General features: G+C 32.4%; 109 protein-coding genes and 1 tRNA gene (2 of these 110 cut by a window edge). 69 read left to right on the top strand and 41 right to left on the bottom strand.

Going from position 1 to position 115,343, the window contains the following annotated elements:
- The 8 genes from hisC to hisIE form a co-directional block, all read left to right on the top strand.
- On the top strand, positions 1 to 11 hold the 3' portion of the coding sequence (gene hisC, locus J2Y38_RS18485; RefSeq protein WP_309845412.1) for a histidinol-phosphate transaminase. Its footprint begins 1,039 nt before the window's first position; only the last 11 of its 1,050 coding nucleotides appear in the window; its start codon lies beyond the left edge, outside the window; its stop codon occupies positions 9 to 11.
- Positions 12 to 190: 179 nt separating this feature from the next.
- Positions 191 to 1,327, top strand: coding sequence for a bifunctional histidinol-phosphatase/imidazoleglycerol-phosphate dehydratase HisB (gene hisB, locus J2Y38_RS18480; RefSeq protein ID WP_309845408.1), 1,137 nt, complete (start codon positions 191 to 193; stop codon positions 1,325 to 1,327).
- Positions 1,328 to 1,428: 101 nt separating this feature from the next.
- Positions 1,429 to 1,779: a nuclear transport factor 2 family protein gene (locus J2Y38_RS18475; RefSeq protein WP_309845406.1), complete on the top strand. Its 351-nt coding sequence runs from the start codon at positions 1,429 to 1,431 to the stop codon at positions 1,777 to 1,779.
- A gap of 91 nt (positions 1,780 to 1,870) precedes the next feature.
- Positions 1,871 to 2,452 (top strand): imidazole glycerol phosphate synthase subunit HisH, encoded by a 582-nt coding sequence (gene hisH / locus J2Y38_RS18470; RefSeq protein WP_309845403.1) that lies wholly within the window; start codon positions 1,871 to 1,873, stop codon positions 2,450 to 2,452.
- 116 nt (positions 2,453 to 2,568) lie between these two features.
- Entirely contained in the window at positions 2,569 to 3,294 is a 726-nt protein-coding gene (gene hisA, locus J2Y38_RS18465) for a 1-(5-phosphoribosyl)-5-[(5-phosphoribosylamino)methylideneamino]imidazole-4-carboxamide isomerase (RefSeq protein ID WP_309845400.1), read from the top strand.
- Between the two features lie 95 nt (positions 3,295 to 3,389).
- Positions 3,390 to 4,145: an imidazole glycerol phosphate synthase subunit HisF gene (gene hisF / locus J2Y38_RS18460; RefSeq protein ID WP_309845397.1), complete on the top strand. Its 756-nt coding sequence runs from the start codon at positions 3,390 to 3,392 to the stop codon at positions 4,143 to 4,145.
- A 20-nt stretch (positions 4,146 to 4,165) separates the two neighbouring features.
- Complete coding sequence (locus tag J2Y38_RS18455) at positions 4,166 to 4,714, top strand: STM3941 family protein (RefSeq protein ID WP_309845394.1); 549 nt, start codon at positions 4,166 to 4,168, stop codon at positions 4,712 to 4,714.
- Between the two features lie 66 nt (positions 4,715 to 4,780).
- Positions 4,781 to 5,383, top strand: a complete 603-nt coding sequence (hisIE, locus tag J2Y38_RS18450) for a bifunctional phosphoribosyl-AMP cyclohydrolase/phosphoribosyl-ATP diphosphatase HisIE (protein WP_291140643.1) — start codon at positions 4,781 to 4,783, stop codon at positions 5,381 to 5,383.
- Between the two features lie 189 nt (positions 5,384 to 5,572).
- Here the strand turns inward: hisIE and J2Y38_RS18445 are convergent, their stop codons facing one another.
- Entirely contained in the window at positions 5,573 to 6,271 is a 699-nt protein-coding gene (locus tag J2Y38_RS18445) for a carbohydrate-binding family 9-like protein (RefSeq protein WP_309845391.1), read from the bottom strand.
- Positions 6,272 to 6,386: 115 nt separating this feature from the next.
- Between J2Y38_RS18445 and J2Y38_RS18440 the strand changes: the two genes are divergently transcribed.
- Positions 6,387 to 8,042: a M1 family metallopeptidase gene (locus J2Y38_RS18440; RefSeq protein WP_309845389.1), complete on the top strand. Its 1,656-nt coding sequence runs from the start codon at positions 6,387 to 6,389 to the stop codon at positions 8,040 to 8,042.
- Positions 8,043 to 8,189: 147 nt separating this feature from the next.
- Complete coding sequence (locus tag J2Y38_RS18435; protein ID WP_309845387.1) at positions 8,190 to 9,845, top strand: M1 family metallopeptidase; 1,656 nt, start codon at positions 8,190 to 8,192, stop codon at positions 9,843 to 9,845.
- 280 nt (positions 9,846 to 10,125) lie between these two features.
- Here J2Y38_RS18435 and J2Y38_RS18430 read toward each other — a convergent pair whose 3' ends face one another.
- Entirely contained in the window at positions 10,126 to 11,670 is a 1,545-nt protein-coding gene (locus J2Y38_RS18430) for a hypothetical protein (RefSeq protein ID WP_180860071.1), read from the bottom strand.
- Between the two features lie 155 nt (positions 11,671 to 11,825).
- Here J2Y38_RS18430 and J2Y38_RS18425 point away from each other — a divergent pair, with 155 nt between their 5' ends.
- From J2Y38_RS18425 to acs, 7 genes are all read left to right on the top strand, one after another.
- Positions 11,826 to 13,001, top strand: coding sequence for a 2-isopropylmalate synthase (locus tag J2Y38_RS18425; protein ID WP_073482969.1), 1,176 nt, complete (start codon positions 11,826 to 11,828; stop codon positions 12,999 to 13,001).
- Positions 13,002 to 13,061: 60 nt separating this feature from the next.
- A complete protein-coding gene (gene leuB, locus J2Y38_RS18420; protein WP_053474512.1) occupies positions 13,062 to 14,180 on the top strand; it encodes a 3-isopropylmalate dehydrogenase in 1,119 nt (372 codons plus the stop codon).
- Positions 14,181 to 14,447: 267 nt separating this feature from the next.
- On the top strand, positions 14,448 to 16,121 hold the full coding sequence (ilvD, locus tag J2Y38_RS18415; RefSeq protein ID WP_053474513.1) for a dihydroxy-acid dehydratase: 1,674 nt from the start codon (positions 14,448 to 14,450) through the stop codon (positions 16,119 to 16,121).
- Between the two features lie 120 nt (positions 16,122 to 16,241).
- The gene (gene ilvB, locus J2Y38_RS18410; RefSeq protein ID WP_180860067.1) at positions 16,242 to 17,936 is read left to right on the top strand and encodes a biosynthetic-type acetolactate synthase large subunit; all 1,695 of its coding nucleotides are present in this window, start codon (positions 16,242 to 16,244) and stop codon (positions 17,934 to 17,936) included.
- Positions 17,937 to 18,026: 90 nt separating this feature from the next.
- Positions 18,027 to 18,548 carry an acetolactate synthase small subunit gene (gene ilvN / locus J2Y38_RS18405; RefSeq protein ID WP_053474515.1) on the top strand — a complete coding sequence of 174 codons (522 nt, stop codon included), beginning with the start codon at positions 18,027 to 18,029 and terminating at the stop codon, positions 18,546 to 18,548.
- 87 nt (positions 18,549 to 18,635) lie between these two features.
- Positions 18,636 to 20,105 carry a ketol-acid reductoisomerase gene (gene ilvC / locus J2Y38_RS18400; protein WP_053474516.1) on the top strand — a complete coding sequence of 490 codons (1,470 nt, stop codon included), beginning with the start codon at positions 18,636 to 18,638 and terminating at the stop codon, positions 20,103 to 20,105.
- Positions 20,106 to 20,610: 505 nt separating this feature from the next.
- Positions 20,611 to 22,521 (top strand): acetate--CoA ligase, encoded by a 1,911-nt coding sequence (gene acs, locus J2Y38_RS18395; protein ID WP_309845380.1) that lies wholly within the window; start codon positions 20,611 to 20,613, stop codon positions 22,519 to 22,521.
- Between the two features lie 298 nt (positions 22,522 to 22,819).
- On the opposite strand, the gene J2Y38_RS18390 is transcribed toward acs, so the two are convergent.
- The 4 genes from J2Y38_RS18390 to J2Y38_RS18375 form a co-directional block, all read right to left on the bottom strand.
- Positions 22,820 to 23,416, bottom strand: coding sequence for a PolC-type DNA polymerase III (locus J2Y38_RS18390; protein WP_180860062.1), 597 nt, complete (start codon positions 23,414 to 23,416; stop codon positions 22,820 to 22,822).
- 3 nt (positions 23,417 to 23,419) lie between these two features.
- Positions 23,420 to 25,333, bottom strand: a complete 1,914-nt coding sequence (locus J2Y38_RS18385; protein ID WP_309845377.1) for a DUF294 nucleotidyltransferase-like domain-containing protein — start codon at positions 25,331 to 25,333, stop codon at positions 23,420 to 23,422.
- A 350-nt stretch (positions 25,334 to 25,683) separates the two neighbouring features.
- Positions 25,684 to 26,067 carry a hypothetical protein gene (locus tag J2Y38_RS18380; RefSeq protein ID WP_309845374.1) on the bottom strand — a complete coding sequence of 128 codons (384 nt, stop codon included), beginning with the start codon at positions 26,065 to 26,067 and terminating at the stop codon, positions 25,684 to 25,686.
- Positions 26,068 to 26,161: 94 nt separating this feature from the next.
- Positions 26,162 to 26,581, bottom strand: a complete 420-nt coding sequence (locus J2Y38_RS18375) for a hypothetical protein (protein ID WP_180861757.1) — start codon at positions 26,579 to 26,581, stop codon at positions 26,162 to 26,164.
- Between the two features lie 140 nt (positions 26,582 to 26,721).
- On the opposite strand from J2Y38_RS18375, the gene J2Y38_RS18370 reads away from it, so the two are divergent.
- The gene (locus J2Y38_RS18370) at positions 26,722 to 27,951 is read left to right on the top strand and encodes a multidrug effflux MFS transporter (protein WP_309845371.1); all 1,230 of its coding nucleotides are present in this window, start codon (positions 26,722 to 26,724) and stop codon (positions 27,949 to 27,951) included.
- Positions 27,952 to 28,145: 194 nt separating this feature from the next.
- Here the strand turns inward: J2Y38_RS18370 and J2Y38_RS18365 are convergent, their stop codons facing one another.
- The 5 genes from J2Y38_RS18365 to J2Y38_RS18345 form a co-directional block, all read right to left on the bottom strand.
- Entirely contained in the window at positions 28,146 to 29,414 is a 1,269-nt protein-coding gene (locus J2Y38_RS18365; RefSeq protein WP_309845369.1) for an NAD(P)/FAD-dependent oxidoreductase, read from the bottom strand.
- 124 nt (positions 29,415 to 29,538) lie between these two features.
- Positions 29,539 to 30,063: a GNAT family N-acetyltransferase gene (locus tag J2Y38_RS18360; protein WP_309845367.1), complete on the bottom strand. Its 525-nt coding sequence runs from the start codon at positions 30,061 to 30,063 to the stop codon at positions 29,539 to 29,541.
- A 79-nt stretch (positions 30,064 to 30,142) separates the two neighbouring features.
- A complete protein-coding gene (locus tag J2Y38_RS18355; RefSeq protein ID WP_309845365.1) occupies positions 30,143 to 31,477 on the bottom strand; it encodes a DEAD/DEAH box helicase in 1,335 nt (444 codons plus the stop codon).
- A gap of 184 nt (positions 31,478 to 31,661) precedes the next feature.
- Positions 31,662 to 33,200 (bottom strand): DEAD/DEAH box helicase, encoded by a 1,539-nt coding sequence (locus J2Y38_RS18350; RefSeq protein WP_309845363.1) that lies wholly within the window; start codon positions 33,198 to 33,200, stop codon positions 31,662 to 31,664.
- Positions 33,201 to 33,308: 108 nt separating this feature from the next.
- On the bottom strand, positions 33,309 to 33,842 hold the full coding sequence (locus tag J2Y38_RS18345; RefSeq protein WP_291150879.1) for a DUF6155 family protein: 534 nt from the start codon (positions 33,840 to 33,842) through the stop codon (positions 33,309 to 33,311).
- A 103-nt stretch (positions 33,843 to 33,945) separates the two neighbouring features.
- Between J2Y38_RS18345 and J2Y38_RS18340 the strand changes: the two genes are divergently transcribed.
- Both J2Y38_RS18340 and J2Y38_RS18335 read left to right on the top strand, forming a co-directional pair.
- Positions 33,946 to 34,239: a DUF3817 domain-containing protein gene (locus tag J2Y38_RS18340; RefSeq protein WP_053473186.1), complete on the top strand. Its 294-nt coding sequence runs from the start codon at positions 33,946 to 33,948 to the stop codon at positions 34,237 to 34,239.
- On the top strand, positions 34,232 to 35,491 hold the full coding sequence (locus tag J2Y38_RS18335; RefSeq protein ID WP_309845360.1) for a mechanosensitive ion channel domain-containing protein: 1,260 nt from the start codon (positions 34,232 to 34,234) through the stop codon (positions 35,489 to 35,491). Before J2Y38_RS18340 ends, J2Y38_RS18335 begins: the two co-directional genes overlap by 8 nt.
- Positions 35,492 to 35,700: 209 nt before the next feature.
- Here J2Y38_RS18335 and J2Y38_RS18330 read toward each other — a convergent pair whose 3' ends face one another.
- Both J2Y38_RS18330 and J2Y38_RS18325 read right to left on the bottom strand, forming a co-directional pair.
- The gene (locus J2Y38_RS18330; RefSeq protein WP_309845359.1) at positions 35,701 to 36,129 is read right to left on the bottom strand and encodes a hypothetical protein; all 429 of its coding nucleotides are present in this window, start codon (positions 36,127 to 36,129) and stop codon (positions 35,701 to 35,703) included.
- A 137-nt stretch (positions 36,130 to 36,266) separates the two neighbouring features.
- On the bottom strand, positions 36,267 to 36,443 hold the full coding sequence (locus J2Y38_RS18325) for a hypothetical protein (protein ID WP_165590699.1): 177 nt from the start codon (positions 36,441 to 36,443) through the stop codon (positions 36,267 to 36,269).
- Between the two features lie 87 nt (positions 36,444 to 36,530).
- Here J2Y38_RS18325 and J2Y38_RS18320 point away from each other — a divergent pair, with 87 nt between their 5' ends.
- The 4 genes from J2Y38_RS18320 to J2Y38_RS18305 all read left to right on the top strand — a co-directional run bounded on the left by J2Y38_RS18320 (position 36,531) and on the right by J2Y38_RS18305 (position 39,217).
- Positions 36,531 to 36,938, top strand: a complete 408-nt coding sequence (locus J2Y38_RS18320; RefSeq protein WP_291150868.1) for a glyoxalase — start codon at positions 36,531 to 36,533, stop codon at positions 36,936 to 36,938.
- 7 nt (positions 36,939 to 36,945) lie between these two features.
- Complete coding sequence (locus tag J2Y38_RS18315; RefSeq protein ID WP_309845358.1) at positions 36,946 to 37,497, top strand: hypothetical protein; 552 nt, start codon at positions 36,946 to 36,948, stop codon at positions 37,495 to 37,497.
- A gap of 3 nt (positions 37,498 to 37,500) precedes the next feature.
- Complete coding sequence (locus tag J2Y38_RS18310; protein WP_256634926.1) at positions 37,501 to 38,076, top strand: Crp/Fnr family transcriptional regulator; 576 nt, start codon at positions 37,501 to 37,503, stop codon at positions 38,074 to 38,076.
- A 169-nt stretch (positions 38,077 to 38,245) separates the two neighbouring features.
- Positions 38,246 to 39,217: a zinc-binding alcohol dehydrogenase family protein gene (locus J2Y38_RS18305; RefSeq protein WP_309845356.1), complete on the top strand. Its 972-nt coding sequence runs from the start codon at positions 38,246 to 38,248 to the stop codon at positions 39,215 to 39,217.
- 67 nt (positions 39,218 to 39,284) lie between these two features.
- On the opposite strand, the gene J2Y38_RS18300 is transcribed toward J2Y38_RS18305, so the two are convergent.
- Positions 39,285 to 41,021 carry a DUF885 domain-containing protein gene (locus J2Y38_RS18300; protein WP_309845355.1) on the bottom strand — a complete coding sequence of 579 codons (1,737 nt, stop codon included), beginning with the start codon at positions 41,019 to 41,021 and terminating at the stop codon, positions 39,285 to 39,287.
- A 41-nt stretch (positions 41,022 to 41,062) separates the two neighbouring features.
- Positions 41,063 to 43,039 (bottom strand): dehydrogenase E1 component subunit alpha/beta, encoded by a 1,977-nt coding sequence (locus tag J2Y38_RS18295; protein WP_309845353.1) that lies wholly within the window; start codon positions 43,037 to 43,039, stop codon positions 41,063 to 41,065.
- A gap of 371 nt (positions 43,040 to 43,410) precedes the next feature.
- Here J2Y38_RS18295 and J2Y38_RS18290 point away from each other — a divergent pair, with 371 nt between their 5' ends.
- From J2Y38_RS18290 to J2Y38_RS18255, 8 genes are all read left to right on the top strand, one after another.
- Complete coding sequence (locus J2Y38_RS18290; protein WP_309845352.1) at positions 43,411 to 44,361, top strand: 2-oxoglutarate and iron-dependent oxygenase domain-containing protein; 951 nt, start codon at positions 43,411 to 43,413, stop codon at positions 44,359 to 44,361.
- A gap of 109 nt (positions 44,362 to 44,470) precedes the next feature.
- Complete coding sequence (locus J2Y38_RS18285) at positions 44,471 to 44,803, top strand: translation initiation factor (protein WP_073482965.1); 333 nt, start codon at positions 44,471 to 44,473, stop codon at positions 44,801 to 44,803.
- A 200-nt stretch (positions 44,804 to 45,003) separates the two neighbouring features.
- Positions 45,004 to 45,873 carry a nucleoside phosphorylase gene (locus J2Y38_RS18280; protein WP_309845351.1) on the top strand — a complete coding sequence of 290 codons (870 nt, stop codon included), beginning with the start codon at positions 45,004 to 45,006 and terminating at the stop codon, positions 45,871 to 45,873.
- A gap of 244 nt (positions 45,874 to 46,117) precedes the next feature.
- Positions 46,118 to 46,510 (top strand): VOC family protein, encoded by a 393-nt coding sequence (locus J2Y38_RS18275; RefSeq protein ID WP_309845349.1) that lies wholly within the window; start codon positions 46,118 to 46,120, stop codon positions 46,508 to 46,510.
- Positions 46,510 to 46,983: a DUF4265 domain-containing protein gene (locus J2Y38_RS18270; RefSeq protein ID WP_309845347.1), complete on the top strand. Its 474-nt coding sequence runs from the start codon at positions 46,510 to 46,512 to the stop codon at positions 46,981 to 46,983. Before J2Y38_RS18275 ends, J2Y38_RS18270 begins: the two co-directional genes overlap by 1 nt.
- Positions 46,984 to 47,035: 52 nt before the next feature.
- Positions 47,036 to 47,887 (top strand): substrate-binding domain-containing protein, encoded by an 852-nt coding sequence (locus J2Y38_RS18265; protein WP_309845346.1) that lies wholly within the window; start codon positions 47,036 to 47,038, stop codon positions 47,885 to 47,887.
- A 17-nt stretch (positions 47,888 to 47,904) separates the two neighbouring features.
- Complete coding sequence (locus J2Y38_RS18260; protein ID WP_291150840.1) at positions 47,905 to 48,837, top strand: transglutaminase; 933 nt, start codon at positions 47,905 to 47,907, stop codon at positions 48,835 to 48,837.
- A 139-nt stretch (positions 48,838 to 48,976) separates the two neighbouring features.
- Entirely contained in the window at positions 48,977 to 49,342 is a 366-nt protein-coding gene (locus J2Y38_RS18255) for a hypothetical protein (RefSeq protein WP_309845342.1), read from the top strand.
- Between the two features lie 74 nt (positions 49,343 to 49,416).
- On the opposite strand, the gene J2Y38_RS18250 is transcribed toward J2Y38_RS18255, so the two are convergent.
- Complete coding sequence (locus tag J2Y38_RS18250; RefSeq protein WP_309845341.1) at positions 49,417 to 50,121, bottom strand: LytTR family DNA-binding domain-containing protein; 705 nt, start codon at positions 50,119 to 50,121, stop codon at positions 49,417 to 49,419.
- A gap of 1 nt (position 50,122) precedes the next feature.
- Positions 50,123 to 51,211: a sensor histidine kinase gene (locus J2Y38_RS18245; protein WP_309845339.1), complete on the bottom strand. Its 1,089-nt coding sequence runs from the start codon at positions 51,209 to 51,211 to the stop codon at positions 50,123 to 50,125.
- Positions 51,212 to 51,565: 354 nt separating this feature from the next.
- Here J2Y38_RS18245 and J2Y38_RS18240 point away from each other — a divergent pair, with 354 nt between their 5' ends.
- The gene (locus J2Y38_RS18240; protein WP_309845337.1) at positions 51,566 to 53,914 is read left to right on the top strand and encodes an outer membrane beta-barrel family protein; all 2,349 of its coding nucleotides are present in this window, start codon (positions 51,566 to 51,568) and stop codon (positions 53,912 to 53,914) included.
- Positions 53,915 to 53,970: 56 nt separating this feature from the next.
- Here J2Y38_RS18240 and J2Y38_RS18235 read toward each other — a convergent pair whose 3' ends face one another.
- Positions 53,971 to 54,324: a DUF2200 domain-containing protein gene (locus J2Y38_RS18235; protein WP_309845334.1), complete on the bottom strand. Its 354-nt coding sequence runs from the start codon at positions 54,322 to 54,324 to the stop codon at positions 53,971 to 53,973.
- A 140-nt stretch (positions 54,325 to 54,464) separates the two neighbouring features.
- On the opposite strand from J2Y38_RS18235, the gene J2Y38_RS18230 reads away from it, so the two are divergent.
- Genes J2Y38_RS18230 through J2Y38_RS18220 form a run of 3 tightly spaced genes read left to right on the top strand, consistent with a single transcriptional unit; the run spans position 54,465 to position 55,643 of the window.
- Positions 54,465 to 54,791, top strand: a complete 327-nt coding sequence (locus J2Y38_RS18230) for a helix-turn-helix transcriptional regulator (protein ID WP_180861798.1) — start codon at positions 54,465 to 54,467, stop codon at positions 54,789 to 54,791.
- Positions 54,792 to 54,794: 3 nt separating this feature from the next.
- A complete protein-coding gene (locus tag J2Y38_RS18225) occupies positions 54,795 to 55,262 on the top strand; it encodes an SRPBCC domain-containing protein (RefSeq protein ID WP_309845331.1) in 468 nt (155 codons plus the stop codon).
- 6 nt (positions 55,263 to 55,268) lie between these two features.
- Positions 55,269 to 55,643: a DoxX family protein gene (locus tag J2Y38_RS18220; RefSeq protein WP_309845329.1), complete on the top strand. Its 375-nt coding sequence runs from the start codon at positions 55,269 to 55,271 to the stop codon at positions 55,641 to 55,643.
- Between the two features lie 162 nt (positions 55,644 to 55,805).
- Here J2Y38_RS18220 and J2Y38_RS18215 read toward each other — a convergent pair whose 3' ends face one another.
- Positions 55,806 to 56,969, bottom strand: coding sequence for an NAD(P)/FAD-dependent oxidoreductase (locus J2Y38_RS18215; RefSeq protein WP_309845327.1), 1,164 nt, complete (start codon positions 56,967 to 56,969; stop codon positions 55,806 to 55,808).
- A gap of 95 nt (positions 56,970 to 57,064) precedes the next feature.
- Here J2Y38_RS18215 and J2Y38_RS18210 point away from each other — a divergent pair, with 95 nt between their 5' ends.
- The 8 genes from J2Y38_RS18210 to J2Y38_RS18175 all read left to right on the top strand — a co-directional run bounded on the left by J2Y38_RS18210 (position 57,065) and on the right by J2Y38_RS18175 (position 63,019).
- Complete coding sequence (locus J2Y38_RS18210; protein WP_309845324.1) at positions 57,065 to 58,027, top strand: helix-turn-helix transcriptional regulator; 963 nt, start codon at positions 57,065 to 57,067, stop codon at positions 58,025 to 58,027.
- Positions 58,028 to 58,067: 40 nt separating this feature from the next.
- Entirely contained in the window at positions 58,068 to 58,832 is a 765-nt protein-coding gene (locus J2Y38_RS18205) for an AraC family transcriptional regulator (protein ID WP_309845323.1), read from the top strand.
- A 62-nt stretch (positions 58,833 to 58,894) separates the two neighbouring features.
- A complete protein-coding gene (locus tag J2Y38_RS18200) occupies positions 58,895 to 60,013 on the top strand; it encodes an NAD(P)/FAD-dependent oxidoreductase (protein ID WP_309845322.1) in 1,119 nt (372 codons plus the stop codon).
- A 193-nt stretch (positions 60,014 to 60,206) separates the two neighbouring features.
- Positions 60,207 to 60,866, top strand: coding sequence for a hypothetical protein (locus tag J2Y38_RS18195; protein ID WP_309845320.1), 660 nt, complete (start codon positions 60,207 to 60,209; stop codon positions 60,864 to 60,866).
- A gap of 65 nt (positions 60,867 to 60,931) precedes the next feature.
- Positions 60,932 to 61,345: a VOC family protein gene (locus J2Y38_RS18190; protein ID WP_309845319.1), complete on the top strand. Its 414-nt coding sequence runs from the start codon at positions 60,932 to 60,934 to the stop codon at positions 61,343 to 61,345.
- Between the two features lie 49 nt (positions 61,346 to 61,394).
- Positions 61,395 to 61,889, top strand: a complete 495-nt coding sequence (locus J2Y38_RS18185; RefSeq protein WP_309845318.1) for a hypothetical protein — start codon at positions 61,395 to 61,397, stop codon at positions 61,887 to 61,889.
- 33 nt (positions 61,890 to 61,922) lie between these two features.
- A complete protein-coding gene (locus tag J2Y38_RS18180) occupies positions 61,923 to 62,657 on the top strand; it encodes a hypothetical protein (RefSeq protein WP_309845317.1) in 735 nt (244 codons plus the stop codon).
- Positions 62,658 to 62,659: 2 nt separating this feature from the next.
- Positions 62,660 to 63,019: a nuclear transport factor 2 family protein gene (locus tag J2Y38_RS18175; RefSeq protein ID WP_309845316.1), complete on the top strand. Its 360-nt coding sequence runs from the start codon at positions 62,660 to 62,662 to the stop codon at positions 63,017 to 63,019.
- Between the two features lie 63 nt (positions 63,020 to 63,082).
- Here J2Y38_RS18175 and J2Y38_RS18170 read toward each other — a convergent pair whose 3' ends face one another.
- From J2Y38_RS18170 to J2Y38_RS18160, 3 genes are all read right to left on the bottom strand, one after another.
- A complete protein-coding gene (locus J2Y38_RS18170) occupies positions 63,083 to 63,478 on the bottom strand; it encodes a VOC family protein (RefSeq protein ID WP_309845315.1) in 396 nt (131 codons plus the stop codon).
- Between the two features lie 84 nt (positions 63,479 to 63,562).
- Positions 63,563 to 65,290, bottom strand: coding sequence for a T9SS type A sorting domain-containing protein (locus J2Y38_RS18165; RefSeq protein ID WP_309845312.1), 1,728 nt, complete (start codon positions 65,288 to 65,290; stop codon positions 63,563 to 63,565).
- A gap of 267 nt (positions 65,291 to 65,557) precedes the next feature.
- Positions 65,558 to 65,632 (bottom strand) — tRNA-Val (locus tag J2Y38_RS18160).
- A gap of 267 nt (positions 65,633 to 65,899) precedes the next feature.
- Between J2Y38_RS18160 and J2Y38_RS18155 the strand changes: the two genes are divergently transcribed.
- Complete coding sequence (locus J2Y38_RS18155; protein WP_309845311.1) at positions 65,900 to 67,684, top strand: ABC transporter transmembrane domain-containing protein; 1,785 nt, start codon at positions 65,900 to 65,902, stop codon at positions 67,682 to 67,684.
- Between the two features lie 265 nt (positions 67,685 to 67,949).
- On the opposite strand, the gene J2Y38_RS18150 is transcribed toward J2Y38_RS18155, so the two are convergent.
- Positions 67,950 to 69,119: a proline dehydrogenase family protein gene (locus J2Y38_RS18150; RefSeq protein ID WP_309845309.1), complete on the bottom strand. Its 1,170-nt coding sequence runs from the start codon at positions 69,117 to 69,119 to the stop codon at positions 67,950 to 67,952.
- Between the two features lie 160 nt (positions 69,120 to 69,279).
- On the opposite strand from J2Y38_RS18150, the gene J2Y38_RS18145 reads away from it, so the two are divergent.
- The 6 genes from J2Y38_RS18145 (at position 69,280) to recQ (ending at position 78,633) form a co-directional block, all read left to right on the top strand.
- A complete protein-coding gene (locus J2Y38_RS18145) occupies positions 69,280 to 71,985 on the top strand; it encodes an O-antigen ligase family protein (protein WP_309845307.1) in 2,706 nt (901 codons plus the stop codon).
- A gap of 119 nt (positions 71,986 to 72,104) precedes the next feature.
- Positions 72,105 to 73,172, top strand: a complete 1,068-nt coding sequence (gene aroB, locus J2Y38_RS18140) for a 3-dehydroquinate synthase (RefSeq protein WP_309845306.1) — start codon at positions 72,105 to 72,107, stop codon at positions 73,170 to 73,172.
- 299 nt (positions 73,173 to 73,471) lie between these two features.
- On the top strand, positions 73,472 to 74,875 hold the full coding sequence (locus J2Y38_RS18135) for an arginine decarboxylase (RefSeq protein ID WP_309845304.1): 1,404 nt from the start codon (positions 73,472 to 73,474) through the stop codon (positions 74,873 to 74,875).
- A 108-nt stretch (positions 74,876 to 74,983) separates the two neighbouring features.
- Positions 74,984 to 75,952 carry a deoxyhypusine synthase family protein gene (locus J2Y38_RS18130; protein ID WP_056209248.1) on the top strand — a complete coding sequence of 323 codons (969 nt, stop codon included), beginning with the start codon at positions 74,984 to 74,986 and terminating at the stop codon, positions 75,950 to 75,952.
- A gap of 9 nt (positions 75,953 to 75,961) precedes the next feature.
- Positions 75,962 to 76,375 (top strand): DNA primase, encoded by a 414-nt coding sequence (locus J2Y38_RS18125; RefSeq protein WP_309845301.1) that lies wholly within the window; start codon positions 75,962 to 75,964, stop codon positions 76,373 to 76,375.
- A gap of 137 nt (positions 76,376 to 76,512) precedes the next feature.
- The gene (gene recQ, locus J2Y38_RS18120) at positions 76,513 to 78,633 is read left to right on the top strand and encodes a DNA helicase RecQ (RefSeq protein WP_309845300.1); all 2,121 of its coding nucleotides are present in this window, start codon (positions 76,513 to 76,515) and stop codon (positions 78,631 to 78,633) included.
- Between the two features lie 233 nt (positions 78,634 to 78,866).
- Here recQ and J2Y38_RS18115 read toward each other — a convergent pair whose 3' ends face one another.
- The 4 genes from J2Y38_RS18115 to J2Y38_RS18100 all read right to left on the bottom strand — a co-directional run bounded on the left by J2Y38_RS18115 (position 78,867) and on the right by J2Y38_RS18100 (position 83,802).
- The gene (locus J2Y38_RS18115; RefSeq protein ID WP_256634956.1) at positions 78,867 to 79,382 is read right to left on the bottom strand and encodes a DinB family protein; all 516 of its coding nucleotides are present in this window, start codon (positions 79,380 to 79,382) and stop codon (positions 78,867 to 78,869) included.
- A 29-nt stretch (positions 79,383 to 79,411) separates the two neighbouring features.
- Positions 79,412 to 81,997, bottom strand: a complete 2,586-nt coding sequence (locus tag J2Y38_RS18110; protein ID WP_309845298.1) for a phosphoenolpyruvate carboxylase — start codon at positions 81,995 to 81,997, stop codon at positions 79,412 to 79,414.
- Positions 81,998 to 82,090: 93 nt separating this feature from the next.
- Positions 82,091 to 82,570 carry an Lrp/AsnC family transcriptional regulator gene (locus J2Y38_RS18105; protein ID WP_007805990.1) on the bottom strand — a complete coding sequence of 160 codons (480 nt, stop codon included), beginning with the start codon at positions 82,568 to 82,570 and terminating at the stop codon, positions 82,091 to 82,093.
- Positions 82,571 to 82,647: 77 nt separating this feature from the next.
- Entirely contained in the window at positions 82,648 to 83,802 is a 1,155-nt protein-coding gene (locus J2Y38_RS18100) for a M14 family metallopeptidase (protein WP_309845264.1), read from the bottom strand.
- 312 nt (positions 83,803 to 84,114) lie between these two features.
- Between J2Y38_RS18100 and J2Y38_RS18095 the strand changes: the two genes are divergently transcribed.
- Positions 84,115 to 84,573 carry a helix-turn-helix transcriptional regulator gene (locus J2Y38_RS18095; RefSeq protein ID WP_309845261.1) on the top strand — a complete coding sequence of 153 codons (459 nt, stop codon included), beginning with the start codon at positions 84,115 to 84,117 and terminating at the stop codon, positions 84,571 to 84,573.
- 83 nt (positions 84,574 to 84,656) lie between these two features.
- Here the strand turns inward: J2Y38_RS18095 and J2Y38_RS18090 are convergent, their stop codons facing one another.
- Complete coding sequence (locus J2Y38_RS18090; protein WP_309845258.1) at positions 84,657 to 85,208, bottom strand: 1-acyl-sn-glycerol-3-phosphate acyltransferase; 552 nt, start codon at positions 85,206 to 85,208, stop codon at positions 84,657 to 84,659.
- 66 nt (positions 85,209 to 85,274) lie between these two features.
- Here J2Y38_RS18090 and J2Y38_RS18085 point away from each other — a divergent pair, with 66 nt between their 5' ends.
- The 5 genes from J2Y38_RS18085 to J2Y38_RS18065 are packed head-to-tail and all read left to right on the top strand — an operon-like array spanning position 85,275 to position 88,171.
- Positions 85,275 to 85,940: a fused MFS/spermidine synthase gene (locus J2Y38_RS18085; RefSeq protein ID WP_309845255.1), complete on the top strand. Its 666-nt coding sequence runs from the start codon at positions 85,275 to 85,277 to the stop codon at positions 85,938 to 85,940.
- A gap of 11 nt (positions 85,941 to 85,951) precedes the next feature.
- Positions 85,952 to 86,629 (top strand): peptidoglycan DD-metalloendopeptidase family protein, encoded by a 678-nt coding sequence (locus tag J2Y38_RS18080; RefSeq protein WP_309845252.1) that lies wholly within the window; start codon positions 85,952 to 85,954, stop codon positions 86,627 to 86,629.
- 6 nt (positions 86,630 to 86,635) lie between these two features.
- The gene (locus tag J2Y38_RS18075) at positions 86,636 to 87,112 is read left to right on the top strand and encodes a hypothetical protein (protein ID WP_309845588.1); all 477 of its coding nucleotides are present in this window, start codon (positions 86,636 to 86,638) and stop codon (positions 87,110 to 87,112) included.
- Between the two features lie 11 nt (positions 87,113 to 87,123).
- A complete protein-coding gene (locus J2Y38_RS18070; RefSeq protein ID WP_309845250.1) occupies positions 87,124 to 87,648 on the top strand; it encodes a hypothetical protein in 525 nt (174 codons plus the stop codon).
- A 52-nt stretch (positions 87,649 to 87,700) separates the two neighbouring features.
- Positions 87,701 to 88,171, top strand: a complete 471-nt coding sequence (locus J2Y38_RS18065; protein ID WP_291145554.1) for a nuclear transport factor 2 family protein — start codon at positions 87,701 to 87,703, stop codon at positions 88,169 to 88,171.
- Positions 88,172 to 88,451: 280 nt separating this feature from the next.
- Here J2Y38_RS18065 and J2Y38_RS18060 read toward each other — a convergent pair whose 3' ends face one another.
- Positions 88,452 to 89,939, bottom strand: coding sequence for an aminotransferase class V-fold PLP-dependent enzyme (locus J2Y38_RS18060; protein ID WP_309845248.1), 1,488 nt, complete (start codon positions 89,937 to 89,939; stop codon positions 88,452 to 88,454).
- A gap of 185 nt (positions 89,940 to 90,124) precedes the next feature.
- On the opposite strand from J2Y38_RS18060, the gene msrA reads away from it, so the two are divergent.
- Together msrA and J2Y38_RS18050 are read left to right on the top strand one after the other, a co-directional pair.
- A complete protein-coding gene (gene msrA / locus J2Y38_RS18055; RefSeq protein WP_309845246.1) occupies positions 90,125 to 90,658 on the top strand; it encodes a peptide-methionine (S)-S-oxide reductase MsrA in 534 nt (177 codons plus the stop codon).
- A gap of 137 nt (positions 90,659 to 90,795) precedes the next feature.
- Positions 90,796 to 92,370, top strand: coding sequence for a protein adenylyltransferase SelO family protein (locus J2Y38_RS18050; RefSeq protein ID WP_309845245.1), 1,575 nt, complete (start codon positions 90,796 to 90,798; stop codon positions 92,368 to 92,370).
- A 168-nt stretch (positions 92,371 to 92,538) separates the two neighbouring features.
- Here the strand turns inward: J2Y38_RS18050 and J2Y38_RS18045 are convergent, their stop codons facing one another.
- Both J2Y38_RS18045 and J2Y38_RS18040 read right to left on the bottom strand, forming a co-directional pair.
- The gene (locus tag J2Y38_RS18045; protein ID WP_309845244.1) at positions 92,539 to 93,507 is read right to left on the bottom strand and encodes a YpdA family putative bacillithiol disulfide reductase; all 969 of its coding nucleotides are present in this window, start codon (positions 93,505 to 93,507) and stop codon (positions 92,539 to 92,541) included.
- Positions 93,508 to 93,510: 3 nt separating this feature from the next.
- Entirely contained in the window at positions 93,511 to 93,981 is a 471-nt protein-coding gene (locus tag J2Y38_RS18040) for a CYTH domain-containing protein (RefSeq protein ID WP_309845242.1), read from the bottom strand.
- A 195-nt stretch (positions 93,982 to 94,176) separates the two neighbouring features.
- On the opposite strand from J2Y38_RS18040, the gene J2Y38_RS18035 reads away from it, so the two are divergent.
- Both J2Y38_RS18035 and J2Y38_RS18030 read left to right on the top strand, forming a co-directional pair.
- Complete coding sequence (locus J2Y38_RS18035; protein WP_309845240.1) at positions 94,177 to 95,097, top strand: OmpA family protein; 921 nt, start codon at positions 94,177 to 94,179, stop codon at positions 95,095 to 95,097.
- A gap of 17 nt (positions 95,098 to 95,114) precedes the next feature.
- Positions 95,115 to 95,663 carry a hypothetical protein gene (locus J2Y38_RS18030; RefSeq protein ID WP_309845238.1) on the top strand — a complete coding sequence of 183 codons (549 nt, stop codon included), beginning with the start codon at positions 95,115 to 95,117 and terminating at the stop codon, positions 95,661 to 95,663.
- 61 nt (positions 95,664 to 95,724) lie between these two features.
- Here J2Y38_RS18030 and J2Y38_RS18025 read toward each other — a convergent pair whose 3' ends face one another.
- The 8 genes from J2Y38_RS18025 to menD form a co-directional block, all read right to left on the bottom strand.
- Positions 95,725 to 96,789, bottom strand: a complete 1,065-nt coding sequence (locus J2Y38_RS18025; RefSeq protein WP_309845236.1) for an o-succinylbenzoate synthase — start codon at positions 96,787 to 96,789, stop codon at positions 95,725 to 95,727.
- An 86-nt stretch (positions 96,790 to 96,875) separates the two neighbouring features.
- Positions 96,876 to 98,078, bottom strand: a complete 1,203-nt coding sequence (locus J2Y38_RS18020; RefSeq protein WP_309845233.1) for a tetratricopeptide repeat protein — start codon at positions 98,076 to 98,078, stop codon at positions 96,876 to 96,878.
- 189 nt (positions 98,079 to 98,267) lie between these two features.
- Positions 98,268 to 98,945, bottom strand: a complete 678-nt coding sequence (locus J2Y38_RS18015; protein WP_053473249.1) for a metal-dependent hydrolase — start codon at positions 98,943 to 98,945, stop codon at positions 98,268 to 98,270.
- Positions 98,946 to 98,975: 30 nt separating this feature from the next.
- A complete protein-coding gene (gene menA, locus J2Y38_RS18010; protein ID WP_309845230.1) occupies positions 98,976 to 99,938 on the bottom strand; it encodes a 1,4-dihydroxy-2-naphthoate octaprenyltransferase in 963 nt (320 codons plus the stop codon).
- Positions 99,939 to 100,030: 92 nt separating this feature from the next.
- A complete protein-coding gene (locus tag J2Y38_RS18005) occupies positions 100,031 to 100,864 on the bottom strand; it encodes a 1,4-dihydroxy-2-naphthoyl-CoA synthase (RefSeq protein ID WP_017498510.1) in 834 nt (277 codons plus the stop codon).
- A 730-nt stretch (positions 100,865 to 101,594) separates the two neighbouring features.
- Positions 101,595 to 102,449: a S1 RNA-binding domain-containing protein gene (locus J2Y38_RS18000; RefSeq protein WP_056209177.1), complete on the bottom strand. Its 855-nt coding sequence runs from the start codon at positions 102,447 to 102,449 to the stop codon at positions 101,595 to 101,597.
- Between the two features lie 138 nt (positions 102,450 to 102,587).
- On the bottom strand, positions 102,588 to 102,929 hold the full coding sequence (locus J2Y38_RS17995; RefSeq protein ID WP_309845212.1) for a DUF2853 family protein: 342 nt from the start codon (positions 102,927 to 102,929) through the stop codon (positions 102,588 to 102,590).
- A 93-nt stretch (positions 102,930 to 103,022) separates the two neighbouring features.
- Positions 103,023 to 104,687, bottom strand: coding sequence for a 2-succinyl-5-enolpyruvyl-6-hydroxy-3-cyclohexene-1-carboxylic-acid synthase (gene menD / locus J2Y38_RS17990; protein WP_309845210.1), 1,665 nt, complete (start codon positions 104,685 to 104,687; stop codon positions 103,023 to 103,025).
- A gap of 187 nt (positions 104,688 to 104,874) precedes the next feature.
- Between menD and J2Y38_RS17985 the strand changes: the two genes are divergently transcribed.
- Positions 104,875 to 106,050, top strand: coding sequence for a thioredoxin family protein (locus J2Y38_RS17985; protein WP_309845208.1), 1,176 nt, complete (start codon positions 104,875 to 104,877; stop codon positions 106,048 to 106,050).
- Between the two features lie 74 nt (positions 106,051 to 106,124).
- On the top strand, positions 106,125 to 106,622 hold the full coding sequence (locus J2Y38_RS17980) for an N-acetyltransferase family protein (protein WP_309845206.1): 498 nt from the start codon (positions 106,125 to 106,127) through the stop codon (positions 106,620 to 106,622).
- A 191-nt stretch (positions 106,623 to 106,813) separates the two neighbouring features.
- Here the strand turns inward: J2Y38_RS17980 and J2Y38_RS17975 are convergent, their stop codons facing one another.
- Positions 106,814 to 107,401, bottom strand: coding sequence for a glutathione peroxidase (locus J2Y38_RS17975; RefSeq protein WP_256634975.1), 588 nt, complete (start codon positions 107,399 to 107,401; stop codon positions 106,814 to 106,816).
- A gap of 736 nt (positions 107,402 to 108,137) precedes the next feature.
- Between J2Y38_RS17975 and J2Y38_RS17970 the strand changes: the two genes are divergently transcribed.
- The 4 genes from J2Y38_RS17970 (at position 108,138) to J2Y38_RS17955 (ending at position 110,669) form a co-directional block, all read left to right on the top strand.
- On the top strand, positions 108,138 to 108,668 hold the full coding sequence (locus J2Y38_RS17970) for an RNA polymerase sigma factor (RefSeq protein ID WP_053473258.1): 531 nt from the start codon (positions 108,138 to 108,140) through the stop codon (positions 108,666 to 108,668).
- Positions 108,668 to 109,456: an anti-sigma factor gene (locus tag J2Y38_RS17965; RefSeq protein WP_309845200.1), complete on the top strand. Its 789-nt coding sequence runs from the start codon at positions 108,668 to 108,670 to the stop codon at positions 109,454 to 109,456. Before J2Y38_RS17970 ends, J2Y38_RS17965 begins: the two co-directional genes overlap by 1 nt.
- 88 nt (positions 109,457 to 109,544) lie before the next feature.
- Entirely contained in the window at positions 109,545 to 109,928 is a 384-nt protein-coding gene (locus J2Y38_RS17960) for a DoxX family protein (protein WP_309845197.1), read from the top strand.
- A 9-nt stretch (positions 109,929 to 109,937) separates the two neighbouring features.
- Positions 109,938 to 110,669, top strand: a complete 732-nt coding sequence (locus tag J2Y38_RS17955; protein WP_309845195.1) for a DUF3667 domain-containing protein — start codon at positions 109,938 to 109,940, stop codon at positions 110,667 to 110,669.
- A 69-nt stretch (positions 110,670 to 110,738) separates the two neighbouring features.
- Here the strand turns inward: J2Y38_RS17955 and ccsA are convergent, their stop codons facing one another.
- Positions 110,739 to 113,948, bottom strand: a complete 3,210-nt coding sequence (gene ccsA / locus J2Y38_RS17950) for a cytochrome c biogenesis protein CcsA (protein WP_309845191.1) — start codon at positions 113,946 to 113,948, stop codon at positions 110,739 to 110,741.
- Between the two features lie 270 nt (positions 113,949 to 114,218).
- Between ccsA and J2Y38_RS17945 the strand changes: the two genes are divergently transcribed.
- Both J2Y38_RS17945 and J2Y38_RS17940 read left to right on the top strand, forming a co-directional pair.
- Positions 114,219 to 114,980: a DUF2520 domain-containing protein gene (locus tag J2Y38_RS17945; RefSeq protein ID WP_309845188.1), complete on the top strand. Its 762-nt coding sequence runs from the start codon at positions 114,219 to 114,221 to the stop codon at positions 114,978 to 114,980.
- Positions 114,964 to 115,343 carry the 5' portion of an HAD-IIIA family hydrolase gene (locus tag J2Y38_RS17940; RefSeq protein ID WP_309845185.1) on the top strand. It continues 148 nt past the right edge of the window, so the window shows 380 of its 528 coding nt (coding positions 1-380); it begins with the start codon at positions 114,964 to 114,966; its stop codon lies beyond the right edge, outside the window. The genes J2Y38_RS17945 and J2Y38_RS17940 overlap by 17 nt, the downstream gene beginning before the upstream one ends.

The raw sequence follows: 115,343 nt of genomic DNA, 5'->3' as shown, positions 1-115,343 counted from the left end.
TATTGAAGTAAAGATATAGGCCACAGATTACACAGATTAAACGGATTATTTTTATTTTGTTTGTTTTAGATTTTCGCCACGAATTGCACGAATTAACACGAATTGAATTAGTGAAAATTAGTGCAATTCGTGGCAAACAAAAAAAAATCATTTTTAATCTGTGTAATCTGTGGCAGAAAAAATATAAACCATGAAAAAAGTACTTTTTATCGATCGTGACGGAACGATTGTTTTAGAACCTGAAAATTACCAATTAGACAGTTTAGATAAACTGGAGTTTTACCCAAAAGCCTTTCAATATCTGGCTAAAATTGCCAATGAATTAGATTACGAACTGGCAATGGTAACCAATCAGGATGGCTTAGGAACAGATAGTTTTCCTGAAAATACGTTTTGGCCAACGCAGAATTTCATTTTAAAAGCTTTTGAAAATGAAGGTGTAGTATTTGATGAAATTTTTGTTGACAGAACTTTCCCAGAAGAAAATGCGCCAACACGTAAACCAAGAACCGGATTATTGACTAAATATTTAAATAATTCAGAATATGATTTAGAAAATTCTTTTGTTTTAGGAGATCGTTTAACCGATGTTGAATTGGCTAAAAATCTTGGCGCAAAAGCCATTTTCATGAATATGACAGATGGAATTGGAAGTAATGAAATTTCATCAAAACGTGAGGAATTAAACGATACAATTATTCTGCAAACAACAGATTGGAAAAGAATTTATGAGTTTTTGAAACTAGAAGCACGTTCAGCATCGATAACCCGTAAAACAAACGAAACAGATATTTATATCAACTTAAACCTTGACGGAACTGGAAAAAGTAAAATCGAAACCGGAATTGCTTTTTTCGATCATATGTTAGATCAAATTTCTCGTCATGGTCAAATGGACTTGGAAATTTTGGTAAAAGGTGATCTAGAAGTTGATGAACACCATACAATCGAAGACACGGCAATTGCATTAGGTGAAGTTTTTGCGAAAGCTTTAGGAAATAAACTAGGAATCGAGCGTTACGGATTCTGTCTTCCAATGGACGATTGTTTAGCGCAGGCTGCGATTGATTTTGGCGGGAGAAACTGGTTAGTTTGGGAAACTGAATTTAAGCGCGAAATGGTTGGGAAAATGCCAACAGAAATGTTCTATCATTTCTTTAAATCATTCTCTGACGGCGCAAAAGCCAATTTAAATATTAAAGCTGAAGGAATCAACGAACATCATAAAATTGAAGCTATTTTTAAAGCTTTCGCAAAAGCCATAAAAGTAGCCGTAAAAAGAGATACCGAAAAAATGATTTTACCTTCGACGAAGGGTATGTTGTAATGAATTTTGTTCAAGTTTAAAGTTTCAGGTTTCAAGTTACTTAACAGAACGTGAAACCTGAAACTTTAAACTTGAAACAAAACAAACAAAAAACAAAAACTATGAACGCTGATAAATTTGCAAAAACCTGGATAGAATCCTGGAATTCTCATGATTTAGAAGATATCATGAAGCATTATTCTGAAGATATTGAAATTACGACGCCAATGATAAAACTGGCAGCCGGAATCGAAAGTGGTTCACTGCAAGGAAAAGAGCAAGTCAGAGCATATTGGGAGAAAGCTTTACATAAAATTCCAGATTTGCATTTTGAATTGATTGAAGTAACTTCAGGAGTTGATTCTGTTGCACTTTATTACAAATCAGTAATGAACAAAATGGCAATTGAAGTTATGTTTTTTAATGAAAACGGATTGGTAAACAAAATGATAGCTCATTATACGGATCTGTAGGATAAAAATTGTTTCAAGTTTAAAGTTTCAGGTTTCACGTTAAGTAGAGAACTTGAAACATGAAACCTGAAACAAAACAAACAAAAAAATAATGAAAATAGTAATTATAAATTACGGAGCAGGAAATATTCAAAGCATTATGTTTGCTATTGAAAGATTGGGTTTTAAAGCTGTTTTAAGTAATAATTCAGAAGAAATTCAGGCGGCAGATAAAGTGATTTTTCCTGGTGTTGGTGAAGCAAGTTCGGCAATGGCAAAACTTCGTGAAAGCGGTTTAGACAGTTTGATTCCGACTTTGAAACAGCCGGTTTTAGGAATTTGTCTTGGAATGCAGTTGATGTGCAATTCATCTGAAGAAGGAAATACAAAAGGTTTAGGCATTTTTGATGTTGATGTTGTAAAGTTTTCTAATCAGGTAAAAGTGCCGCAAATGGGCTGGAATCAGATTTATAACTTAAAATCAGATTTGTTCACAGCCATTCCTGAAAATGAATTTATGTATTTGGTTCATAGTTTTTATGCACCAAACTGCATAGAAGCCATTGCAACAACGAATTACGATTTAGAATACGCATCGGCTTTGCAAAAAGATAATTTTTACGGAACTCAGTTTCACCCAGAAAAAAGCGGTGCAGTTGGGGAGAAGATTTTGGAAAACTTTTTAAAAATGTAAATTTTAAAATTCCAATTTCTTAAATCCCAAATTCCAATATCAAAAATCAATTTCAATCAAAATGTCAGTTTAGAAAATAATCTAAAATCTAAACTCTTAAATCTAAAATATCAAAAATGAGAATAATACCAGCCATAGATATCATTGACGGAAAATGTGTTCGTTTGTCCAAAGGTGATTATGATACCAAAATAATTTATAATGAAAATCCGCTTGAAGTAGCGAAATCATTTGAAGCACACGGAATTGAACATCTGCATTTAGTAGATTTAGACGGTGCAAAATCCAGCAAAATTGTCAATTATAAGATTTTGGAACAAATTGCTTCACAAACAACTTTAAAAATTGATTTTGGCGGTGGATTAAAATCGGATGATGATTTGAGAATTGCTTTTGAAAGCGGTGCAAATCAAATTACTGGCGGAAGTATTGCGGTAAAAAACAGAGCTATTTTTGAAAAATGGATTTCAGAATATGGTTCAGATAAAATTATTTTAGGTGCTGACGCAAAAGAGGAGAAAATTGCTGTTTCAGGCTGGTTAGAAGAATCAAATGAAGATTTGATTCCGTTTATTCAGGATTATCAAACTAAAGGAATTCAGTATGTTATTTGTACAGATATTGCCAAAGACGGAATGCTTGAAGGTCCGAGTTTTGATCTTTACGGTAAAATTTTAGAAGAAGCAAACGGAGTAAAACTAATTGCTTCGGGCGGAATTTCAACTTTTGATGAATTGCCAAAACTTGCAGAATTAGGCTGCGAAGGAACTATTATTGGAAAAGCGATTTACGAAGGAAGAATTACATTAAAGCAACTTGAGAATTATATTTTAAATAAGTAGATATTCCGCAAAGATGCACAAAGCAAAACGCAAAGATTCACAAAATTTTGCGTAGCTCTGCGAATCTTTGTGAATCTCTGTGAAACAACAAAAAAATGTTAGCAAAAAGAATCATACCCTGCTTAGATATAAAAAACGGAAGAACCGTAAAAGGCGTTAACTTTGTTGACTTGCGTGATGCAGGAGATCCTGTAGAATTAGCAGAAATTTACTCAGCAGAAGGTGCAGATGAATTGGTTTTTCTGGATATTTCGGCAACAGAAGAACGACGTAAAACGCTGGTTAATATGGTGCGAAGTGTGGCGGAAAAAATCAATATTCCGTTTACAGTTGGGGGCGGAATTTCATCTGTTGAAGATGTAGAAATTCTACTGAATAACGGAGCCGATAAAGTTTCGATTAATTCATCGGCAGTAAAAAATCCGCAATTAATTAATGATTTGGCTCAGAAATTTGGAAGTCAATGTGTTGTAGTGGCAATTGATGCCAAACAAATTGACGGACAATGGATTGTGCATTTAGTCGGTGGAAAAGTACCAACAGAACTAAATTTATTCGATTGGGCTGTAGAAGTTGCAGAACGCGGTGCCGGCGAAATATTATTCACATCAATGGATAACGACGGAACCAAAAATGGTTTTGCAAACGAAGCTTTGGCTAAATTATCAACCTTAATTAATATTCCGATAATTGCTTCGGGCGGAGCCGGAAACATACAGCATTTCGTAGATTCATTTAAAGAAGGAAAAGCAGATGCAGCTTTGGCAGCGAGTGTTTTTCACTTTAAAGAAATTGAGATAAAATCTTTAAAACAAGAGCTTAGGAATAATGGTATTGAAGTTAGACTTTAGGAAGTCAGATAATAATATTTATGGAAGATAAAGAAAGTATAGAAATTTTTGGAAGTACGGGTAAATTGATAAAACTATTGTTTTTTTCAATCTTATTTTTAATTGTCAGCATTTGGATATTAGTATATCAGCCTACTGTTCGTAATGTAATCGTTAATAATTTTATAATAAAAAATGCTGCTTCAATTTTAGGTCTATTCATTGGATTGTTTGGGATCTATTTCACTACAAAAAAGTTATTTGATAAAAAACCAGTGGTTGTTATTGATGCTATTGGAATTATAGATAATTCATCAGCAGTATCGCTTGGGAGAATTTTATGGGAAGACATTGATGCAATTAAAGAAATTACAGTTGTAAATCAAAAATTCATTAAAATTTATCTTAAAAATCCTGAAGATTATATAAGTAAAGAAACTAATGTGATGAAAAGGAATATGATGAAAATGAATTTAAAACAATCAGGCTCTCCTGCTAGTATTTCAGTTAATGGACTCAAAATATCTTTTAATGATTTGAAAGATATATTAATACAAAAATTTGAAGAAACTCAAGCAGGTAAAAACTAGAAAAAATTAATATAAGAGTCAAGAATCTAAAATCTAAACTCAAAAATCTAAAATCTAAAATCTAAAATAAAAATGAACATAGATATAAAAAGCTCACATGGATTAATTCCGGCGATAATTCAGGATTCAGAAACAAAAAATGTTTTAATGCTGGGTTATATGAACGAAGAATCGCTTCAAAAAACAATAGAAACACAAAAAGTAACTTTTTTCAGCCGATCTAAACAAAGACTTTGGACAAAAGGCGAGGAGAGTGGAAACTTTTTAAACTTGGTAAGTATTAAAAACGACTGCGATGGCGATACGCTTTTGATTCAGGCAAAACCTGTGGGGCCAACATGTCACACGGGTGCAGATACTTGCTGGCAGGAAGAAAACAAAGAAAATTACGGTTTTATTTCTCAATTAGAGAATACAATCAAAACCCGTAGAGAAAATGCAGATTCTGAGAAAAGTTATGTAGCTTCTTTATTCGAAAAAGGAATCAATAAAATTGCTCAAAAAGTAGGCGAAGAAGCGGTAGAAGTTGTCATCGAAGCAAAAGATGATAACGACGATTTATTCCTTAGCGAAAGCGCTGATTTACTTTTTCATTATTTGATTTTATTGCAGGCAAAAGGTTTTCAACTGAATGATGTTGTTGATGTTTTGAAGAAACGTCAGAAATAATATTAATATTATTTTAATGGAAGAATGTCAGACTGAGCGAAGTCGAAGTCCCGCAAAGTGATTCAGCAAACGGGACTTCGACTTCGCTCAGTCTGACAAAAAATGCGATTACAAAAAAGGAATAAAATCCGTATAAATCCGCGCTTTCGTATAGCGAATCCGTATCATCCGCGTGCCATTTCGCAATACTTACTCCATAAACTCAAAAAACGCAAATTCTTCAGGATGATGAAACCCAAACTTTAAACTTTTATAATCCTGTAAAGCAAGATATTCGGTTGTATTACCATAATCAATTCTAAAAGTATTGGCTTTCCATTTTGTACCATTTTTTGGTTTAGAGAAATTCCCGTTTTCAATTTTTTCCAAACTTGAAAAAGGGATTTTAATTTCGGTATCAAAACCTTCGGGAGTTATTTTGCTGACAGCTTCCAATCCTTCAATATCAAATTTCATTGCCGTTTTCCAGCCTCCGCATTCAGGAGAAATACACTTTATAAGCATATCGTAATTGGAAGAAAAAGCATTTACACCAATTTCAAGATAGTTTTTTCCATCGCCATCCGGATCAATAAAAACTTCTACTAAATCATCAGCTTCATAGATTTTAGAATCTTTTTTCTGAGACTTTCCAACTATTTTCGAATCTATAGAATGATAGGCGATATAAAGGTTTTCGTCATTCCACGAAAGTGAAACCATTGTGTTTTGAGTAGCTTTTTCACCGGAATTATGAATTACAAACGGACCTAAAAATGATGTTTTCCAATCGGTTAAATCTCCGTCAACCGTTATTTTATCGCTTGTTTTATGAACGGGAAATGTCTGTGAATAAGTATGTATTGAATACAGGAATGTCAAAAGGAATAAAAACGAGCTAAATTTCATAAAACTGGTAAATTTTAGCTAAAATAAAAAAACAATACTGTTTATGAATACAAATCTGTAACATAAATTAAAATAATATACTAATATTATAACTAATTCAAAAACTTAATTTATAATGAAAAAATACGTTGGAAGTGTTATAGCAGCTTTTCTAATTGGTTTTTCTGCCAATGCTCAAGGACTTATGAATAAGTCTGAAACCGTTTTCACACATCAGGATACTTTACGCGGAAGCATTACAAAAGAAAGAGCCTGGTGGGATTTGAAATATTATCATCTGGATATAAAAGTAAATCCTGCAGATAAAACAATAACAGGTTCAAATACGGTACGTTATACTGTTTTAACAGAAAATAACAGAATGCAGATCGATTTGCAGGAACCAATGAAGATTACGAAAGTAACGCAAAACGGAAAAGAATTAAAATTTGAAAGAGACGGTAATGCATTCTTCATCACTTTAACTGAAAATCAAAAAGTTGGCGAAACTAAAGAAATAATAGTTTCTTTTGGCGGAGTGCCTAAAGAAGCTGTTAGACCGCCGTGGGACGGAGGAATTACATGGCAGAAAGATAAAACCGGAAAAGATTTCATCGCTTCGTCTTGTCAGGGTTTAGGCGCGAGCGTTTGGTGGCCCTGTAAAGATCATATGTATGATGAAGTTGAAAATATGTTGATTAGCGTGAATGTTCCGGGACACTTGACAGATGTTTCAAACGGAAGATTACAAAGCATAAAAAAACAAAAAGACGGAACTAAAACCTTTAATTGGTATGTTTCGAACCCAATTAATAATTATGGTATAAATATCAATATTGGAGATTATGTTAATTTTTCTGAGAAATTTAAAGGAGAAAAAGGCGATTTAGATTGTAATTACTATGTTTTGAGAGATAATCTTGAAATTGCTAAAAAACATTTTCAGGATGCACCAAAAATGCTAAAAGCTTTTGAAAGCTGGTTTGGACCTTATCCATTTTACGAAGACAGCTATAAATTAGTCGAAGTTCCGTATTTAGGAATGGAGCACCAAAGTTCTGTGACTTACGGAAATGACTATCAAAATGGTTATAAAGGAAACGATATGAGCGGAACAGGCTGGGGATTAAAATTTGATTATATTATTATTCATGAGTCTGGACATGAGTGGTTTGCAAACAACATTACCTATAAAGACATTGCAGATATGTGGATTCATGAGAGTTTTACAACTTATTCTGAATCACTTTTTATTGAGTATTATTACGGAAAAGACGCCGCAAACGAATATATAAAAGGGATTAGAAAAGTGATTACCAATAAAAAACCAATTATTGGTTATTATGATGTAAACGTTGAAGGATCTGGGGATATGTATCCAAAAGGTGCGAATATAATTCATACGATTCGTCAGGTTATAAACGATGATGCAAAATTCAAATCGATTTTGAGAGGAATGAATAAAACTTTTTACCATCAAACAGTTACTACAAAGCAAATTGAAGACTATATAAGTAAAGAATCCGGAATCAATTTTAGTTCGGTTTTTGATCAATATTTAAGAACGGCTCAGGTTCCAACTTTTGAATACTATATTAAAAATCAAAAATTGGTTTATCACTGGATCAATTGTGTAGAGAATTTTGATCTTCCTTTAAAAGTTACTTTAAACGGTGTTGAAACATGGTTAAAACCAACAACAGACTGGAAAGCAGAAAATGTAAAGGATGACAAATCAACTTTGGTTGTTGACAAAAACTTTTACGTGACAGAGTTTAATATCACGAATTAAACTTCGGAAATAATTAAAAATTGAAACCCAATAAAATTCTTATTTATTGGGTTTGTTTTTTGAGGAAGAAATCATAAAATTTTAGAAATCTTAATCCGAATGTTTACATTTGTTGCAGATTGATTTCAAAATAATACCATTTTACTAATGAAAAATTACTTCGGAAGCATTTTTACTGCTTTTTTAATTGGTTTTACTGCCAATGCTCAAGGACTTCTTAATAAAGGAGAAACAGTTTTTACACATCAGGATACTTTACGCGGAAGCATTACAAAAGAAAGAGCCTGGTGGGATTTAAAATACTATCATCTTGATGTAAAAGTTAATCCTAAAGAAAAAGCTATTTCGGGTTCTAACACAGTTCGTTATACTGTTTTAACAGAGAATAACAGAATGCAGATTGATTTGCAGGAACCTATGAAAATTACGAAAGTAACGCAGGATAAGAAAGAATTAAAATTTGAAAGAGACGGAAACGCATTTTTCATCACTTTAACTGAAAAGCAGAAAGTTGGCGATACAAAAGAAATTGTAGTTTATTTTGAAGGAAAACCAAAAGAAGCGGTGAGAGCACCGTGGGATGGTGGATTCTCTTGGAAAAAAGATAAAAACGGAAAAGATTTTATTGCTACATCTTGCCAAGGTTTAGGTGCCAGCGTTTGGTGGCCAAATAAAGACCATATGTATGATGAAGTAGAAAATATGTTAATCAGCGTGAATGTTCCGGGAGATTTAACGGATGTTTCTAACGGAAGATTACAAAGCGTTAAAAAAGAAAAAGACGGAACAAAAACATTTAATTGGTACGTTTCGAACCCAATTAATAATTACGGAGTAAACATTAATATTGGTGATTACGTTAATTTCTCTGAGGTTTACAAAGGAGAAAAAGGCGATTTAGATTGTAATTATTATGTTTTAAGAGATAATCTAACTTTGGCAAAAGAGCAGTTTAAAGATGCTCCAAAAATGCTAAAAGCTTTCGAAAACTGGTTTGGACCTTATCCTTGGTATGAAGACAGTTATAAATTAGTTGAAGTTCCGTATTTAGGAATGGAGCACCAAAGTTCTGTAACGTACGGAAACCAATATAAAAACGGTTATTTAGGACGTGATTTAAGCGGAACTGGCTGGGGATTAAAATTTGATTTTATCATTATTCACGAATCTGGCCACGAATGGTTTGCTAACAATATTACCTATAAAGATATCGCTGATATGTGGGTACATGAGAGTTTTACAAATTACTCTGAAAGCCTTTTCATTGAATATTATTACGGAAAAGACGCTGCAGCTGAATACATAATTGGATGCAGAAAAAACATTAAAAACGATACGCCAATTATCGGACATTATGATGTAAACAATGAAGGTTCTGGAGATATGTATCCAAAAGGTGCTTCAATGCTCCATATGATTCGTCAGGTAATTAATGATGATGCAAAATGGAAATCGATTTTGAGAGGTATGAATAAAACGTTCTATCACCAAACGGTTACTGGGAAACAGATTCAGGATTATATCAACGAACAATCTGGAATTAACTTCAACAGAGTTTACGCGCAATATTTGACTACAACGCAGATTCCGGTTTTTGAATATATGTTTAAAAACGGAACTTTCGGATATCATTGGACAAATTGTGTTGCTAAATTTGATATGCCGGTAAGAGTAAAATTAAACGGTGTTGAAACTTGGTTGAAACCAACAACAGAATGGCAGTCTGAAAAAACAACTAATGAAGATAGAAAAGTAGAAGTTGATAAAGATTTTTATGTTACTACTTCTAATATAATCGAATAAAAATTCGATAAATTTCAATTTTTAAAATCCCAAACTCCAATTGTTGGAGTTTGGGATTTTTTGCGTTTAGTAAACCCGACAGGTTTTAAAAACCTGTCGGGTTTGTTGTTTGCGCAAACCTTTGTCATTTCGACCGAAGGGAGAAATCGCACTTGAAACTCTACAAAGATTGGCGATTCTCTGCGGAAATACTAGTGCGATTTCTCCCTTAGGTCGAAATGACAAAAAAGCCTGAAAGATTTAATCTTTCACCCTTTTTTATTCAAATTTGAAATTTAAATCATCGGCTATTCAATTTCGCCTTTTCCTTAATAATATCCGCAATTTTTCTATTCTCAATTTTACTTTCAAGCCATGAAATAATATCAAGGTATAAAAATGCTCTTTTTTCGTAAGTATTCTTTTCAAGCTCTACAAAACGGGCGTGCATTTTTTTGAATTCCTTTTTAATGTCAGCAGGGTAAAAGTTGTTCAGGTTTCTTAAAAACTTGATGATTTCCTTTTGAACTTCATGTAAGTCATTCATTTTCAATAAGAACTTATACGTGCTTTTCAGGTGATTTTCTAAATAATAATCTTTCCCTAATTCATAATGTGCAATTAAAGACAAAAGTCTCGCGAAGCACATTAAATCTTCACGCATGGTTAAGTTCTTGTTGTTGATGATTTTATCTAAATAAAGAATACATTCATTGTACTTCTCATTTCCAAAATAAATCGAAGCAATTTTATAGAAAAACAACATTTCGTGATGTTCATCAAGATGTTCGCTGTGCAGTTTTATTTTTTCTAAAATCTCCGGAATCAAATATTCGCTTTCGGCAAAAGTACCTTCCAGAATGTGTAAATTCAACTTATTGTTGTAAACGTATAGAAATGATAGTGATGCAATGTTATCGTTTACGGGAAATTTTGGATCTTCAATTGTTTCTTCTAAAAGCGAAAGATATCTTTTGAAATTCGACGTATATTTCAACATGTAAAGCGATTCCAGAAAATAATGATTTCCTTTTAAGAAAAATACCGGATTCAGATAAATCATATTCGGATTATCATAAAAAAGCTGAACCCATTTATAAGCAAATTTATAACTCGCTAAAAAATCCTGAACCAGGAAACTGCGCCATAAATTAGCGTTGTAAAACCAATACTTTTCACGGAAACCAAATTTAGTTTCGTCTAGCTTCGCAATATGTTTATTGAAATAATCGTCAATATATTTATACTCTTCATCGCTTTTTACGTAACCCGTTTTCAGCATGATTCCGTATAATTGAAGCGATAAGTTCGATAATTTACTCGAAATTGTATTTCGGTAATTCAATTCCTTGGCCTGAATAACAAGTTCGTCGGCGCGGCCCTGAATACTTCGGGTAATATATTGCGATTCTATCAGTTTTTCGAACTCAACGATTTCATACGCCATATATTTTTCGTCATTTTCTAAAGCCTGTTGTTTTGTTTTGTCCAGAATTTTTAAACTCTGTTTATACAAACCTTTATTATATAGAATCACAGCAAAATCAATTTGTTCACGCAATTGATAACGAATGTTCTGGCTCGGAATATTCAAACGGATACTTACTAAAATTTGCTTGTATAAGTATGATTTTAAGTTAGATAACTGTACTTTCTTGATGATTCCGCTCTTCAAAATCAGCTTTTCATCATAGGTTTCAGACTTATCTAAAATATTGAATAATTCAATGAATTTAGTATTCGAACTTGTTTCTAATCGGCTTGCAAAAATTTTAAACTGCCTTTTTTCAGATTTGGAAAGTGATTTTATCAGAACAAATAAGAAATCTTTTTGATGGTTAGCCATTGTAAAAAATAATAATATAACTTATTGATTATTAAATATTTAACTCGTTATAAATTGTGTTATGAACAGTATAATTTCATTAAAATGAATTTCGTACTGAAGAAGTACAATATATATTTGTTATCAAGATGTGAAATTACATTAAATAAATGAATATGAATAGAGAGAAAGTTCAAATTTTTGACACCACATTACGCGACGGTGAGCAAGTTCCAGGATGTAAGTTAGATACTAAGCAAAAATTAGTTATCGCAGAACGACTAGACAAAATGGGAGTTGATATTATCGAAGCCGGTTTTCCTGTGTCAAGTCCGGGCGATTTTTTATCGGTCTCTGAGATTTGTAAAATTGTAGAAAATGCAACCGTCTGCGGATTAACAAGAGCCGTAAAAAACGACATTGATGTTGCTGCAGCTGCTTTAAAGCACGCTAAAAGACCTAGAATCCATACCGGAATCGGAACTTCAGAATCTCATATACTCCATAAATTACAAACTACCCCGGAAGATATTATTGCAAGAGCAAAATTTGCAGTAGCTCACGCAAAAACATATGTAGAAGATGTTGAATTCTATGCAGAAGATGCTGGTAGAACAGACAATGCTTTCCTTGCAAAAGTTTGCGAAGAAGTAATTAAATCTGGTGCAACGGTATTAAATATTCCTGATACAACAGGATATTGTCTTCCTGAAGAATACGGGGCAAAAATTAAATATTTAAAAGAAAACGTAAAAGGAATCGAAAACGTAATCCTTTCATGTCACTGTCATAATGATTTAGGAATGGCAACTGCAAACTCAATTGCAGGTGCTATAAATGGTGCAAGACAAATCGAGTGTACTATTAATGGTATTGGAGAAAGAGCTGGAAATACAGCACTTGAAGAAGTGGTAATGATTTTCAAACAACATCCTTACTTAAATTTAGATACAAACATTAATACAAGAGAATTAAACGAAATGAGCCGTTTGGTTTCTGAAAGTATGGGAATGATTGTACAGCCAAATAAAGCGATTGTAGGAGCAAATGCTTTTGCGCATAGTTCTGGAATTCATCAGGATGGTGTTATCAAAAACCGAGCGACTTATGAAATCATGGATCCGCTTGATGTTGGTGTAAACGAATCTTCAATTATTTTGACTGCAAGAAGCGGAAGAGCAGCTTTAGCTTACCGTGCTAAAAAAGTAGGTTACGAGTTGACTAAAGTACAATTAGACATTGTATATATTGAGTTTCTGAAATTTGCAGATATTAAAAAAGAAGTTGTAGATGCAGATATTCATCAAATTATCGAAGCTTCTAAAATTGAAGGTGATTTAATCAGAAGCTAGTTAAAAGAGAATAGAAAAAAGAGAAATAACAAAGATTTAAATCATAAAGAACGAGACGTTATGAATTTGAAAATAGCAGTTTTACCAGGAGACGGAATTGGACCAGAGGTTATTGCACAGGCCAAAAAAGCATTATATGCTATTGGCGAAGTGTACAATCATGAATTTGTTTTTGAAGAAGCACTCATGGGTGCTATCGCCATTGACAAAACTGGAAACCCGCTGCCGGAACAAACTTTAAATCTTTGTTTAAATACAGATGCTGTTTTATTTGGTGCCATTGGAGATCCTAAATACGATAACAATCCAAATGCAAAAGTTCGTCCGGAGCAGGGATTGTTGAAACTTCGTAAAGAATTAGGTTTGTTTGCTAATATTCGCCCAATAAAACCTTATAAAGCATTGGTTGACGCATCTCCTTTAAAAAGAGAAATTATTGAAGGTGCAGACTTTACTATTTTCAGAGAATTAACTGGCGGTGCTTATTTTGGAGCTAAAACATTAAATGAAGAAGGAACACACGCTTCTGATTTATGTGAATATTCAGAAGAAGAAATTACAAGAATCGCACATTTAGCTTTTAAATCGGCACAAAACCGACGCAAAAAGTTAACTATGGTTGACAAAGCTAACGTTTTGGAAACTTCAAGATTATGGAGAAAAGTAGTTCAAAAAGTGGGCGAAAGTTATCCTGATGTTCTTTTAGACTTTTTATTTGTTGATAACGCAGCTATGCAGATTATCTTAAATCCGAAACAATTTGATGTGATTTTGACAGAAAATTTATTTGGAGATATTTTATCAGATGAAGCAAGCGTAATTACAGGTTCAATTGGTTTATTGGCTTCAGCATCTTTAGGAGAAAAAAATGCGCTTTTCGAACCAATCCACGGATCTTATCCTCAGGCAAAAGGAAAAAATATTGCTAATCCAATTGCTTCCATTTTATCCGCAGCAATGTTGTTAGAACATTTCGGATTGTTTACTGAAGCAAATGTGATTTATAAAGCTATTGAAAAAGCAATTGAATATAAAGTAGTTACAGTTGATTTAAAACCAGATTCAAAATTCGGTACAAATGAAGTAGGGGAGTTTGTTTCAAATGTCATTTTCAGCAAAGATGACCTGTTATATTTCAGAAATGACAATGTTCATATCGGACAGTCGACAATAGTTTAAAGTTTTTATTAAAATTATGAATTAAATAACAAGAAGTATTGAAAATGTTGAGATTTTATTTTTTTAGTTCTTAAAGTTTCCGTACTTTTGTAACACTAAAAAAATAAAGATGCAAATCTCAATTATTATTACTTCTGTCGTTGTTGTCAATGTGTTTCGCACATCTGCATCGGGAATGGTATAAATATAATTGAAAAACTATATTACAAACCTTCCAAATACTGGAAGGTTTTTTTTTGAATAAAAATTAAAATAAATAATACAATAATGGAATTAAATAAGTACAGCAAAACCATCACTCAAGATCAAACTCAGCCAGCGGCGCAAGCGATGTTATACGGTATTGGTTTAACTGAAGAAGATTTAAAAAAAGCACAAGTAGGGATTGTGAGCATGGGTTACGATGGTAACACGTGTAACATGCACCTGAATGATTTAGCAAAAGATGTTAAAAAAGGTGTTTGGGATGCAGATCTGGTCGGACTTATTTTTAATACCATTGGTGTAAGTGACGGAATTTCAAACGGTACTGAAGGAATGCGTTATTCATTAGTATCACGTGACGTTATTGCAGATTCTATAGAAACAGTGGCAGGAGCACAATGGTACGATAGTATCATCGCAATTCCCGGCTGTGACAAAAATATGCCCGGAGCGTTAATCGCAATGGGAAGATTAAACCGTCCGTCAATGATGGTTTACGGAGGATCTATTCACTCTGGAAAATGGAAAGGAGAATCTTTAAATATCGTTTCTGCTTTTGAAGCTTTAGGAAAAAAAGTAAAAGGAGAAATTACTCCGGAAGATTTTAAAGGAGTTATTCAAAATGCCTGCCCAGGAGCTGGTGCCTGCGGCGGAATGTATACGGCAAACACAATGTCTTCTGCAATTGAAGCATTAGGAATGAGTATGCCATACAGTTCTTCTAATCCTGCTTTAAGTCAGGAAAAAAGAGACGAATGTCTTGCTGCCGGAGCTGCAATTAAAATTTTATTAGAAAAAGATATTAAGCCAAGAGATATTATGACTCGTAAAGCTTTCGAAAATGCTATTACAATTGTAGCGGTTTTAGGAGGTTCTACAAATGCTGTTATGCACTTAATTGCAATGGCACATTCTGTTGGTATCACAATTACTTTGGATGATTTTCAGGCTATTAATGACAGAACTCCGGTTCTTGCTGACATGAAACCAAGTGGTAAATATATGATGGAAGATATTCATGAAGTTGGAGGTATTCCGGGAGTAATGAAATATCTATTAAAAGTAGGATTGATTCACGGAGATTGTTTAACTGTAACAGGAAAAACAGTAGCTGAGAATTTAGCTTCAACTCCGGATTTACAAGACGGACAAGAAGTAATTCATGAAATTCAAAAAGCATTAAAACCAACAGGAAATATTCAGGTTTTATACGGAAATCTTGCTTCTGAAGGTGCTGTAGCAAAAATCAGCGGAAAAGAAGGAGAATATTTTGAAGGGCCGGCTGTAGTTTTTGAAGGTGAATTTGAAGTAATTCCAGGTCTTCAGGCCGGAAAAATTAAACCAGGTAATGTAGTCGTCATCAGGGGTTGTGGACCAAAAGGTGGTCCGGGAATGCCTGAAATGCTAAAACCGACATCAGCTATTATTGGAGCTGGATTAGGAAGCAGCTGTGCACTAATTACAGATGGTAGGTTCTCCGGAGGTTCACACGGATTCGTGGTAGGACACGTTACACCAGAAGCATATGATGGTGGTGGTATTGCACTAGTAAAAGATGGAGATATAATTGCTATCGATGCTGTGAAAAATACAATCGACCTGAAGATATCTGACGAAGAATATGCAGCTCGTAAAGCAGCTTGGGTTCAACCAGCGCTAAAAGTTGACAGAGGAGTTTTACTTAAATACGCAAGATCGGTTTCAAGCGCATCAACAGGATGTGTTACCGATAACTAGCATTCAATTACAACTTCAAAAATCAATTTCAATAAAATGAAAAAGATTTTTGAATAAACTATAAAAGTGTAAATCTCTATTTCTTTAAAAATAGAAATAAGAGAGAAAAAAATATACCAAATGGGAACAATTAGGATATCAGGCGCCGAAGCCGTTATTAGATGTTTATTAGCTGAAGGAGTAGACTTAATTTATGGTTATCCGGGAGGAGCAATCATGCCGGTTTACGACGAATTATATAAATTTCAGGATCAGTTACACCATGTTTTAGTACGTCACGAACAAGGTGCAACGCATGCTGCTCAGGGTTATGCGAGAGCAACAGGAAAAGTAGGAGTTGCAATTGCTACTTCTGGACCGGGAGCAACAAATTTAGTGACCGGAATTGCTGATGCTCAAATCGATTCAACTCCAATGGTTTGTATTACCGGACAAGTTGGAAGACATTTATTAGGATCTGATGCTTTTCAGGAAACAGATATTATCGGAATTTCGACTCCGGTTACAAAATGGAATTTTCAGGTAACAGAGGCTTCTCAAATTCCTGAAATCATTGCAAAAGCATTTTATATTGCTCGTTCCGGACGTCCGGGACCTGTATTAATCGATATTACTAAAAACGCTCAGTTTGATGAGCTGGATTTTAGTTATGAAAAATGTACAGGAATTAGAAGTTATGTTCCGGTTCCGAAATTAAAATTAGATAAAGTTGCCGAAGCTGCAGCCTTAATCAATAGTGCAAAAAAACCTTTTATAGTTTTCGGACAGGGAATTATTTTAGGTCAGGCCGAAGCCGAGTTTAAAGCAGTTCTTGAAAAATCAGGAATTCCGGCAGCTTGGACTATTTTAGGACTTTCGGCTCTGCCAACAGATCACCCTTTAAATGTAGGTATGTTGGGAATGCACGGAAATTATGCACCAAATTTACTAACAAACGAATGTGATGTTTTAATTGCCTTTGGAATGCGTTTTGACGACCGTGTTACAGGTAAATTAGCTACTTACGCAAAACAGGCAAAAGTAATTCACTTCGAAATTGATCCTGCAGAGGTTGATAAAAACGTTAAAACAGAAGTTGCTGTTTTAGGTGATGTAAAAGAATCTTTAGCTGCTTTATTACCATTATTGGATGCAAAATCACACGATTTATGGCACAATGAGTTTAAAGAATTGGCTAAAATAGAATATGATACAGTTATTAAAGACGAATTAAATCCAGAAACTCCGGGACTTTCGATGGGAGAAACTATCGAAATGATCAATAAACACTCAAAAGGTGATGCGATTATAGTTTCAGATGTTGGTCAGCACCAAATGTTTGCGTGTCGTTATGCTAAATTCAATTCAACAAAAAGTAATATTACTTCAGGCGGATTAGGTACAATGGGATTTGCGCTTCCGGCTGCAATTGGAGCTAAAATGGGAAGACCTGATCGTGAAGTTGTAGCTATTATTGGTGATGGAGGATTCCAGATGACTATTCAGGAATTAGGAACAATTTTCCAGACTCAGGTTCCGGTAAAAATTGTTATTTTAAACAATGAATTTTTAGGAATGGTGCGTCAATGGCAGGAATTATTCTTTGACAACAGATATGCATCAACAAAAATGATTAATCCAAATTTTACTGCAATTGCCGAAGGGTATCATATTAAATCTAAGAAAGTTACAAATCGTGAAGATTTAGATGCTGCAGTTGCTGAAATGCTTGCTTCAAAAGATTCTTATTTCTTAGAAGTCATGGTCGAAAAGGAAAACAACGTTTTCCCTATGATTCCAACAGGAGCATGTGTATCAGAAATTAGATTAAGCTAAAGAAAAAAGTTTCAAGTTTTAAGTTTCAGATTTCACGTTCTCAGCAGAACTTGAAACTTGAAACCTGAAACAAATAAAACTAAAAACAAAATGGAAGATAAAACATTTACCATATCGGTATACTCAGAAAATAACGTGGGTTTATTAAATAGAATATCTGGAATATTCTTAAAGCGTCACATTAATATATTAAGCCTAAATGTTTCAGAATCAGAAATAGAGAATGTTTCAAGATTTATCATTGTAGTTAATACAACAGAGAAATGGGTTCAGAATATTGTGGGACAGATTGAAAAACAAATTGAAGTTATAAAAGCATTTTATCATACAGATGAAGAAACCATTTATCTTGAAAATGCACTTTTTAAAATCGCTTCAAGTTTGTTGTTTGATGAAAAACAAATTCAAAATATCATCAAAGACAGCCAATCGACGATTGTAACGGTTTCAAGAGATTTCTTCGTGATTTCAAAATCAGGAAGACGCTCAGAAATTGAAGATTTATACCAAAAATTCAAACCATACGGAATTATGCAATTTGTACGTTCGGGAAGAATTTCGGTTTCAAAAGAAAAAATGGAGATTTCATCATTGTTAGAAACCTTCAAATAAAGAATTAATATGTGATATTACACGATCACAACCAATTATAAATAAATTAATTACTAAATTTCATTTCATTAAATATTTTAAAACAAAATGGCAAATTATTTCAACACATTACCACTTAGATTACAATTAGAGCAACTTGGAGTTTGCGAATTTATGGAGCAGTCAGAATTTGCAGACGGAATTTCAGCATTAGCAGGGAAAAAAGTTGTTATTGTTGGATGTGGTGCACAAGGTTTGAATCAAGGTTTAAACATGAGAGATTCAGGTTTAGATATTTCTTACGCATTGCGTGCAGATGCAATTGCTGAAAAGAGAGCTTCATATAAAAATGCAACTGAAAATGGGTTTAAAGTAGGTACTTATGAAGAGTTGATTCCAACTGCTGATTTAGTTTGTAATCTTACTCCGGATAAACAACATACATCTGTTGTTACTGCGATTATGCCATTAATGAAACAAGGATCGACTTTAGCTTATTCTCACGGTTTTAATATTGTTGAAGAAGGAATGCAGATTCGTGAAGATATCACAGTTATTATGTGTGCGCCTAAATGTCCGGGTTCTGAGGTTCGTGAAGAATATAAAAGAGGTTTTGGTGTACCAACACTTATTGCAGTTCACCCGGAAAATGATCCAAACGGATTTGGTTTAGATCAGGCAAAAGCTTACGCTGTAGCAACTGGAGGACACAAAGCAGGAGTTTTAAGATCATCTTTCGTTGCTGAAGTAAAATCAGATTTAATGGGTGAGCAGACAATTCTTTGCGGATTGCTTCAAACTGGATCTATTTTATGTTTTGATAAAATGGTTGAAAAAGGAATCGATAAAGCATATGCTTCAAAATTAATTCAATACGGATGGGAAACTATCACTGAAGCTTTGAAACATGGTGGTATCACAAATATGATGGATCGTTTAAATAATCCTTCTAAAATTGAAGCTTACGAATTAGCAGAAGAATTAAAAGACATCATGCGTCCGTTATTCCAAAAACACCAGGACGATATTATTTCTGGAGAATTCTCAAGAACTATGATGATTGACTGGGCTAATGATGATGTTAATTTATTAAAATGGAGAGCTGCAACAGGAGAAACTAACTTCGAAAAAACAGCTCCGCAAGAAGCTCCAATCTCTGAACAGGAATATTTTGATAATGGAGTTTTAATGATTGCTATGGTAAAAGCTGGTGTTGAATTAGCTTTTGAAACTATGACTGAGGCTGGAATCATTGAAGAATCTGCATATTATGAGTCATTACACGAATTACCATTAATTGCAAACACAATTGCAAGAAAGAAATTGTTTGAAATGAACCGTGTAATTTCTGATACTGCAGAATATGGCTGTTATTTATTTGATCACGCTTGTAAGCCATTGTTGACTGAATTCATGAAAAAAGTAGAAACAAATATTATTGGAAAACCATTTTCAACTTCAAATGGAGTAGACAATAATGTTTTAATTGCTGTAAATAAAGAAATTCGTCAGCATCCTATCGAAGAAGTAGGAGCTTGGTTGAGAGAATCAATGACGGCAATGAAAAAAATTGTATAATAAATTTGGGAATTTCCACGCATTCCGAATGTAGTGGAATTTGCTCTGTATCAATGTTTTAAATTAATATTTTGAATTAGTAAGCACTTATTAAGAAAATAGATATAGATGCATTTTGCATTCACTTAACTTCTGTGAGAAAACAAGTTAAGTGAAGCGGATCCCTAAAATTGGGGTATATTTTTTAATCAAAAAATATACTTGTTGAAATTTCTATTATAATTAATAAAGCTGCTTCTATTTTCAAAGTAGGTAAAGCATTTGTAATGCAGAATTACAAAATTAATTGTTATTGAAATTTGTTAAATAAAAAGGTATGATAATTTCTTTGTCATACCTTTTTTGCAATTTAGATTTTTTCTTAAAATCTCTTTTTTTAGAATAACTTTAAAAAAAACGTATATTTTATTTATTATATGTTTTTTTTATACAAAATTTATGAATTAAATAATTTTAAGAATAGAAGCAGATTTAATACATTTATAAAAAAAAATTCCACAAAACTATGAGTTATTATAAAATTGAAAATTTAGAACAATATTTTAAACATTACAATAAGTCAATAAGAGAGCCAAGAAAATTTTGGGGAAAAATTGCCGAAGAAAACTTTACTTGGTATCAACAGTGGGAAAAAGTTGTTGATTTTAATATGGCTGACGCCGAAGTAAAATGGTTTACTGACGCTAAAGTTAACATTACCAAAAACTGTATCGATAGACATTTAAGCAAAAGAGGAGAAAAAACGGCTATTATATTTGAACCGAATGATCCATCTGAAAGCGCTTTACATATAAGTTATAACGAATTATACGAACGAGTTTCAAAAATGGCGAATGTTCTGCGTGAGCAGGGAATTCGTAAAGGGGACCGCGTTTGTATTTATTTACCAATGATTCCTGAACTTGCAGTTTCTGTTTTGGCCTGTGCCAGAATTGGGGCGATTCACTCTGTAGTTTTTGCAGGATTTTCTGCTTCTGCAGTTTCTGCAAGAATTATCGACAGCGAATGTAAAATGGTAATCACATCTGATGGAGGTTACAGAGGAAATAAAACAATCGATTTAAAATCTATTGTTGACGAAGCCTTAGATACTTGTCCGTCAGTTACTAAAGTTTTAGTAGTAAAAAGAACAAAAACAGAAGTGGCAATGAAAGAAGGACGTGACATTTGGTTACAGCCTTTATTAGATGCGGCTCTTGACAATAGTGTTGCTGAAATTATGGATGCCGAAGATCCTTTGTTTATCTTGTATACTTCAGGATCAACTGGGAAGCCAAAAGGAATGGTGCATACAACAGCTGGATACATGGTTTATACAGCGTATACATTTAAAAACGTATTCAGCCACGAAGAAAATGATATCTTCTGGTGTACGGCAGATATTGGATGGATTACAGGACATTCATACATTTTATACGGACCATTACTAAATGGCGGAACAACCGTAATTTTTGAAGGAGTTCCATCTTATCCAGATTTTAGCCGTTTTTGGGATATTATCGAAAAACATAAAATCACACAATTTTATACAGCGCCAACAGCAATTCGTTCATTGGCAAAAGAAAGTTTAGATTATATTCAAAAATATCCTCTAAAATCGCTTAAAGTTATTGGATCTGTTGGAGAGCCAATTAACGAAGAGGCTTGGCACTGGTTCAACGACCACGTTGGAGATAAAAGATGTCCGGTTGTAGATACTTGGTGGCAGACTGAAACTGGAGGAATTATGATTTCACCAATTGCTTTTGTAACGCCAACAAAACCAACTTACGCAACGTTGCCATTACCGGGAATTCAACCAGTTTTAATGGATGAAAAACGTAATGAAATTGAAGGAAACCAAGTAGTTGGAAGTTTATGTATTAAATTCCCTTGGCCTGGAATCGCCAGAACTATCTGGGGAGATCACCAGCGTTATAAAGACACTTATTTCTCTGCTTTCCCTGGAAAATACTTTACAGGTGACGGAGCTTTAAGAGACGAAGTTGGTTACTACAGAATTACAGGTAGAGTAGATGACGTTGTAATTGTTTCTGGACATAATTTAGGAACTGCACCAATCGAAGATGCCATCAACGAACACCCAGCGGTTGCAGAATCGGCTATTGTTGGATTCCCACACGATATTAAAGGAAACGCTTTATACGGTTACGTTATTCTGAAAGAAACTGGAGAAGTTAGAAATAAAGAGAATTTATCAAAAGAGATCAATCAATATATTTCTGATCACATTGGGCCAATCGCTAAATTAGATAAAATCCAATTCGTTTCTGGTTTACCAAAAACACGTTCTGGAAAAATCATGCGTAGAATTTTACGTAAAATAGCTGAAGGCGATAATTCTAATTTTGGAGATACTTCAACATTATTGAATCCAGAAATTGTAGATGAAATTATTAAAGATAGAATTTCTTAATTCTTGACTTGTATTTATAAAAAAAAATGCCTCTTAATATTTTAAGAGGCATTTTTTTTTATGTTTTTGTTTTGCAAAAAAATATTGATAACATATGTCAGGCTGAGCGAAGTCGAAGCCCTCTCATGCAGAATCACTTTGTGGGGCTTCGACTTCGTTCAGCCTGACAATCGTATATGTTTTGTCATTTCGAGTAACGAGAAATCGCACTCGTAATTCTACAAAGATTGGTGATATGCATTGTCGAGTTTCTTGTGCGATTTCTCGTTCCTCGAAATGACAAGATTATGTTTAGAATTTATCTTATTCCCAATCTCGACTTCAATTTCAAAAACAAAAGCCCAATTTTATAAGCATCCTCCGCAGAAGAATTTCTGTCGCTTTTTGGAATTTTGTAGATTTCGCATAAATCGTTTAAAGAAAACTGCTTGTCATTAATATCGGTTAATTTTCGATACATAACGTCGATATCCAGAGCTTCGTTTTTTAATCTTCCGCAATCTAATCTTTCGAGAGCAGCGTTTAACATTTCAATGTCAAAATTAATATGATGACCAACCAGAACTGCATTTCCAATAAAATTTATAAACGCTTCTAAAGCCTCAGCTTCAGGCATTTTATTCATTTTACTTTCAATAATGAATTCATTAGAAATTCCGTGTTCTTCTAAAAATTTATACTGAAGTAAAACCGCTTCAAAATTCTCTTTAATTACAATACTGTCGTCAATTACTGAAAATGCGCCTAAAGATAAAATAACATCTTTGTTAGGGTTTAAACCAGAAGTTTCAGTCGACAAAACCACATATTTGGTCGGCTTTGCTTCTAATTTCGTTAAGTATTCCTTCCAGAATTCCGGATATTCCTTATTGATATTTTTAATCCAGTCTAACATATTTTATGAGAATTGGGTAAGTTGAAATTTACTCTTAATTAGTTCCTCAAGATCTTTCATTGGAGTCAAAGCATTTTTTAACTTCTCTTTGTCTGTTTTAGACATTTCTCTTAAATTAATATATTGTCCGGAATCGTCATTTTTTAAACCTTCAACAGTTCTAAACTTTGAAAGCGTCAAAAATGCTTCGGCACAACTTAAATATATTTCAGCATTTTTAGAATCGGTAATCGCTAATTGTTTGAATCTCAAATATGTATTTTTGATTCCTTTTATATTCGCACTCAAAATTAATAAACGCGCGCTGTCGATAAGCGGCATTAAAGCACGGGTTTTAATGTCGAATTTTCCTTTTTGCGGGCCTTCTTCTTCAACAATGAATTTTTTAAAGAAGCTTAAAGGAGAATTTCTCTTCAAAGCATCATTTCCTAAAAAGTCAAAGAATAAAGTATTGTTTACAGCATTTTTGAAAACAACATTTTCTATAACTTCTTCAATTTTTGCTTCACCAATTACGATCTCATAATCAAAGAAAATACTGCTCAAATCGTTACTGTTTTCACCTGGAGTATTCATCCAACTGTTGTATTGTTTTGTCCAGTCACTCAATGACTTACACCATAGCATATTGCTTCCCATGTGACCATTTGGACAATATTCGTAACCTACTTTTTCAAGGATGGCAGTTGTTCTTTTTGCCAGTCTTAAAAAGTAATCTTTTACCTCACGATATTTCTCCGGAGCAACATCTTCAAAAATCAAAATACTATCCTGATCCGTCAATAAAAGCTGCTCCTTACGCCCTTGACTACCAATGCTTAACCATGCAAATCTGGCAGGAGGGGAGCCTAAATCTAAAATAGACAGTTCTACAGCACGTTTTATAATAGCAAGGTTAATTTCGCTTGCAATATTACTAACGTGAGAAATTGGTATATTTTTCTGAATCGAATTCTGAATCAAATCTGATAAGCGATCACGAATTTGTTTTAAATCTTTTGGAAGCTGCGAACGCTTAATTTCTTTAATTAAAACACCAGGGTTACTAGCTTGAGCCACAATTAAATCGTGCTCAGAAATAATTCCTTTTACAGCAGATTTACTCGTACCATCTTTAGTTACGCAGAGGTGAGAAACATTATGTTTCAGCATTAAAAGCTGAGCTTCGGCCAAAGAAACATTTTCAATAACCGTAACAACTGGCGAAGACATTATTTTGTCAATCGTCTCAGTGATAGGATAACGTCCAGTTGCAATTTTTGAAGATAAATCGGCGTGGGTAACAATACCAATTGGGTTATTCTTTTCGCAAATTACAATATTATCCACCATAGATTCTGTCATCAAAATGGCGACATCTTTTACAATATGGTGAGATTCTGTTGTTAACGGAGAATTATTATAAGAAAGAGACTGGATATACTGCATCTCATTCTGCTGGTCCATGAAATTACTATCAGGATCTAATTTTCCGTTGGAACGTGAATTATCTCGCGTATGCCTTGAATTTACTGCAAAACTTTCCAGTAAAAAGTTTAAAACATCTGAATTATTAGCTACAAACGGACGGAAAACGGCAATTGGAATAGCATAAACAATACTTTCTTCACGTGCTTTTGCCGTCATCATATAGTTATTTTTGGCAAAAAACGGGCGTAAACCAAAAATATCTCCTTCGTGGCATTTGTTTATAAGAGTTTCCTCAGCATCAGCAATTGTTGTTAAATTAATAACACCAGAAGCCACAACATAAAAACTGTCATGAAGCGGGTCATTATTTTGAAACAATACTGCATGTTTTTCTAAATTAATGACACGAATATTTGTAGCGATATCTGATAATTCCTGAAAAGTTAAGTTATCAAACGGCGGGTATTCTTTTAAAAAATCTGCAATATGCTCAGCAATTGTATTCATATATGGTATAATATCTTTTAAAATATTGAATGTAAAAATAATAAAATAAACTCTTACAATGAAAGCATCTTGACTAGAATCTAATTATTTTAAAGAAATGTTAAGATTTACTGAATTCAAGGCTTTTAAAATGTTTTTTTAGGAATCAATTTTAAATAATTGATTGATTTTCATTGTTATAAATTTACAGTTTATAAACTAAATTATTCAATTTATGTTGTTTAGGTAAGAGGCCGCTGTTTAGATTATTCAGATTTATAATAGCGAATGATTTAGTATAAGATTCTTATAATTTTCTATTTTACATAATATAAATTATAGTTCAAAATAGATAAGCCTTTAATAGGGCTTTATTCGTGTAATTTATTCATAATTAGCTCTTTTGGTACTATATCATTCCCACCACGTTTTCTAAATTGTATTACATTATCTTCTACAACTAAAACTGCGCTTGAACTTGATCCGTCTTTATTTATCAGTTTTATTTGAGCCGTGTCGCCCAATGGATAAACATATCCGGTAACATCTAAAACTCCAGAATTTAATTCTTTAGAATCGCTTGTAACTTCTGCAGTTCCAGAAATCATATAATTTGACTGAGCCATTGTAATGGTAAATAAATATTGCTTTTTACAATCTTTACATTTTTCCGATCCCCATGTGCCGGTAAATTTATTGGTTTGCGAATATGATTGAAAGCTTATAAGAATCAGGAATAAAATAATTTTTTTCATAAATTTTAAAATATGCAGAATTATAATTCAAATATAAATGAAAAAAAAGCATCACATAAATTTGTGATGCTTCATATTTCCCGTATTTGAAAATTTAATTTAATTTTTTCAAATAAACCGATTTTCCGTTAAGTGAAACTTCAATTTGATTTGTCTTTTCAGTAAATGTTGTTCTCAATACATTTCCGTTAAAAAGTGAAACGTCGCCGTAAACTTTTCCAGTTTCATCAGAAACATATTCAAATAATAATTTTTTGTTGTCTGGTTCAATTCCAAGTTTATAACTTGAAAATTTTGTTCCTTTTAAATCAAATTGCTGTTGTGAATCGATAATCTTTCCATCAGCATAAAAATTCGTAATCGTTTTGCTTAAAGTAATATCCGGATAATATTGATTTACTTTTGTTAGTAATGCATATTGCTCCACATTTGCATCTTCCTGTTTTGAGGAAATGGTTTGAGCAAAAGAAATTGTTGTAAAAATAAGTGCTAATAGTAAAGTGAATTTTTTCATAATCAAAATTTTATAGTTAATGTTTCAAAACATTTTCGAAACGTTATATAATATCACTTTTTGAATTAAAGTAATTATTATTTACAACAAGGTACTTAATATTTATCTTTGCACGAAATTAAAAGCAATATTTTAAGAAAATGACAACAAAAAAATACATTCAACTTATACTTATTTTAGGTTCTTTAACTGCACTTGGTCCTTTTTCAATTGATATGTATCTGCCTGGTTTCTCTGATATTGCTAAGGATTTGAATACATCTGTAGCAAAAGTTTCGATGAGTTTATCCAGTTATTTTATCGGAATTTCTGCCGGACAATTACTTTATGGACCTTTATTAGACCGCTTCGGACGTAAAAAACCTTTGTTTATTGGGTTGATGGTGTATATTTTAGCTTCTTTAGGCTGCGTATATGTTGCTGATATTGATTCGTTTATCTTCTTGCGTTTTATTCAGGCTATCGGAAGTTGTGCTGCAACAGTAGCTTCGGTTGCAATGGTTCGTGATTTATTTCCTGTAAAAGATATTCCGAAAGTATTCTCCTTATTAATGCTTGTTTTAGGGCTTTCGCCGATGCTTGCACCAACAATTGGTGGTTATGTAACACAAGATTTTGGCTGGCATATTGTATTTTTAATCCTATTTTTTATGGGAATTGCTATTTTAATCGCTTCTCAAGTTGGTTTACCAAATAGCTATAAACCAGATCATTCTATTTCTTTAAAACCAAAACCAATTATTTCTAACTTTTTAAAAGTACTTAAAGAACCACAATTTTATACCTATGCATTTACGGGAGCAATCGCTTTTTCGGGGTTATTTACTTATGTAGCGGCCTCACCTATCATTTTTATGGATATTTACCATGTTGATGCTAAAACATACGGATGGATTTTTGCTTTTATGTCGGTTAGTTTTATTGGTTCGAGTCAGTTGAATTCGGTTTTACTGAAAAGATTTTCCAGCGAACAGATGATTTTTGCTGCTTTAATTTTACAATCTTTAATTACTATTGTATTTCTGATACTTTCGATAAATAACCTTTTAAGTCTGTATTCCACAATTGTAATGTTGTTTTTATTCCTGGGTTGTTTAGGAATTTCAAATCCAAATACTGCCGGGCTTACAATGGCTCCATTTGCTAAAAATGCTGGAAGTGCTTCGGCTTTAATGGGCGCTATTCAATTAGGATTGGGAGCTTTAGCTTCATTTGCGGTTGGAATTTTTGTTAAGGATTCTGTTGCACCAATGGTTCTTATTATGACCGTTACTACAATTATTGCTTTTGTAGTTTTAAATATTGGAAAGCGTTTCATCAAAAATAAAGTTGAAATCGCTGAAAGTGATGATGTGGTTGTGGGACACTAAACTTTGTAGATATACTTTGTGAGCCTTCGACTTCGCTCAGGCTGTCAACATAAATAACTTAATCTCATCGATGTCAGGCTGAGCGAAGTCGAAGCCATCTCAGTGTGACTAAACCCGACAGGTTTTTAAATACAAAAAAATCCAAACTCCGATAATTGGAATTTGGATTTTTAAAAATTTTGGAATTTAAAACTTTATTCCAATTGTTGTTTCTTATCTGGTCTGATAATCATTCTAAGAGATTGATCTCTTGCAAAATACGCAACCATCCAGTTCCAGAAAGTATTTAATCTGTTTCTGTATGTAATTAAGGAAATCAGGTGAATAAACAACCAGATAACCCAGGCAAAGAATCCTTTAAAATGCCATTTCGGACTTGGTAAATCAACTACGGCTTTGTTTTTTCCAATAATCGCCATTGAACCTTTATCATTATAAGCAAAAGGTTTTAAAGGTTTATTTTGAGTCATTGCCTTAAAGTTTTTAGCCAAATTTAATCCTTGCTGAATCGCAACTTGCGCAACCTGTGGATGTCCGTCGGGGAAATTTTTATCTCCTGCAGAAATTGCAGTATCACCAATAGCATAAATGTTGTCTAAACCATTTACCTTACTATATTGATCTGTAGCCATACGTCGGCCGCGGCCGTAACTTTCCTTCGGAATTCCGTCGAAAAGCTTCGCAGAAACTCCGGCTGCCCAAATTAGGTTTTTGGTTTTGATCGTTTCTCCATTTTCAAAATGAACCGTATCATCAACATAATCAACAACACGAGTGTGCAGTTTTACTACAACGCCAAGTTTTGTAAGCGCTTCGAGAGTATCTTTTTGAGATTCCTTGCTCATTGGTGCTAAAAGAGCATCTCCTCCGTCTACTAAATAAACATTACTGGCAGAAGTTTCTAATTCCGGATATTCCTTCAATAGAATATTTTTTCTCATTTCGGCAAACATTCCAGAAACTTCAACTCCAGTTGGTCCGCCTCCGGCAACAACGATCGTTAATAATTTACGTCGTTTGCGAATATCTTTGGTAATAGCTGCTTTTTCAAGGTTTTTAAGCAATGCATTTCGCATTTCGATGGCATCATTTAAGGTTTTCATCGGGATAGCATTTTTCATTACGTTTTCCATTCCGAAATAACTCGTTTCGGCACCCGTTGCAAAAACTAAATAATCGTATGATAATTCGCCATTGCTCAAAATGATTTTATTTTCGGCAGGAACGACAGAAATCAATTCGCCTAAACGAAACTGAAGGTTCTTTTTACCTGCAAAAAATTTTCTAAAAGGATAACTAATACTTGATGGTTCTAAAAAAGCGGTTGCAACCTGATATATAAGCGGAGGGAAAAAATTATAATTGTTTTTATCTACAAGGGTTACTTGAATTTGAGGATGATTTACAAGTTCTTTTGCGAGATTTATTCCTGCAAAACCACCTCCTATAATGACTATATTCATATGTGTTGTTTTATAATGTAGGATTTATAAGTAAAACTTTTTCTGCCTTAGCAGTTCCATAAATTTAACATTTTAATTCCAAATACGAAACTCAAACTGGAGTTTTGTTTTCGTTTTTTGAGAATTATTCAGTCAATTTAAGTTTCATCATAATATCAGTCTGTTCATCATTTCCAAGCTTAAAAATGTGTTTGTAAAATTCGAGAAAACCATTCTTTTTATAAAAACTTAAAGCGCGATGATTTTCTTCCCAGACCCCTAACCAAACATAGTCAGCGTTCTTTTCTTGGGCTGTTTGAATCGCTTTTTCATAAAGTAATTGCCCGACTTTTTTTTCGTGAAATTCTTTTGAAACATAAATACGTTCGATTTCAAGGGATTTTTCGTCCTGCAGTTCAGTCTGCGATTCTCCGAAGTTTATTTTTAAATAACCAATTGCGTTATTGTCCAAAACGGCGAAATAAAATTGAGAGTTTTTATTCCTTAGTTCTTCCGTTAATTTTTCTTTAGAAAATTTTTCGTCTAAATAACTTTGCATGTTTTCCTCAGAATTATATTCTGAAAAAGTTTCATAAAAAGTTTGTCGGCCAATTTTTTGTAATTGGTCAATATCGTCAAGTGTAATCTCGTTTATGTGAATATCTTCCATTCTAATTTATGCTGTATTTCAGGGTTTAAATTCCTTATAAAAATACAACATAAATCAGCATATTTAGAAGCTTGAAGTCTTACTTTTTGAATTTTTTAACAGGCTTTTCTGTTACTTCAATTTTGTTTTGCAATACATAATTGGCTAACAATTTCTCAATCAGTTCTTCTTTTGTAAGATGATGAAAAACAGTTTTTACTTTCGTTTTCAAATCAGTCGAAATATCGTGATTTGGTTTTGTTTTGAAGATTTGTTTTGCCCATAAAAGTGTATTGTTTTCTTCAATACTTAAGGCTGAAGGTTTTTGGAATTTGGTGAATTTAAGTCCCAGTTCTCTTTCAAAATCAGCAATTTCTGCTACTTCCTCTTCTTGTAAAACTGTTAAAGAAAGTCCCTTTGCTCCTGCTCTGGCAGTTCTTCCGCTTCGGTGAACATACGTTTCGTAAGCGTCCGGCAAATGGTAATTTACAACATAAGAGATTTCTTTTACGTCAATTCCCCTTGCAGCTAAATCGGTGGCAACCAAAATATTAATATGTCCTTCTCGGAATTGTTCCATAATTCTGTCACGAATTCCCTGTGATAAACTTCCGTGAATCGCTCCCGAAGAGAAACGGTTTATCGCCAAATTTTTAGCTAATTTATTAACAGCAGCTTTTGTTTTACAGAAAATAATACCACGCTCTCCGTCTTTTGAATTTAGAAAATGCATTAAAACATCTAATTTTTCAATTGGATCAACTACAATATATTCGTGATCAATTCCTTGGTTACCAACAGTTTCCATATTGGCACTTACCTGAACTACATTTTTGTTTAAGTAATTCTGAACCAATTGTTTAATTGTTCCCGGTAAAGTAGCCGAGAATAATAAAGTGCGGTGTTTTTTAGGGATTTCAGCCAGAATTTCGTCCAGGCTTTCTTTTAAGATCGAAACCATTTCATCGGCTTCATCTAAAACTAAATATTGCGTTTGTTTTAAATCAACTGCTTTTCTTTGAATTAAATCGATTAAACGTCCCGGAGTTGCTACAATAATGTGTGTTGGCGATGTAAGACGCTCAATTTGAGGCTTAATCGGAATTCCACCGCAAGTTGCCGCGATTGAAATATTCGGAATATATTTTGAAAAATCTTCTAAATTTCTAAAAATCTGATGTCCTAATTCTCTTGTTGGAACTAAAATTACAGCCTGAACTACAGGAGATTCCGTATCAATTAATTGTAATAACGGAAGCCCAAAAGCGGCTGTTTTTCCGGTTCCGGTTTTGGCTAAACCAACAACATCGTGGTTTTCAGACAATAAAAGCGGAATTGTTTTTTGTTGAATTTCAGTAGGTTCAACAATGTTTAATTCGCCTAAAGCTTTTAAAATTGGCGCTGAAAGTCCTAATGTTGAGAATTGTTTAGACATGGTTTTTAGTTTTTTTTGTTTCAGGTTTCATGTTTCAAGTTACACAGAAACTCAATTAAGTTTAAAAGGAGAAATCACATTAGACTTAATTACTCTTAAATGTGATTCCTCCTTCTTGAAATTATAATTATTCAGATTTCAAGAACTTGAAACATGAAACCTGAAACTTTAAACCTTTCTAAAATCAATCTGGTTCGTTCATGATTTTTTCGCGGTATTTTTTACCTACTAATAAGGTCAGTCTTTGCTTGTAATCATCCAGAAGCCATTCGCGGTAGTTTTTACTACACTGACTTAAACATTTTGCGTAACGTTTAATTCGGCATTCAATATCGTCTTCTAATTCTCTTGACAAAGCTTTTGCTTCCTGAAGTGTCTCTGTATTATCAACACACATTGCTGCGTGCTGTTCAAGCGATTTGTCTAAAACAATTTTCGAACGTAAATTTTGTTTGATCGCCAGTTTGTGTTCTTCTTCAACATCAAAAGTAACATCTAGAGTTTTGCTGAATTTTGCTCTTAATTCTGGCGGCATGCTGTATTTAAAGAACATTTCGATTTCAGTATCATCTCTAAGATTTTCCAAATAAAATTCTGGAGATTTAAAGATGTGCTGCCAGTTTACCGGTTCGCTCCATAAACCGAAACGAGCGGCATTGTTTCCTAAGTCGATTACTGTAAACTCGTCTTTACCAGGTAATTTACGAGATCCACGGCCAATCATCTGGAAATATAAAGTCAACGATTTTGTTGCTCTGTTTAAGATAATAGTCTCAACAGTTGGCTCATCAAAACCGGTTGTTAAAATTCCGACAGAAGTCAAAATCGCATCCGGAGTTTTTTTGAACCAAGCCAAAATATCTTTACGCTCTTCAGAACTGCTTGTATTATCAAGGTGACGAATATCGTAACCTGCTTCTCTAAAAGTATCATATACATATAATGATGTATGAATACCGTTATTGAAAATTAAAGTTTTCTTGCCTAAAGAACGCTCTGTATACGCATGAAGTAATTTTTCCTGCATTAAGGAATTGGTATACAAATCATCAGATGATTTTACGGTATAATCTCCGTTGATACCTACTTTTAATGAGGTCAAACCAACATCATAACTATATGTTGTTGCTCTGGCCAAAAATCCTTTGTCGATCAATGAACCAATTGTGTCCCCAACGATAAGTTCGTCGTAGCTTTGGTGCATTGGTAATTTTATGTTTGAACTCAAAGGTGTTGCTGTTACTCCAAGAATAAAAGCATTTTTAAATGAGTTTAATAGTTTTCTAAATGAGTTGTAATGTGCCTCGTCAATAATCACCAAACCAATATTGTCAAGGTGCAGTTTTTCGTCGTTGATACGGTTTTTTAAAGTTTCAACCATCGCCACGAAACAAGAATAATCATTTTGGTCCGGTAACTCTTTTACCTTACTATTGATTATTTTATTGCTTACGCCAAAGCCCTTCAACATTTTTGAAGTTTGTTTACAAAGCTCAATTCTGTGTGTTAAAACCACCACTTTTTTGTCATTATTAGATAAATAACGACGTACAATTTCAGAGAAAATTACTGTTTTCCCGCCTCCTGTTGGCAATTGATACAATAAATGATGTTTTGGAGGAGCATTGTCTAAGCGGTCAAAAATAGCGTCAATATCGCCTTTTTGGTATGCATAAAGTTCTTTTTTCTCTTCTCTTTCTATTTCTAAAGTGTTTTGAGACATTGTTTATTTTTGGATTTTTGCAAAAATACATCTAAAAAACAGTTATTCATCTTATTTTAACCTAAAATAAATGATTTTTTTAAATAAGATTTTTTATAGGAAGTGTTTTTAAAAGTCGATTTTATCCAGAATTGCTTCAAAATCATACTTATTTTTCCATTTTTGCTGCAAAATCTCTTGATGAATCATTTCAATTCTTGCTTTAAATTCAATCAGGATTCCGTTAGAAATGACAAAATTTACTGCTTGTTCAAACGAATTAAAAATACTTTTGTAAAACAATTCCTGCTTAATGTAATTGTTTGCAGAATAAGTTTGCGCAATTTCGATATTATAAAACATCAAATCGGCAATAATAAATGGATCAACGCCTAACATTATGAAATGTTTGATGATTTTTTGAGCCACAGAACGACGCATTTTTGCCTTCGGGCGCCATTTTGCATTGGGCTTTTTTATGGGAAAATATTCGTGGGAAATCTTAACCTTAGATTCCTGCAAAAGTTTGTCTTCTTTTGGGTTAAAAACAAAATCGTAATACACTTTTACCGGTGCAAATTTTTCATACAGCTCAATAAGCTGTTCTTCGAGTTGTTCTTTGCTCAGTTCGGTTAAATATTTTTTTAAATCGCGTTTGCTCATTATCAAAGTTTAAGATTACAAAAGTAAATTACTTTCCTGACACATAACTTAAAAACCAATCCTAATACTTAATTTTGCTGCTATAATCTCAAAATATATCTACATGCTTAAGATTTTTAAAGTTACCGCTATTTTAGAAGGAATTTCATATTTAGTTTTATTTGCCAATATGCTTATTATTAAAACTAACAATCCAGAACTTTACCATACTTTATTAAGACCTTTAGGAATGACACATGGCGTGTTATTTATAGGTTATATTGTTTTGGCTTTTTTATTGAAAAAATCTCAAAACTGGGATTTAAAAACATTTGCAATTATACTAATCGCTTCTCTAATTCCGTTTGGAACTTTTTACATCGAGAAAAAATATTTAGAAACTAAAGCAAATGCTTAACCTTTTGGATAAAATATTCAATTTTTTATACCCTCTTTTCAGGCATTGGGGAATGAGTCGCAACTTTGCGTCTTATATCAGCCTGATTTTTAATATTGCCATTATGGTGGCTTTGGCTTATGCCATTTATTATGTCGCAAAATTTGTTTTGGTAACGCTTACTGCCATTTTTGCACAGCGTACCAAAACAAAGTTTGACGACTATTTAGTTCACAATAAAACCACAAAATACACCGCGTATTTAATTCCGTTTTTCTTTATTTATAAAGCTGTTCCTATCATTCTGGACAAATACGAATATTGGGAATCGCTTTTCGGAAAAATCGTTGGTATTTATATCGTTTTGATCAGTTTATGGATTATCAGAACGATTTTTAATGCGCTTCGTGATTATTTAAAGCAAAAACCGGAATACAGCGACAAACCTATCGACAGTTTCATTCAGGTTATTATGATTGTGCTTTGGATTTTTGGGGTTGCGATGATTATTTCGACTTTATTCGGAATCAAAAGAGGCGAATTGTTAACCATTTTAGGAACACTTTCGGCTATTATCATCTTGATTTTTAGAGATACAATTTTAGGATTTGTTTCGAGTGTTCAGGTTGCCATAAACGATATGGTTCGTATTGGTGACTGGATTACAATGGATAAATTTGGTGCCGATGGAGATGTAATCGAAATCAATTTAACCACCGTAAAAGTTAGAAATTTTGACAATACCATTACCACGATTCCAACGTATGCTTTAAGTTCAGATTCTTTTCAGAACTGGCGCGGCATGCAGAATTCTGAAGGAAGGCGTATTAAAAGACATATTTTGATTAAAAGCAGCAGTATTCGTTTTCTGAATAATGACGACCTTAATCATATGAAAGGAATACAGCTTATTACTTCTTATATTGAAACCAGACAAGCTGAAATTGAAAAGTATAATGATCTTCGAGGAATTGATAAATCATTATCTCTTAACGGTCGTAATATGACCAATTTAGGTTTGTTTAGGAAATACATTATGCAGTATTTATTAGACCATCCGGGGTTAAATAAAAATATGCATATTATGTGCCGCCAGCTGCAGTCGACTGCACACGGAGTTCCTTTAGAAATTTATGTTTTCTCAAGCGATAAACGCTGGGCAAATTACGAATATATAATGTCTGATATTTTCGATCACATTATGGCGTCGGTAATTTATTTCGATCTTGAAATATTTGAACTGCCTTCGCAGATTGGGGTCTTAGATCGATAGTTTTTGTTTCAGGTTTTAAGTTCTCGCAGTTTGTCATTTCGAGGAACGAGAAATCGCACGCGTATATCGACAAAGATTGGCGACAAACTGTGCGGAGTTTCGTGTGCGATTTCTCGTTCCTCGAAATGACAATACTTTATGGAAATACTTTTGCTAGGAAACTAAAGACAAAGTTTAAAACCTGAAACCTGAAACAAACAAACTTGAAACTATTTCCTAACCTCTTCAAAAACAAATTTCGGATCTTTATAATTTAAAGTTCCATTAATAAAACACGGAAGATTCATATAAGTTCCAATTACACCATTTCCTAAAATCAGTTTATTTTCTTTTTTTAGCAAAGCCAAAGGCACTCTTTTCCAGCTTCCGCCATTAGAAATAAAATGAAAATCACCTCTTAGGGTATTTCCGTTTATATCCCCTCTTACATCGCCGGAATCCTTCCCTACTTTATAATAAGATATTTCATAACGACCAAAAAAGCGTTTATCGCTTATATTAAGCGCTAAAATTGCAGTGTCTTTATTATTTACAGCGCGATATAAAACTTCCTGATAACCATTTTTATCTTCTTTTGAATTGCAGGAAACTATGGCAACCAATACCAGCAGGAAAAAAAGAAAAGATTTTATATTCATAAGTATTTTTTTTGAACCATATAAGTTATATAAGTTCATTTAAATTAAAGCTTAATCTTGACCATACAAGTATTCAGTTCGTTAATAATAAAACTTAAATTTTCTTATATAACTTATATGGTTAACTTTTTAAACAGTTAATTCTTTTTAATCAATTGAAAAATTTGAACTATGAGAACGCCAAATAATACTCCAATGGCAAAAATAGAAAGGAAATCTACATTACGAATATTTGATAAAGAATTGCTTCTAAAATAATTTCCTGATGCAATGATTAGAAGAATTACGGTCAGTATAATTGACTTGTTTTTCATGATGCTGATTTTTAAGTGAAATTAATATTTAATAAATGTATTAAATATAATTTATTAAAAGATTTTTTCTAAATTTAAAGAAAAAACATGGCGGATAGAGACACTTTTTTAAGAGAATTAAGAGGCGAAACTTTAGGAACTGTAAGTGCTCAATCTTCTCCAGATGAGATCTTTCAAAATCAGACGATTAGGCCTATTTTAAAACTTCAGAACGATTTGTTTATTGCGGTATTTATTAATTACGTAAATAAAAACAAAGCTGATTTTTATTCGTATTCTGTTGAGAAGAAACTGCAGACTATAGAAAATTCCATTCAAAAAGATATTAAGTTCCGTAATTCCCTAAAAGGAATTGTAATGGCACTTTTTACTATTGAAGAATACGAAACTTATATTCAAAATTCATCGAGCTTAAACAAACGAATGATGAATTTATTGATTGAGAGATTGAAAAGTCAGGTGCAGTTGTTTGAGGTTGAATCAGATTCGAAATAGTTATTCCATGATATTAACGGATGAACATATTGTCTATGAAAACAATTGTCGTAAAATGTTTGTTGGAGAGATAATTCAAGGAATTATTTACGGAGAAATTCAATATGTTTTTGAGGATAACGAGAATCTTATTCCGGAACCTTCCTATTTTACTAAATATCCAGAGATAGATACTTTAGATCATTCTATCTATTTTCAAATGACTAACAAAACAATTTATGTTTTTTGGGATAATACATTTTTTAGTTACGGACTTTTGTCAAAAGAGATTGATTTAGAAGAAACTCTAAATGATCACGAGCAAAAATGGGATGTTTCTAATGAAGAAAAGTGGATAAACTTAATTGGTCAAAGAATTATTGATTTTAAAATAAACTGGGAAGAAGCTTCTTCTTTCATATATCCACAGACTTTCTTACTTGAAACAGAAAATGGAAAAACGATAATTTTGAGTGCTTCCGAGTTCAAGGATTCAGAACAGAATAAAGTTTATGGTATGAGTGATAACTTGCTTGTGACAACAAATCTCACTTTAGCAAAAGAACTTAAAATCACATAAGAGATGTTCGATCAATTCCGAAATAAATTCCCTTTAACCGATGAAAAATGGAACGAATACACCAGTTATTTCAATCGTATTGAAGTTCCAGCCAAAACAGTTCTGATTGAAGAAGGAGAAGTTTCTAAAAAGCTTTTTATAATCGAAAAAGGCTGTATTAGAGTTTGGTTTAACAATAACGGAAAAGATTTGACTTCGCAGTTTTTTTTCGAAAATCAAAGTGTTGCCTCTATCGAAAGTTTCATTAAAAAATTTCCGAGTCCGGTTGTGGTGGAAACAATCGAACCTTCTGTTTTATGGTGGATTTCTAAAAATGATGTCGATACAATTTTGGAAGAAATAAAAGAAATTCCAGAACTTCGGGATCGGTTAATCAATATGCTTTTTCAAAGAACATTTGACTATATGAAACACTTTTTTTCTTTTATAAAAGACTCCCCTACTCAGCGTTATCTCAGTTTAATTGAAGAAAAACCTCAAATTGTACAACGAGTTCCACAGCATTACATTGCTTCTTATCTTGGCGTGAGCACCGTTCATTTAAGCCGAATTAAAAGTAAGCTGGTTCACAAAAAATAATTAAAGTTATATAAGTTAATTTAAGCCTAGCTTATAATTTCTTATATAACTTATATGGTTTTAAAAAAACTTGATAATTGTTTCTTATTTCATTTGATAACAAATGTTATTGCCTGCCCATAAACGGCGCTATAATTTTGCTCCATAAAATTTAATATTTATAATAATTATGAAAGCAGCAGTAGTTTATAAAAAGGGCGAATTGCCAAAATATGCAGAATTTCAAGAGCCAATCGCATCAAATGAAAATGAGGTTTTAATTTCGGTTAAAGCCGTGGCGATTACCAATCTGGACAAAGGAATTGCAACCGGAGAACATTATTCTTCAGAAAATGAAAATCAAAACGGATTTGTAATTGGCAGTGACGCCATTGGTTTGCTCGAAAACGGAACCAGAGTTTATGCCCGCGGAATTTCAGGAACAATCGCCGAAAAAGCTTTAGTAGAGAAAAACAGAATGGTCGCATTGCCAGAAGGAATTGAAGATGCAACGGCGGCAGCAATGCCAAATGCAGTTGCAGGTTCGGCAATGGCACTTCGTTTTAGAGCCGGAATAAAATCAGGAGAAACGGTTTTAATTAATGGCGCAACTGGTTTTACAGGTCAAATGGCCATTCAGATCGCGAAGCATTACGGAGCGAAGAAAATAATTGTTACCGGAAGAAATGAGAAAACACTTCAAACTCTTTTAGAATTAGGCGCTGACGAAATCGTTTCTTTAAAACAGAATGACGAAAGTTTTATTTCTCAATTAAAAGAAATTCATCAAAATACACCAATTGATATTGTTTTGGATTATTTGTGGGGACATTCAGCAGAACTGATTCTTTCTGTTTTAAAAGGAAATGGAAATTTTACTCCTAAAACGAGATATGTTTCTGTGGGTTCAATGTCTGGCGATACCATTCAATTATCAGCTCAAATTTTACGAAGTGTTGATTTGCAATTGTCTGGCTCAGGTTTAGGAAGCTGGACAAAGGATGAAGTGAAATTGTTGTTTTCAGAAATTCTTCCTGAAATGTTTCTTTTAGCTTCTCAAAATAAACTAAAAGTAAATATTGAAAAAGTGAATTTAGTCGATATAGGGAAAATGTGGGACGCTGACGTTTCTGATGGAAAGCGATTAGTTGTGATTATATAGTAAATACAAAAGGTTTGACTTTTTAAATATCGTCAAACCTTTTTTATAGTATCTAAAATCATTAAGTCTATTCTTTAGACAGCATTAACTCTTTGATGTATTTAACCGGAGCGCTTCCAAAACTTAAGAATTTCTCGTGAAATTTTTTCAAGTTAAACTTATCTCCTTCTTGTTTTTTTAGCTCCTCTCTTAAGTTGTAAATTTCAGTATATCCGGTAAAATAAGAACATAATTGTACTTGCGACAATGTAACACGCTTCCACTTCCCTTCAGCTTCTGCCTGTTGCTGAAATGCTTCTTTGATTAGCAGGTTCAAAGCTTCATCTTTTGACATGTTATGGGTGTGGACACTAATGTCTAAAATAGTATTACACGTTGTTCTCAGGTTCCATTTATAATACATCAACCACATTTCGTCAGAATTTTTATAACCGCTTTCCAGCATCATTTTTTCGGCATATACAGCCCAGCCTTCCACCATAGCTCCATTTCCTAAAATTGATTTTATAATACTTGGTGATTGATTACTGTAAATTAATTGTGTATAATGGCCTGGAATAGCTTCATGAATGTTTAAAATCTGAAGAATATAATCATTGTACTCACGTAAATAACTTTCTGAATTTTCAGCTGTCCATCCAGACATGCTTCCAACATTATAATAAGTATTTGCATTTTTGTCATATGGCCCAGGAGAAGATATAGAAGCTCCTGCAACTCCTGCCATATAAGCCGGCTCTTTACGTACTACTAAAGGTTTTGACGAATCGATATATAATAAATCTTTTGCTTTAACGTAGGCTGTTAACTCCGGAATTTGTTTTTCAATCTCCGATTGAAATTTTTCAGGTGTAGTATGCTGTAATGAAATTTTATCAATTACCTGTTTTATTAAATCTAGTTTATCAGCAGGTTTTGGCTCATTTCCTTTATATTTTGTCCATAGTTTATCTGCTAAAACAAACATTTTATCATGCAGGTCTTTTTTATGATCAAGAGCAATTTTGTAAATCTCATTAACATTATAACCGGACTGAATTTCAAAATTGAATTTTTTGTCATATAAAACAGTTCCCAATCTAAAAGAGCGAGGTTTTTTGTTGGGTAAATTTTTCAGCCAGTCTGCATAACCTTTTATTGCTTTTACAGAAACCTGTGCTTTGTTCATAATCTCTTTTTTCTCAGCATCACTTAGTTTACTTTTTTTCAAAGCAGTATTTAGATCTGTTTCAAAAACAGATGATCCTCCAATGTTTTGAGCAATAGCAAGTTCTGTATGTTCTATTGTTGGGTTTTTGATCTTCTTTTTTGCAGCTTCATAGTAAGCAGGAATATTATTCATTTTAGTATTGAAAGCACGAAGACGAACTTCTAACGAATCATAATTTCCATTTAAAATTTCTGCAAATGAACTACAGACATTGTACTCAGATGGATTCCACTCCGATGATTTTAATTCATTAATATTAAAAACTGTGCTTTCAAGCTGATTTTTAATCATATGAAAATCCGTTTTGTTGTTGTCAGATAAACTTTGGATATCATATTGTTTTAAAGAATCTAATTGTGCATTTGCAAAATCCAGCTGTCTTTTTTCTTCGGCAGCATTTGGAATTAGTAAAATGCTGTCCAGCTTGTGATAGCCCACATTAGAAGCCCAGCCGGGATAAACTTTCCATAAACTGGTTATAAATCCCTCTTTATAACGATCAAATTTTTGATCTAAGGAATTATCCGCCTTATTACTTTTGTTACAGGAAAATAGCAGTGTAACAGCACAGATTGAAATAAATATTTTTTTCATTTTCTTACTGGATATGTTTTATTAGGAGTAAAAACCAAATGTCAATATTTCAATAGTTCTAATAAAACTTCCTCAAAACGATTTTTAGCTAAAAATTGATCTTCTAAAGCTTTTGTAAATGGAATTGGTGAATCTAAACTTGCGACTCTTTTTACAGGGCCGTCTAAATATTCGAAACATTCTTCCATAATTAAAGCCGAAAGATCACTTGCGATTCCGCCAAACATAGTGTCTTCCTGATAAATAATAGCTTTTCCAGTCTTTTTAACCGAAGCAAAAATAGTTTCGGTATCAAGCGGTTGTAAAGTTCTTAAGTCAATCAAATCAGCTTGGATTTCAGGATTATTGGCTAAAGTTTCTAAAGCCCAGTGAACCGGAGCTCCAAAAGCAATAATAGTTACGGCAGTTCCTTCTTTTAATAAAGCTGCTTTTCCAAACGGAATGGTGTAATAATCTGTTGGAACATCCTGATAAATACTTCTGTACAATTGTTTGTGCTCAAAAAACAAAACGGGATTTGGATCGTTAATGGCAGTATTCAATAGACCTTTTGCATCATATGGAAACGCCGGATATACAACTTTTAAACCTGGAGTTTTAGTAAACCAAGCTTCATTTGTTTGTGAGTGAAATGGCCCGGCTTGTGTTCCTCCGCCGCAAGGCATTCTAACCACAACATCAGCTTTTTCGCCCCAGCGATAATGTGATTTTGCTAATAAATTGACAATTGGGTTAAAACCTGTCGAAACAAAATCAGCAAACTGCATTTCAACAATTGCTTTATAATTATTAATGGATAATCCCATTGCAGCCGAAACTACGGCGCTTTCGCAGATTGGTGTATTGCGTACTCGATCTTTCCCAAAAGCATCAACAAATCCTTCTGTAATTTTAAAAGCACCACCATATTCAGCAATGTCCTGACCCATAATGACCAAGTTTTTATTACGCCACATAGATTGTTCTAAACTATTTCGGATTGCATCTATAAAACGAATATTTTTTACTTCTTCGCTATGAGTATATTCTTCATATTCAAAGTCTTTATAAACATCATCTAATTCTCCACTGTAAGTTGGTTCTATTTCAGGTTCGGCATTTGCCATTGCCCAGTTTTCATCAATTTCTAGCTTGATTTCAGCACGCAATTTCTGATCAAGATCTTCGGTAAGAACTCCAATTTCTGTTAGATATTTTCTATAATTGGTAACCGGATCTTTAGCTTCCCATTCATCCATCAATTCTTGCGGAACGTATTTTGTACCACTCGCCTCTTCATGCCCGCGCATTCTGAATGTTTTAAATTCTAATAAAACCGGATGCGGGTTCTCAATCATTTCTTTTTTTAACTTCGACAACTTGTTATAAACTTCAACAATATTATTTCCGTCAATAATCCAGCTTTCTATACCGTAACCAATTCCTTTATCAGCAAGGTTTTCGCATAAATATTGTTCATTTGTTGGTGTAGAAAGTCCGTAGCCATTGTTTTCAATAACAAACATAACCGGAAGCTGCCAAACCGCTGCAATGTTCAATGCTTCATGAAAATCACCTTCGCTTGTTGCGCCTTCTCCGGTAAAAACAGCTGTGATTTTTTTATTATCCTGAAGTTTATTGGCAAGTGCAATTCCGTCAGCAATTCCTAATTGCGGACCTAAATGCGAAATCATTCCTATAATATTGTATTCCTGAGTTCCAAAGTGAAAACTTCTGTCACGGCCTTTTGTAAAACCGTTTGCTTTTCCCTGCCATTGCGAAAAAAGTCTGTGCAATGGAATATTTCTGGTAGTAAACACACCCAGATTTCGGTGCATTGGCAATACATATTCAGATTCGTCTAAAACAGACGTTACCCCTACTGCAATAGCTTCCTGACCAATTCCTGAAAACCATTTTGAAACTTTTCCTTGTCGGATCAAAATGAGCATTTTCTCTTCAATCAAGCGCGGTTTCAGGATTTTTTTATATAAATCTAGTAATTTTTCGTCAGTCAGGTTTTCTCTGTAAAAGATCATTTTGTAGTAAGTTTAGTTTTTCAAATATAAAAAAATATAACAATTTCATCTATAATTGTTAAATAATTTAAAAACGCGTATTTATTAATTTTATAAAAATAGAAAATAATTTGCAGTTTTCAGTTTAAAAAAGGCGAACGCAAATATAATGGGATTTTTTTGTCAGACCAGAATTTTATGTACTATTTTGACTACAAAAAAATAAATACATTAATTTCTAAGATTTTAGAATTAATATTCAGAATTTGTATTAAAAATTGGATATAAAACTAAATTTTATAGTAATTTATAAAATTCAAATATAAAATATTCTCTACCTTTGTTATTGAAAGGCTTAATACGCCTTTTTTTCTTAAATAAAAATGTAAAGTATGCAAAACATTCCTAGTGTAGACTTACGTGATTTCCTTTCGGACGACCCGAAACGTAAACAAAAATTTGTAAATGAAATCGGCAGTGCATTTGAAAACATTGGCTTCGTTGCCTTAAAAGGTCATTTCTTAGATGACAAATTGGTAGACGAACTTTATGGTGAAATTAGAAAATTTTTCGCCTTGCCAGTAGAAACTAAGCATAATTATGAAATTCCCGGAATTGGCGGCCAAAGAGGTTATGTATCTTTTGGAAAAGAACATGCTAAAGGACGTAAAGAGGGAGATTTGAAGGAATTCTGGCATTTTGGCCAGTATGTTGACAAAGATTCCAGATGGGCTTCAGAATACCCTGAAAATGTAGAAGTTAAAGAATTACCTCGTTTTAATGAGGTTGGTAAAGATGCTTACCAAATGCTTGAAAAAACGGGAATTTATGTTTTAAGAGCTTTGGCTTTACATCTTGGACTTGATGAGTTTTATTTTGATGATTATGCAAAAGAAGGAAACTCTATTTTAAGACCAATTCATTATCCACCAATTACTTCTGAGCCAGAAAACGCGATTCGTGCAGCGGCTCACGGTGATATTAATTTAATCACTTTATTAATGGGTGCTCAGGGTAAAGGACTTCAGGTTCAAAACCACGATGGCGAATGGATTGACGCTATTGCAGCAGACGACGAATTGGTTATTAATGTGGGCGATATGTTGTCCAGACATACTAATAATAAACTTAAATCTACAATTCATCAGGTTGTAAACCCGCCTAGAGAATTATGGGGAACTTCTCGTTATTCAGTTCCGTTTTTTATGCATCCTGTAAGCGATATGCGTCTGGATTGTTTGGATAACTGTATTGATGCAGAACATCCTAAGAAATATGAAGATATTTCAGCGGGCGAGTTTTTACACGAACGTTTGGTAGAATTAGGTTTAATTAAGAAATAAAAACTTAAAATCTCAATTTTTAAATTCCAAATTCCAAACTTTTCTTGGAGTTTGGAATTTAATTTTTAAATACCTTTATGGTTGAAATTTATTTTTAGAATAAAAAAATATGGACTTAAAAGATCAGTTAAAAAACTTATTTCCAGATCACGAAGAATCAAATGAACCTGAGCAAATTCAGGAACAGGATCATGTTTTGTATGTACAGAAAGAACCAATGATTTGTAAATTTGAGAAACGTAAAGGAAAACCAACGACTATAATTGAAGGTTACGAAGGAAGTGATGAAGATTTTAAAGTATTAGCCAAAGAAATCAAAACAAAATTGAGTGTTGGCGGTACTTTTAAAGATGATTCGATCATCATTCAAGGCGATTACCGCGACAAAATTATGGCAATTTTAAAAGAAAAAGGATTTAAAACTAAAAGAGTTGGTGGGTAGATAATTTTAGATTTCTGATTGTAGATTTTAGATTTCCAAACTGTATGAATTTAACCGTAAAGTTCGCAAAGCTTTGTGTAAATTTGATTGAGTGGAATTTATAATTTGTGAATTGGAATTTAAAAAGACGCACTGCTGTGCGCCTCTACAGAAAAACCTTTGTCCCTTTGCACCTCAGAACCTTAGAACCTAAAAAAGAAATGATAAAAGCATCAGAATTAATACTTAATCCAGACGGGAGTGTATACCACTTAAACCTTCGTCCTGAACATATTGCCAACGATATTATTTTTGTTGGAGACCAGAATAGAGTTGAAAAAATTACTCAGTTTTTTGATTCAATTGAATATTCGACACAAAAAAGAGAATTTAAAACCCAAACCGGAATTTATAAAGGAAAAAGAATCTCTGTAATGTCAACCGGAATTGGGCCTGATAATATCGATATTGTTTTAAACGAATTAGATGCTTTAGTAAACATCGATTTAAAAACACGTCAGCCAAAAGAGAAATTAACTTCTTTAAATATTGTTAGAATAGGAACTTCGGGATCGTTGCAGGCAGATATTCCTGTAGACAGTTTTGTAATGTCAAAATTCGGATTGGGTTTGGATAACATGCTTCGCTCCTATTTAATTGACGAAGTTTCGAATATGGCTCTTGAAGATGCTTTTATTCATCACACCAACTGGGATATTAGAAAAGGAAGACCTTACGTGATTCCGTGTTCTGAGAAATTGGAAAAAGTTATTGAGTCTGATAAAATTTTTAAAGGAATAACCGCTACAGCCGGAGGATTTTATGGTCCGCAAGGCCGTGTTTTGAGATTGAATATTCAGGATGAAGAATTAAACAATAAAATGGATAATTTTAATTTTAATGACAATCGCATTACTAATCTTGAAATGGAAACGGCAGCAATTTATGGGCTTTCTTCTCTTTTAGGACATAATGCCTTATCTTTAAATGCAATTATTGCCAATCGTGCTTCGGGAACTTTTAGTGAAGATCCTTATAAAGCTGTTGATGAATTGATTACTTATACTTTAAATAAACTGGCTGGGAATTAATGGATCACATATTCTCAAGGACATTAGGTAGGTTTATATGCGGAATTGGAGGCATATTTAGATGGTGCTTTTTTCAATTGTTAAATATTTTAATTGAAGAAAAGTTTCCTAAAGAATTGGATTACTATTGGTTTAATGACGATACAACTGTAGATAAAAATGGATTTACAGCAATTCAGAAAAACTATATGGCAGGAATAATTTTGTTCATAATTTTTATATTTCTAATTAAAATACTTGAATAATGTTTTTAAGAGTAGCCAGACATACGGATAATTTACAAAAAATTGAAGATTTTTATGTCAACGTTCTCGGTTTTGAACAATTGGGAGGTTTTGAAAAACACAATAATTACGACGGAATTTTTATTGGAAAATCAGGTTTAGACTGGCATTTTGAATTTACACAATCAAAGGTAAAAGCCAATCATTCTTTTGATGAAGACGATGTAATTGTGCTTTATCCTAAAACAATTTCAGATTATAACGAATTAATAAATAAGCTTATACACCATAATATTGCAACGATAACTGCAGCTAATCCGTTTTGGAACGAAAACGGAAAAATGATTCAGGATCCAGACGGTTATCGTATTGTAATATCATCCTTAAAAGCCATAATAAACGAAATAGAATAATGCAGGAAACACATAAAAAAATATTATTTAAATATTACAGTGATTATTTAGAAGAAACAGTTTCAGAAACCATGTGGGCCGAAATTGTAGATTTAGAAAAAGGACTTTTTAAATTAGATAATATTCCATTTTTCGGGCCGTTGATTGCAACTGATGATTTATTTTATGCCGAATTTGATGAAGATGAAGAACGCCTGGTTTACAAAGAAACGATTGAAAATTCAGGAAATTCAATTGTTCAGGTGATCATTTTAGAGAAAGGATTTGACAAGGAAATTATTAGAGAAAAACTAAAGGCAATAAATTGTTTATCAGAAGGATTAAATGATAATTTTCTTTCTGTAGAAGTGGTTCGCGATGTTGATTATTCGATTGTGAGAAGTATTTTAAACGAATACGAATCTCAGGAAATTATTCAATATGCAGAACCTTGCCTTTCAGACAAACACAGGGCTGATTTAATAAAAAACTAAACTTACAAACTTAAGAATACGCATACCAAACTTAACTTAAACTTAAACTATAATGAAAACTGTAAAAATTGTAGGTGTTCCTGAGCACTTCAATCTGCCATGGCATTTATGCATTGAAAATGGCGAATTTGAAGCAGAAAATATCGATTTACAATGGAAAAACGTTCCTGAAGGTACCGGAAAAATGTGTCAGATGCTGCGTGACGGCGAAGCTGATATGGCCGTTATTTTGACAGAAGGAATTGTAAAAGATATTACGGCAGGAAACCCAAGTAAAATTGTTCAGATTTATGTGCAGTCACCTTTAATTTGGGGCATTCACGTTGCAGCAAAATCAGATTTCGAAACTGTAAAAGATTTAGAAAACAAAAAAGTTGCGATTTCAAGAATTGGTTCAGGTTCACAATTAATGGCTTATGTAAATGCAAATGAACAAGGCTGGAACAGCGATAATTTGCAATTTGAAATTATTAATACTATCGACGGTGCTGTAGAAGCCCTGACAAACGAAACTGCAGATTATTTTATGTGGGAGCGCTTTATGACAAAACCGCTGGTTGACCAGGGAATTTTCAGGCGTGTTGGCGACTGTCCTACTCCATGGCCTTCATTTGTGATAACGGTTCGCGATGAATTCTTGAAAAAGAACCCGAAAGTGGTTGAAAAAGTATTGGAAGTTATCAATAAAACAACGCATGATTTTGCGCAGATTCCTGATATTGACAAGACTTTAGCCGAATTATTCAATCAAAAAGTCGAAGATATTCAGGAATGGCTGAAACTAACACAATGGTCACAAAAACATTTAAGTGAAAAAGCATTTATCAAAATTCAAAATCAATTATTTGATCTGGGAATTATTGATAAAAAAAGTACTTTTGTTGAAACGGTGAAAGCGCTGTAAAACTGCTTTTGATTCTTATGATAAATTTTCCCAAAATTGACCTACCGCAGCTAAAATCCAAATTACAGGTGAAATCACCTTGGGATAGGATTATTATTTCTGTGTTGAGTCTTTTTATTACAATACCGATATTTATCATTCTGCATCAAAACCTGATCGATCTGGAATGGGCTTTCAATCTGGATCGTGTTTTTATATTCATTTTTGTTTTTGCTGTTGTTTTCTTTCTGCTAATGTACCTTCGAACCATAATCATTTTATGTGTCGCGGTTTATTTATTGATTTTATTTTACGGATCAGTTATTGGAAACTATGGTTTCAGCGAAATTTCTGAAGATTATAATTCGATGATTTATACCATGTCAGACAATCCATACCCGCAGGATATAATTGTGGCAAAACTGCTTCCGTTTCCCAATAAATCAAAAATTATAAGTGCCATTGAATATCAAAATCCGAAAGTTCGAAATTTTGCTATTATGGCTACTTCAAAGCATTTTAAAGGAATAAAAGGCTATTCTGATTACAGAACCATAATTCAGTGTTTTGCTGTTTTTAAAGAAATAAACGGACGCTGGAATTATGTCAACGACCCAAAAGAAGGCGATTATATTGCTACTGCCAGCGAATCACTAGAATATTTCTCGGGAGACTGTGATGATCATTCTATTTTAATGGCGGCGGCAATTCGCTCGATTGGCGGAACCCCAAGGCTTATACATACTAAAGGCCATATTTATCCTGAAATATTAATAGGCTCAATGATTGATCTGGAAAAGGTCAATTATTTAATTAAAAATGTACTTTTTCAAAGAGAAAGTTATGGTAAAAATCTGCATTACCATATTGATGAACGCGGTCAGGTCTGGATGAATTTGGATTATACTGCAACTTATCCCGGAGGCCCGTTTATGTATGAAGAAATTCTGGGAGCTTTGACTTTAAATTGATTTTTCAAGGTCTTAAAAAATGCTGTTTTTGTATAAAATGTTAGAAATCAGATAGATTAAATGCACTTTCTGTAGCTATAATGTTAGTGATAATATTTTTTTTTGTAACTTTTCATTTCTAATCTTTAATCACAAAATCATGAAAAAATCTAAATTATTTATCTTCGCGATTGCATTGGCTGCAGTATTAATGATTTCATGTTCTAAGAGAAATACATTGATAAGCTCTTGGAAAATAACAGCGGTAGAACCGAAAATCCCCATTTCGGATTCTTTAAAAACTGTAATTTTAACAGATGGAACTTTAACATTTACAAAAGATGGGCATGTTACCGGTTTTCTGACAAGAGAAATAACAAACGGTACTTATGCATTGACAAAAGGGGGAAAAAGTTTAGTAATTAAAGATGAAGTTGGAACCCCATATCCTTGTGTAAGTACTATTACTAGTGATGAATTAATCCTGGACAGTAAAGAAATGAAGATTACGCTCAAAAAAATATAAGCTTTGCTATCCTAATATAACCACTAAAGCAATAAAAAACTCCTTAAGTAAATCATTTAAGGAGTTTTTTATTGCTATGAATTTTTTAAAATTTTAAAAACATATTCTTTATAACTGGCTCCAATTGGAATTTCAATATTTCCAATTTCGACATCATAAGGCGTAAATGCCGTGATGTTTTTTAGGTTAATAATAAAAGAACGATGAATTCTCAGGAAGTTTTTATCCTGCAGTTCTAATTCAATATCACTGATTTTATATTTGGCATTTAATTTTACACCATCTTTTTGATGTACAATAATATAATCTTTGACACTTTCGATATACAAAATAGTGTCGACGTTTACTTTATTGAATTTTGGCCCATTTTTGATGTAGATATAATCTTCCTGCGAAGGCGTAATTATCTTGCTGTTTACAGGGCCGCTTATTCTTAAATAACGATCTGCCGCTTTAAAAAAACGATCGAAAGTAACCGGTTTTAAAAGATAATCTACAATATCAAGTTCGTAGCTTTCTAAGGCATATTCGCGATAAGCAGTAGTAAAAATAACAGCCGGCGGATTCTTTAATGTTTTTAAAAAATCGATTCCTGTAATCTGAGGCATTTTAATATCTAAAAACATCAAATCTACAGCCGTTGTACGCAAAACATCGGCGGCTTTTAAAGCGTTTGGGCAAGTACCTACCACTTCAAAATAATCTAATTTACTAATATGATTCTGCAATAAGCTGATTGCTAAAGGCTCGTCGTCGACTAATAAACACTTTATTTTCATTTTAAGCTAAATTATATTCGGTTGCTAAATTAATCTGTAAATAAGCCGTAAAATCCTTTTCGGTTTTAGTAACATCAAAAGTATAATGTTCCGGATAAATTTTATCAAGCTGCTGGATAATATTATTTAATCCAATTTTTCCATTTCCAGATTCGCTGTCAATTTTATTGATGGAGTTTACAATCTTAAACTCAAAATGATCACCTTGCAGTTTTAAATCAATTTGAATGTTGGGAGAACTTCCCGTATCCTCTCCTGCTCCATGTTTAAAAGCATTTTCGACCAAAGAAAGCAAAATCAAAGGCGCAATAGATTTATTGTGATCGATTGAATGATTGAATACTACGCTTAAATGCTCGTCATATCTCAGTTTTTCGAGCGTAATATAATTTTCAAGCAAGGAAATCTCCTGAGAAATAGGAACATAAGTCGCACTGCATCGGTATAAAATACAATCTAAAATCTCAGACAAAACAGCAATTGATTTTGAGGTTATTGGAGAATTTGTGATGGAAAGCGAATAAATATTATTAAGCGTATTAAACAAAAAATGAGGGTTTAATTGTGCTTTCAGGATTTTTAATTCGGTTTCTGCTTTTTGTTTTTCCAGCAGTAAAGATCTTTTTTGAACGACATATTGATCTTTTATCAATTTTATAAAAATAAAAAATATGGATAACGAAAGAATATGTAAAAAATAAGCTCCAAATAAAGTAGGTAAATCAGTCAGGATTTCGGCAATAGGTTCCTGATTAAAAGGTCGTTTGCGCGTAAGAGTTTCCAAGCCGTACACCATTGCAATTCTGGCAATAACAGAGATAGTATAACTTCCCAGAACCAATTCTGCCCAAACCCAATTATGCTTTTGTGTAATCATTAGGCGGGGTAAAATTCTATAAGACATAAAATAAGCACCAATGATAGAAAACAATTCATAATATAATGTGTATGCTATATCAACCCATAATTCTTCTGGTTCAGAAGAAGTGTTTTTGCTAAAAAACATAATAAAAATAAATGTCCAAAAAATAATATGGGTACTTATTCTGTGCTCTTTAGAGAAATTTATAATTTTTTCGAATGGTGTCATTTTTTTTAAGTTGCTGAGTTGCTAAGGTTCTTAGATCCTAAGATTTTTTCTAAAGCTCTATTATTTTGTTCTAAGCTAATGATTAAAAAAAAACTTAGTCCCGATAGCTATCGGGACAGTATCTAATAACCTTAGCAGCTTTAAGTAAAATCAAAGTTAACATTTATTTAGAAAGACAAAATAGTTGTCGATGAACATGCAAAAAAAAGATACGAACATATAAAAATTGACTATAAACACGATTTATGGTTTCTATTTGATTGTTTATACGCAATAATCGCCCTTATATCATGCGTGAAAATTTTGAGTGAAATTAAAAAGGAGTTTTGCTTAAAATTCTAAACCAATCAAAAAATGAAACAGTTAACATTATTAATCGTATTACTATTCAGCTTCACATCTGGAGCACAAACATCACAATTTACTATCAAAGGAAAAATAGTAGATTCAAAAACCAAACAAGCATTACCTTATGTAACGCTTTTATTATCATCTGCAGAAAATAAAAAAGAAGCCGTTACAGACACTGATGGAAATTACATTTTAAAAAGTAATTCCGGAAATTATCAGTTGAAAGCTGTTTACATGTCGTACAAAACTTTTACGGCTGAAAATATTCAATTGAATAAAGATATTGTCATGAAAGACATTCTTTTAGAAGAAAACATCAATCAATTAAACGAAGTAAATGTTATTGCCGAAAAATCAGCGGTAGAAATGAAAATTGATAAAAAAGTCTTTAATGTTGGTAAAGATATTTTATCCAGCGGCGGATCTGCAAATGATATTTTAAACAATGTTCCTTCGGTAAACGTTGACATTGCAGGAGTTGTAAGCCTTAGAGGAAACAGCAGCGTTACAGTTTTAATAAACGGAAAACCTTCTATGCTGACCACTAATAATGGTTTATCGCAAATAGCGGCGGCCAATATTGAAAAAGTAGAAGTGATTACCAATCCTTCTTCGGCATATGAGGCTCAGGGCGGCGCGGGAATCATTAATATTATTATGAAAAAGAACACGATGAAAGGTTTTAACGGTTCGCTTCAGGCCGGAATTGGAAATCCTGCGAGACATAACGTAAATGCCAATGTGAGTTACAAAACAGAAAAGGTGAATCTTTTTGGGAATTTGGGGTATCGTTATTTAGATATTTATGGTTACAACAAACAGTTTCAAACGAATACGGATAATGGCACAACGACTATTTTAAATCAATATGATGATATGAAACGAAGCATTAGCGTTTATAATATGTACGTTGGCGGGGATTATTATATCAATTCAAAAAACACGCTTACAGGAAGTTATTACCGTAGTAAAGACAACAATAACAACAAAATGCATTACAACTACAATTATGCAAATACCAATAATGTTACAGATAGTATTATTTCGAGATCTGAAAAATATAAAGAACCTCAAATTTACAATGCATTAGAATTAAATTATGTAAAAACGTTTGACAGAAAGGATAAAAAATGGACCACAAGTTTACAATACGATTTCTGGAATAATGATGAAAACCAATACATTACACAGCAAAAAACATTTCCTTTTAATACATCGGTTTCTAATTTGTATTCAAGAGACATTGAAAGCAGTAATGATATTTTTATAAAATCTGATTTTGTAGATCCAATTTCTGAAAATTCTAAAATTGAAATGGGAATTAGAAGCGATCTGCGTGCGCTGAGAAGTGATTATCACACCATTCTGGACAATGTATTGCAGGAACAATTTACCAATAAATTGAAGTACGATGAGAATTTATATAGTGCTTATTTTCAGTTTTCGAGCAAATATAAAAAGTTTAATTACCAGTTAGGACTGCGTTCAGAACTATCAGATATAAAAATTGCAGATACAAAAAACACGTTTAACAATGCTAAAAACTACATTAACCTCTTCCCTACACTGCATTTTGTGTATAATTTAACCGAAAAAACAGATTTGCAATTGAGCTATAGTAAGCGTATCAACAGACCAAGATTCTGGCAGTTAAATCCGTTTTCGGGAGTTTCAGATTTAAGAAATTTAACCGTAGGAAACCCAGATTTAAATCCAATGTTTACCAATTCATTTGAGTTTACATTATTAACAAAACCGGGGAAATTCAGCATTAATCCGTCTGTTTATTACAAACACACAACCAATTATTTTGAATATATAGTAAAACGTACGGATGAAAATTATTTTGTAAGCACACCTGTAAACCTTGATACTGAAGATCGTTATGGTGCAGAAGTTTCAACAACTTATAATCCAACAAAATGGCTTAGACTGGCTTTAGATTTTAATTATTACAAATTTAAACAACAAGGTACTTTTGAAAATGTAAATTATAATGCCGAAGATCAAACCTGGCTTTCCAATTTTAGATCTGTAGTGAAGTTTCCGAAAATTATTTCGGGAGAATTCAGTTTTAGATACCGAGGAAAAAATCAAGGCGTTCAATCGCTTACAGAGGCTCAGTATAGCGCAAATTTAGGTTTGAGCAAAGATTTTCTTGGAGATAAAATGTCGGTAACTTTAAATGTAAATAACTTATTCAATTCGCAGATTACGACTGAAAAAATTACAACTCAATATTACTATTTAGAATCTGAAGCCAGATCACAAGGAAGATATATCAACCTTAATGTTATTTATCGTTTTAACAGAAGCAAAAATGATGCTGACAGACTTCCTGACGGAATGTAAAATCTTAATTTATATAAATAAAAAGCCGTTTTAACGAATTAAAACGGCTTTTGCTTTTATTCTCTTAGAATTTTTTCCATTTTTCTTCCTTTCGCCAATTCATCTACTAATTTGTCCATATACCGAATCTTTTGCATTAGTGGATCTTCGATATCTTCTATTCGGTAACCGCAGATTACGCCAGTAATTTTAGATGCATTTGGATTTAGGTTTGGTGCTTCTGCAAAAAAGGTTTGCAAATCTGCTTTTTTTTCGATTTGATCTCTGAATTGTTTATCGTTATAACCCGTCAGCCAAAGTATAACCATATCTACTTCTTCTGCTGTGCGTCCCTTTTTCTCTACTTTTTCTTTGTATAATCGATAAATACTCGCAAATGAATATTGAAATACTTTAGCATTATTATTCATGTTTTCTTCTTTTTTATAGAATTTAAAATTATAAAAAAACGTCTGTAATTGCTCATAACTTCAAAAAAATATAAAATTTTTCGTAAAAAATATTGCGCAGTCAAATGACTTCATTATATTTGCAGTCAAATAACTGCATAATGGAAATACGTAGAGATGTTTTTCAGGCAATTGCCGATCCAACGCGAAGAGCAATTTTAAATTTGGTGGCCATACAAGCGATGACGCCGGGAACGATAGCGGAAAATTTTGATTCGTCAAGACAGACCATTTCGAAACATATTAAAATATTAACGGAATGCGAACTCCTTGACCAACAGCAAAACGGACGCGAGATTTATTATTATATAAATCCTAAGAAAATAAAAGAAGTAGCTGATTTTATTGAGCCTTTCCGCCAAATGTGGGACGATCGTTTTAATAAATTAGAAAGTATAATGAAAAACTATAAACCCAAAAAAGATTAATTTATGGAACGCAAAACAAAAATTAATGCCGAAAATGGCCAGCAGGAAATCGTAATTACAAGAGAATTTGATCTTCCGGTTGATTTACTTTTTAAAGCTTATGCAGAACCTGAAATTGTAGAACAATGGATGGGAACAAAAGTGGTAAAACTAGAAAACAAACAGCATGGCGGCTGGCAGTTTGAAACGAAAGACCCAAACGGGAATGTTGTATTTAGTGCCAATGGTGTCATTCATAATTTTGTTCCTAATGAAAGAATTACGAGAACTTTTGAAATGGATAATGCCAATTTTGCGCCTCAATTGGAGTTTTTGGAGTTTGAAGAACTTACAGAAGATACAAGCAGACTTACCATGCAAATTATCTACAAATCTGTAGAACACAGAGATCAACAACTGAAATTACCTTTTGCACAAGGTTTGAATTTCGCACACAATCGCTTACAGGAAATAGTAAACAAACTTAAATAAATCGTTATGAGCAAAAGAAACAAAATTATTTATTGGATTGCCACAATTTGGCTGGCATTAGGAATGACTTCAACCGGAATTGTTCAAATCATAAAAATGAAAGAAGAAGCCGATATGATGGCACATTTAGGCTATTCGCTTTACTTTTTAACCATTCTTGGCGTTTGGAAAATATTAGGTGTAATTGCTATTTTAATTCCTAAGTTTCCTTTATTAAAAGAATGGGCTTACGCAGGATTCTTTTTTGCAATGAGCGGTGCTATTTTCTCTCATTTTGCCGTAGGTGATTCTGGTATAGCGTATTTCGGACCGACATTATTATTGGTTTTAACAGTTACTTCATGGTATTTTAGACCGATTGACAGAAAAGCTGTTGTTTAAGTGTTCAGTATTCAGTTTTTAGTGTTCAGTCGCAGTTTACAGATTGTCAGGCTGAGCGAAGTCGAAGCCCTCGTTTCGTAAAAAGCCCTTCGACTTCGCTCAGGGTGACACCTGTTTTCAAAACTAAAAACTGAATACTAAAAACTGAACACTGTAAACTCCCTAATAAACTTGATTAAAAAAATCAGTTAAGAACTGTAAATTGCTTTCTACATGCATAGCGTCAGTCATTTTTAAAGTATCGTCTGTTATTTCTTCCATACGGCTGCGCATTTTATTTTCAAATAAAGAAACAGCATCTTCTATAGTTTCATGATTACCAAAACAAAATATTTCATAAAAATCTAAAGCATCGGCCATTGCCTGGTTTGCTCCTTCTCCTGCGTAAGGCGGAATACGATGTGCAGCATCACCAATTATGGTAAGATTTGGCAGCGGTTTCCAATATTGGTCAGTTGGAAAATGATACATAGGTCTTGGAATAATAGAAATTTCATTGGTTTCAAAAATTTCCTGCCAGTCTGAATTCCATGTTATGAATTCTTTTTTAAACCATTCAGCAACGGAGCTTTTATCTTTAAAATTAATTCCGGAATTGATAACCCAATTATCTTCTGTTTTTATTCCAATTAAAATTGTTAGCGTGCCATCAGCTTTTGAGCTGCAAAAGAATGTTTTACCTTCTTCTAGCGCAAAAAGTTTTCCGTCGTTTACAAGATTCCAAAGATTTGGCGCGTTTTTTTCTGCTTTATAAATATTAATTTCAACAGCGGTAACGCCCGAAAATATAGGCTGAATATCTGTAATATATTTTCTCACACGCGAATTTGCACCATCAGAAGCAATTACAAAATCGGCATAAGTTGTCATTCCATTTTCAAAAGAAATTTCCCAGCCAGTTCCGGAAGGTTTCATTTGGGTGAATTTAGAATTCCAAACTACATTTTCTTCTTTAAGTGAAGCAATTAGTAAATCACGCAAAGGCCCGCGGTCGATTTCCGGGCGAAAATGTTCATTCCCGAAATTTTCTTGAGGTTTTTCTTCCTGATCATCAAATACCACATTCATATCTTTATTGGCAATTCGCATTTTATCTGCTCCGGGACGATAGTATTTTTTAAATTCTTCCATTAATCCGGCTTCCTGCATGGCTTTTAAACCTGTATCTTCATGCAAATCAAGCGTTGAGCCTTGCTGGCGAATATTTCGGTTTTCGTCTCTTTCATAAACTTTTACGTTTAACCCTTTTTCTTGTAATAATCGGGCAAGAGTTAATCCGCCTGGACCGCCGCCAATAATGGCAATTTTTTTATTATCTAATAACATAATTATATCGTTTTTACTTTGTTTAAATTTTCATTACAAAATTATCTGTATCTTTATAGATAAAATATCCGATTTTGACATTAAAATAGTCGTAAATGAAAATTGAAGTTGTAGATAAAAACGGTTCCGGAATCCTGCAGAAGTTTGCCGATGCAATTGGAGCTCGTGTACGCGGACGTTTTATTGATATTCCGCAGCATTTAGGCGAAGGTTATATGACTGGTTTTACATGGGGAAATGACTTGCGAATGATGATCAGGAATTATTATTTAAAAGAAGAAATTGTTCTTGAACGTAAAAATGAAATTCCCGAAGGACAAGAAAATGTGATTTTTTTTCTCAGCAGTATTTTTGATTCTTCTAACCAAAAACAAGAAACAATAATCGCAGAACAGCCCAATGTTTTTATTGCCATGCAATCTGTTTCTTCTGTAATGGCGATGCCTCAAAATACATTTTTTAGAAGTATAACCATTTCGGCATCAAGAGAATATTTAAAACAACACTTCGGAGAATTAAACCATTCAATAGTTTCAAGCATTCTTTCGTCTAAAGATACTTTTGCTTACGAAATCGGAATTTCTCCCGCTATGATTACAACAGCAAGCGAAATGCTGTATCAATCTGTTCCCGAAAGTTTAGAGAATCATTATAATAAACTAAAATGTGAAGAACTGCTCTGCCATATTTTTGCTTTGTTATTACAGCGTGAAGAAACACCGTCGAGCGGAATTCATATAAAAGATATTAAAGCAATTTATGCCATAAAATACCATTTACAATCTAATTTAGATAAAGCACCGGAGATTAATTCACTCGCAAAAGAAGCCGGAATGAGCGAACCTAAACTTCGAAAATTGTTTAAGCAGACTTTTGGAAAAGGTGTTTTTGAATATTATCAATATATGAGAATACAGGAAGCCGCGAGACTTTTAAAAGAAAAACATTTATCAGTTTCAGAAGTTGGTTATCAATTAGGTTTTACTAATTTAAGTCATTTTTCTAGGGTTTTTGAACAGCAAATTGGATTGAAGCCCAAGAAATACTCCGCATTATAATTTGAATATTTAAATTTGCAATAACTTTATTATTTAATAAATGAGCCTGCTAATTCAATCAGCTTTGCCAGAGAATTCTATTTCGCATTTTGTTCACAGCTTTTGGATGTTTGAGAACAATACGGGAAAAGAAATTCCGTCGACTATTTTACCAAACGGAATGGTTGATTTGGCGGTTATGAATTTAAATGCTGATAACTGGGAAAAAACGATTCGGGGTTTAGATACAATTCCGAGTCAGATTATTATTCCCATTGGAACAAAAATGTTTTCTATTGGCTTTAAATTACTGGCTGTAGAGTATTTATTTGGAGATTCTATCAAAGATGTTTTAAATACGGGAAGAATTATTTCAGACGAAATCTGGCAATTTAATACAGATGATTTAAAAACTCTTGAGAATTTTTGCAGTAAAGCAACCCAAATAATAAACAGCATTACAACATCAGATATTGACAACCGAAAAAGAAAATTATTTGAGCTTATTTATTCTTCAAAAGGATCAATAGCGGTAAAGGAACTATCTGAAAACGTGTTTTGGAGCAGTCGCCAGATTAATCGTTACTTTAATCAGCAATTTGGTATTTCGTTAAAAGCTTATTGCAATATTCTGCGCTTTGGTTCTTCGTTTAAACCTATCAGCGAAGGCATACTTTTTCCCGATCAAAACTTCACAGATCAAAATCATTTCATCAAAGAAATCAAGAAATACTCCGGCGTAACGCCAAAAGAATTAAGTAAAAATAAAGACAATCGTTTTATGGATATTGTTGCAATTAAAAAAATGAATACCAAAAACGACTGATTTTTACTATTTCTTCTTCTACAGTCTTCTCAATTTTGTAACCTAATTAAACAATAAAAATTATGTTACTTACAAATAAAAAAATAGCCATTATTGGTGCAGGTCCGGTTGGTTTAACAATGGCCAGATTATTACAGCAAAACGGAATTGACGTTACAGTTTACGAAAGAGATAAAGATCCAAAAGCAAGAATTTGGGGTGGAACGCTCGATTTACATAAAGGTTCCGGTCAGGACGCGATGCAGAAAGCAGGATTGCTTGAAACGTATTATAAAATGGCGATTCCGATGGGAAGAATTATGACTGATTATAAAGGAAATGTATTGTTTAGTAAAGAAACTACTGAAGAAGAACAATACGATGGTCCTGAAATAAACCGAAATGATTTAAGAACATTATTAATTGACAGTTTAAAAGAGAATACAGTTGTTTGGGATAGTAAGCTAACTGAAATTGAGGAACAAAACGGAAAATCGATTTTGTATTTTGAAAACGGAAAAACGGCAGCCGCTGACTTTATTATTGGTGCAAATGGCGGTATGACTTCTATTAGAAAATATATTACAGATGCCGAAGTTGAACTTACGGGAACGTATATGATTCAAGGTGAAGTTTCTGCATCAGAAGCTAAATCTTTAGATTTTTATGATTTGTGCGGTGATAAAATTTTGATGACTTCTAACAATGGTAATTTATTGGTAGCCAATCCTAAAAATAATAATGCCTTAAGTTATAATGTCATTTTTAAGATGCCAGAAACGTTAGAAATCGATTTTCAAAATATAGAAAACGTCAAAGCATTTCTTTTGAATAAACTTTCTGATTGGGGAGAATCGTATAAAGAATTATTTGGTGCCACTTCTTTCTTTACAGGATTACCAACTAAAAAGATTTCTGTAGAAAAAGCGTGGAAAAATAACCGCCCCTTGCCTATTACGCTTATTGGCGATGCAGCACATTTAATGCCTCCTTTTGCCGGACAAGGTGCTAATATTGGACTTCTGGATGCATTGATTTTATCTGAAAATCTATTAAATGGAGAATTTCAAACCATTGAAAGTGCGATACATAATTACGAAGATAGAATGTTTGTTTATGCAAAAGAAGCACAGCAAGAAACCAGAGAAAATGAAATAGAAATGCTTAAAACTGATTTTACTTTTCTAAAATTTGTGGATTAATTTATCATCATTTTAGAAAAAAATCTGCAATTTGTAAAACCTTCAAGATTATATTTTGAAGGTTTTATTATTTTTTATGCTTTCGTAAAATATTCTTTTTAGGTAATTGAATTAATTCTATATTAGACTTGTTAAAATACTATAGATAAAATAGTATTTTAAGAATTTGATTTTAGCAAAACCTTTACAAATTATGAAAAGAACTTTAATATTTATAAGCGTAGTTTTAGTATCTATAACTGTCGGGTTTTTAATTGGTAAAGAAAAATTTGAATATAAATCAGTTAATGAAGAAGAAACAAAAACAGATACTTCCAGGACAAATGCTGAAATACGATTTGAAAATAAATTTCCTACTTATGCAGTTAACGGCGGATTACCTGATAAAAAAGACAAATACAGATATATTGTAGATAATTGGTATAATTTCCGTTTTGTTGTAAGCGGTACATCCTGTACAGATATTAATAATCAAATTGTTGATATCAATCGTAATAATAGAACAGATAGTATTTTAAAAAAGCGTATTGGTAAAAACTGGAAGGAAAAATTTGAAAAAAGTGTTGATAGTCTTTATAAAATCGATTCGCTGGCCATGTTTATTGCTGAAAAAGATATTTCAGTAAAAAATGTCATAAAGCAAAAAACAATACAATCTGGTCCGCAATATACGCAGTATAGATGTTATCCAACAACCAATAGAAATTTAAAGATTGTAAGCGTTGAGTGGCGTGGCGTGATTTACAAAGATTCTACAAAAGTGAGTTTTTTAAGAGCAATCGTGGATCTTAAAGGAAGAAAAGTAAAAGAGATCGAAAAAACAGAAAAAGAAGCAGATTTTTTTAATTATTAATCTTTTGTTTTAAATAATTTTATCTTCGTCAAAGAAATAAACCTTTATAACTAAAAGCTAAAAATATGTCAGATTCACAAAATCAACAAGACGATACAACTCCAAAAGTTACCGGAATTGGCGGTATTTTCTTTTTTCTTGAAAACCCGAAGGAAACTAAAGATTGGTATGCTAAAAATTTAGGATTAGAAATAAATGATTGGGGTTCGGCAAGTTTTGAATCCAGAAATCTTGATAAACCAGAGCAGATAGAATCAACACAATGGTGTCCTTTTAAGAAAGGCGATGAATATTTTTCTCCATCAAAAAAAGATTTTATGGTGAATTACCGTGTTCAAAATATTGAAGGTCTTGTAGAAAAACTTAAAGCAAATGGCGTAACGGTTCTTGATAAAATTGAAAGCTATGATTATGGCAAATTTGTGCACATAATGGATACAGAAGGCAATAAAATTGAGCTTTGGGAACCGGTTTATTAAATTAATAAAAGTTAGTCTCATTAATTACAAATAAACGCTCACGCCTTTTATGAAAGAAACAATAGTTAAAATTATTAGCAACGGATTTTTATATGGCGTTTATACAATATTCCTTTGTTTTTGCATAGGTTATTTTATAATGCCGCTTAAAACTCTTTTAATATTCTCAATTCCAATTGCACTTTGTTCCATGATTTTAAATGGAGCGATCTATACAAGATTTACAAAACCAGTAAAAGTTCTCGAAAAGATTCAAATAAATACAGAAGACTCCGAAAATGTGATGATAGAAGCACCCGCAAATCATTTGATAGATAATGATATTGTTTCGGGAAAACTATGTTTGACAGATAAAAGATTATTGTTTAAAAGTCATAAACAAGAAGAATTTGTTTGGGACAAAGCAGAATTACATACAATGGTTTTCTATCGTTCTTTTAAAAATAAAGGCGGAGAATTTACACTAAAAAATAAAGCAGACCGAAGATTAATGTTTGAAGTTGACCAGCTTAAATCTTGGAAAACGCTATTACAAAATAACTAATTTAAAAAAACTAAAAATCAATAATTTAAACCAATGAACGAAATATTTAAAATTAAAGAAAACGGATTTAATGAAATAAAAAAGCAGTTAATAATAAAGTCAATTCCTTTTTTTCTGATTACAGTTTCTTTTGGGTTTGCTCTATCTTATATTAATTCAAAAGATAAAGAAAATGTTTTAAGTAGTTTACTATTTACAATACCATTCGTTGGTTTATCTATGGCTTATGGTTTTTCTAAAGTTCTAAAAAGACAAAAAAAAATATTTGAAACTTACAGATTAGTATTTTCAGAAGGTAATGTCTTTAGAGAGCAATTTAATACGCCTACAGTAAATATTCAATTTAACGATATTCAATCTATCATTAAAGAAAAGAAAGGAAATTATACTATAAAAGGAAAAACCACAGTGGAGACTATTTTAATTCCTTCTCAAATTGAGAACCAGGAAGGATTAGAATTGTTATTTGATAAAATTAAACCAATAAGTAACAGTGTTCAACGTACATTTGATGAGAAATATAAAATCCCAATATTATTAATAACGATTTTTTCTATGGGAGCTGTTTACGTAGCAACCAATAAAATTCTTGTTGGAGTTTGCGGAGTCTTGGTAACAGTTATTTTATTGAGATCATTTTTTCAAATTAAAAATAATAAGAATATTGATAATAAAACCAAACAAGGAAGTTATTTTATATTTTTAGTTTTGGCATCTATTATTGCAGTGACAATTATGAAGATTACTTATAACTTTAATTCAATTTAAAAATGGCAGCAACTGTTGAGGAAACTATCAAAAAAGCATATTCTGCATTCAACGAAAGAAACATCGATAACGCATTATCGACAATGCAGGAAGACGTGCAATGGTCAAAAGCCTGGGAAGGCGGTTACATAAGCGGACACGATGAAATCAAGCAATATTGGACAAGACAATGGACAGAAATAAACCCAAAAGTTGAGCCCGTAGGTTTTGCAGAAAGAAATAATGGAAGTTTGGAAGTTAAAGTACACCAAAATGTAAAAGATTTACAAGGCAATTTAATGTTCGACGGATTGGTAAAACATGTTTATACTTTTCAAAACGGACTTATAAAAACTATGGATATTGAATTGATTGAGAATTAATTCTGTAAATAATTAAAAACGCTCCATTAAAAAATAATGGAGCGTTTTTAATTTGTATTATAATTACATTCCCGGCCAATATAAAAAATTGAATTTATGTCCGTCAGGATCGGTAAAACCAAAAGTATAACCTACTTCAAAATCTTCAGGTTCAGAGAAAATTGTTCCGCCAGCTTTTTTAATTTTTTCGTACCAAAGGTCTACTTCTTCCCTGCTATCTGCAGATAATGAAAAGATAATTTCATTTTCAGTATTTGTGTTCGTTAATTTACCTTTTAAAGCCCACTCAAATCTTTTTGGAGTAAAAAAGTTTATTATAAAATTACTGTCTGCAAATGAAAAACTAACTAGTTCACTTGTTTCTTTCCCATTTTGTTTGAAACCTAATGCTGTATAAAATTCAATTGTTTTTTGTATATCATTTGTTACGAGGTTTCCCCATATCATTCTAGTTTTCATAACTTTAGTTTTTAATTAGATAAATAAAATTAAGGAATTAAAATTATTTCTAATTTGGCTTTTGCACTTTTTCAAATACCTATACTAGTTATTAATGATTTTAGAAATATATTTTTTATCATTCATAAAAAAATGAACAAAGTAAACTCCACTTGGGTAATTTGTAAGATCAATACTAGTCATTTCTGATTCTGTTGATTTATGAAAAAGTTCTACACCTAGAATGTTATATACAGAAAGCGAATCGTAACTGGTGTTAGAACTGATATTAAAATATCCATTTGAAGGATTTGGATAAAGGGCAAAGCTAAATTTCTCAGTTTTATTAATTCCTAAAGAACTGTCAAATTCATAAGCCCCTATATCAATATTATCAATAATTCTTTGATTTCCATTTAAGTCAGTGCTTGGAAAGTTTATTATTTGTCCATTTGCACCATTCCAAGAAACAGCTATTATACTTGAGTTAGTTGTACCTGCATTAATTAATGGTGATGAAACTTGTAAATGGAAATTATTATTATCAGTATCTGCAAATAAAGGATCGACATTTATGTTATCTTGATATACAATTGCATTGCCCTGTGTCGCTAAATTTTCCAAACCACCTTGTATATTACAAAATCTAAAATCAGGAGCCCAATTTCCGTAAACATTAACAGCTGCTATTTGTGTACCAGTTGGGCTAATATTATCGTAAAAAATACTATTAGTTACATCTACATTAGCTCCATCAATATAAAGACCACCTCCTTTGATTCCAGCAGAATTTTGAACGACAGTATTGTTTATAAACTGACCTCTATTAGGATCATAATCCATATAAATGGCTCCGCCGTATCTTGTTGCTTTATTATTGAAAAATAAATTATTGAAACAATATGTCGTCCATCCAAGAAATAATGCTCCGCCATCTTCAGATTGATTTTTGCTCACAATATTATTATTGAAAATTACTTCATAATTGCTGTCGTTCACAAAAGCACCGCCTTCATTTTTTGCGAAATTATTTGTTATGGAATTATTGAAGATTTTTGGACTTGAATAGGAGCCAATATAAATTCCTCCTGCTGTAAGGGAACTGTAACCGCCATTAGGAAAATTATCTGCTCTGTTATCATAAATTTGGCAATTACTTATTATGGCATCAGAATACCATAGATACATTCCTCCACCAGTGTAAGCCTTATTTTTCCTGAAAATACAATTTTCAATTATTGGGTTGCTATTGAATACATACAATCCCCCGCCTTCTCCAACCGCATAATTTTCCTCCAGAATGCAATTCTTTATTTTAAAACTACCATCACTAGTTTGATTTACATAAATTCCTCCGCCGTTTGAATTTCTTGCATACCCTCCTTTGATAGTTAATCCGTCGAGTATAGTATTAGAAGTTAGATTTACATACTCGCTTGAAAATACGTGTTGTATATTATCGTTATATTCATTTTCGTCACCAATTTCACCACTTAATATTGTTTGATAAAGCACCCAATTCCTTTGGTTTAAATCAGTTTCAACACCGCTGAAACCTCCATAAATTGCAATGTTTAATTTAAGATTAAAAGTGTTTAGCTTGACATCCGAAGGAACTTGTCCATTCACATCTGTAGTTGGTTTATATATTCCTTGTGCCACCCAGATTTGACCATTTGAAGTTGAATTTATGGCTGTACTTAAATCCGTAAACGCATTCTGCCAACTGGTACCATTGTTTAAGCCTGTCGCATCATTTTTAACATAAATAATTTGTGAGTTACTTTTAAAAATTATTAAAAATAATAGCACCGAAAGTAGTCTTTTTATCATATTTCTTTATTTGGTTAATGCTAATAATGTATACCTAACAAGTACAATACTACATAAAAAAACAATTGAAATGTTAATTTTTTATTTAAATTATACTTTATTTTTCCATGCGTTAAAATAATAAAAATGCATACTTAAATTATTCTAAAAAAAAAACATATCAATCAAGAAAATTCGTTATTTAGGGCTTAAATAGTAAGAGATATAAAATAAGGAGGTATAAAAAAACTCCAAAATCATATTGATTTTGGAGTTTTTGGAATTTTGTGGGCGATGAGGGGTTCGAACCCCCGACCCCCTCGGTGTAAACGAGGTGCTCTGAACCAGCTGAGCTAATCGCCCTATTTTACTAGGCTGCTATCATTTTGTGATTGCGAGTGCAAATATACAGCTAGAATTTGTATTTGCAAGCATATTTCAAAAAAAATCTAATATTTTTTTCAGGTGTTTATTTAGCAACCTATTTTTCAGCTTTTTAAAAAAGAAATAAAATTCCCGGTTTTCTTATAATTTAGTTAAAAAACGAAATCTGGATCTCTAATTCCTAATATTGCTTTGTAATCTTTTGCTATAGTCATACATTTGCATACCTAAAAACAGTATATTCTAATGGCTAGATATAAAGAAAACGATTTACCTAAATCAAAAATAACAGCTACTTCTCTTAACAAAGCAAAAACAATATTTACATACGCAGGAAATCACAAATGGAAATTTTTCATTGGATTAATTTTTCTGCTTTTAACAGGCGCTACTGCCCTCGCCTTTCCTAAATTAATGGGAATGCTTGTAGATTGTGTAAAAAACAAAAACAACGACGAAGCTAATAAAATAGCTTTAGGATTAATTGTAATTTTGTTTCTGCAATCCTTTTTCTCTTTCTTCAGATTATCTTTGTTCGTAAATTTTACCGAAAATACGCTGGCAAACTTACGTTTGGCTCTGTATACCAATTTGGTAAAACTGCCAATGACCTTCTTTTCTCAAAAAAGAGTTGGAGAATTAAACAGCCGTATTAGTGCCGATATTACACAAATACAAGATACTTTAACCACAACAATTGCTGAGTTTTTACGTCAGTTTATCTTAATTATTGGTGGTGTAATTTTATTAGCTACAGAAAGTCTAAAATTGACTTTATTGATGCTTTCCGTTGTGCCTTTAGTTGCAATAGCTGCAGTAGTTTTTGGAAGATTTATTAGAAAATATTCTAAAAAAGTACAAGATCAGGTTGCAGAAAGCCAGGTGATTGTTGAAGAAACCATGCAGGGAATTAGCATTGTAAAAGCTTTTGCTAACGAATGGTACGAAATTGCACGTTATAAAGGTAAAATCAGTGATGTTGTAAAACTGGCTATTAAAGGCGGTAAATACCGTGGTTATTTTGCTTCATTTATCATTTTCTGTTTATTTGGAGCAATTGTTGCCGTAGTTTGGTTTGGTGTTCGATTGAGTATTGCAGGTGAAATGAGCGTTGGACAATTAATATCATTTGTATTGTATTCAACTTTTGTTGGTGCTTCTTTTGGTGGAATTGCAGAATTATATGCGCAAATCCAAAAAGCAATTGGAGCTACAGAACGTGTTTTTGAATTATTAGACGAAAGTCCTGAGAAAATAAATTCAGATTCAAATAAAACGCAGGAAAAAATAAAAGGAAACGTAACCTTTAATAATGTTGCTTTCAGCTATCCAACACGTCAGGAAATTCAGGTATTGAAAAATGTAAATTTCTCGGCTGAATTTGGACAGAAAATTGCAATCGTTGGTCCAAGCGGCGCCGGAAAATCCACTATTTCTTCTCTTCTACTACGTTTTTACGATATAACTTCGGGAGAAATTACTGTTGACGGAAAAAATATTTATGATTATGATTTAGAAGCTCTTCGTGGAAATATGAGTATCGTTCCGCAGGATGTCATTCTTTTTGGAGGAACAATCAGAGAAAATATCGCATACGGAAAACCAGATGCTTCTGATGAAGAAATAATATTGGCAGCAAAACAAGCGAATGCATTCAATTTTGTTGACGGTTTCCCAGAGAAATTCGAAACATTGGTTGGAGAACGCGGCGTTAAATTATCTGGCGGACAGCGTCAGCGTATAGCAATTGCAAGAGCATTACTTAAAAATCCAAGTATATTAATATTAGACGAAGCGACTTCATCTTTAGACAGCGAAAGCGAAAAACTAGTTCAGGAAGCTTTAGAGGTTTTAATGGAAGGAAGAACAAGTATTATCATTGCTCATCGCCTTTCAACGATTAGAAATGCGGATAAAATTTTAGTTCTGGACAACGGAGAAATCTCAGAAGAAGGAACACATCAGGAATTAATAAATTTAGAAAATGGAATTTATAAAAACTTAAGCAACTTACAGTTTAGTAACTCTTAAATAAATTTCAAATTTCAAAAAAACTCCATTTGTGAAATCAAATGGAGTTTTTTAATTTAAATTCTATTCAAACCGGACTGAAGTCGGGCCCTACAATATAAATATCGAGCCAAAGGCTCTTTATGAGAGTTCCGAAGGAACAATTATATTGTAGAGCTGGACTTTAGTCCAGTTTATATTAAAGAATTAAGGCATAAAAAAGCTCCAATTTTCATTGGAGCTTTTTATATATAAAATGTAAACCGAGACTGGAAACTGAAAACTATTATTTCCCTTTTCTACGTTTACGTTCTGCTTTAATCATAGATAATTCACGGCTTGTCTGCCCAGCAACCGAAGTATTTTCTTCAGCACGACGAATTAAGTACGGCATAACATCTTTGACAGGTCCAAACGGAAGATATTTTGCTACATTATAACCGTTTTCAGCTAAGTTGTAACTAATATTATCGCTCATACCATATAATTGCCCAAACCAGATTCTTTTATCATTTTTGGCAATTCCTTTTTCAGCCATCATTTCCATTAATTTATAAGAGCTCAATTCGTTATGAGTTCCTGCAAAAATGGCCATTGTTTCTAAATGCTCTAACATATAATGAACAGCAGCATCATAATTAATATCTGTCGCTTCTTTAGAAACACAAATTGGTGAAACATATCCTTTTTCTTCTGCTCGTTTGTTTTCTTTTTCCATGTAAGCGCCACGAACCAATTTCATTCCAATAAAGAAACCTTCGGCCTTAGCAACTTCATGAAGTTTTTTCAAATAATCCAAACGATCCCAACGGTACATTTGTAAAGTGTTGAATACAATAGCTTTTTCTTTATTGTATTTACGCATCATATTGGTAACTAATTCGTCAGCAGCATCCTGCATCCAGCTTTCTTCACCATCAATCAATAATGCAACATCTTTTTTGTGAGCTTCACTGCAAACCTGATCAAAACGATTTACCACTCTATTCCATTCTTCCTGCTCTGCCGGAGTCAAAGTTTGTTTTTCTCCTAATTTCTCATATAATTCAAAACGTCCTAAACCTGTTGGCTTAAATACTGCAAATGGAATCGCTAAACGTTCTTTCGCAAATTCAATAGTTTTTAAGGTCATTTCTAAAGCCGCGTCAAACTGTGCTTCTTCTTCTTTTCCTTCAACTGAATAATCTAATACAGATGAAACGCCTTTGGTAAACATTTTATCTACTACAGTTAAACAATCGTCTTCGTTTACTCCTCCGCAAAAATGATCAAAAACCGTTGCACGAATCAACCCTTCAACCGGAAGATGTGCTTTGATTGCAAAATTTGTAACAGCAGTTCCAATACGTACTAAAGGCTCACTATCAATCATTTTAAAAAGAAAATAAGCCCTGTCAAGTTCTGTATCACTTTTAAGCGAAAAAGCAACCTGAGTGTTATCGAATATTTTTTCCATTAAGTTTAGTTTTTGTGCAAAGATATAGACTGTTTTGAATATTATTTACGAAATCGTATGATATTTTTTGATATCTTTAATCCTCTTAAAAATATTCTTTGTTTAAAAAGTAGGATTTTACTTTAATTTTTACGTAATTTTGCAAAAAAAATGAAAACGTATGAATACTCAAAAGATTGATAGTATTATAAGTGAAGTAAAAGGAAAATACTCTATTCCTAATTTTATAGTTCTCCTTTTTATCTCTTCTTTATTAATAATTGACTTTCTGCCTTATTTTAAAAGTGCAGAAATTATTAATCCACAGTTTTTATACCTTTCAGTATTAAACATAATTATTGCTGCTTATTTTTATTTCAATTCTTCATTAATAGCTGCTGATACTTTTTATTCAATAAAGAGAAATTATATTTTTAAATTATATTTAGCGTTCCTCTTCTTTTGTGCTATATCCTATTTTGCAGCAAAAAATACTTCATTAGTTTTTACAAAATTTACAGAAATAGTAATTGTATTCTGCTTATTTGTAAACCTTTCTATTCTTTTAAAAAATAAATTAGATCTCCTTTATAAAATTATATTTATAGTAAGTATTAGTGCGTTAATTCAATCCTGGCAGCAGCTTTGTCATTTTATTATTATTCCACGACATGCTTCAATTATGGATTTATTAAATGGAATGAAGGGAAATACAGGAAATATAAATATTTTGGCGGCGAGCCTTACTATTAAAATCCCTTTTTTACTCTTGGGTATAGCTCATTTTACAACATACAAAAAGTGGTTTTTAGTTTTTATCTTATTTTCAGTTACTTCAGTTATTTTCTTAACAGGAGCAAGAACACCGCTTATTAATTTATTTCTGATCTATTTAATTTATATTATTTATCTCTTAAAAGAATATACATTTAAAAGAGAAACTATTTCTAAAGTTTTATTCTTGATAATTCCGATATTAACGGCCATATTATTTGCGAACTCAATATTTCAAAAATCAAAAGACAAAGGAAGATATACCTCTTTGGAAAACAGGGTAACTCAAATAAATGCTGATGATGCATCTTCAAAACTAAGATTAGCTTTTTGGAGAAACACATTGGAAATGACTAAAAAGGCTCCTCTTACAGGAATTGGTTTAGGCAATTATCAGGTTGAATCAATTCCTTATGAAAAAACAATCTTCAATGATTCTACGGTTTCTTTACATGCCCATAATGATTTTCTTGAAATTTTAGCTGAAACAGGAATAATAAATGGGATAATTTATCTTTTTATCTTTATTTATATTTTCATTATTAATTTGAAAAGAATAATAAAGCCACAAAATAAAGAATCCCAAATAATTGCATTGTTAACCTTATTACTTTTAATAGTATACGGAATAGATTCTTTCTTTAATTTCCCAATGTACAGACCAACAATGGTAATATTTTTCAGTTTAATTCTGGCCTTGAGCTTAACTAATTCTGAAATAAATCAAATAGCATTACCAAATAGAATATTTTCATTAAAAATTATAGCCCCAATTATAATTGTAGTATCAGTACTAACAAGCTATTCAGCCTTTATAATTTATAAAGCATCAAATTTGGAATATTTAATTGCCCGTGATGATATAAATGTGAATCTAAAAGGGTTTCTTACTGGTGATCAGGTAATAAATAAGATGACTGCATACCCAAATACTTTTAGTAGTTCAGAGTCATTTTATGAATATGCCGGAATTTATTATATTCGTGAAAAACAATATGATAAAGCTTTAAAATGCTTTTCTAAAGCTAAAAAAATTAATGGCTATGCTGGTCGTATTGGGTTTTATAAAAATGTTATATCTAAGAATAAAGGAAATATTGACAGTGCTTATATTTATATTAAGCAGGCATTCTATCTTCGTCCCAGAAATTATGCAATATTTAGTGCAGCAATTAATTTTGCAATATCAAAAAGAGATACATCAGAAATAATAAAACAAAATACATTGTTTTCTCAATACAGACCAATGGTTCAAACATGGGATCTTGCAGCCCGAGGGCTTAAATATTCAGGTTATAATTATCAAAATTTAATTAAGTTTATTGATCAGGGATTGAAAAAATTCCCTCAGGATAGTGCCTTAACTGCTCAAAAAAATCAACTCTTAATTACAAGTTACCTAACCGGAGGTCAAAATTTCGAGAACAAATCTGATTTAAACAATGCTTTACAATCGTATGAAAAAGCTTTAAAGATTGATCCTAAAAATGTTTATATATCACAAAATATAGGATTTAATTATTTGAAGCAGGGCCAAAATAAAAAAGCAATAAACGCTTTACTTGAAGCGCTAAAATATCCCGGTTTAAAAGATGGAAAGACAGAGTTTTTCTTAGGCATTTCTTATTTAAGAGAAAATGATAGAACTAATGCTCTCAAATATTTTAATTTATCAAATGATAAAAATTATCCTGCAGCGAAACAATTAATGTCTAAGATGCAAAATGCGGAAGCAGATGAAGTGGCATTAAAAAAACGAAAAATTGATCTTTTGATTGCCGATTTAATTACTGAAGGTCAAAGTTTTGAAGAACAGAAAAGGATGGATGAAGCTCTGGAGTCTTACCAAAAAGCTTTAAAAATTGACTCAAAAAGCATTTATGCAGCACAAAATATTGGCTTCTATTATTTAAAAGTTGGGCAAAGTAAAAAAGCAATCCATTATTTATTGAATGCTTTAAAATATCCAGGCTTAAATGATGGAAAAACAGAATATTTCCTTGCTATTTGTTATTTAAAAGAAGATGACAAAACTAATGCCTGTAAATATTTAAATATATCAAAAAGCAAAAACTATTCTGACGCACAACAATTACTAAAGATGTGTAAATAGTTTCTGTTCTTTTAAAACATTAATTTAGAATGATTCGTTTTTAAACAAATTAGGGTCAAAATTTGAATATATTTTAGTTAAAAATGCCTTATTTTGCGGTTTCAATTAACCGAAGAATTATGCAATCCATTCAAGCGAACAATTATCTCGTGCATTTTAACCAGTATGCATACGAGGCTTTAAATAAACATTTAAAAGAAAACAAATACTCAAATATCTTTATTATAGTTGATACAGAGACGAATGAGTATTGCCTGCCAAAGCTTTTACCTGTAATTGAAACAGATTTAAATATCGAAATTATCGAGTTTGAAGCTGGTGAAGCCAATAAAAATATTGAGACTTGCATTGAAATCTGGCATGTTTTAACAGAACTTGGTGCAGACAGAAAATCACTTATAATTAATCTTGGAGGCGGTGTTGTAACAGATTTGGGTGGTTTTGTGGCTTCAACCTTTAAAAGAGGGGTTGATTTTATAAACATCCCTACTACTCTACTATCTATGGTTGATGCTTCTGTGGGAGGAAAAACCGGAGTTGACTTAGGAAATCTTAAAAACCAGATTGGTGTTATAAATGTCCCACAAATGGTTTTAATCGATACAGAATACCTTGAAACTTTACCACAAAGTGAGATGCGTTCCGGACTTGCAGAAATGCTAAAACACGGTTTAATTTATGATTCAGCTTACTGGAAAGAGTTTCTGGATCTGGGTGCTATTGATTATAATGCATTAGATCAATTAATCTACCGTTCAGTTGAAATTAAGAATGAAATTGTAATTCAGGACCCAACCGAAAAAAATATCCGTAAAGCGCTTAATTTCGGTCATACTCTTGGTCATGCTATCGAAAGTTACTTTTTAGAAAGCGAATCTAAAACAACTTTGTTACACGGTGAAGCAATTGCTGTGGGAATGATCTTAGAAAGTTATATTTCCCTTCATAAAGATTTAATTACTTCCGAAGAATATTCTGAAATAAAAATGGCTATAAAAGCAATTTATGATGATGTAAAATTTGAAGAAAATGACATCGATCCTATCCTGGAATTGCTTATTCATGACAAAAAAAATGAATACGGATTGATTCAATTTGCTTTAATTGAAGGAATCGGGAAAATAAAAATTAACCAATCCGTTGAAAATAAATTAATTCTAGCTGCGTTTCAAGATTATAAATCTTAAACTTTTTTTAATTAAAAGCATTGCTTTTGGTATATATTATTTTTTACATTTGCCACAATGAAAACAAACAATAAACAAAGACAATTCAGCTCTTACAGAAACCGTCTCAACAGTTCTTTACTAAGAATGTTGAATCGTTTTTATAATAGTAAAAGTCCGTTTTGTTTTGATGTTTTCCAATACTCAAAAGCAGAACACGAAAAACTGCAAATTATATTTGCTAATATTAGAGTATGAATTTTAAATTTAGAAGAAAATCACTAAATTTAATAATTACTACTTAAAATATTGAAATATAAATGAATACAAAATATTCGGACCTAATAAATCAAACATATTACTTTCCGCAAGAGGAATTTAAACTAAGCAAAGACAACCTTCAGTTTCACAACATCGATTTGATGAAATTGGTTGAACAATATGGTACTCCATTAAAGTTTACTTATTTGCCTCAGATTTCTGAAAACATCAACAAGGCTAAGTCCTGGTTCAGAAAAGCAATGGAAAAAAATAAATACGAAGCAAAATATTACTATTGTTATTGTACAAAAAGTTCTCATTTTGAATATATTATGAATGAAGCTTTCAAGAATAACATTCATATTGAAACATCGTCTGCATTTGATGTTAATATTGTTGAGAATTTATTAGAAAATGGTAAAATCAACAAAAGTACTTATGTAATTTGTAATGGTTTTAAAAGAGACGAATACATTAACAATATTGCGAGATTAATCAATAACGGACATAAAAACACTATTCCTATTATTGATAATTATGAGGAACTTGATTTACTTCAGGGAGAAATCAAAGGAAAATTCAAAATTGGAATCCGTATTGCTGCCGAAGAAGAACCTAAATTTGAGTTTTATACTTCAAGATTAGGAATTGGTTATAAAAACATCGTATCGTTTTACAAAAAACAAATTCAGGAAAATGATAAATTAGAGCTTAAAATGCTTCACTTTTTCATTAATACCGGAATAAACGATACTTCGTATTACTGGAACGAGCTTGTAAAATGTATTAAAGTATACATTGCACTTAAAAAGGAATGCCCTACTCTTGATGGTTTGAACATTGGAGGCGGTTTCCCAATTAAAAACTCGCTGGCATTTGAATATGATTATCAATATATGATTGATGAAATTATCAATCAAATTAAAATAGCTTGTGATGAAGCTGAAGTTGATGTTCCAAATATATTTACTGAATTTGGATCGTTTACAGTAGGTGAAAGCGGTGGAGCTATCTATCAGATTTTGTATCAAAAACAACAAAATGATAGAGAAAAATGGAACATGATCGATTCATCTTTCATTACTACCCTTCCGGATACGTGGGCTATCAATAAACGTTTTATTATGCTGGCGATTAATCGCTGGAATGATACTTACGAACGGGTTCTGTTAGGTGGATTGACTTGTGATAGTGATGATTATTACAATTCAGAACAAAATATGAACGCCATTTATCTGCCTAAATACAATAAGGAAAAGCCGTTATATATTGGTTTCTTTAACACTGGAGCGTATCAGGAAACTATTGGAGGTTATGGAGGTTTGCACCACTGTTTGATTCCGCAGCCAAAACATATTTTGATAGATCGTGACGAAAACGGGATTCTGGCAACAGAAGTTTTCTCTGAACAACAGACTTCAGATGATGTGTTAAAAATATTAGGATACAAGAAAAAATTGTAAAAAAAAACTGTAAATTAATTAAGGTAATTATTATAAAATTATTAATTTGCATATATCCAAAAGGTTAAAAACTTTTAATTCAAAAAAAACAAAAAAACAAAAAACAAAATGAAAGGACCAATCAGTCAGTTTATTGAAAAACATTATTTACACTTTAATTCTGCTTCACTGGTAGATGCAGCCAAAGAATACGAACAACAATTAGCAAACGGATCTAAAATGTTGGTGAGTATGGCTGGTGCAATGAGTACAGCAGAAATTGGTAAAATTTTTGCGGAAATAATTAGACAAGATAAAGTACAAATTATTTCATGTACTGGAGCCAATCTAGAAGAAGATATCATGAATTTAGTAGCTCACTCTCACTACGAAAGAGTTCCTAATTACCGTGATTTAACACCAGAAGACGAATGGGCTTTACTGGAAAGAGGATTAAACCGTGTTACAGATACTTGTATTCCTGAGCATGAGGCTTTTAGACGTTTACAAAAACACATCTATAAGATCTGGAAAGATGCTGATGATAAAGGAGAACGTTATTTTCCACATGAATTCATGTACAAAATGTTGTTATCAGGCGTTTTAGAAGAATACTACGAAATTGACTTAAAAGACAGCTGGATGTATGCTGCTGCTGAGAAAAATTTACCTATTATTGTTCCGGGATGGGAAGATAGTACAATGGGTAATATTTTTGCATCATACGTGATTAAAGGTGAATTGAAAGCATCTACAATGAAATCTGGTATTGAATACATGACTTTCCTTGCAGACTGGTATTCTAAAAACAGCCAAAACGGTATTGGATTCTTCCAAATTGGTGGAGGTATCGCTGGAGATTTTCCTATCTGCGTTGTGCCAATGTTATACCAGGATATGGAAATGCATGATGTTCCTTTCTGGAGCTATTTCTGCCAAATTTCTGATTCAACAACTAGTTATGGTTCTTATTCAGGAGCAGTTCCAAATGAAAAAATCACATGGGGTAAATTAGATATCAAAACCCCTAAATTTATTATAGAGTCGGACGCAACAATTGTTGCACCGTTAATTTTTGCATATTTATTAGATTTATAGGATATTTTTATGAAAAGAGTTATAGTAGACTACGCCAAACTGACAAACGAAATTTTAAACCTTTTGGTTGAAAAATTTCCTGATGGTTATGATGATTCGGATGTTATCCGTTTTAGAAACGCTAAAAACGAATTAGTAGAAGCTGTTGAAGTTCGTACTGAAGACACTATTTATTTAGTAAAAATCAGTACTAAACTTGCTGACAGAATCGAAAATTATGATGAAGATGACGATATCGATCTTGATGTTGATACAATCGAGCCAGTTAAAGGTCTTGATCTTGATGATGACGCTGCAGATGATGATGACGATGATGACAATCAAGATAAACCAGACGTTGACGGTGGAGATGATGACGATGATGATGACAGAGACCCAGACGATATAGCGGATGATGACGATGATGAAGACGACGAAGATTAATCATTTACTTTTAAAATAAAGACAAAGGAACTCTATTTTGAGTTCCTTTTTTATTTACCCCATGCAAACAAAATTATAAGAAAATTACTATATTTATATTTTAAGAAATACTTTTAAAATATAAATTATTCGCCAATATGAAATCAGAGTTACTACACGCCAAACTGAAAGAAAATTTCGGATTTGAAAAATTCAGGCCAAATCAGGAAACAATAATAAAGACTATTTTATCCGGACAGGATACATTAGCTATTATGCCTACTGGCGGAGGAAAATCAATATGTTTTCAGTTGCCGGCTCTTATACTGCCAGGAATAACGATAGTCATTTCTCCGCTAATTGCTTTGATGAAAGATCAGGTAGACAGTTTAAAAACAAACGGCATCACAGCATGTTACATTAACAGCAGTCAATCATCTGAAGAACAACAGTTTTATATCGATAATTTGAAATCGAATAATTTTAAACTCGTTTATATTGCTCCCGAAAGTTTATCATATTTAGATAATGTTTTTAACGAATTGACAATTAGTTTAATTGCAATTGACGAAGCACATTGTATTTCATCTTGGGGTCATGATTTTAGACCGGCATATACCAATTTAGGATATTTAAAAAACCGCTTCCCTTCTACTCCAGTTTTAGCTTTAACTGCAACCGCCGATAAAGCAACACGTGTAGATATAACCAAACAATTAAATTTAAAAAGCCCAAAAACTTTTGTGGCTTCTTTTGATCGTGCAAATTTAAGTCTTGAAGTGCGACCAGCTTTAGATCGTGTTAAACAAATTATTGATTTTGTTGAAAATAAACCCAATGAATCAGGAATTATTTATTGTTTAAGCAGAAAAACTACAGAAGAACTTGCAGAGAAATTATCAAAAAATGGAATTGCTGCAAAAGCCTATCACGCAGGTTTAGACAATACAACACGAGCAAAAACTCAGGATCAGTTTATAAATGATGATTGTCAGGTGGTTTGCGCTACGATTGCATTTGGAATGGGAATCGACAAATCAAATGTTCGATGGGTTATTCATTATAATTTGCCCAAAAATATTGAAGGTTATTATCAGGAAATTGGACGTGCAGGCCGCGACGGGTTACCTGCTGAAACTGTTTTGTTTGAAAGTTATGCCGATGTAATTCAGCTTCAGAAATTTGCTTCGGAAGGATTGAATTCTGATGTTCAGCTTGCGAAATTAGAACGAATGAAGCAATATGCAGACGCAGTAAGCTGCAGGCGAAAAATTCTTCTTTCTTATTTTGGAGAACTAGTTACAGAAAATTGCGGTAATTGCGATATTTGCAAAAATCCTCCAACATTTTTTGATGGAACGATTCTCGCGCAAAAAGCACTTTCTGCTATTACAAGATTACAAGAAACAGAGCCTTTAGCTGTGATTGTTGATTTTTTGAGAGGCTCAAAAAACGCGTATATCTACGAAAAAAATTATCAAACGCTAAAAACGTACGGAATTGGAGCCGATATTTCGTGGTACGATTGGAATCAATATTTAATTCAGCTGATTAATCTAGGATATTGTGAAATTGCGTTTCATCAGCATAATAAAATTTTATTAACCCCTTTTGCAAAAAAGGTTTTATTTGAGGGTGAAAAAGTAAAACTGACAACGGTTGTTAAAAAAGTAATTGATAAAAATGAAGTAAAACAAGAGAAAGCAAAAACAGCTGCTAAAAATTCTCTTTTTGAAACACTTCGAAAATTACGCTACGAAATTGCTCAGGAAGAAGAAGTTCCGGCCTATGTGATTTTCAGCGATGCTTCGCTAAGACACATGGAAATTTTAAGACCAATGAGCGATGAAGATTTTCTTGCCGTGGAAGGTGTTGGAAAAGCAAAGCTCGAAAAATATGGAGCAGAATTCATTAAGGCGATTATTGAGTTTCAAAGAAATAAATCTGTCGTTAAAAAAGAAAAAAAGGAAAGTACGTATGCTAAAACTCTAGAGTTGTTTCAAAATGGACTTTCTATTGAAGAAATCGCAGGACAAAGAAATTTAGGAGAAACTACGATCGTTTCTCATTTAGCGAAATTATATGTTGATGGAAACGATTTTGATTTAAGCCAGTTTGTTTCTGATAAAGAAATCATTGAGATTGAAAAAGCTCAGTTAGAATTAGAAAATCCAAGCGCTTTACGACCTTACTATGAATACTTTGAAGAAAAAATGTCTTATGATAAAATTCGATTTGGATTGGCATTTTTAGAGAGAAAGCATTTAAGTGGTAAATAATATTGGCGTAGATGACACGCGGATTTTACAGATTCGCTATCGCGAAGGCGCGGATTAATACGGATTTTTTTTGTCATTCCGAGGAACGAGAAATCGCACAAGTATTTCCTCATAGTGAATCGTCAATCTTTGTCGAGTTTCTAGTGCGATTTCTTGTTTCTCAAAATGACAAAAGCAAAAAAATCCTGTGAATTTACTTCACAGGATTTTTTTAGTTTTTATAATTTTAGCTTTTACAAATATCTTTCTTCAAAAACTTTTTGATGATGTTTTTGATGTCCAATTATAACAAAACCTAAAGCTCGAACAGAAATTTGATTGCCAGAAGCCGTTCCAAGTCTTTTAAGCTGATCTTCAGATAAACTTTTGTAAAACAATAAAGTTGAATGTCTTAAAGCTGAAAGTTCGGTCAACAAATCCTGAATACTTCTTTTATTTGATTCTGTATTGTTTGCGTAATCATCTTCTTCAAAACTAGGCAAAGGCGTTTTGTCATTTCTTGAAAATCTCAAAGCACGATAAGCAAAAATACGTTCAGTATCTATAATATGCTGAATAATATCTTTAATTGTCCACTTCCCTTCTGCGTAGCGATAATCAAATTTATCCATTGGAATGTTTTGAACAAATCGGATAAAATCATGAAGAGAAATTTCTAATTCTTCAATTAATTTTCCATCTCCGGCTTCTCTGATATAAGTTCCAAAATGACCTGAATATTCATTTTCTAGTAACTGACTTGCAATCATTTTTATAATTTTAAAGTTTACAATTAAGATTAAGCTGAATTTCTACTTGCATTTGTGTTTCCGAAAAGAGATCTAGTTACGATTTTTTCGTAAACTTTGATTAGTTCCTCATTCGCAGAATTTTCTTTGTTCAATTCATTAATTTTCAACAATGCATATTGTTGTATTGTCAACAATGGCAATACAATACGTTCTCTTATTTGAATAGATGCTATACCATCAGGATAATTTTCCATTAAGGTTTTATGACCTGCAATTTTCAATAAAAGACGTTTTGTTTCAGAGAATTCATCATAGATAATCTGCCAGAATTCACCAAACTCAGGATCTTTTCTCATGTATGCTGTTAACGGTAAAAATGATTTTGCCAATGACATCATACTGTTCTCCAACAACGTTTTAAAGAATAATGAATTGTGGTACAAATCGCTTACTTTATCCCATTGTCCTGATTCTTCAAAATGTTTTAAAGCAGTTCCTACTCCAAAAAATCCTGGTACGTTTTGTTTTAACTGACTCCAGGAACCCACGAACGGAATTGCTCTTAAATCAGCAAAATCTAATGATTCAGATTTGCTTCTTTTTGAAGGTCGGCTTCCAATATTAGTTTTAGAATAATATTTCAACGTACTCATTTTTTCCAAATATGGAATAAATTTCGGGTGATTCTTAAAACTTAAATATTTATCATAACCTAAATCAGCTAATTGCGTTAAGATTTGAGTTTCTTCTGGAGTTAACTCATTCTTTTCTTTACCAAAAACCTGATTGGTTACACCTGCACTTAATAAGTTTTCAATATTAAAACGGCAAGAATCTAAAGTTCCAAAATTAGAACTAATCGTTTGTCCCTGAACCGTGATTTGAATTTCTTTGTTTTCAATTTTTGGGCCTAAAGAAGCGTAAAATTTGTGTGTTTTACCACCACCACGAGCAGGAGGTCCACCGCGACCATCAAAGAAAATCGCTTTAATTCCGTATTTTCTTGAAATTTCAGTCAGCGAAATTTTTGCTTGATAAATACTCCAGTTAGCCATTAAATAACCGCCGTCTTTTGTACCGTCAGAGAAACCAAGCATAATTGTCTGTTCGTTTCCTCTTGATTTTAAATGCTTAGAATATTCCGGATTTGTATACAATTGCTCCATAATTTGATGAGCATTTTGCAAATCATCTACAGATTCAAAAAGCGGAATAATGTCAACAGTTGGATTCTCCCAATTATTCAAACGAATCATCGCAAAAGTTTCCATTACGTTTAGAGCACTTTCGTTATTACTAATAATATAACGGTTCGCTCCTTCTTCCCCATTATTTTCCTGAATGGTTTTAATTGCCTGAACAGATTCTAAAGTCGATCTTGTAATTTCGTTTTCAAAATCAGCAGGATTTAAGTTTCCTTTTATTTTTGAAAGAACATCTATTTTTTGATCTTCTGTCAATTCATAGTAATTTTTAGGAAAAGTATCAGAACCTGAATTCAAGTAATAAGTCACAACATCTTTAAATACGGCGTTGTGAATTTTACTATTCTGACGAATATCTAAAGTCGCAAAATGAAATCCGAATAAATTGATTTTTACTAAAAGAGCTTCTAATTCGTCCAGATATAAAGACTGATGTTTCTCAATAATTATAGTTCGGATTTTATTAAGCTGGGTCAATAATTCATCTAAAGTGATGAAAATTTCCCCTTTAGAATAAAATACAGAACGGTAAAGTTTATGTTCAAGATCAGATACTAAAGTATCTACACCAGAGAAAGTTAGCTTTCTTTTTAAGTTTCTCATTTCAACATAATAACACTTTAAAATTGAAGTTCTTAAACGATCTGCAACTTTTAGTGTAATCTCTGTTGTAACGAATGGATTTCCGTCACGGTCACCTCCCGGCCAGAATCCTAATTTTATTAATTGATTCTGAATTTGATTTCCATCATTAATATTTTTCTGTAAATAATGTACAATTTCTCCCGCAGTAGCGTAGAATACATTTTCAAGGTACCAAATCAAACTTACCGCTTCGTCGTAAGGATTTGGTTTTTCATGCTGAATAAAAGGTGTTTTTCCCAGCTGCGCCAATAATTGTTTGATCTGCAATAAATCGTTCTGACGAATTGCTTCGGTCAAATCGTTTATAATTCCTAAAACCGGACCAGGATAAAACTGTGTTGGATGTGCTGTTAAAACCGTACGAACATTGAAATTTTCTAAAAAATTAACAAGTTCGTCGTCTTTTTCTTTTGCATCTGATTTTTCTTTGATATCACGCAAAGATCCTCGCCCTTCCATATTGTTAACTTCCGGAAAAGCAGCATCTTCAATAGCATCAAACAATACAATCTGGCGCTCTATATATTGAATAAATCGAAACATTAAGTCGATTTTTTCCGTTTCTGAAGCATTGTTCAGGAACTTATTGGAGAAAAAATCGAAAATTTCTTTTGGAGTTTCTTGCTTTTTAAATCCCGTTTCGCAAGTTTCTGTAAATAAAGGCAGTAAAACTCCCGTATTATCAATAGAATCAAATGGTAATGTTATGAAAACACTATTGTAAATGTGGTATTTAGAGAGAACGTCTTTATTAAAACGTTCTATTTTTGGCAACGTGTACATAAATTCTTTTATAGTTGGTTGGTTAATTGGTCATAAAAAAACCCCAAGAATAAACTTGAGGTTATATTTTAATATAGCATTCAAGAGGAATTGTTACATATTTTTGAAAATAGTATGCATCAAACGCTTCTTATCGTTAATACTTTCCTCTAATGAAATCATAGTTTCAGTTCTGTAAACACCCTCGATATCATCAATCATGAAGATAACTTCTTTTGCGTGTTTTGTATCTTTTGCTCTAATTTTACAAAAGATATTGAATTTTCCTGTCGTTACAGAAGCAACTGTTACGAATGGAATTTGATTGATACGCTCTAATACAAATTTAGTTTGTGATGTATTATTAAGGAATACCCCAACATAAGCAATAAATGAATAACCTAATTTATCGTAATCTAAGGCTAATGAAGACCCCATGATGATACCGGCATCCTCCATCTTTTTTACTCTAACGTGTACTGTACCAGCAGAAATCAATAGTTTTTTTGCAATGTCAGTAAACGGAACTCTCGTATTGTCTATTAACATATCTAAAATCTGGTGATCTACTTCATCTAAACGAAATTTACTCATAATTCTTTAATTAATATTACTAATTGCTATTACAAAGTATAAAAATATATATAAAAAACAACAAATTCACATAAAAATTAACTTTTTATCAACCCGTTAACAAATTTAGTATTTTTATTTAAATAAAAATCTGCTTTTTGGTTCATTTTCGGAATATTAAGATAATCATCAGAATAAACAGCTTCATTTCCGTCGTATTCGTAATGACCAAAATAATTTTCCAATTCGCCTGCTTCTACTATATAAGCATTAAAATGAATCTTATTTTCAATCAATTCTTCTTTGTATTGTGCGACAAAATTCGTAATAATTTCGATACCATCATAATTTATTTTGATATTTTTATACATAAAATCATAAAAAACGACTTTATTTTGTGAAATATTCAAATAATCAGAAATTCTATTGACAACTAAATCGTTTTCGCTTATCAGTTTAAAGCCCGAAATTAGTGAGAAAAATATGTATTTTCTAGTAACTTCCCTTTCGTAATCGTTAGGAAAATGCCCAGCTTCAAACAATATAGTGGGAACTCCTAAAAACTGAAAAGTGTCTCCTATACAGTTTATATTGAATGAATCGTCAAATCTTCCTACTTGTCCGGGAATATATTTTTGCAATTCATCGTTAATTCCGGCAATTAAATTGATCGCTTTTTGTCTGTTTTCATTCACTTCTCTTTCTTCATTATAAGACGGAGCTAAAAAAGAAACAGTTGCAGGCTTGCCAGTATCGCCAGCACCAAAAATAGTGCGCTGATCATGCAGATTAAAGCAGTAATGAGGCTTAAAAGTTTCAAAAACTTCTCTTAAAACATTACTTTCAGGTTGTGTCAGGTTTTGAGAATCGCGATTTAAGTCAATTTTATTCGCATTTTCGCGTGTATAAAGCCTGGCGCCGTCAGGATTTAAAATAGGAATAGCATAAAATGTAAATGTAGATAGCATTTTTTCAGCAAAATCAGATTTGCTGTTTAATACATTAATAAAGTCAAAAAGCGCTTTAGTTGTTGTGCTTTCATTTCCATGCATTTGAGACCATAAAAAGATACGTGTCTTTCCAGTTCCAATTTCGTAACTATATATAGGTTCTCCTAAAACAGATTTTCCAATAACCTTAACTTGATTATCAGTATTTAATTTATCTAATAAAGGCTGAATATGATCTAAAGTCAGATATCTTCCTTCAATAGAATGCTCTTTGTATTGGTTAAATAATTCTTCTAAATTCATTGTGTTTTGATTAGTTTACAAAAGTAAACATCTTTATTTTTACAATTGTAAACAAGAAAAAATAAAGAGAATTTAGAAATGTAAACAGATTTATGGATTGATTTTAAAGATTCCTGTAAAATACGGTTAACAATTGTTATTACTTTAAGTATAAAATATCAATATATTATATTTCAATTAGTTATAAGTGATTATGTAAAGTAAAAATCACACAATAAAAGCTTATTTTGAATGATTTACAACTGTAAAATTGTATTATCAAATCTTTTTAGTTACATTTGTAAACACGTGTAATTTAAAATAGAATTTACAATGGTAAACATCGATGATTTTGTAAAAAGGCTGGAAATTATACTGGATTATTACGGACTAAATGCTTCTTCATTTGCAGACAAAATTGGTGTGCAGCGTTCCAGTATGTCTCACCTACTCTCTGGAAGAAACAAGCCAAGTCTTGATTTTGTTATGAAAATTTTGGATGTTTTTCCGGAAGTAGATTTATATTGGATTCTAGTTGGAAAAGGGAATTTTCCTAAATCAGAAAATGAAACTGTTTCAAATTTTCAAAATACAAATTCAGACTCCCCTTCTTCATCAAATGAAAATTATTCTGGAAAAGATTTATTTACTCCAATAATTAACGAAGAAAATAAATCCCCAATTAAAAGTTTAATCGAAAGCAAAAAATCAAATTTGAGTTTTGAAGAAGACGAAATTGAGAAAATTGTAATTTTCTACAAAAACGGAACTTTTAAGGCTTATGTACCATAGCTCGAAAATTTCGCGTATTTGAAAAATTTTTAAAATAATTTTCATTTAAGAGATTCTCACGAATCTAAAAAAAAATCAAAAATTTAGATTTGAATTCCGTTTTCAGGAATTTTTCCTAAAACACCTTTGTAATGCTGTTTTAAAATTTCCCAATCGGCTTCATAATTTCCTGTCGGATAAAAAGGCTTTCCTAAATTCACTTCTTTCTTGCCCCAATCAAAAGCAACAGGAACAATTGGCACATTCGCTTTAAGCGCTATATAATAAAATCCGGTTTTAATTTCGGCCACTCCCTTTCGTGTTCCTTCTGGCGCAACAGCTAAACGAAAAACTTCTTTACGATCAAAAATCGCAGCGATAGAATCTACTTTATTTAATCCTCCTGTGCGGTCAAGCGGTTCACCACCAACATTTCTAAAATAATAACCAAACGGAAATTTGAATAATTCTTTCTTCCCAACCCAATTCATCTGCAAGCCAGAAATACCACGGGTAAATAGACCTATATAAAAATCGTGATTACTGGTATGCGGCATAACCATTAATATACATTTTTTCACTTCAGCATTTTCTATTCCTACTATCTTCCAGCCCATTAGCTTAAAAAAGATGAATTTGTATAGTCTTTTCTTCATTAAAATTTAATATTTCTTGCAAAATAAAAGATTTAAAATGGTATTTTTGAGTAAAAGCATTACAAAATGATCCAAAAATTGTTCAGTTATCTATATCCCATTAAAATCTTCAAAAAAAAATCGGCTCGAAGTAAAGTAATCGAAGTTACCTGGGCAAATGGAGAACTGGTTTTAGATTCTGAAAACACAAATTACTCTTACGGAAGTTTACAACGTATATTAAGGTACGGCCTTCGAAATATTGGTTATGACAAGGTATTAGAAATGGAACATATTTTGGTTCTTGGCGTTGCCGGCGGAAGCGTAATCAAAACTCTTGTTGACGAAATTAACTATAAAGGTAAAATTACCGGAGTTGAAATCGATCCTGAAATGATTCAAATTGCCAATCAGTATTTTAACTTAAACGAGATAAAACAGCTTGAAATTATCATTGACGATGCTTTTGAATTTGTTTTAAAAACAAAAGATCGTTACGATTTAATAATTATTGATATTTTTGAAGATACTAATATGCCAAACTTTTTGTTCGAAAAGTTTTTTAGCGAACGAGTTTGTTTTCTTCTCAAAGATCAGGGCTTCATTTTATTCAATACCATGATTCTCGATGAAGCGCATAATGTTCGAAACAGAAAATACATTACCGAAATAAACGCACAATTATTTACTTCAAAAATGCTGCCCCGCATTGAAGTTCATAATGAATTAATAATAATCGAAAAAGTAGCTTAAATTTAATTTTTATGAAATCCCTTGTATCTATATTAAAAGCCTTACCACCTACTAAAGTCATTGATGCCTCTATTGATTTTTCAAAATATCTTCCTTTAGATTTATCCGTAACCAATACCGATTTAGTCGAAAGCAAACCTGAAACCTCTACAGATTTTGAACGTTTTATTTTTGATTACCTGGCTGATAATAATGCCGAAGTTGCCTATGGCGGTTATATCGAAGGCCGTAACTTATATAAAAGGAGCACCATTTTTAAAAACGAATCTGTTCCCGAAAGAAATATTCACATTGGCCTAGATTTATGGGCAAAAGTTGATACTGCAGTTTTAGCTCCGCTTGACGGAAAGGTTCACAGTTTTCAAAATAACCAAGGTTTAGGAGATTATGGGCCAACCATAATATTAGAACATGAAGTAGAAAACGAGAAATTTTATACTTTATACGGACATTTATCGTTAGAAAGTATAGAAAACCTTACCGTTGGGACAATTTTTAAGAAAGGCGAACAAATTGCAGCTTTAGGAAATTCAACTGTTAACGGAGATTATGCTCCTCATGTTCACTTTCAGATTATAAAAAACTTAGAAGACAAATGGGGCGATTATCCCGGTGTCTGCAATACAAATGATTTAAATTTTTATATAGAAAATTGCCCCGACCCAAACTTATTATTAAAAATAACTTAAATGATTATGAAGAAAGCGGGATTGATTATATGTTTGTTGTTATTAATTGGATGTAAATCGAAAACTGTTAGTAGAGATACGGAAGATTTAAAAATTAAAAAAGTTTCTAACGCCGATATTAGTTCAGAACAACAGAGAAAAGCGTACGAATTAGGCAAAAGAGTTTTAGAAACCTGTAATACATCAAAGTTTAAACCTTTTAATGAAACCGAAGTTACTCAGTCTGTTAGAGAAAATACGACCGAAGAACGATTGACTAAAACCTGTACCAGATTTAGACAATATTATGGAAATTTCATTGATTTAAAATTAGATGGCGTTTACAAAACCAAACAAGAAGTAATTTACCGCTATCACGCTTTATACAGTAAAAAAGTAGCAAACAAAGAACTTCGCATTTTTGTAAATGAAGAGAATTTAATATCTGCCATTAAATCAATGGATTGGGATGAAAAGTTTGACGCAAAAGTAGCCGAACAATAAAGTAAATATATATGAAATTAAAATTGCCTCTTCTTTTATTACTGTTTATTTCAATCTTTGCAAATGCTCAGCAAACCATGAGTGTAAAAGGATCTCAACCTTTTCCGGCAACGCAGGAATATACATTTATCTGCGAAAAATATGCTTTTACGGGCGAAGCCAATATTCAGATTGCAAAAACAGATAAAGGCGGCATTTTAAAAATCACAATTGCAACTTCAAATGATAAAGCCAAAATTGCCGGAGGGCTTTATGTAGATTTGGCTAACGCCGATGTTATTGCCTGCACTGACAAAAACGTAAAAGAATCTTCTGAAGGAAAAACAACTTCGTACTATTACTTTACTCCTGCTGAATTTGCCAAACTTAAAAAAAATGATATTTACGCTGTTCGATTTATCATAAACGGAGGCTCTAATACTTTTGGAAACGAAACAGGATATTTTACGGCACACAACAAAAAGAATTATTTTTCAACGGCTTACGATAAATCTAAAAAGAGTTACGATACCGCAAAAGAAATTAGTGTTTTATAAATAAAATATTTTATAAAATAAACCTTATATTTATAACCTAATTTCCAAATTTATGACTCCCAACGAAGCTTTAATTACAAAGTTCTATACTGCTTTTGCCAATTCTGATTTTAAAACAATGGCTGAATGTTATCATCCAAAAATACATTTTATTGATCCGGCGTTTGGTTTGTTAAAAGAAGAACAAGTTTCAAAAATGTGGGAAATGCTGATTATAAGAAGCAAAGGAAATCTTAAAATTGAATTCTTTGATGTGAAAGCAGATGAATTTACCGGCTCTGCAAAATGGGTTGCAGCTTATAATTTCAGCAAAACAAACCGCAATGTAATCAATAGAATTTCAGCCGAATTTGTTTTTCAGGACGGACTAATCATCAAACATACCGATAATTTTGATGTTTGGAAATGGTCAAAACAAGCCTTTGGTCCAACCGGATATTTATTAGGCTGGACAGGATTTTTCCATAAAAAAATTCAGGAACAAGCTTTACTTTCTCTTAAGAAATTCCAGGAATCTAAGTAATCTAGAAAAGCTTTTTTAACGCAAAGTTCGCTAAGTTTTTTTCGCAAAGTGCGCGAAGTTGTTGTTTGGTAAAAGTTTTTTAAGATCTCGAAGTTTCGTTTGAGATTATCAACTATAAAATAAGCCCGAGAGTTTTAAAACTTTCGGGCTTATTTACTTTATATGTTTTAAGATCCAGCTTTGTGAACTTAAAAAAACTTGTTTTTAAACTAAAAACTTCGCGCACTTTGCGAAAAAAACTTTGCGAACTTTGCGTTAAAATTAAAAGCTACAATAAAAACTACCATTTAAACCAGCTCTTCACCAATTCATCTTCAAATGAAGTAGCGTTTTTATGAACAAATTCATTAGTATCTTTATTATAAGAATAATCTAAAGCCCAGGTTTTATGGTTTTTAGCTAAATCTATAATGCTATTGCAAACAAAAGCAATTTCTTCATCCGTTGTAGTTGGGTGAATCGACATTCTAATCCATCCTGGTTTTTTAATTAAATCACCAATTGTAATTTCATTAACCAGTTTATTAGAAGTTTCCTGATCGACGTGTAATAAATAATGACCGTAAGTTCCGGCACAGCTGCATCCGCCGCGTGTCTGAACCCCAAATTTATCATTCAATAATTTTACACCTAAATTAAAATGTAAGTCCTCAATAAAAAATGAAATTACACCCAAACGGTTTTTATGCTGACCCGCTAAAATTTTAATATTTTCAACAGGATCTAGCTGACTAAAAACAAAATCAACAATTTCGTGTTCGCGTTGCAAAATGTTTTCAATTCCCATTTCTTCCTTCAGCTCAATTGCTAAAGCGGTTTTAATAACCTGAAGAAATCCCGGAGTCCCGCCATCTTCGCGATCCTCAATATTATCTATATATTTATGTTCGCCCCAAGGATTTGTCCAGCTAACTGTTCCTCCACCCGGACAATCCGGAATCATATTATTGTATAATTTCTTATTGAAAATCAAAACCCCCGAAGTTCCAGGGCCGCCAAGAAATTTGTGCGGAGAAAAGAAAATTGCATCCAGATAAGATTCAGGATCTGCAGGATGCATATCGATTTCTACATAAGGGCCAGAACAGGCAAAATCTACAAAACAAACTCCGTTATATTGATGCATTAATTTTGCAGCTTCATGAAAAGGCGTTTTTATACCTGTAACATTTGAGCAAGAAGTAATTGATGCAATTTTTATCGTTCTGTCACTGTATTTCTGTAATAACAATTCTAAATTATCTAGACAAAACAGCCCTTTTTCACAAGACGGAATAATCTCAACATCGGCAATAGTTTCCAACCAAGATGTTTGATTAGAATGATGTTCCATATGAGAGATAAAAACAATAGGTTTTTTTTCAGCAGGAACTGTAGTGAAATTTTTAAGGTTTTCAGGAATTTTCAAACCTAAAATACGCTGGAATTTATTGATAACACCAGTCATTCCGGTTCCATCCGTAATTAAAACATCATCTTCACTTGCATTGGTATGACGCTTAATTATATGTCTTGCGTGGTGATATGCCTTTGTCATGGCAGTACCAGACACTGTAGTTTCAGTATGCGTGTTGGCAACAAACGGTCCAAATTGATTCAAAAGTTTCTCCTCAATTGGTCTGTACAGCCTTCCGCTGGCAGTCCAATCGGTATAAACAATATTTTTTTTGCCAAAAGGTGACATAAATTCCTGATCTATGCCAACAATATGCTGTCTAAAATCCTGAAAATAAGTTTCTAGACTGATGGTACTATTTTTGGTATTCATTTGTTGTGCCTGTGTTTAACTGCAAATATATCGCTTTTTTCTAAAATTGAGAATTTATCAATTCTAAACTTTAAACTTTAAGAAAACTTTTAATATCTTTAGTTAAATACCTCTTTTTTAGATAAATTATCATAATATTCTATCAGGTTAATAGGGCATGTAAACTTTAAGCTATTTTTACATTTATGGAAAATTTATCAACAGCCACTTTTGGTGGTGGATGTTTTTGGTGTGTAGAAGCTGTAATTCAGCGTTTAAAAGGAGTTGAGACAATAAAATCTGGTTTTTCAGATGGTTTTATAAAGAATCCGGCATACCGCGAAGTATGCACAGGACGAACAGGTCATGCAGAAGTTATTCAGGTTAATTTTGATTCTGACATAATTTCATATCATGATTTACTAACCGTTTTCATGACAAGCCATGATCCTACAACTTTAAATCGTCAGGGCGGCGACAACGGAACACAATATCGTTCGATAGTTTTGTATCATGATGAATCACAAAAAAAAATTGCAGAAAAGGTTTTCGAAGAAGTTCAGCCCGTTTATGCTGATCCAATTGTAACACAGTTAAAACCTTTTGAAGTCTTTTATGAAGCCGAAGATTATCATCAGGATTATTACAACAACAATCAGGAAGCAAGATATTGCCAGCTTGTAATCGATCCGAAAGTTCAAAAACTAAAAAAAATGTATGCTGATAAATTAATTGGCTAAAAAAAATAGGCCACAGATTTTACGGATTAAAAGGATTTCTCTTTTTTGATGGTAAATAAAGATGGACACAGATTTAAAAAAAATCCGTTTTACCTGTTCAATCTGTAAAATCTGTGGGTCAATTATAAAAAACTCAAATGAAAAATTTAAAAATAAATAATCGATTTACTGCCGAATTGCCTGCGGATACTGACTTAACAAATGAAATTCGTCAAGTTAGAAACACGTCATTTTCGTATGTAAATCCAACAAAACCTTCAAATCCAAAATTAATTCATGCTTCTGAAGAAGTAGCCGAATTGGTTGGGATTTCAAAAGACGAAATTCAATCAGAAGAATTTTTGAATGTTTTTTCAGGAAAAGAAATTCTTTCTGAAACAAAGCCTTATGCCATGTGTTATGCCGGACATCAATTCGGAAACTGGGCGGGACAATTAGGCGACGGCCGCGCAATCAATTTAACGGAGGTTGAAAATAACAATCAGTTTTTTACCCTTCAATTAAAAGGTGCGGGAAAAACACCATACTCCAGAACTGCTGATGGTTTGGCAGTTTTACGTTCGTCAATAAGAGAATATTTATGTGCCGAAGCCATGTACCATTTAAGCGTTCCCACTACCCGATCACTTTCGTTGATGCTGTCCGGAGATCAGGTTTTACGTGACGTTTTATACAACGGAAATCCTGCTTACGAAAATGGTGCGATTGTATGTCGTGTTGCGCCTTCTTTTATTCGTTTTGGAAGTTTTGAAATGCTGACTGCCAGAAATGAACTTAAAAATTTAAAGCAGTTTGTAGAATACAATATCAAACATTATTTCCCTGAAATTACTGGTGAACCAAAAGAACAATATTTGCAGTTCTTTAAAAAAGTAGCTGATACAACCCGCGAAATGATCTTGCATTGGCAGCGAGTTGGTTTTGTTCACGGTGTAATGAACACAGATAATATGTCAATTCACGGAATCACAATTGATTACGGGCCTTACGGCTGGCTTGAAAATTATGATCCAAATTGGACTCCAAATACTACAGACAGTCAAAATAAAAGATATAGATTCGGGAATCAGCCGCAAGTTGCGCACTGGAATTTATATCAATTAGCGAATGCGATTTATCCTTTGATTAATGAAACTGAAGAATTAGAAAAAATCTTAGAATCATTTATGGATGATTTTATTTTAGATTATAAAGAAATGTTTCTAAATAAATTAGGATTGTTTATTTCAACTTCTGCTCAAATTGATAATGATTTAACGGATAATCTTGAAGCGACTTTACAATTGACAGAAACGGATATGACGATCTTTTTTAGAAATTTAAGTTCCGTTAAAAAATCTGATTCTGTAGAAAAAGCGATTGAAAAAATTCAATATTCGTTTTATAAAATTGAAGAAGTTTCGGGAGATATTTTAGATGCCTGGAAAAAATGGTTTACCGTTTATTTGGATAGATTGAATGCTGAAGAATTATCGGATGAAGAACGTTCTCAAAAAATGAATTTAATTAATCCGAAATATGTACTTCGAAATTATATGGCACAATTAGCTATTGATGCAGCTGATAAAGAAGATTATTCGTTGATAAACGAGCTGTATACATTATTGCAAAAGCCATACGATGAACAGCCGGAATACGAAAAATGGTTCGCAAAACGACCAGATTGGGCGAGATCTAAAGTGGGATGTTCTATGCTTTCTTGTAGTTCTTAAATTTTTTTAGTTTGCCACGAATTACACGAATTAATATTTTTGTCAGTTCGAGCGAAGTCGAGAATACACACGCATCTCGACTTCGCTCGATGTGACACTTCAAAAAAATTCGTGAAAATTCGTGACTCGAGCGATAGCGAACAGGCGAAGCAAATTCGTGGCAAACCTTTATTTCGAAGTAATATAATCCACAATCATATTTGCATGGATTCTTGAGTTTTCAATAAACCATTTATGCGTTTGCATTCCTCCGCAGACAACGCCTGCGAGGAATAAACCTTCAACATTTGTTTCCATAGTTTCGGGATTATAAGTCGGAATTTTCAATTCATCATTTGAAAGTTCAATCCCAATATTTTCAAGAAAATTTAAATCTGGTTTATAGCCCGTTAAAGCCAGAACAAAATCATTTTCGATTGTCACTTTTCCGTTTGGAGTTTCAATTTCAACTTCATTATCAAGGATTTCCGTAATATTCGATTCAAAGTAGGCTTTGATACTTCTTTCTGCAATTCGGTTTTCGATATCGGGTTTAACCCAATATTTTACTCGATTATTGATTTCATTTTTACGAATTACCATCGTTACGTTTGCTCCTTTTCTCCAGCATTCTAAAGCAGCATCAACAGACGAATTATTAGCCCCAACAATGATAATATTTCTAAAAGCATATTCGTGGGCTTCTTTATAATAGTGACGAACTTTTGGTAATTCTTCGCCTTTAATATTCATGTGAATCGGAATGTCATAAAAACCGGTTGCAATCACAACATTTTTCGATTTGTATGAACTTTTGTCCGTAGAAATTTCAAAAATAGAACCCCCTGTTTTTTTAATTCCATTTACTTTTTCAAATAAATTAATATTGAAATTAAAATAGCGGTGAATATTTCGGTAATATTCTAAAGCTTCCTGACGACCCGGTTTTGGTGCTAAACAGTTAAACGGAATATCACCTATTTCAAGTCTTTCAGCAGTAGAGAAAAAAGTCATGTACAATGGGTAATTGAAAATACTATTTACAATCGCACCTTTTTCTATAATTAAATAACGTAAGTTTTTCTTTTGAGCTTCTATTGCACAAGCCAGACCTATTGGCCCGCCTCCCACAATAATTAAATCATATTGGTCTGCCATAAATTATTTCCAGTTTTTAAAAGGATTTTTACTCAAATAAGCATTATAATATCTTTCGTCATTTGTTACTTCTTCTCCCAGCCAATCTGGTTTTTCGAAACTTTCATCTTCGGACTGCAGTTCAATTTCAGCCATTGTTAACCCTTCATTTTCTCCATAAAATTCATCGACTTCATAAACATGGTTCCCGAATTTAATTTCATAACGTGTTTTCTCAATTTTGCCTTTTTCACATAATTTCAACAATTCTGCAGCTTCGTCAAGCGGAATTTGATTTTCCCATTCAAAACGAGACATTCCACCTTGATGACCAATTCCTTTTATGGTTAAAAAAGCTTTATCTCCTTTAATTCTAACGCGAACCGTTCTCTCGGCAATTGAACTTAAATAACCTTGTGCAATATTATTTTTTGCAAATGCCTGTTCTTTAAAATCATCTGATTTTACAAGAAACTTTCTTTCTATTTCGAGCATTTTGAATCTTAATTTATTTTACTGCAATTTACTCATTTTAATTCAGCCGTGGAATTTCATTTTTAAAAATCCAGTTATAAAATTCGTATCAAGTTCTAATTTATTTGGTCTAAAATGAAACCAATTTTACTGATTGTTAACATGTTACATGTCTTAATTTTCGCTAATTTTGATAGAACCTTAATTCATCAAATCATGTCTAAAAAAATATTTTATCTATTAGGGATCGCTCTGGTCATAATTTTAGGTACAATTTTGTATATAAAGTTTTGCTGCAATTGCGATGCGGCGCAGCCAAATGCTGCTGTCGAAAAAGCACCTCCTACGGCAATTAAAAATGATAATTTTGTTCCTTTTATCATAAACGGTTCCGGATTTGAATTTCAAACCAATGATAATTTTAAATTTTTAAAAAATAACCCTGTTGCAATTCAACCCATAAGCGATTCAATTTCAATTGGAATTGAAAAACTTAAAACTTTTTTAGTCTCAAATCCGAAACAAAAAGTTACCATTACAGGTTATTCTACTTCTGACGAAACAAATACAACAAAATTTGAAAATCTTGGATTAGCACGAGCAAATGATGTCAAAAATTATTTTGTTTCAAAAGGTTTGGCTTCTTCTCAATTAGACACAAAAGGAGAAATTATCAATAGTTGGAAAACGAATGCAGATACACTTATTGGTCCTGTTGAATACGAATTTGCGGCTATTGGTACAACTTCTGCTGATACAACTTCTACAGATGAATGGTCTACATTAAAAGAAAAAATTAATGCCAATCCGTTGATTCTTCATTTTAACACCAATAAATCGAGCTTTAATTTAAATGAAGAAGAACAGCAAAAAGTGGATGATATTAGTAAATATTTAAAAAATGTAAAAAACACTTCTGTCTTAGTTGTGGGGCATAGTGATAATGTCGGAAATCGGGATTTAAATATAGAATTGGCACAAAAAAGAGCCGATTTTTCTAAAAATTATTTAATAAAAAATGGCATTGAAGCCTCCAGAATTGAAACTGAATCAAAAGGTCCGGATGAACCAATTGGCGATAATGCAACTACGGAAGGAAAAGCAAGCAACAGAAGAACCGTAATTACCATCAAATAATCAAAAATATACTTATTATGAATTTACCATGTATCTTAATACCGATTTTAGTGGGTATAATCTGTGGAATTTTAGGTTACTTACTAGGAAAATTGAACTCAAAAGAAGATGATTCTTTAGCCGCATCCTTACAAGCAGATCTTGATGCCTGTAAAGCAAATACGAAAAATTTAAATACTAAAATAGCTTCTTTGGAAGCAGATCTGGCGGCTGCTAAAGCTTCTGCATCTGTACCTAAATCTTTTGTTTCCGAGGCGCCGTCTGCTTTGTTTGATAGTGCGCTGGCGGCAGACATATTAGGTAAAAAAATAAAACAAGATGATTTGAAAATTGTTGAAGGAATTGGCCCAAAAATAGAAGCCTTATTTAACGATGCAGGAATTAAAACCTGGAAGGATCTTTCAGAATCTTCGACAGAAAAACTACAGTCAATTCTGGATGCCGGAGGAGAAAATTATGCTATTCATAATCCAAGTACGTGGGCTAAGCAAGCTTTATTTGCTTATCAGGGAAAATGGCAGGAACTAAAAGAATGGCAGGAAAATTTACTTGGCGGGAAAGAGTAAAAATAGGTTCAAAGGTGCAGAGTTGCAAAGGTTCAGAGGTTTTATATCGTGCTTTTTAACCCTATGAATCTTTGTGACTTTGTACCTTTTCTAAAATTACAGAATCCCAGTCTGTTGCTGTATTGTACCACAATTTTCCTTTTACAACTTCTAACGGAGAATCAAAATTATTGGTGTAAAGTGCTCCGGTTCCTAATCCTTGGGGCATTTTTGAATTTTGAAGAAATGTCCATTGTGCGATTGCGTTTAATCCGATATTGCTTTCTAATGCAGAGGTAATCCACCAGCCAATATTATATTTATCTGCTAATGTTATCCATTCCTGTGTTCCTCTAAAACCGCCAATAAAACTTGGTTTTAAAATAATATATTGTGGTTTGATTTCCTGCAGTAATTTTTCTTTTTCTTCGAATGTAAATATGCCAATCAATTCTTCATCTAAAGCAATTGGAAAAGGAGTTATTTTACATAAATCAGCCATAGCCTGAGTATTTCCTTTTTTAACAGGTTGTTCGATACTATGTAATTGAAATTTATTTAATTGATTGAGTTTATCTAAAGCTTCATTTAAAGCAAAAACACCATTTGCATCAACTCTAATTTCTATTTCTTCTGCTGAAAAATGACTGCGGATAAATTCTAATAATTCTAATTCTTTTTGAAAATCTATTGCTCCAATTTTAAGTTTGATACAGCTGAATCCGTCTGCTAATTTTTCTTCAATCTGTTGTTTCATGAAAGCCGGTTCTCCCATCCAAACCAAACCATTTATCTCGATTGACTCTGTATTATTGGTAAAATTTGATGGAAAAAGTAAATATGGATTTTCACTTTTTAATGATAAAAAAGCCATTTCAATTCCGAATTGAATCGAAGGAAATTCCAGTAAAGATTCCCATAACGCTTTTTCTCCTAAATGAATATTCTCGCAAGCCCATTTTAGCTTTTCTTCATAATCATCGCGATCATCAACACTTAAGCCACGAAGTATACCACACTCTCCTATTCCTTTTTTACCATTTTCTTCAAGAACGATAAACCAGGTTTCTTTTTCGGTCATAACGCCGCGAGACGTCCCAGACGGACGTTTAAACTCGAGCATGTATTTGTGGTAAGTCGCTTTCATTTTTTTTTAGATGCTAAGATTCTAAGGCCCTAAGTTGCTGAGAAACTAAAAAACTTAGAATCTTAGTATCTCAGCAACTTAGTAACTTAGTTAAATAATTTTAGGATTTTTTCGAAGTCTTTTGAGGGCAAACCTGCTTTTTCGAAAAGGGCAAAATCAGATTTTGTTTTTTCTTTCCAGCTTAGACTGTCTGTAACGTTTTGGTCCTGGTATTTTTTATAGATTGCTTTCGCGTCACTGTAATTATTGCTTACTAAATAAACGTGTGCTAAGTTTAGTTTTACCAATAGCTCTGTATCATCTAATTTTTCGCCTTCCTGTAAAAATTTCAATGCTTTTGCATATTGTTTTGTCAGGATATAGCAATAACCAATTGAACTGTAATCTAATGCCGTTGCTTTTCCGTCGTTAATAATTATATTTAATTTCTGGATTGCTTCATTGTATTTTTGCTGTTTTATTAATGTAGCAATCTGATTTCTTAAATCGTTATAAACGTTTTTAGAAATGTCGGCATCTTTATAGCAGGCACTTCCAAAATCTTTGTAAACTTTTGTTTTTTCTACTGCCAGTAGTTTTTGAAATTCAGCGTAACGATATTCTTTCATGATTTTGTCTAGTATGCAAACACAAAAATCATCTGAATTAGCCATTTTTTGAGCCATTGTTGATGTTTTGCATAAACTAATAATCTCATTTTTATTATCCTGATTCCAGCCGCGGTTTAATTTTACATCAACCCAAGGCACGACTTCTAAAACTACTTTTTGGCTTAAAAACCAATTTTTACTTTCAAAACCGAACCAAATTGTTTTTGTGTTTTCTTTTAAACACGAATTTTTATCCAATGAAATTCGCTTCGCGTCTTTACTAACAGGTTCTGACTGAGAAAAACATGCTGAATCTATTTTTCCGTCAGAAACGTATTTTTTAGCATTTTCATTTGAGGTAAATAAGGAATACGTGCATTGATCATCTCCTGAAATTTTAGACATTAAAAAAACAGCTCCGGCAGAACCTTGTCCTATTCCGTATGGATCTGGAATTGCTTTTAGCAGAGAAACCAAACTATTGGCCATTTGCTGATTTTTGTCCAGAAGTGTAATTCTGTATACAATTTCAGTTGTTCCTACTGGTAAATCTTCTGTTTTTACTACAAGTCGATCACCTGCAGAAACCAGAACTTCTTTTGTAGTTGCACGTTCTTTGTCCCAATAACCGTCTTTTTGAGCAAAGGCGCTGTAGTTTGAAGTTATTAAAAGGATTAAAAATATTCTTTTGAAAGTCATATTTCTTGATGATTGCTATTTAAATTTTATTCTCATTTTTGTCATTCCGAGGAACGAGGAATCTTCGTAAGAAACTAACATAACGATGATTTAGCATGTCGAGTTACTAACGAAGATTCCTCGTTTCTCGGAATGACATAACATAACGAATAATTGAATCTTCTTATAAAAGAGAATATTTAAAGCTTATTATAATTCTATAGATTCTCCAATATTTAAAAGCATCAAATCTTTTCCTTTATCAAAGAATTTACGGATAGATTCTTCGTGATTGATTTCGATATAACCAAAAGTATCAAAGTGGTAACCTAAAATTTTGTCGCATTCTACAAAGTCAGATGCTATGATAGCATCTTCAACATCCATTGTAAAATTATTTCCGATTGGAAGAATGGCTAAATCTAATTTTGTACGCAACGGAATCAATTTCATATCAAAAGTAAGCGCTGTGTCTCCGGCAATGTAAATATTTTTGTGTTCGCCTTCGATTACAAATCCACCAGGATTACCTCCGTAAGTTCCATCAGGAAAAGAACTTGAGTGAATCGCGTTTACATATTTTACTCTTCCAAAATCAAATTTCCAGCTTCCGCCGTGATTCATTGGGTGTGCATTAAAACCTTTTTTTGCATAGTAACTTGTAATTTCAGCATTTGAAACAATTACTGCATTGGTGTTTTTTGCAATAGTATCTACATCTAAAACGTGATCACTGTGTGCGTGAGTTAATAAGATATAATCTGCTTTTAATGTATTTATGTCAATGGCTGCAGCCTGTGGGTTTCCAGAAATAAATGGGTCAACGAGAATATGTTTTCCTCCTACTTCGATCCCTAAAGATGCGTGTCCGTAAAATGTAATTTTCATTTTTAAAAAGTTTTAAAGTTGAACTTGAAATTATCTTCCTCCAAGGAAAAGATTAACAATGATGTCTGAAATCAATGAAATCATACAAATTGTCAATAATATAGAAAGCAAAAATGTGCTTAATGCCACTTTTTTCAATTCCGGATCTAAAAGCTTAGGATTTTGATTTTTATAAACGGTAATTAAATGTTTAGTTAAAGGAATATAAGCCAATAAAAATAGATATTGATCGAAATTATAATCGCTTAAAATGGCAAAAATTACAACCAAAACCATCGCTGTTATTATGATTGAAAAGTGATAAATTTTAGCTTTTGCACCGCCCATTTGCACTACAATTGTATTTTTACCCGATTTTCTGTCTGATTCTTCGTCGCGCATATTGTTAAGGTTTAAAACCCCAACGCTCAATAATCCAATTGCAACTGCCGGAAGTATTAAAAGCGGATCTACTTCTTTTGAATATAAAAAGTTAACGCCTAATGTGCTTACCAATCCGAAGAAAATGAAAACAAATAAGTCGCCAAATCCTCTGTATCCGTAAGCTGAATTTCCTACTGTATAACGAATTGCCGAAACAATTGCAGCGATTCCCAGTAAAAGGAAAAAGATAGAATAACCAAAATTGTCCTGGCCAAAAGCAAAATAGATCAAAATAATTGCTGATAATAAAGTCAGCAACGATGTAATTATTATAGCTTTTTTCATGGCTTGCGGCGTAATTGCCCCACTTTGAATGGCGCGCTGCGGACCAACGCGATCTGCATTGTCTGTTCCTTTTACCCCGTCTCCGTAATCATTTGCAAAATTAGAAAGTACCTGAAGTCCAAGTGTTGTTAAAAGTGCGAAACCAAAAATTTTCCAACTAAAAACTTCTGTTGGCGTATTAATCGTTTCTGTTGGGTTTGAAAGTGCATAAATACTTCCAACTATAATTCCGGAAACTGATAAAGGCAATGTGCGCAGTCTAGCGGCTTCAATCCAGTGTTTCATTTATTTTTTAGTTTATTTGGTTTAAAGTTTCAGATTTCAAGTTTTTACAGAACGTGTAACATGAAACTTGAAACCTGAAACAATTTATTAATTTATGGCAGCCATTTATTTTCGCCAAAGTTTGGCTTTCTTTTTTCTAAAAAGGCATTTCTTCCTTCTTTTGCTTCTTCGGTCATATAGGCTAAACGTGTTGCTTCACCAGCAAAAACCTGTTGTCCAACCATTCCGTCGTCGGTTAAGTTCATGGCGAATTTTAGCATTTTGATAGAAGTTGGAGATTTTTGAAGGATTTCCTGTGCCCATTCGTATGCAGTAGCTTCTAGTTCATCATGAGGAATTACGGCATTTACCATTCCCATATCCATAGCTTCCTGAGCTGAATAATTTCTTCCTAAAAAGAAAATTTCACGTGCTTTTTTCTGCCCAACCATTTTAGCTAAATAAGCAGATCCGTAACCACCGTCAAAGCTGGTAACATCAGCATCTGTTTGTTTAAAAATGGCATGTTCTTTACTTGCCAGGGTCATATCGCAAACTACGTGTAAACTATGTCCGCCGCCTACAGCCCAGCCCGGAACAACTGCAATAACTACTTTTGGCATAAAACGAATTAAACGCTGTACTTCAAGAATATTTAAACGATGCTGACCGTCTTCTCCAACATATCCCTGATGTCCACGCGCATTTTGATCGCCTCCGCTGCAAAAAGAGTAAACACCATCTTTTGTTGATGGCCCTTCTGCAGAAAGCAAAACTACTCCAATTGAAGTATCTTCTTGTGCATCATAAAAAGCCTGGTATAATTCTGAAGTTGTTTTAGGTCTGAAAGCATTTCTAACATTTGGTCTGTTAAAGGCGATTCTGGCAACTCCGTTACATTTTTTATAGGTTATATCTTCAAATTCTCTGGCTGTAATCCAATCCATTTCTGTTTATTTTATTTAAAAATTATAGTGTAAAAATAAACCATTTTTTACATTTTTTCCTATTCAATTTTGTTTAAGTCACAGCTATTTTTCCATTCAATGTTAACAATTGATCTTCCTGTACAAAAAATAACACTTTTTAACATTAGTATTAAAAAATAATGAGTAATTTTACAGCCTAGAAATCAACAAGATACAATTTATTTTGTTGACATAAGATTGATTTTCTTTCACTGATTTATTAACCTAAAAAATGATTTTTTTGAGAAAATTTAAAAAATTTGTCGCTCATTTTTTTATGGTTTTAAATAGTAAACCTGTTAGGAATGAGCAAATGATTTACTCGTTTGTCAAAACTTCAAAAAGGAGATAGTAACACCTAAGGTTAAACGCTAGAATTGTTTTGTAATTAGTATCAAATTGATTACGAAAAGAGGAAAAAATGCTAACTAAAACTTTCTATAAGTTATTTTATTAAACCAAATGGATTAGCCGTGAAATTAATTTTTTGCTTTTAAGATAAACGCAATAATTGTTTAAAGACATACCATCAAGAAAGAAGTTTCTAAAATTCGTAAAGTTGCTGCTTTCAAGATGAATTCGAATTATTTTATTTCTGTTTTTTTTTAATTACAATTTTTTTTAAAACTAGAATAAAAAGGGAAAGGCTGCTTGTAATGAGCAGCCTTTCTTGTTATAACGGGTTAAGTAAATTCCAATATTTTAAATTTTATTCTTTTACCAGATAAATTCCATCTTCTTTAATTTCAATAAGTTTCTCTTTATATAAAGCCCCTACAGCCTTTTTAAAAGTTTTTTTACTCATTTTTAAAACCGTTTTTATGTCTTCAGGATGTGAATTATCATTTAAACGTAAAAAACCACGGTTGGCTCTTAATTCATCTAAAATCTTCTCTGCATTTGGTTCAATACTTTGGTAACCCTGAATTTGCAAGGCAACATCAATTTTATTGTCAGGACGAATGGTTTTAATATAACCACGCATTCTGTCGCCGGTTCTTATCGAATCATCATAAACTTCATCTTTGTATAAAAGTCCTTTATGCTGTTCATTGATGATCACATTTATTCCCAATTCTGTAATGTGAGAAACTATCAAATCAACTTCTTCTCCTTTTTCAACTGTAAGCTGATCGTTATTTAAAAATTGGTTCAACTTACTTGAAGCTACTAAACGATTGGTTTTCTCATCTTTATAAAGATAAACAAGGTAGCGTTTTCCTTTTTCCATTGGGCGCGCCTGTTCTTTAAACGGAACCAGAATATCTTTTTCCATTCCCCAATCCATAAAAGCACCAACATTATTAATGTAGTTTACTCTTAAAAGTGCAAACTCATTCAGTAAAATATAGGGTTCAAGCGTAGTCGCCACAGGGCGTTGTTCATGATCTAAATAAACAAAAACGACAAGTTCTTCGCCTATTTCAAATTCATTTGGAACATATTTATTTGGTAATAAAACATCGTGAATTCCGTCTGGATCTTTTTCAGGATTCCCTAAAAAAAGACCAACTTTTGTATCACGTAATATAGTTAGTGTATTGTATTTTCCTATTTCAAGCATTTTTCTTAAGATTCTAAGTTGAAAAGCATCTAAGCTTCTAAGGTGCAAATGTACGAAGTTTGAAATGGTAAATGAAAAATGTTTTGGATTAAGGCATATAAAAAGAAAAAAGCGTCAAAATTGACGCTTTTACTTTTGTTATTTATAAACACTTTCTTTTTTAAAGTGTACTGTCAGTAAATAGTAAACTACAGCTCTGTATTTGTGTTTGTTTGATTTTCCGTATTTTTCTAAAACCGCATGAATAGCTTCATCTAAAGCCGGAGTATCTGCTAAACCTAATTTTTTAATAAGGAAATTATTTTTAACTGTGTGAATCTCTGAATCTTGATTTCCTGCTACTGTAGATGCATCAGCATTATAAATTGCCGGCCCACAGCCAATTGTTACTTTTGTTAACAAATCCATATTTGGAGTTACTCCGCATTTGTCTTTTAAATCTGCTGCATACTTCTTAATTAATTCTTCTCTTTTGCTCATAATAAATTTAATATTGGTTACTAATTATGCAACCAAATCTAAATATTATTACGAGTTAAAACAAATATTTAACACAATTTAACTTACAAAATATTAAACAAGCTCTTTAAAGTATTGTTTTAAAATTACATCGTTTTCTGCAGTTGGAGTAAATACTTCCAGTATTCCTGGTGCGTCATTTTCATTATAAAGTTTATCTAAATTCTCATTTAGATCTTCTACATTGCTGGCTTTGTAATAATTACAGCCATACATTTTTGCTAAATGTTCAGCAGTTAATTGATGAGAAGTTTCAAAATAAGTATTAAAAACAGGCTTTTCTTCGTGTCCGGGTAAAATCCTGAAGATTCCTCCTCCTCCATTATTGATTATAATAATTTTGAAGTTTTTAGGAATATAAGAATTCCATAAAGCGTTACTGTCGTATAAAAAGCTGATATCGCCTGTTATAAAAACAGTTTGTTTTCCGCTTCCAACGGCTGATCCAACTGCTGTTGAAGTGCTTCCGTCAATTCCGCTTGTTCCTCTGTTGCAAAATACTTCAATTGAAGGATCAATTTCAATTAATTGTGCATAACGAATTGCCGAACTGTTACTAATTTGTAATTGAATATTTTTTGGAAGTGATTCGATTACTTTTTCAAAAACTTTAAAATCTGAAAATGGAATTTTCTTTAAATATTCTTCTTTTCTTTTGTTTCTTAGACTGTAAATTTTATCGATTTTCGAAAAGTAATTACTTGCTTTAAATTCTGTTTTTGGAAGCAGATCTTTAAAAAAATCATTTGGTTCCATTACAAAATGTTTACTTAAAGCATTGAATGTATCATAAGCACGTAAAGTATCTATGTGCCAGTGATGTGCAGGTTTGTATTTTCGTAAAAAAGCTTTAATACGTTTTGATACAATCATACCGCCAAAAGTGATTAAAACCTGGGCTTCTAATTCTTTAAAATCAGAATCGTCAAATGGCGTAATTAAAGTATCTATACTGTTAATAAAACTCGGATGATGTATGTTTGAAGTCGTTTCTGTAAGCACAACAATCGATGGATCATTGGCAAAGTTTTCCAGAATTTCATGATCTATGGAATTTACTTCATTTATTCCTCCAATAAGAATTAGTTTTCTTTTTGCAGAATTCCAAATAGAAACAATTTCTTCGCTGTTATCAATAATTTTGGTTGGAATTTCTTCTTCCAGCGTTGTGATTTTTGGCTCAACAGAAAGTTCTGAAACCGTTTCATATAATGGTTCTTCAAATGGTGCATTAATATGTACCGGGCCTTTTTGAAGAATCGCTGTTTCTATGGCTTTGTTAATTTTTAAGTCATTTTCTATTGAAGCATCTTCGGTTAAATTGGCATTAAAAACAGAATGATTTAAGTAGACATTTTCCTGACGAATGGTTTGTCCGTCGCCAATATCAATTTTACTCTGCGGACGATCTGCAGAAATTACTATTAACGGAATCTGGCTGTAAAATGCTTCGGCTACAGCCGGATAATAATTCAACAATGCAGATCCTGAAGTACATACAACTGCCGTAGGCTTTTTTGTCTGCATTGCGATTCCTAAAGCAAAGAATGCGGCACAGCGCTCATCGGCAATACTGTAACATTTAAAATTTGGATTTTGTGCGAAACCAATCGTCAAAGGCGCATTTCGCGAACCTGGAGAAATTATAATATTATGAATTCCTTTTGCTGAACAAATCTCGATAATGCTTTGTGCAAGCGCTATTTTGGGGTAAATCATTCTAAAATGGTGTATAATTTTTAAAGAAAATATATTGCTTAAAATTTTCTTTTGCGAATACAAAGTTACAAACTTCGCGCTTTATTTAACTTATATATTAGGAAGATATTAGGAAGATATTAAGACTGATTTTATAAAAAGGGAATATATTTGTAAAACAGAATTTCTTTATTAAAATTAACCCTTTATGCGTTATTTATATTTACTTTTTCTTTTCGTTTCGCTGCAAACCGTAACCTCTCAAAATCAATTTGCTGTTGACGGAATAACGTACAAAACGGCTCTTGAAAATGCTAAAACACAAGGCAAACCGGTTTTTGTAATGCTGTATGCAGATTGGTGTCCGCATTGTAACCAAATGAAAAAAGAAGTTTTCAGTGATCAAAATGTGATGGATTTTTTAAACAAAAATTATATCTGCATTTGGAAAAACATTGAAAAAGAAGAAGGAATGGCGCTTAAAAATAAGTTTAAAACGACTTCACTTCCGGCTTTTTTGTTTTTAGATGCCAATGAAACTCTTTTATATGCTTTAAAAGGCGAAATGAAAAAGGAAGATTTTCTGGCGGAAGCTAATTATGCTTTAAATCCTAAACTACAGTTTCCATATTTAGAAAAAGATTTTCTGGCTGATCCAAGTAATTCAACAAAGTTCTTTACTTATTTGAATACATTGAAAAAAGGAAAAGACAGAACTGAATTATCAATTCCTACTCATATTTATCTGCAGACACAATCAGATTCTCAATTGGTTAGCGAAACCAATTGGCGTGTAATTGCCAATGGTGTTACTGATATTAATTCGAGAGAATTTCAATATGTTTTAAAACATCAAAAAGAATTTGCTGCTGTGGCGTCGCAAAATCGTGTGGATCGAAAAGTAGAAAGTATTGTAAACGAATTACTTCGTCCTCTTGTGGATAATTTGGATACAATAAATTATTATAAACAGCGAGAAGTTGCCAAATCGATTCGTTTGCAAAAAACGGATTCTCTTGTTTTTAAATTTGATTTAACGATGGCAGAACGCACTGAAAAGTGGGATTTCTACAAAAAAGTGACTTTGGAAGATACTGAAAAATTGGTTTGGAATGATGCTAGTTTCTTAAAAGATATCGGTCAGACGTATTTGAAACATATTAATGATACGGAAAGTTTGAAAAAATCAATTTCGTGGGTAAAACATTCTTTAGAATTAACGGATTCTTACGACGGAAATTTACTCATCGCCCGACTTTATAATAAAATAAAAGATAAAAAACAGGCACTCAAATATGCGAAAGATGCCAAAGCTATTGGTAAAGAAATGGGTTGGAATACCAAAGATATTGATACTTTACTGACTGAATTAAATTCTAAATAAACTTTAAATAACAAACACGGATTTCACGAATTAACACTAATCTTTGTGACGTGAAATTTTAAAAGATTAAAACCATGAGCCTTATTCTTAGACCTGCAACCACAAACGATTTAGGTAAAATTCTTGATATTGTAAATCATTCTATTCTGCATACCACGGCAAATTATAGTTATGATATTCAAACTCTTGAAGTACAAACAAAATGGTTTGAAGATAAAAAAGCTAAAAATCTTCCTATTGTTGTAGCTGATTTAGATGGCGAAGTTGTTGGTTTTGGAAGTTATGGCCAGTTTCGTGAAAAAATTGGGTATCAATATACTGTTGAGCATTCTGTTTACGTGGTTGATAATGTTATTGGAAAAGGAATTGGCTCTAAATTATTAACTGAATTAATTCGTTTGGCTAAAGAACAAGGTTATCACGTTATGATTGGCGCTATCGATGCGGATAATGCGGGAAGTATTGCTTTTCATGAAAAATTTGGATTTGTAGCGACTGGAACGATTCGTGAAGTTGGATATAAATTTGATCATTGGCTTGATTTGGTTTTTATGCAGCTTATATTGGCGTAGTATTGGCACACGGATTTTACGGATTCGCTATCGAGAAGGCGCGGATTGTCACGGATTTTTTTTTCTTTCGATTTTTTGTCATTTCGAGTAAAACCTCTGTCCCTTTGCACCTTTGCCACTTTGAACCTCAAAAAAAATCCCCAAATTTGATAAATTCAAATTTGGGGATTTTTTTATTCTAAAGGAACTATTTAGCTTTTGATCCAATTGATAACTTCTGGATCTGTAACTAAAGTTTTTGGCTTAATTACTTTTACCAATTCTCCTTTTTCGTTGATTAAGTATTTTTGGAAATTCCACTCTACTTCAGAATCCTGCAATCCGTTTTTAGATTTTTGAGTTAGGAATTTGTAAACCTCACACATATCGTCACCTTTTACAGAAACTTTATCCATCATAGGGAAAGTTACACCGTAATTTTGCTGGCAGAAAGTTTCGATTTCTTTGTTTGTTCCTGGTTCCTGAGATGCAAAATTATTTGCAGGGAAACCAACAATTACAAAACCTTTGTCTTTGTATTGTTTGTAAACCGCTTCAAGATCTTTGTATTGAGGAGTTAATCCGCATTTTGAAGCTGTGTTTACGATTAGGACTTTTTTGCCTTTTAAAGAAGCAAAATCAAAAGTATTACCTGATAAATCTTCAACTTTAAACTGATAAATGTTTTCTTTTGCCATAGCTTTATCTGATTTAGATAATTTGTTTGTGCTTGTTTGAGCCTGAGTTGGTGCGCTTAATAAAAGTAAGGCACTGCATGCTATAAATAGTATTTTTTTCATTGTATAATTTTTTATAAAATTAATTAAAATCTGTATTGCTGAATATTTTTGTCGCTTTTATTTTTATTAATAATAAGTTAAATAATAAATGAAGCCCGGCGTTAATCAGACGCCGGGCTTCCCCCCATACAAACAAATCAAACCATGAATTAATTATTTGTCTCTTTTATATTTTAAATTATAGTTGATGCCCCGGTTATAATGAAAATCTTTAATCTTAATCTCACTAATTCAATTATCTATGGCGTTTATAGTGGAAATTTCAGTTCGTTTAGCATGCGTGATTAATATTATTGTTTTGATTTTCAGTTGGAAGTCCGAGGACATCAACTATTCAATATTTTTATTAAGTTCATTTTGAACGATTTCATTTTTAAAATCTTTATTGCTAAAATTTATCAGCGATAAAACAGTTGTTAAACCCACAATTAATATTTTAAATTTTTCTATCCTTCTCATAATTTTCTACTCTTAAAAAAAATCAATTTTATTAATTGCTAAATCTTTCCCTTTTCATTTTTTATCTTATAATGTTATATACGTAAGGGGTTTAATTTTGGATTTAAAAAAAGTAAAAAAAATTGCACTTTTTTTCTAAATTTTATCTGAAGCCTTTATTTATCTAAGGTTTTAACTACAAAAAAAAATATTATTTTCACAAAAAAATAAATTATCTTTATCTCAGGTTATAAGAAAATTTCGATAAAATTATGTTTAAGCTTTAAAATCCAAATCTATGAGTCAAGAAGAATTATTAGTTTTAATTTACAAAAAAGACGAAAGAGCTTTTACCCACTTGTACGATATGTACTCTAAAAGTTTATTTTCAGTCATTAATGTTTTAATCAAAAATCGTGAAGAAGCCGAAGACGTTTTGCAGGAAGTTTTTGTAAAAATCTGGAAAAATATCGATTCTTATAACGAAAGTAAAGGCCGATTTTACACCTGGATCCTTAATATAGCTAGGAATACGTCGATTGACAAGCTGAGATCCAAAAATTTTAATAACAGCCAAAAAAACCTTTCCTCGGATAATTTCGTAAATCTGTTAGATGACAGTAATAAATTAATTAATAGAATTGATACAATTGGAATTCAGGAATTCGTAAAAAAACTGAAACCAAAATGTATAGAAATTATTGATTTATTATTCTTCAAAGGATATACCCAGCAAGAAGCTTCAGAAGAATTGGCACTGCCACTGGGAACTATCAAAACACAAAACAGAAACTGTATTAACGATTTAAGAAATTATTTAAAGATATAATGGAAGCACAAGAATATATTGAATCAGGAACTCTAGAACTTTATGTTTATGGTTTATTAACCGAAAAGGAAAATCTGGAAATCGCCGAACTGGCAAAAAACAACAAGGAAGTAGACGACGAAATAATTGCGATTGAAAGAGCTATTGTGGCACTGTCATCAAGCTTCGCCCCTTTCCACTCTGTTGAAAATTTCGAAAAAATTAAAGCTCGTTTAGAACTTAAACATGGTAAAGTTGTCGAACTAAAACCTACATCAAACTGGACTCAATATGTGGGCTGGGCAGCGGCAGTTTTATTATTGTTAGGTTTTGGGTACCAAACTTTAGAATTAACTAAATCAAAAGAAACAATCTCTAAAGTTGGAAATGAGAAAAATAAAATAGAAAGAAATTATGCTTTTTTAGATCAGCAGAATAAACAAACCGAGAAAAACTTAACTATTGTAAGAGATATTAAAAATACTGGCGTAACACTTGGCGGTCAGGCAGTTTCTCCAACATCTTTTGCAAAAGTATACTGGAATCAGCAAACAAAAACGACTTATATTGATGCTGCAGGTTTACCAACTCCGCCAAAAGGAATGGTCTATCAGGTTTGGTCTTTAAAATTAAGTCCGGTATTAACGCCAACAAGTATTGGTTTACTGGATAATTTTGAAGGAAATTCACAAAAAATCTTTGCTGTGAGCCAGACAGATTCGGCAGAAGCATTTGGAATCACTTTAGAGCCGGCCGGCGGAAGCCCAACGCCTACAATGGAACAACTGTATACTTTAGGAAAAGTTTAAAACCTAAAATATTTATAAATGTAAAGCACATATTAATTACTTTTAATATGTGCTTTTTTATTTAACCAAAAACAAAACTATCCTAACCATGAACGGAACTTTACTTTTAAGAATTGCTACTGCAATAATTCTGCTGACGCATTCGGTTTTCGGAATTTTTAATAATGGAATTAACGATTTTGGAAATTTGTATTTAAACCAGATTGGCTTTGCTCCTTTTGGCGTTTTTCTAGCCTGGTCTATTAAACTATCTCATATTGTCGCCGCTATACTTTTATTGCTAAATAAATATGTAAAGCCAGCAGGATTTGTAACGATTTTTATTTTGATTATGGGAATTGTTCTGGTTCATTTTCAGGAAGGCTGGTTTGTTGTGGGCGGCGGAAGAAATGGTGTTGAATATAACTTTTTATTGATTTGTGTTTTATTGGCAATAATGTATCCAAACGGGCTTAAGTTAAATTCTAAATAATGTATCAATATGGAAATAACTTGCAAAAACTGTCATCAGGTTTATACAGGTCATTACTGTAATAATTGCGGACAAAGTGCTGAAACCCATAAAATAAATGCGCATTTTTTATGGCACGATATTCAACACGGTTTACTGCATTTTGACAAGGGAATATTATATTCCTTAAAGCAGTTATTTTCTAGACCTGGACATTCTATTCGTGAATTTATTGATGGAAAACGTGCGCGACATTTTAAACCGCTTTCGCTTGTTGTCGTTTTGGCAACGCTGTACGGTTTTATGTATCATTATTTTCATATCAATCTATATCCTTATACCAGCGATGTTAAAGGAATAGATTATGCGGAGTTTAACGAATGGACAGCAACTCATTTTTCATGGATTACAATTGCTACAATTCCTATTTATACTATTGGAACTTATATTTGTTTTAAAAAACAAGGGTATAATTTTGTTGAGTTTTTTGTGCTTAATACTTTTAAGGCCTCCCAGCGGTTATTTGCTCATATCATTACGTTTCCGCTTTTGTATTATTTCAACGGAACTTCTGAAATTCCTCTGCTTGTCAAAATTTTTTATGTAATTGATGTTCTTTTGATTTTTTGGACTAATATTCAGTTTTTTAATAAAATCTCGAAAATGAAAGCGTTATTGCTTTCGATTCTAAGTCACATTATATTTTTGGCTATTTTTTACGCTATTGTTATTATTGTAGTTTTAATAATAACTAAATTTTAAAATGAAGTATTTATAAAATAAAAAAAGGTTCAACAATTAAGTTGAACCTTTTCTTTTATATCAAAAAAACTACTTTTTTTTGCTTTTATAATATTTTCGATATTTTGGATAAGTCACAGCACCAATTACTGCAATTGTTGCTATTGAATAATAAACCCAGTTTAAAGAATGTGCTTCTCCGCTTGCATAAGAGTGTAAACCAACTAAATGGAAGTTTACTCCATAATATGTAAATAGAATCGAAATAAAGGCAAACATCGTCATTAAATTAAAGATCCATTTTCCACGCAAAGCAGGAACAAAACGAGCGTGAATTACAAAAGCATAAATCATAATCGAGATTAAAGCCCAGGTTTCTTTTGGGTCCCATCCCCAGTAACGACCCCAGCTTTCGTTTGCCCATTGACCGCCTAAGAAGTTACCGATAGTCAGCATGATCAAACCAATAGTTATCGACATTTCGTTGATATAAGTTATCTCTTTAATGTTCAACTCCATTTTAGCTTTGTTTTTCTCAGTTGTAAACAAAATCAATAGTAAAGCTACAAAACCTAAAATCATCCCTAATGCAGTTGGGCCATAACTTGCTACAATAACTGCAACGTGAATCATTAACCAATATGAATTTAGAACTGGCTGTAAATTTGCAATTTCCGGATCAATCCAGTTCATGTATGCTGCCATTAAAATCATAGCAGTAACGAAAGCAGATGAAGCTACCGTTAATTTTGATTTTCTGTCAAAAGCCAATCCAAAGAACATTGTTGACCAAGCCACATATACAATTGCTTCATACGCATTACTCCATGGAGCGTGACCAGAAATATACCAACGTGCTATTAATGCTAATGTGTGAAGCGCAAATAACAATCCAACTATAATATGAAAAGCATTTACGGTAATACGAAGCCATTTTTTCTCAAAGAAAATATTGACAATCACAAAAACAAACATAAATAGTGCTGCAGTAATATACCAATACGGTAGTTTTTGAAGAACATCATATTTATTATAAGCAATCTCTGCATCAATTTTTTGTTCACTTGGACGAACTTTTGCGCCAAACTTCTTTTGGAATCCATTAATACTTTCAACCAATTGATCAGCCGTATCCCAGTTTTTAGAAATAGAACCATTATTTAAGGCACTAAAATACAATGGGAGAATTTGATTTACATAAGTAGAATCCATTCCTTTAAAACCATTGTTATTGCGCTCTAAATACGAAACCCATTTGTGGTTTGGATCATTTGGAACAGGAAAAATTCTCAAAATACTGCCACTTAAAGCAGATTCCATCAAGTTTACTTTTTTATCTGTTTCAATATAATCTTTCTCAAACTGGTTCGGATTTCCTGCTTTATAAGCAGCATCTAAATAAGGTGACAATTTATAATTTCCGTTTTCATCGAAGAATTTTACAAACGGAGCAAATTTTGCTTCTTTGTCAATACCAATAATTTTACGAATACTGTCGTTTCCTGATTTAATATAAATAAGTGGAATCTGTATCCAAACCTGAGCATATTGTGTCATGGACAAAAATACTTGGTCAGAGTTCATTCCATTATAAGTATCACTATGGCTTACTTTTCGAAGTAATTCAGATGAAAACGTATTAATAGGTTTCATACGCCCGCCTGCATCCTGAATAATCAAACGTCCAAATTTTGCCGCATGCGCCTCCGGAGCTTTATAGATCGTTAATAACGAATCTAATTGTTTTTTACTCGGTGGAGCAACTACGTGATTAGCGTGATCGTTTGGATCTGCAGTATGATTATGATCATGCTCGTGCGAATGTACGTGAGGATTTTGCTGCGCGAAACCACTCAAACTAATCATTAAAACTAAAATGGTAATTAGTTTTTCTTTTTTCTTCTTCACATTTTCCAGTTTACGTTTTAAGTCAGCAAAACGAGAATGTTTAGTGAACATAATAGCCATTAAACCAAAGAATAACATAAAATATCCTAAATACGTGATAGAAGTTCCCCAGAAATCATGGTTTACAGATAAAACTGTTCCTTTTTCGTCTGGATCAAATGAAGATTGAAAGAAACGATATCCTTTATGGTCTAAAACGTGGTTCATATAAATATCGGCATCAAAAGTTTCTGTAGAATCCTGAACGGTAACTTTACTTTCAAAAGCAGAATAACTTTTTTCTGTTCCCGGATATTTTGTTGCGATAAAGTCATTCAATTTCACTCTAAAAGGCAAAACATACGCTTTACTTCCGTAGAATATAGAATATTCGATTTTACCAATTTTTACTGTTTTTGGTTCTCCAACGCTTCCTTTAGAACCCATTACCATTACTTCTTTTTCCTGTCCTTCAGCTTTAACTTTTAAAACTAAAGCATCTGTATGTGATTTTGCTTTGAAATCATTATTAGATTCATAATCTACTTTTCCTTTCATTGCAGGATCAGGGAAAACAATTCTAATATCTCCAATACTATATAAAGAACGCATCATTAAAGGCTGAACGTTGTCTTTAGTAACTTTTCCTTTTAACTGGTCTGCCATTCGCATAAATTCACCTTCAAAAGGAGTTTGAATCGTATATTTTTCACCAGTTGTATTAATATTGATCGCGCCTTGAGTTGGTTTGTTTAAAGCAAATAAAACATTGTGAATGTTTTGAACTTCACCCTCTTTCAGGAAATGTTCTTCACGGCCGCCTGCACCCGCTTCGACTAATTTAAGGTATAAAGTTCCTTTAGGATCAGGTTTTACTACTTCCTTAGCTCCCATTATATATTTTGAGTATGAAACTTCAAACGGAGTTTCGTCAAATTTTCCTGAAACAGAGAAATCATTATTGGTAACCGGAGAAAGTAAAAGGCTTTTTTCGAAAACCCTGCGTTTCATTTCTCCTTTATATTCACCGTCAACAAAAATGGTTATAAATGTTTTGTCTGAATAAATCTGATTTTCTGATGCACCTTCGCGAATTGGCATCATTCCTTCATAACTGATATAACGTGTAATAAAAGCTCCTAAAATGATAAAAACAAAGGCAATGTGCAGTAAAAAAGTGGCCCATTTTTCTTTTCTCAATAATTGATAACGTTTGATATTTCCGAAGAAATTAATCATGAAAATGAACATTATGGCTTCAAACCACCAGGTATTGTATATTAAAATTCTGGCTGTATCGGTATTGTATTTACTTTCGATAAAAGTTCCAACACCCATTGCAATTGCGAATGTCAAAAAAAGAACGGCCATTAATCGTGTAGAAAACAAAAAAGAGAATATTTTTTTATCCATTTTTAAGGAATTACATTGTATAAAAGTGGCACAAAAATACTTAAAAATGTTGATTTGAGGTAAATGTTATTTGTTAATAAAAACCAAATAATAGGATTGAGTTTTGGGCCACTGATCACACAGATTAAACGGATTGTTTTTTGGGTTTCTTTATTTTTTTGCCAATAAATAAAACATAAATCCGTATAAATCAGTTTAATCAGTCTAATCTGTGGGCAAACTTTCCTTCACCATATTTTCTTTAGAAAAAATAATGTTAATTTTGCGATTATGATTCGAATAACGATTATTGGTTCCGGAAACGTCGCACAGCATTTAATAAAAGCTTTTTCTGCAAGTTCACTTGTTGAAATTGTGCAGGCTTTTTCGAGAAAAAAAGAAGCTTTGAGTCATCTTTTGGATTCGGAGAAAATTGTAACCGAATTTTCCGCTTTAAAAGCCGCCGATTTATATATCATTTCAGTTTCTGATAACGCTATTGCTGAAGTTTCAAGCCGATTGCCATTTGAAAATCAATTAGTTGTTCATACTTCGGGAACAACATCCATCGATGTTTTAGATTCTAAAAATAGAAACGGCGTTTTCTATCCGTTACAAACATTTTCTAAAACTAAAAATGTTGATTTTTCGGTAATTCCGATTTGTTTAGAAACTGAAAATCAGAATGATTATAAAGTTTTAGAAGATACTGCTAAAAGCATTTCAAACGCTGTTTTTTCTATAAGTTCAGAGCAAAGAAAGGCTTTGCATGTTGCGGCCGTTTTTGTCAATAATTTCACGAATCATTTGTACCAAATTGGTCAGGAAATCTGCGAAGAACATCAAGTTCCGTTTGAAGTTTTAAAGCCTTTGATTCAGGAAACTGCCGAAAAAATAAAAACTTTAGATCCAATTGACGCACAAACAGGTCCGGCAAAACGCCACGATTCTGTCACAACCGATGCGCACTTGAATTTTATCACCAACGAAAATCAAAAAAACATTTATAAAATACTAACACAATCTATACAGCATAATGGCAAAAAGTTATAAAGAAATGATGAACGACATTACAACATTTATTTTTGATGTTGATGGCGTACTTACAGACAGTTCGGTTTTTGTAACCACAGAAGGAGAAATTCTTCGTACGATGAATATTCGTGACGGTTATGCCATGAAAGCGGCTGTAGAAAGCGGTTACCATGTCTGCATTATTTCTGGCGGAAGCAACGAAGGCGTTCGCGTAAGACTTAAAAATTTAGGAATCACCGATATTCATTTAGGAACTCCTGATAAAGTGAAAACGTTTGAAGAATATACTAGAACTTACAATATTAAACCAGAACAGGTTTTATATATGGGCGACGATATTCCGGATTATCACGTAATGAAATTAGTTAGTTTACCAGCGTG

The organism is Flavobacterium sp. 2755, from assembly GCF_031455715.1.
Taxonomy (GTDB): domain Bacteria; phylum Bacteroidota; class Bacteroidia; order Flavobacteriales; family Flavobacteriaceae; genus Flavobacterium.
The sequence above is the reverse complement of the archived record's forward strand: the minus strand, read 5'-3'. Positions and strand labels throughout refer to the sequence as shown.

Excerpts from the sequence above, each read along its gene's own strand:
- J2Y38_RS18035 (WP_309845240.1), top strand. The coding sequence starts at position 94,177 with ATGTCTAAAAAAATATTTTATCTATTAGGGATCGCTCTGGTCATAATT.
- J2Y38_RS18015 (WP_053473249.1), bottom strand. The coding sequence starts at position 98,945 with ATGAAAATTACATTTTACGGACACGCATCTTTAGGGATCGAAGTAGGA.
- J2Y38_RS18105 (WP_007805990.1), bottom strand. The coding sequence starts at position 82,570 with ATGAGTAAATTTCGTTTAGATGAAGTAGATCACCAGATTTTAGATATG.
- J2Y38_RS18340 (WP_053473186.1), top strand. The coding sequence starts at position 33,946 with ATGCTTAAGATTTTTAAAGTTACCGCTATTTTAGAAGGAATTTCATAT.
- J2Y38_RS18365 (WP_309845369.1), bottom strand. The coding sequence starts at position 29,414 with ATGAATATAGTCATTATAGGAGGTGGTTTTGCAGGAATAAATCTCGCA.
- J2Y38_RS17975 (WP_256634975.1), bottom strand. The coding sequence starts at position 107,401 with ATGAAAAAAATACTATTTATAGCATGCAGTGCCTTACTTTTATTAAGC.
- J2Y38_RS18170 (WP_309845315.1), bottom strand. The coding sequence starts at position 63,478 with ATGAAAACTAGAATGATATGGGGAAACCTCGTAACAAATGATATACAA.
- J2Y38_RS18440 (WP_309845389.1), top strand. The coding sequence starts at position 6,387 with ATGAAAAAATACGTTGGAAGTGTTATAGCAGCTTTTCTAATTGGTTTT.
- J2Y38_RS18260 (WP_291150840.1), top strand. The coding sequence starts at position 47,905 with ATGATAAATTTTCCCAAAATTGACCTACCGCAGCTAAAATCCAAATTA.
- J2Y38_RS17955 (WP_309845195.1), top strand. The coding sequence starts at position 109,938 with ATGGAAATAACTTGCAAAAACTGTCATCAGGTTTATACAGGTCATTAC.
- J2Y38_RS18305 (WP_309845356.1), top strand. The coding sequence starts at position 38,246 with ATGAAAGCAGCAGTAGTTTATAAAAAGGGCGAATTGCCAAAATATGCA.
- menD (WP_309845210.1), bottom strand. The coding sequence starts at position 104,687 with ATGATTTACCCCAAAATAGCGCTTGCACAAAGCATTATCGAGATTTGT.
- J2Y38_RS18335 (WP_309845360.1), top strand. The coding sequence starts at position 34,232 with ATGCTTAACCTTTTGGATAAAATATTCAATTTTTTATACCCTCTTTTC.
- acs (WP_309845380.1), top strand. The coding sequence starts at position 20,611 with ATGAGTTATTATAAAATTGAAAATTTAGAACAATATTTTAAACATTAC.
- J2Y38_RS18110 (WP_309845298.1), bottom strand. The coding sequence starts at position 81,997 with ATGTACACGTTGCCAAAAATAGAACGTTTTAATAAAGACGTTCTCTCT.
- J2Y38_RS18360 (WP_309845367.1), bottom strand. The coding sequence starts at position 30,063 with ATGGAAGATATTCACATAAACGAGATTACACTTGACGATATTGACCAA.
- J2Y38_RS18165 (WP_309845312.1), bottom strand. The coding sequence starts at position 65,290 with ATGATAAAAAGACTACTTTCGGTGCTATTATTTTTAATAATTTTTAAA.
- recQ (WP_309845300.1), top strand. The coding sequence starts at position 76,513 with ATGAAATCAGAGTTACTACACGCCAAACTGAAAGAAAATTTCGGATTT.
- J2Y38_RS18315 (WP_309845358.1), top strand. The coding sequence starts at position 36,946 with ATGATATTAACGGATGAACATATTGTCTATGAAAACAATTGTCGTAAA.
- J2Y38_RS18430 (WP_180860071.1), bottom strand. The coding sequence starts at position 11,670 with ATGGCTAACCATCAAAAAGATTTCTTATTTGTTCTGATAAAATCACTT.
- J2Y38_RS18270 (WP_309845347.1), top strand. The coding sequence starts at position 46,510 with ATGCAGGAAACACATAAAAAAATATTATTTAAATATTACAGTGATTAT.
- J2Y38_RS18100 (WP_309845264.1), bottom strand. The coding sequence starts at position 83,802 with ATGAATTTAGAAGAATTATTTAACCAATACAAAGAGCATTCTATTGAA.
- J2Y38_RS18190 (WP_309845319.1), top strand. The coding sequence starts at position 60,932 with ATGTCAGATTCACAAAATCAACAAGACGATACAACTCCAAAAGTTACC.
- hisA (WP_309845400.1), top strand. The coding sequence starts at position 2,569 with ATGAGAATAATACCAGCCATAGATATCATTGACGGAAAATGTGTTCGT.
- J2Y38_RS18075 (WP_309845588.1), top strand. The coding sequence starts at position 86,636 with ATGAAGAAAGCGGGATTGATTATATGTTTGTTGTTATTAATTGGATGT.
- J2Y38_RS17970 (WP_053473258.1), top strand. The coding sequence starts at position 108,138 with ATGAGTCAAGAAGAATTATTAGTTTTAATTTACAAAAAAGACGAAAGA.
- J2Y38_RS18265 (WP_309845346.1), top strand. The coding sequence starts at position 47,036 with ATGAAAACTGTAAAAATTGTAGGTGTTCCTGAGCACTTCAATCTGCCA.
- J2Y38_RS17980 (WP_309845206.1), top strand. The coding sequence starts at position 106,125 with ATGAGCCTTATTCTTAGACCTGCAACCACAAACGATTTAGGTAAAATT.
- J2Y38_RS18210 (WP_309845324.1), top strand. The coding sequence starts at position 57,065 with ATGAAAATTGAAGTTGTAGATAAAAACGGTTCCGGAATCCTGCAGAAG.
- J2Y38_RS18280 (WP_309845351.1), top strand. The coding sequence starts at position 45,004 with ATGATAAAAGCATCAGAATTAATACTTAATCCAGACGGGAGTGTATAC.
- J2Y38_RS18290 (WP_309845352.1), top strand. The coding sequence starts at position 43,411 with ATGCAAAACATTCCTAGTGTAGACTTACGTGATTTCCTTTCGGACGAC.
- J2Y38_RS18225 (WP_309845331.1), top strand. The coding sequence starts at position 54,795 with ATGGAACGCAAAACAAAAATTAATGCCGAAAATGGCCAGCAGGAAATC.
- J2Y38_RS18205 (WP_309845323.1), top strand. The coding sequence starts at position 58,068 with ATGAGCCTGCTAATTCAATCAGCTTTGCCAGAGAATTCTATTTCGCAT.
- J2Y38_RS18000 (WP_056209177.1), bottom strand. The coding sequence starts at position 102,449 with ATGCTTGAAATAGGAAAATACAATACACTAACTATATTACGTGATACA.
- J2Y38_RS18295 (WP_309845353.1), bottom strand. The coding sequence starts at position 43,039 with ATGATCTTTTACAGAGAAAACCTGACTGACGAAAAATTACTAGATTTA.
- J2Y38_RS18435 (WP_309845387.1), top strand. The coding sequence starts at position 8,190 with ATGAAAAATTACTTCGGAAGCATTTTTACTGCTTTTTTAATTGGTTTT.
- J2Y38_RS18155 (WP_309845311.1), top strand. The coding sequence starts at position 65,900 with ATGGCTAGATATAAAGAAAACGATTTACCTAAATCAAAAATAACAGCT.
- J2Y38_RS18285 (WP_073482965.1), top strand. The coding sequence starts at position 44,471 with ATGGACTTAAAAGATCAGTTAAAAAACTTATTTCCAGATCACGAAGAA.
- J2Y38_RS18245 (WP_309845339.1), bottom strand. The coding sequence starts at position 51,211 with ATGACACCATTCGAAAAAATTATAAATTTCTCTAAAGAGCACAGAATA.
- J2Y38_RS18180 (WP_309845317.1), top strand. The coding sequence starts at position 61,923 with ATGAACGAAATATTTAAAATTAAAGAAAACGGATTTAATGAAATAAAA.
- J2Y38_RS18425 (WP_073482969.1), top strand. The coding sequence starts at position 11,826 with ATGAATAGAGAGAAAGTTCAAATTTTTGACACCACATTACGCGACGGT.
- hisH (WP_309845403.1), top strand. The coding sequence starts at position 1,871 with ATGAAAATAGTAATTATAAATTACGGAGCAGGAAATATTCAAAGCATT.
- J2Y38_RS18145 (WP_309845307.1), top strand. The coding sequence starts at position 69,280 with ATGAATACTCAAAAGATTGATAGTATTATAAGTGAAGTAAAAGGAAAA.
- J2Y38_RS18065 (WP_291145554.1), top strand. The coding sequence starts at position 87,701 with ATGACTCCCAACGAAGCTTTAATTACAAAGTTCTATACTGCTTTTGCC.
- J2Y38_RS18385 (WP_309845377.1), bottom strand. The coding sequence starts at position 25,333 with ATGAATACAATTGCTGAGCATATTGCAGATTTTTTAAAAGAATACCCG.
- ilvB (WP_180860067.1), top strand. The coding sequence starts at position 16,242 with ATGGGAACAATTAGGATATCAGGCGCCGAAGCCGTTATTAGATGTTTA.
- J2Y38_RS18240 (WP_309845337.1), top strand. The coding sequence starts at position 51,566 with ATGAAACAGTTAACATTATTAATCGTATTACTATTCAGCTTCACATCT.
- J2Y38_RS18275 (WP_309845349.1), top strand. The coding sequence starts at position 46,118 with ATGTTTTTAAGAGTAGCCAGACATACGGATAATTTACAAAAAATTGAA.
- J2Y38_RS18370 (WP_309845371.1), top strand. The coding sequence starts at position 26,722 with ATGACAACAAAAAAATACATTCAACTTATACTTATTTTAGGTTCTTTA.
- J2Y38_RS18085 (WP_309845255.1), top strand. The coding sequence starts at position 85,275 with ATGATCCAAAAATTGTTCAGTTATCTATATCCCATTAAAATCTTCAAA.
- J2Y38_RS18005 (WP_017498510.1), bottom strand. The coding sequence starts at position 100,864 with ATGGATTGGATTACAGCCAGAGAATTTGAAGATATAACCTATAAAAAA.
- J2Y38_RS17995 (WP_309845212.1), bottom strand. The coding sequence starts at position 102,929 with ATGAGCAAAAGAGAAGAATTAATTAAGAAGTATGCAGCAGATTTAAAA.
- J2Y38_RS18345 (WP_291150879.1), bottom strand. The coding sequence starts at position 33,842 with ATGAGCAAACGCGATTTAAAAAAATATTTAACCGAACTGAGCAAAGAA.
- J2Y38_RS18195 (WP_309845320.1), top strand. The coding sequence starts at position 60,207 with ATGAAAAGAACTTTAATATTTATAAGCGTAGTTTTAGTATCTATAACT.
- J2Y38_RS17985 (WP_309845208.1), top strand. The coding sequence starts at position 104,875 with ATGCGTTATTTATATTTACTTTTTCTTTTCGTTTCGCTGCAAACCGTA.
- J2Y38_RS18215 (WP_309845327.1), bottom strand. The coding sequence starts at position 56,969 with ATGTTATTAGATAATAAAAAAATTGCCATTATTGGCGGCGGTCCAGGC.
- J2Y38_RS18390 (WP_180860062.1), bottom strand. The coding sequence starts at position 23,416 with ATGTTAGACTGGATTAAAAATATCAATAAGGAATATCCGGAATTCTGG.
- J2Y38_RS18080 (WP_309845252.1), top strand. The coding sequence starts at position 85,952 with ATGAAATCCCTTGTATCTATATTAAAAGCCTTACCACCTACTAAAGTC.
- hisB (WP_309845408.1), top strand. The coding sequence starts at position 191 with ATGAAAAAAGTACTTTTTATCGATCGTGACGGAACGATTGTTTTAGAA.
- J2Y38_RS18250 (WP_309845341.1), bottom strand. The coding sequence starts at position 50,121 with ATGAAAATAAAGTGTTTATTAGTCGACGACGAGCCTTTAGCAATCAGC.
- J2Y38_RS18375 (WP_180861757.1), bottom strand. The coding sequence starts at position 26,581 with ATGAAAAAATTCACTTTACTATTAGCACTTATTTTTACAACAATTTCT.
- J2Y38_RS17960 (WP_309845197.1), top strand. The coding sequence starts at position 109,545 with ATGAACGGAACTTTACTTTTAAGAATTGCTACTGCAATAATTCTGCTG.
- J2Y38_RS18325 (WP_165590699.1), bottom strand. The coding sequence starts at position 36,443 with ATGAAAAACAAGTCAATTATACTGACCGTAATTCTTCTAATCATTGCA.
- J2Y38_RS18050 (WP_309845245.1), top strand. The coding sequence starts at position 90,796 with ATGAAAAATTTAAAAATAAATAATCGATTTACTGCCGAATTGCCTGCG.
- J2Y38_RS18090 (WP_309845258.1), bottom strand. The coding sequence starts at position 85,208 with ATGAAGAAAAGACTATACAAATTCATCTTTTTTAAGCTAATGGGCTGG.
- ilvC (WP_053474516.1), top strand. The coding sequence starts at position 18,636 with ATGGCAAATTATTTCAACACATTACCACTTAGATTACAATTAGAGCAA.
- hisF (WP_309845397.1), top strand. The coding sequence starts at position 3,390 with ATGTTAGCAAAAAGAATCATACCCTGCTTAGATATAAAAAACGGAAGA.
- J2Y38_RS18330 (WP_309845359.1), bottom strand. The coding sequence starts at position 36,129 with ATGAATATAAAATCTTTTCTTTTTTTCCTGCTGGTATTGGTTGCCATA.
- ilvN (WP_053474515.1), top strand. The coding sequence starts at position 18,027 with ATGGAAGATAAAACATTTACCATATCGGTATACTCAGAAAATAACGTG.
- J2Y38_RS18320 (WP_291150868.1), top strand. The coding sequence starts at position 36,531 with ATGGCGGATAGAGACACTTTTTTAAGAGAATTAAGAGGCGAAACTTTA.
- ilvD (WP_053474513.1), top strand. The coding sequence starts at position 14,448 with ATGGAATTAAATAAGTACAGCAAAACCATCACTCAAGATCAAACTCAG.
- J2Y38_RS17965 (WP_309845200.1), top strand. The coding sequence starts at position 108,668 with ATGGAAGCACAAGAATATATTGAATCAGGAACTCTAGAACTTTATGTT.
- aroB (WP_309845306.1), top strand. The coding sequence starts at position 72,105 with ATGCAATCCATTCAAGCGAACAATTATCTCGTGCATTTTAACCAGTAT.
- J2Y38_RS18380 (WP_309845374.1), bottom strand. The coding sequence starts at position 26,067 with ATGAAAAAAATTATTTTATTCCTGATTCTTATAAGCTTTCAATCATAT.
- J2Y38_RS18230 (WP_180861798.1), top strand. The coding sequence starts at position 54,465 with ATGGAAATACGTAGAGATGTTTTTCAGGCAATTGCCGATCCAACGCGA.
- J2Y38_RS18310 (WP_256634926.1), top strand. The coding sequence starts at position 37,501 with ATGTTCGATCAATTCCGAAATAAATTCCCTTTAACCGATGAAAAATGG.
- J2Y38_RS18300 (WP_309845355.1), bottom strand. The coding sequence starts at position 41,021 with ATGAAAAAAATATTTATTTCAATCTGTGCTGTTACACTGCTATTTTCC.
- J2Y38_RS18355 (WP_309845365.1), bottom strand. The coding sequence starts at position 31,477 with ATGTCTAAACAATTCTCAACATTAGGACTTTCAGCGCCAATTTTAAAA.
- ccsA (WP_309845191.1), bottom strand. The coding sequence starts at position 113,948 with ATGGATAAAAAAATATTCTCTTTTTTGTTTTCTACACGATTAATGGCC.
- J2Y38_RS18185 (WP_309845318.1), top strand. The coding sequence starts at position 61,395 with ATGAAAGAAACAATAGTTAAAATTATTAGCAACGGATTTTTATATGGC.
- J2Y38_RS18060 (WP_309845248.1), bottom strand. The coding sequence starts at position 89,939 with ATGAATACCAAAAATAGTACCATCAGTCTAGAAACTTATTTTCAGGAT.
- J2Y38_RS18045 (WP_309845244.1), bottom strand. The coding sequence starts at position 93,507 with ATGGCAGACCAATATGATTTAATTATTGTGGGAGGCGGGCCAATAGGT.
- J2Y38_RS18175 (WP_309845316.1), top strand. The coding sequence starts at position 62,660 with ATGGCAGCAACTGTTGAGGAAACTATCAAAAAAGCATATTCTGCATTC.
- menA (WP_309845230.1), bottom strand. The coding sequence starts at position 99,938 with ATGAAACACTGGATTGAAGCCGCTAGACTGCGCACATTGCCTTTATCA.
- J2Y38_RS18445 (WP_309845391.1), bottom strand. The coding sequence starts at position 6,271 with ATGAAATTTAGCTCGTTTTTATTCCTTTTGACATTCCTGTATTCAATA.
- J2Y38_RS18040 (WP_309845242.1), bottom strand. The coding sequence starts at position 93,981 with ATGCTCGAAATAGAAAGAAAGTTTCTTGTAAAATCAGATGATTTTAAA.
- J2Y38_RS18095 (WP_309845261.1), top strand. The coding sequence starts at position 84,115 with ATGGTAAACATCGATGATTTTGTAAAAAGGCTGGAAATTATACTGGAT.
- J2Y38_RS18455 (WP_309845394.1), top strand. The coding sequence starts at position 4,166 with ATGGAAGATAAAGAAAGTATAGAAATTTTTGGAAGTACGGGTAAATTG.
- J2Y38_RS18070 (WP_309845250.1), top strand. The coding sequence starts at position 87,124 with ATGAAATTAAAATTGCCTCTTCTTTTATTACTGTTTATTTCAATCTTT.
- msrA (WP_309845246.1), top strand. The coding sequence starts at position 90,125 with ATGGAAAATTTATCAACAGCCACTTTTGGTGGTGGATGTTTTTGGTGT.
- J2Y38_RS18135 (WP_309845304.1), top strand. The coding sequence starts at position 73,472 with ATGAATACAAAATATTCGGACCTAATAAATCAAACATATTACTTTCCG.
- J2Y38_RS18255 (WP_309845342.1), top strand. The coding sequence starts at position 48,977 with ATGAAAAAATCTAAATTATTTATCTTCGCGATTGCATTGGCTGCAGTA.
- J2Y38_RS18030 (WP_309845238.1), top strand. The coding sequence starts at position 95,115 with ATGAATTTACCATGTATCTTAATACCGATTTTAGTGGGTATAATCTGT.
- leuB (WP_053474512.1), top strand. The coding sequence starts at position 13,062 with ATGAATTTGAAAATAGCAGTTTTACCAGGAGACGGAATTGGACCAGAG.
- J2Y38_RS18115 (WP_256634956.1), bottom strand. The coding sequence starts at position 79,382 with ATGATTGCAAGTCAGTTACTAGAAAATGAATATTCAGGTCATTTTGGA.
- J2Y38_RS17945 (WP_309845188.1), top strand. The coding sequence starts at position 114,219 with ATGATTCGAATAACGATTATTGGTTCCGGAAACGTCGCACAGCATTTA.
- J2Y38_RS18130 (WP_056209248.1), top strand. The coding sequence starts at position 74,984 with ATGAAAGGACCAATCAGTCAGTTTATTGAAAAACATTATTTACACTTT.
- J2Y38_RS18020 (WP_309845233.1), bottom strand. The coding sequence starts at position 98,078 with ATGACTTTCAAAAGAATATTTTTAATCCTTTTAATAACTTCAAACTAC.
- J2Y38_RS18220 (WP_309845329.1), top strand. The coding sequence starts at position 55,269 with ATGAGCAAAAGAAACAAAATTATTTATTGGATTGCCACAATTTGGCTG.
- J2Y38_RS18150 (WP_309845309.1), bottom strand. The coding sequence starts at position 69,119 with ATGGAAAAAATATTCGATAACACTCAGGTTGCTTTTTCGCTTAAAAGT.
- J2Y38_RS18350 (WP_309845363.1), bottom strand. The coding sequence starts at position 33,200 with ATGTCTCAAAACACTTTAGAAATAGAAAGAGAAGAGAAAAAAGAACTT.
- J2Y38_RS18025 (WP_309845236.1), bottom strand. The coding sequence starts at position 96,789 with ATGAAAGCGACTTACCACAAATACATGCTCGAGTTTAAACGTCCGTCT.
- J2Y38_RS18200 (WP_309845322.1), top strand. The coding sequence starts at position 58,895 with ATGTTACTTACAAATAAAAAAATAGCCATTATTGGTGCAGGTCCGGTT.
- J2Y38_RS18475 (WP_309845406.1), top strand. The coding sequence starts at position 1,429 with ATGAACGCTGATAAATTTGCAAAAACCTGGATAGAATCCTGGAATTCT.
- J2Y38_RS18235 (WP_309845334.1), bottom strand. The coding sequence starts at position 54,324 with ATGAATAATAATGCTAAAGTATTTCAATATTCATTTGCGAGTATTTAT.
- J2Y38_RS18125 (WP_309845301.1), top strand. The coding sequence starts at position 75,962 with ATGAAAAGAGTTATAGTAGACTACGCCAAACTGACAAACGAAATTTTA.